General features: G+C 68.8%; 116 protein-coding genes and 1 pseudogene (1 of these 117 only partly in view). 65 read left to right on the forward strand and 52 right to left on the reverse strand.

What is annotated here, in order from left to right; translation table 11 throughout:
- The first annotated feature begins 32 nt into the window (after positions 1-32).
- The 4 genes from ACZYYX_RS15895 to ACZYYX_RS15910 all read left to right on the forward strand — a co-directional run bounded on the left by ACZYYX_RS15895 (position 33) and on the right by ACZYYX_RS15910 (position 4,501).
- A complete protein-coding gene (locus tag ACZYYX_RS15895) occupies positions 33-1,337 on the forward strand; it encodes an acetyl-CoA hydrolase/transferase family protein (protein ID WP_463815489.1) in 1,305 nt (434 codons plus the stop codon).
- Positions 1,338-1,404: 67 nt separating this feature from the next.
- Positions 1,405-2,550: a thiolase family protein gene (locus ACZYYX_RS15900; RefSeq protein WP_463815490.1), complete on the forward strand. Its 1,146-nt coding sequence runs from the start codon at positions 1,405-1,407 to the stop codon at positions 2,548-2,550.
- Positions 2,547-3,347, forward strand: coding sequence for a crotonase/enoyl-CoA hydratase family protein (locus ACZYYX_RS15905; protein WP_463815491.1), 801 nt, complete (start codon positions 2,547-2,549; stop codon positions 3,345-3,347). The genes ACZYYX_RS15900 and ACZYYX_RS15905 overlap by 4 nt, the downstream gene beginning before the upstream one ends.
- A gap of 11 nt (positions 3,348-3,358) precedes the next feature.
- A complete protein-coding gene (locus tag ACZYYX_RS15910; protein WP_463815493.1) occupies positions 3,359-4,501 on the forward strand; it encodes an acyl-CoA dehydrogenase family protein in 1,143 nt (380 codons plus the stop codon).
- A 54-nt stretch (positions 4,502-4,555) separates the two neighbouring features.
- Here ACZYYX_RS15910 and ACZYYX_RS15915 read toward each other — a convergent pair whose 3' ends face one another.
- A complete protein-coding gene (locus ACZYYX_RS15915) occupies positions 4,556-5,293 on the reverse strand; it encodes a fasciclin domain-containing protein (protein ID WP_463815494.1) in 738 nt (245 codons plus the stop codon).
- A 124-nt stretch (positions 5,294-5,417) separates the two neighbouring features.
- Positions 5,418-6,329 (reverse strand): SDR family NAD(P)-dependent oxidoreductase, encoded by a 912-nt coding sequence (locus tag ACZYYX_RS15920; RefSeq protein WP_463815495.1) that lies wholly within the window; start codon positions 6,327-6,329, stop codon positions 5,418-5,420.
- Between the two features lie 57 nt (positions 6,330-6,386).
- Here ACZYYX_RS15920 and ACZYYX_RS15925 point away from each other — a divergent pair, with 57 nt between their 5' ends.
- From ACZYYX_RS15925 to ACZYYX_RS15935, 3 genes are read left to right on the forward strand one after another with little or no spacing between them, the layout of a single operon-like run.
- A complete protein-coding gene (locus ACZYYX_RS15925; protein WP_463815496.1) occupies positions 6,387-6,914 on the forward strand; it encodes a gamma carbonic anhydrase family protein in 528 nt (175 codons plus the stop codon).
- 29 nt (positions 6,915-6,943) lie between these two features.
- Complete coding sequence (locus ACZYYX_RS15930) at positions 6,944-8,095, forward strand: NAD(P)H-binding protein (RefSeq protein ID WP_463815497.1); 1,152 nt, start codon at positions 6,944-6,946, stop codon at positions 8,093-8,095.
- Positions 8,092-8,808, forward strand: a complete 717-nt coding sequence (locus ACZYYX_RS15935; protein ID WP_463815498.1) for a lysostaphin resistance A-like protein — start codon at positions 8,092-8,094, stop codon at positions 8,806-8,808. The genes ACZYYX_RS15930 and ACZYYX_RS15935 overlap by 4 nt, the downstream gene beginning before the upstream one ends.
- On the opposite strand, the gene tet(V) is transcribed toward ACZYYX_RS15935, so the two are convergent.
- Entirely contained in the window at positions 8,805-10,061 is a 1,257-nt protein-coding gene (tet(V), locus tag ACZYYX_RS15940) for a tetracycline efflux MFS transporter Tet(V) (RefSeq protein ID WP_463815821.1), read from the reverse strand. The genes ACZYYX_RS15935 and tet(V) overlap by 4 nt on opposite strands.
- Before the next feature lie 184 nt (positions 10,062-10,245).
- The gene (locus tag ACZYYX_RS15945; protein WP_463815499.1) at positions 10,246-11,055 is read right to left on the reverse strand and encodes an enoyl-CoA hydratase; all 810 of its coding nucleotides are present in this window, start codon (positions 11,053-11,055) and stop codon (positions 10,246-10,248) included.
- Between the two features lie 87 nt (positions 11,056-11,142).
- Between ACZYYX_RS15945 and ACZYYX_RS15950 the strand changes: the two genes are divergently transcribed.
- From ACZYYX_RS15950 to ACZYYX_RS15960, 3 genes are read left to right on the forward strand one after another with little or no spacing between them, the layout of a single operon-like run.
- Positions 11,143-12,228 carry a CaiB/BaiF CoA transferase family protein gene (locus ACZYYX_RS15950; protein WP_463815500.1) on the forward strand — a complete coding sequence of 362 codons (1,086 nt, stop codon included), beginning with the start codon at positions 11,143-11,145 and terminating at the stop codon, positions 12,226-12,228.
- 21 nt (positions 12,229-12,249) lie between these two features.
- Positions 12,250-13,002 (forward strand): 3-hydroxyacyl-CoA dehydrogenase, encoded by a 753-nt coding sequence (locus ACZYYX_RS15955; protein WP_463815501.1) that lies wholly within the window; start codon positions 12,250-12,252, stop codon positions 13,000-13,002.
- Positions 13,003-13,030: 28 nt separating this feature from the next.
- Entirely contained in the window at positions 13,031-14,020 is a 990-nt protein-coding gene (locus ACZYYX_RS15960; protein WP_463815502.1) for an NAD(P)H-dependent flavin oxidoreductase, read from the forward strand.
- 46 nt (positions 14,021-14,066) lie between these two features.
- On the opposite strand, the gene ACZYYX_RS15965 is transcribed toward ACZYYX_RS15960, so the two are convergent.
- Positions 14,067-14,198 (reverse strand): hypothetical protein, encoded by a 132-nt coding sequence (locus ACZYYX_RS15965; RefSeq protein WP_463815503.1) that lies wholly within the window; start codon positions 14,196-14,198, stop codon positions 14,067-14,069.
- A gap of 129 nt (positions 14,199-14,327) precedes the next feature.
- Here ACZYYX_RS15965 and ACZYYX_RS15970 point away from each other — a divergent pair, with 129 nt between their 5' ends.
- Entirely contained in the window at positions 14,328-14,975 is a 648-nt protein-coding gene (locus tag ACZYYX_RS15970) for a class I SAM-dependent methyltransferase (RefSeq protein WP_463815504.1), read from the forward strand.
- On the opposite strand, the gene ACZYYX_RS15975 is transcribed toward ACZYYX_RS15970, so the two are convergent.
- Positions 14,972-15,688, reverse strand: coding sequence for an NAD-dependent deacylase (locus tag ACZYYX_RS15975; protein WP_463815505.1), 717 nt, complete (start codon positions 15,686-15,688; stop codon positions 14,972-14,974). The two genes, ACZYYX_RS15970 and ACZYYX_RS15975, sit on opposite strands and share 4 nt — an antisense overlap.
- Positions 15,689-15,724: 36 nt before the next feature.
- On the opposite strand from ACZYYX_RS15975, the gene ACZYYX_RS15980 reads away from it, so the two are divergent.
- Positions 15,725-16,090: a GntR family transcriptional regulator gene (locus tag ACZYYX_RS15980; protein ID WP_463815506.1), complete on the forward strand. Its 366-nt coding sequence runs from the start codon at positions 15,725-15,727 to the stop codon at positions 16,088-16,090.
- On the opposite strand, the gene ACZYYX_RS15985 is transcribed toward ACZYYX_RS15980, so the two are convergent.
- Together ACZYYX_RS15985 and ACZYYX_RS15990 are read right to left on the reverse strand one after the other, a co-directional pair.
- Complete coding sequence (locus ACZYYX_RS15985; protein ID WP_463815507.1) at positions 16,091-16,936, reverse strand: class I SAM-dependent methyltransferase; 846 nt, start codon at positions 16,934-16,936, stop codon at positions 16,091-16,093.
- A 24-nt stretch (positions 16,937-16,960) separates the two neighbouring features.
- The gene (locus ACZYYX_RS15990; protein WP_463815509.1) at positions 16,961-17,479 is read right to left on the reverse strand and encodes a DUF1697 domain-containing protein; all 519 of its coding nucleotides are present in this window, start codon (positions 17,477-17,479) and stop codon (positions 16,961-16,963) included.
- Between the two features lie 75 nt (positions 17,480-17,554).
- On the opposite strand from ACZYYX_RS15990, the gene ACZYYX_RS15995 reads away from it, so the two are divergent.
- Together ACZYYX_RS15995 and ACZYYX_RS16000 are read left to right on the forward strand one after the other, a co-directional pair.
- Complete coding sequence (locus ACZYYX_RS15995) at positions 17,555-17,998, forward strand: PPOX class F420-dependent oxidoreductase (protein ID WP_463815510.1); 444 nt, start codon at positions 17,555-17,557, stop codon at positions 17,996-17,998.
- A gap of 17 nt (positions 17,999-18,015) precedes the next feature.
- Positions 18,016-18,207 (forward strand): DUF5302 domain-containing protein, encoded by a 192-nt coding sequence (locus tag ACZYYX_RS16000; protein WP_463815511.1) that lies wholly within the window; start codon positions 18,016-18,018, stop codon positions 18,205-18,207.
- Position 18,208: 1 nt separating this feature from the next.
- Here ACZYYX_RS16000 and ACZYYX_RS16005 read toward each other — a convergent pair whose 3' ends face one another.
- The 9 genes from ACZYYX_RS16005 to ACZYYX_RS16045 form a co-directional block, all read right to left on the reverse strand.
- The gene (locus ACZYYX_RS16005) at positions 18,209-19,546 is read right to left on the reverse strand and encodes an acyltransferase family protein (RefSeq protein WP_463815512.1); all 1,338 of its coding nucleotides are present in this window, start codon (positions 19,544-19,546) and stop codon (positions 18,209-18,211) included.
- Positions 19,512-20,753 (reverse strand): MFS transporter, encoded by a 1,242-nt coding sequence (locus tag ACZYYX_RS16010; RefSeq protein ID WP_463815514.1) that lies wholly within the window; start codon positions 20,751-20,753, stop codon positions 19,512-19,514. Before ACZYYX_RS16010 ends, ACZYYX_RS16005 begins: the two co-directional genes overlap by 35 nt.
- Positions 20,754-20,781: 28 nt before the next feature.
- Positions 20,782-22,413 carry a solute symporter family protein gene (locus tag ACZYYX_RS16015; RefSeq protein WP_463815515.1) on the reverse strand — a complete coding sequence of 544 codons (1,632 nt, stop codon included), beginning with the start codon at positions 22,411-22,413 and terminating at the stop codon, positions 20,782-20,784.
- Positions 22,410-22,760, reverse strand: coding sequence for a DUF485 domain-containing protein (locus ACZYYX_RS16020; protein ID WP_463815516.1), 351 nt, complete (start codon positions 22,758-22,760; stop codon positions 22,410-22,412). The genes ACZYYX_RS16015 and ACZYYX_RS16020 overlap by 4 nt, the downstream gene beginning before the upstream one ends.
- 154 nt (positions 22,761-22,914) lie before the next feature.
- Positions 22,915-24,657: a sodium/solute symporter gene (locus tag ACZYYX_RS16025; RefSeq protein WP_463815517.1), complete on the reverse strand. Its 1,743-nt coding sequence runs from the start codon at positions 24,655-24,657 to the stop codon at positions 22,915-22,917.
- The gene (locus ACZYYX_RS16030) at positions 24,654-25,022 is read right to left on the reverse strand and encodes a hypothetical protein (protein ID WP_463815518.1); all 369 of its coding nucleotides are present in this window, start codon (positions 25,020-25,022) and stop codon (positions 24,654-24,656) included. The genes ACZYYX_RS16025 and ACZYYX_RS16030 overlap by 4 nt, the downstream gene beginning before the upstream one ends.
- Entirely contained in the window at positions 25,015-25,797 is a 783-nt protein-coding gene (locus tag ACZYYX_RS16035; protein ID WP_463815519.1) for a LytR/AlgR family response regulator transcription factor, read from the reverse strand. Before ACZYYX_RS16035 ends, ACZYYX_RS16030 begins: the two co-directional genes overlap by 8 nt.
- 13 nt (positions 25,798-25,810) lie before the next feature.
- Positions 25,811-27,046, reverse strand: coding sequence for a sensor histidine kinase (locus ACZYYX_RS16040; protein WP_463815521.1), 1,236 nt, complete (start codon positions 27,044-27,046; stop codon positions 25,811-25,813).
- 79 nt (positions 27,047-27,125) lie between these two features.
- Positions 27,126-27,422, reverse strand: a complete 297-nt coding sequence (locus ACZYYX_RS16045) for a DUF732 domain-containing protein (protein WP_463815822.1) — start codon at positions 27,420-27,422, stop codon at positions 27,126-27,128.
- A gap of 127 nt (positions 27,423-27,549) precedes the next feature.
- Here ACZYYX_RS16045 and ACZYYX_RS16050 point away from each other — a divergent pair, with 127 nt between their 5' ends.
- Positions 27,550-28,134 (forward strand): HhH-GPD-type base excision DNA repair protein, encoded by a 585-nt coding sequence (locus ACZYYX_RS16050; RefSeq protein WP_463815522.1) that lies wholly within the window; start codon positions 27,550-27,552, stop codon positions 28,132-28,134.
- Here ACZYYX_RS16050 and ACZYYX_RS16055 read toward each other — a convergent pair.
- Both ACZYYX_RS16055 and ACZYYX_RS16060 read right to left on the reverse strand, forming a co-directional pair.
- Positions 28,124-28,513, reverse strand: a complete 390-nt coding sequence (locus tag ACZYYX_RS16055) for a recombinase family protein (protein ID WP_463815523.1) — start codon at positions 28,511-28,513, stop codon at positions 28,124-28,126. The genes ACZYYX_RS16050 and ACZYYX_RS16055 overlap by 11 nt on opposite strands.
- Positions 28,514-28,517: 4 nt before the next feature.
- Positions 28,518-29,204 carry a nitroreductase family protein gene (locus ACZYYX_RS16060; protein ID WP_463815524.1) on the reverse strand — a complete coding sequence of 229 codons (687 nt, stop codon included), beginning with the start codon at positions 29,202-29,204 and terminating at the stop codon, positions 28,518-28,520.
- A gap of 18 nt (positions 29,205-29,222) precedes the next feature.
- On the opposite strand from ACZYYX_RS16060, the gene ACZYYX_RS16065 reads away from it, so the two are divergent.
- A complete protein-coding gene (locus tag ACZYYX_RS16065) occupies positions 29,223-29,369 on the forward strand; it encodes a DUF1059 domain-containing protein (RefSeq protein WP_241207105.1) in 147 nt (48 codons plus the stop codon).
- Positions 29,370-29,454: 85 nt separating this feature from the next.
- On the opposite strand, the gene ACZYYX_RS16070 is transcribed toward ACZYYX_RS16065, so the two are convergent.
- On the reverse strand, positions 29,455-30,480 hold the full coding sequence (locus ACZYYX_RS16070) for an Rv1157c family protein (protein ID WP_463815525.1): 1,026 nt from the start codon (positions 30,478-30,480) through the stop codon (positions 29,455-29,457).
- A gap of 42 nt (positions 30,481-30,522) precedes the next feature.
- On the reverse strand, positions 30,523-31,170 hold the full coding sequence (locus ACZYYX_RS16075; RefSeq protein ID WP_463815526.1) for a hypothetical protein: 648 nt from the start codon (positions 31,168-31,170) through the stop codon (positions 30,523-30,525).
- Between the two features lie 121 nt (positions 31,171-31,291).
- Here ACZYYX_RS16075 and ACZYYX_RS16080 point away from each other — a divergent pair, with 121 nt between their 5' ends.
- Positions 31,292-32,542 (forward strand): mannosyltransferase, encoded by a 1,251-nt coding sequence (locus ACZYYX_RS16080; protein WP_463815823.1) that lies wholly within the window; start codon positions 31,292-31,294, stop codon positions 32,540-32,542.
- Here ACZYYX_RS16080 and ACZYYX_RS16085 read toward each other — a convergent pair.
- Positions 32,490-32,771, reverse strand: coding sequence for a 4a-hydroxytetrahydrobiopterin dehydratase (locus ACZYYX_RS16085; protein WP_463815527.1), 282 nt, complete (start codon positions 32,769-32,771; stop codon positions 32,490-32,492). The two genes, ACZYYX_RS16080 and ACZYYX_RS16085, sit on opposite strands and share 53 nt — an antisense overlap.
- A gap of 27 nt (positions 32,772-32,798) precedes the next feature.
- Here ACZYYX_RS16085 and ACZYYX_RS16090 point away from each other — a divergent pair, with 27 nt between their 5' ends.
- Positions 32,799-33,188 carry a (deoxy)nucleoside triphosphate pyrophosphohydrolase gene (locus tag ACZYYX_RS16090; protein WP_463815528.1) on the forward strand — a complete coding sequence of 130 codons (390 nt, stop codon included), beginning with the start codon at positions 32,799-32,801 and terminating at the stop codon, positions 33,186-33,188.
- 4 nt (positions 33,189-33,192) lie between these two features.
- On the opposite strand, the gene ACZYYX_RS16095 is transcribed toward ACZYYX_RS16090, so the two are convergent.
- Positions 33,193-33,804, reverse strand: coding sequence for a TetR/AcrR family transcriptional regulator (locus tag ACZYYX_RS16095; RefSeq protein WP_463815530.1), 612 nt, complete (start codon positions 33,802-33,804; stop codon positions 33,193-33,195).
- Between the two features lie 88 nt (positions 33,805-33,892).
- On the opposite strand from ACZYYX_RS16095, the gene ACZYYX_RS16100 reads away from it, so the two are divergent.
- A complete protein-coding gene (locus ACZYYX_RS16100) occupies positions 33,893-34,939 on the forward strand; it encodes an aldo/keto reductase (protein ID WP_463815531.1) in 1,047 nt (348 codons plus the stop codon).
- Here the strand turns inward: ACZYYX_RS16100 and ACZYYX_RS16105 are convergent.
- Positions 34,933-36,345, reverse strand: a complete 1,413-nt coding sequence (locus tag ACZYYX_RS16105) for a PucR family transcriptional regulator (RefSeq protein WP_463815532.1) — start codon at positions 36,343-36,345, stop codon at positions 34,933-34,935. The two genes, ACZYYX_RS16100 and ACZYYX_RS16105, sit on opposite strands and share 7 nt — an antisense overlap.
- Before the next feature lie 165 nt (positions 36,346-36,510).
- Between ACZYYX_RS16105 and ACZYYX_RS16110 the strand changes: the two genes are divergently transcribed.
- The 5 genes from ACZYYX_RS16110 to ACZYYX_RS16130 are packed head-to-tail and all read left to right on the forward strand — an operon-like array spanning position 36,511 to position 41,311.
- A complete protein-coding gene (locus ACZYYX_RS16110; protein WP_463815533.1) occupies positions 36,511-37,992 on the forward strand; it encodes an APC family permease in 1,482 nt (493 codons plus the stop codon).
- Positions 37,989-38,684, forward strand: a complete 696-nt coding sequence (locus ACZYYX_RS16115) for an SDR family NAD(P)-dependent oxidoreductase (protein ID WP_463815534.1) — start codon at positions 37,989-37,991, stop codon at positions 38,682-38,684. Before ACZYYX_RS16110 ends, ACZYYX_RS16115 begins: the two co-directional genes overlap by 4 nt.
- Positions 38,681-39,445, forward strand: coding sequence for an SDR family NAD(P)-dependent oxidoreductase (locus tag ACZYYX_RS16120; protein ID WP_463815535.1), 765 nt, complete (start codon positions 38,681-38,683; stop codon positions 39,443-39,445). Before ACZYYX_RS16115 ends, ACZYYX_RS16120 begins: the two co-directional genes overlap by 4 nt.
- Before the next feature lie 26 nt (positions 39,446-39,471).
- On the forward strand, positions 39,472-40,440 hold the full coding sequence (gene speB / locus ACZYYX_RS16125; protein ID WP_463815536.1) for an agmatinase: 969 nt from the start codon (positions 39,472-39,474) through the stop codon (positions 40,438-40,440).
- A 1-nt stretch (position 40,441) separates the two neighbouring features.
- Complete coding sequence (locus ACZYYX_RS16130; RefSeq protein WP_463815537.1) at positions 40,442-41,311, forward strand: polysaccharide deacetylase family protein; 870 nt, start codon at positions 40,442-40,444, stop codon at positions 41,309-41,311.
- On the opposite strand, the gene ACZYYX_RS16135 is transcribed toward ACZYYX_RS16130, so the two are convergent.
- Together ACZYYX_RS16135 and ACZYYX_RS16140 are read right to left on the reverse strand one after the other, a co-directional pair.
- Positions 41,308-41,574: a hypothetical protein gene (locus tag ACZYYX_RS16135; RefSeq protein ID WP_463815824.1), complete on the reverse strand. Its 267-nt coding sequence runs from the start codon at positions 41,572-41,574 to the stop codon at positions 41,308-41,310. The genes ACZYYX_RS16130 and ACZYYX_RS16135 overlap by 4 nt on opposite strands.
- Before the next feature lie 58 nt (positions 41,575-41,632).
- Positions 41,633-41,797, reverse strand: coding sequence for a hypothetical protein (locus ACZYYX_RS16140; protein WP_463815539.1), 165 nt, complete (start codon positions 41,795-41,797; stop codon positions 41,633-41,635).
- A 56-nt stretch (positions 41,798-41,853) separates the two neighbouring features.
- On the opposite strand from ACZYYX_RS16140, the gene typA reads away from it, so the two are divergent.
- Together typA and ACZYYX_RS16150 are read left to right on the forward strand one after the other, a co-directional pair.
- Positions 41,854-43,770 carry a translational GTPase TypA gene (typA, locus tag ACZYYX_RS16145; RefSeq protein WP_463815540.1) on the forward strand — a complete coding sequence of 639 codons (1,917 nt, stop codon included), beginning with the start codon at positions 41,854-41,856 and terminating at the stop codon, positions 43,768-43,770.
- Between the two features lie 69 nt (positions 43,771-43,839).
- On the forward strand, positions 43,840-45,651 hold the full coding sequence (locus ACZYYX_RS16150) for an ABC transporter family substrate-binding protein (RefSeq protein ID WP_463815825.1): 1,812 nt from the start codon (positions 43,840-43,842) through the stop codon (positions 45,649-45,651).
- On the opposite strand, the gene ACZYYX_RS16155 is transcribed toward ACZYYX_RS16150, so the two are convergent.
- Positions 45,652-46,866 carry a chloride channel protein gene (locus ACZYYX_RS16155; protein ID WP_463815541.1) on the reverse strand — a complete coding sequence of 405 codons (1,215 nt, stop codon included), beginning with the start codon at positions 46,864-46,866 and terminating at the stop codon, positions 45,652-45,654.
- Between the two features lie 61 nt (positions 46,867-46,927).
- On the opposite strand from ACZYYX_RS16155, the gene mshB reads away from it, so the two are divergent.
- The 7 genes from mshB (at position 46,928) to ACZYYX_RS16190 (ending at position 53,788) form a co-directional block, all read left to right on the forward strand.
- On the forward strand, positions 46,928-47,782 hold the full coding sequence (gene mshB, locus ACZYYX_RS16160; protein ID WP_463815542.1) for an N-acetyl-1-D-myo-inositol-2-amino-2-deoxy-alpha-D-glucopyranoside deacetylase: 855 nt from the start codon (positions 46,928-46,930) through the stop codon (positions 47,780-47,782).
- A 116-nt stretch (positions 47,783-47,898) separates the two neighbouring features.
- Positions 47,899-48,369: a hypothetical protein gene (locus ACZYYX_RS16165; RefSeq protein WP_463815543.1), complete on the forward strand. Its 471-nt coding sequence runs from the start codon at positions 47,899-47,901 to the stop codon at positions 48,367-48,369.
- Positions 48,370-48,453: 84 nt separating this feature from the next.
- Positions 48,454-51,033, forward strand: coding sequence for a bifunctional FO biosynthesis protein CofGH (locus tag ACZYYX_RS16170; protein WP_463815544.1), 2,580 nt, complete (start codon positions 48,454-48,456; stop codon positions 51,031-51,033).
- A gap of 130 nt (positions 51,034-51,163) precedes the next feature.
- Entirely contained in the window at positions 51,164-52,075 is a 912-nt protein-coding gene (locus tag ACZYYX_RS16175; protein WP_463815545.1) for a fumarylacetoacetate hydrolase family protein, read from the forward strand.
- A 9-nt stretch (positions 52,076-52,084) separates the two neighbouring features.
- Positions 52,085-52,549 (forward strand): DUF2231 domain-containing protein, encoded by a 465-nt coding sequence (locus tag ACZYYX_RS16180; protein WP_463815547.1) that lies wholly within the window; start codon positions 52,085-52,087, stop codon positions 52,547-52,549.
- Between the two features lie 17 nt (positions 52,550-52,566).
- The gene (locus ACZYYX_RS16185) at positions 52,567-53,301 is read left to right on the forward strand and encodes a glycoside hydrolase family 16 protein (RefSeq protein WP_463815548.1); all 735 of its coding nucleotides are present in this window, start codon (positions 52,567-52,569) and stop codon (positions 53,299-53,301) included.
- A 91-nt stretch (positions 53,302-53,392) separates the two neighbouring features.
- Positions 53,393-53,788, forward strand: a complete 396-nt coding sequence (locus ACZYYX_RS16190) for a CsbD family protein (RefSeq protein ID WP_463815550.1) — start codon at positions 53,393-53,395, stop codon at positions 53,786-53,788.
- Positions 53,789-53,830: 42 nt separating this feature from the next.
- On the opposite strand, the gene ACZYYX_RS16195 is transcribed toward ACZYYX_RS16190, so the two are convergent.
- Positions 53,831-54,379 (reverse strand): YceI family protein, encoded by a 549-nt coding sequence (locus ACZYYX_RS16195; protein WP_463815551.1) that lies wholly within the window; start codon positions 54,377-54,379, stop codon positions 53,831-53,833.
- A gap of 302 nt (positions 54,380-54,681) precedes the next feature.
- Between ACZYYX_RS16195 and fdxA the strand changes: the two genes are divergently transcribed.
- Positions 54,682-55,005: a ferredoxin gene (gene fdxA, locus ACZYYX_RS16200; protein ID WP_463815552.1), complete on the forward strand. Its 324-nt coding sequence runs from the start codon at positions 54,682-54,684 to the stop codon at positions 55,003-55,005.
- A 23-nt stretch (positions 55,006-55,028) separates the two neighbouring features.
- A complete protein-coding gene (dapC, locus tag ACZYYX_RS16205; RefSeq protein WP_463815553.1) occupies positions 55,029-56,138 on the forward strand; it encodes a succinyldiaminopimelate transaminase in 1,110 nt (369 codons plus the stop codon).
- A gap of 112 nt (positions 56,139-56,250) precedes the next feature.
- Here the strand turns inward: dapC and ACZYYX_RS16210 are convergent, their stop codons facing one another.
- Positions 56,251-57,177 (reverse strand): LysR substrate-binding domain-containing protein, encoded by a 927-nt coding sequence (locus ACZYYX_RS16210; protein ID WP_463815554.1) that lies wholly within the window; start codon positions 57,175-57,177, stop codon positions 56,251-56,253.
- Between the two features lie 69 nt (positions 57,178-57,246).
- On the opposite strand from ACZYYX_RS16210, the gene ACZYYX_RS16215 reads away from it, so the two are divergent.
- Positions 57,247-60,672: a bifunctional proline dehydrogenase/L-glutamate gamma-semialdehyde dehydrogenase gene (locus ACZYYX_RS16215; RefSeq protein ID WP_463815555.1), complete on the forward strand. Its 3,426-nt coding sequence runs from the start codon at positions 57,247-57,249 to the stop codon at positions 60,670-60,672.
- A 9-nt stretch (positions 60,673-60,681) separates the two neighbouring features.
- On the opposite strand, the gene ACZYYX_RS16220 is transcribed toward ACZYYX_RS16215, so the two are convergent.
- Together ACZYYX_RS16220 and ACZYYX_RS16225 are read right to left on the reverse strand one after the other, a co-directional pair.
- On the reverse strand, positions 60,682-61,176 hold the full coding sequence (locus ACZYYX_RS16220; protein WP_463815556.1) for an Rv2253 family sensor-like surface protein: 495 nt from the start codon (positions 61,174-61,176) through the stop codon (positions 60,682-60,684).
- Between the two features lie 113 nt (positions 61,177-61,289).
- Positions 61,290-61,825: pseudogene (locus tag ACZYYX_RS16225) on the reverse strand (NUDIX domain-containing protein).
- 49 nt (positions 61,826-61,874) lie between these two features.
- Between ACZYYX_RS16225 and ACZYYX_RS16230 the strand changes: the two are divergent.
- Positions 61,875-63,290 (forward strand): acyl-CoA synthetase, encoded by a 1,416-nt coding sequence (locus ACZYYX_RS16230; protein ID WP_463815557.1) that lies wholly within the window; start codon positions 61,875-61,877, stop codon positions 63,288-63,290.
- A gap of 20 nt (positions 63,291-63,310) precedes the next feature.
- Positions 63,311-63,970: a M15 family metallopeptidase gene (locus tag ACZYYX_RS16235; RefSeq protein ID WP_463815558.1), complete on the forward strand. Its 660-nt coding sequence runs from the start codon at positions 63,311-63,313 to the stop codon at positions 63,968-63,970.
- Position 63,971: 1 nt separating this feature from the next.
- Here ACZYYX_RS16235 and ACZYYX_RS16240 read toward each other — a convergent pair whose 3' ends face one another.
- Entirely contained in the window at positions 63,972-65,150 is a 1,179-nt protein-coding gene (locus tag ACZYYX_RS16240) for an MFS transporter (RefSeq protein ID WP_463815559.1), read from the reverse strand.
- Positions 65,151-65,200: 50 nt separating this feature from the next.
- Here ACZYYX_RS16240 and ACZYYX_RS16245 point away from each other — a divergent pair, with 50 nt between their 5' ends.
- Complete coding sequence (locus tag ACZYYX_RS16245) at positions 65,201-66,376, forward strand: ROK family transcriptional regulator (RefSeq protein WP_463815561.1); 1,176 nt, start codon at positions 65,201-65,203, stop codon at positions 66,374-66,376.
- Between the two features lie 16 nt (positions 66,377-66,392).
- On the opposite strand, the gene ACZYYX_RS16250 is transcribed toward ACZYYX_RS16245, so the two are convergent.
- The gene (locus ACZYYX_RS16250) at positions 66,393-66,668 is read right to left on the reverse strand and encodes a DUF6480 family protein (RefSeq protein ID WP_463815562.1); all 276 of its coding nucleotides are present in this window, start codon (positions 66,666-66,668) and stop codon (positions 66,393-66,395) included.
- Positions 66,669-66,866: 198 nt separating this feature from the next.
- Positions 66,867-67,814, reverse strand: coding sequence for a 2,3,4,5-tetrahydropyridine-2,6-dicarboxylate N-succinyltransferase (gene dapD, locus ACZYYX_RS16255; protein ID WP_463815564.1), 948 nt, complete (start codon positions 67,812-67,814; stop codon positions 66,867-66,869).
- Between the two features lie 79 nt (positions 67,815-67,893).
- Between dapD and ACZYYX_RS16260 the strand changes: the two genes are divergently transcribed.
- The 3 genes from ACZYYX_RS16260 (at position 67,894) to ACZYYX_RS16270 (ending at position 71,453) form a co-directional block, all read left to right on the forward strand.
- The gene (locus ACZYYX_RS16260) at positions 67,894-68,793 is read left to right on the forward strand and encodes a LysR family transcriptional regulator (RefSeq protein ID WP_463815566.1); all 900 of its coding nucleotides are present in this window, start codon (positions 67,894-67,896) and stop codon (positions 68,791-68,793) included.
- A 105-nt stretch (positions 68,794-68,898) separates the two neighbouring features.
- Complete coding sequence (locus ACZYYX_RS16265) at positions 68,899-70,401, forward strand: APC family permease (RefSeq protein ID WP_463815567.1); 1,503 nt, start codon at positions 68,899-68,901, stop codon at positions 70,399-70,401.
- A gap of 56 nt (positions 70,402-70,457) precedes the next feature.
- Positions 70,458-71,453, forward strand: coding sequence for an aminotransferase class IV (locus ACZYYX_RS16270; protein ID WP_463815568.1), 996 nt, complete (start codon positions 70,458-70,460; stop codon positions 71,451-71,453).
- Between the two features lie 4 nt (positions 71,454-71,457).
- On the opposite strand, the gene ACZYYX_RS16275 is transcribed toward ACZYYX_RS16270, so the two are convergent.
- On the reverse strand, positions 71,458-71,778 hold the full coding sequence (locus tag ACZYYX_RS16275; protein ID WP_463815569.1) for a DUF202 domain-containing protein: 321 nt from the start codon (positions 71,776-71,778) through the stop codon (positions 71,458-71,460).
- On the reverse strand, positions 71,778-72,134 hold the full coding sequence (locus ACZYYX_RS16280) for a YidH family protein (RefSeq protein WP_463815570.1): 357 nt from the start codon (positions 72,132-72,134) through the stop codon (positions 71,778-71,780). Before ACZYYX_RS16280 ends, ACZYYX_RS16275 begins: the two co-directional genes overlap by 1 nt.
- Positions 72,135-72,190: 56 nt before the next feature.
- On the opposite strand from ACZYYX_RS16280, the gene dapE reads away from it, so the two are divergent.
- A complete protein-coding gene (gene dapE / locus ACZYYX_RS16285) occupies positions 72,191-73,255 on the forward strand; it encodes a succinyl-diaminopimelate desuccinylase (RefSeq protein ID WP_463815571.1) in 1,065 nt (354 codons plus the stop codon).
- 79 nt (positions 73,256-73,334) lie between these two features.
- A complete protein-coding gene (locus ACZYYX_RS16290; protein WP_463815572.1) occupies positions 73,335-74,936 on the forward strand; it encodes an ABC-F family ATP-binding cassette domain-containing protein in 1,602 nt (533 codons plus the stop codon).
- Between the two features lie 7 nt (positions 74,937-74,943).
- Here the strand turns inward: ACZYYX_RS16290 and ACZYYX_RS16295 are convergent, their stop codons facing one another.
- Complete coding sequence (locus ACZYYX_RS16295; RefSeq protein WP_463815573.1) at positions 74,944-76,938, reverse strand: AAA family ATPase; 1,995 nt, start codon at positions 76,936-76,938, stop codon at positions 74,944-74,946.
- A gap of 29 nt (positions 76,939-76,967) precedes the next feature.
- Between ACZYYX_RS16295 and ACZYYX_RS16300 the strand changes: the two genes are divergently transcribed.
- The 7 genes from ACZYYX_RS16300 (at position 76,968) to ACZYYX_RS16330 (ending at position 82,593) form a co-directional block, all read left to right on the forward strand.
- Complete coding sequence (locus ACZYYX_RS16300; RefSeq protein WP_463815574.1) at positions 76,968-77,525, forward strand: LOG family protein; 558 nt, start codon at positions 76,968-76,970, stop codon at positions 77,523-77,525.
- A 71-nt stretch (positions 77,526-77,596) separates the two neighbouring features.
- Positions 77,597-79,405, forward strand: coding sequence for a long-chain-acyl-CoA synthetase FadD6 (fadD6, locus tag ACZYYX_RS16305; protein ID WP_463815575.1), 1,809 nt, complete (start codon positions 77,597-77,599; stop codon positions 79,403-79,405).
- A 128-nt stretch (positions 79,406-79,533) separates the two neighbouring features.
- Complete coding sequence (folP, locus tag ACZYYX_RS16310; protein ID WP_463815826.1) at positions 79,534-80,358, forward strand: dihydropteroate synthase; 825 nt, start codon at positions 79,534-79,536, stop codon at positions 80,356-80,358.
- Complete coding sequence (locus ACZYYX_RS16315; protein ID WP_463815577.1) at positions 80,355-81,314, forward strand: glucosyl-3-phosphoglycerate synthase; 960 nt, start codon at positions 80,355-80,357, stop codon at positions 81,312-81,314. The genes folP and ACZYYX_RS16315 overlap by 4 nt, the downstream gene beginning before the upstream one ends.
- Positions 81,315-81,363: 49 nt before the next feature.
- Positions 81,364-81,675: a DivIVA domain-containing protein gene (locus ACZYYX_RS16320; protein ID WP_463815579.1), complete on the forward strand. Its 312-nt coding sequence runs from the start codon at positions 81,364-81,366 to the stop codon at positions 81,673-81,675.
- A complete protein-coding gene (locus ACZYYX_RS16325) occupies positions 81,672-82,268 on the forward strand; it encodes a DNA-3-methyladenine glycosylase I (protein ID WP_463815580.1) in 597 nt (198 codons plus the stop codon). The genes ACZYYX_RS16320 and ACZYYX_RS16325 overlap by 4 nt, the downstream gene beginning before the upstream one ends.
- Positions 82,269-82,425: 157 nt before the next feature.
- Positions 82,426-82,593 carry a DUF3117 domain-containing protein gene (locus tag ACZYYX_RS16330; RefSeq protein WP_003406247.1) on the forward strand — a complete coding sequence of 56 codons (168 nt, stop codon included), beginning with the start codon at positions 82,426-82,428 and terminating at the stop codon, positions 82,591-82,593.
- Between the two features lie 12 nt (positions 82,594-82,605).
- Here the strand turns inward: ACZYYX_RS16330 and glgA are convergent, their stop codons facing one another.
- Entirely contained in the window at positions 82,606-83,778 is a 1,173-nt protein-coding gene (gene glgA, locus ACZYYX_RS16335; RefSeq protein WP_463815827.1) for a glycogen synthase, read from the reverse strand.
- Positions 83,779-83,958: 180 nt separating this feature from the next.
- Here glgA and glgC point away from each other — a divergent pair, with 180 nt between their 5' ends.
- On the forward strand, positions 83,959-85,173 hold the full coding sequence (gene glgC, locus ACZYYX_RS16340; RefSeq protein WP_463815581.1) for a glucose-1-phosphate adenylyltransferase: 1,215 nt from the start codon (positions 83,959-83,961) through the stop codon (positions 85,171-85,173).
- A gap of 10 nt (positions 85,174-85,183) precedes the next feature.
- On the opposite strand, the gene ACZYYX_RS16345 is transcribed toward glgC, so the two are convergent.
- The 6 genes from ACZYYX_RS16345 to ACZYYX_RS16370 form a co-directional block, all read right to left on the reverse strand.
- Entirely contained in the window at positions 85,184-85,774 is a 591-nt protein-coding gene (locus ACZYYX_RS16345) for a DUF4126 domain-containing protein (protein WP_463815582.1), read from the reverse strand.
- 15 nt (positions 85,775-85,789) lie between these two features.
- Complete coding sequence (locus ACZYYX_RS16350; RefSeq protein WP_463815583.1) at positions 85,790-86,464, reverse strand: methyltransferase family protein; 675 nt, start codon at positions 86,462-86,464, stop codon at positions 85,790-85,792.
- A 2-nt stretch (positions 86,465-86,466) separates the two neighbouring features.
- Positions 86,467-88,110, reverse strand: a complete 1,644-nt coding sequence (locus ACZYYX_RS16355) for an ABC transporter permease (RefSeq protein ID WP_463815584.1) — start codon at positions 88,108-88,110, stop codon at positions 86,467-86,469.
- A complete protein-coding gene (locus tag ACZYYX_RS16360) occupies positions 88,107-89,036 on the reverse strand; it encodes an ABC transporter ATP-binding protein (protein WP_463815585.1) in 930 nt (309 codons plus the stop codon). The genes ACZYYX_RS16355 and ACZYYX_RS16360 overlap by 4 nt, the downstream gene beginning before the upstream one ends.
- Complete coding sequence (locus ACZYYX_RS16365; RefSeq protein ID WP_463815586.1) at positions 89,029-89,685, reverse strand: TetR/AcrR family transcriptional regulator; 657 nt, start codon at positions 89,683-89,685, stop codon at positions 89,029-89,031. Before ACZYYX_RS16365 ends, ACZYYX_RS16360 begins: the two co-directional genes overlap by 8 nt.
- Before the next feature lie 116 nt (positions 89,686-89,801).
- Positions 89,802-90,482 (reverse strand): O-methyltransferase, encoded by a 681-nt coding sequence (locus ACZYYX_RS16370; RefSeq protein WP_463815587.1) that lies wholly within the window; start codon positions 90,480-90,482, stop codon positions 89,802-89,804.
- Positions 90,483-90,660: 178 nt separating this feature from the next.
- On the opposite strand from ACZYYX_RS16370, the gene sigE reads away from it, so the two are divergent.
- The 4 genes from sigE (at position 90,661) to tatB (ending at position 93,977) form a co-directional block, all read left to right on the forward strand.
- A complete protein-coding gene (gene sigE / locus ACZYYX_RS16375; protein ID WP_463815588.1) occupies positions 90,661-91,476 on the forward strand; it encodes an RNA polymerase sigma factor SigE in 816 nt (271 codons plus the stop codon).
- Between the two features lie 89 nt (positions 91,477-91,565).
- Positions 91,566-91,973: an anti-sigma E factor RseA gene (gene rseA, locus ACZYYX_RS16380; RefSeq protein ID WP_463815589.1), complete on the forward strand. Its 408-nt coding sequence runs from the start codon at positions 91,566-91,568 to the stop codon at positions 91,971-91,973.
- Between the two features lie 95 nt (positions 91,974-92,068).
- On the forward strand, positions 92,069-93,556 hold the full coding sequence (htrA, locus tag ACZYYX_RS16385) for a serine protease HtrA (protein ID WP_463815591.1): 1,488 nt from the start codon (positions 92,069-92,071) through the stop codon (positions 93,554-93,556).
- A 4-nt stretch (positions 93,557-93,560) separates the two neighbouring features.
- Positions 93,561-93,977: a Sec-independent protein translocase protein TatB gene (gene tatB / locus ACZYYX_RS16390; RefSeq protein WP_463815592.1), complete on the forward strand. Its 417-nt coding sequence runs from the start codon at positions 93,561-93,563 to the stop codon at positions 93,975-93,977.
- 6 nt (positions 93,978-93,983) lie between these two features.
- Here tatB and ACZYYX_RS16395 read toward each other — a convergent pair whose 3' ends face one another.
- The 4 genes from ACZYYX_RS16395 to ACZYYX_RS16410 form a co-directional block, all read right to left on the reverse strand.
- Positions 93,984-95,141: an Mrp/NBP35 family ATP-binding protein gene (locus ACZYYX_RS16395; protein ID WP_463815593.1), complete on the reverse strand. Its 1,158-nt coding sequence runs from the start codon at positions 95,139-95,141 to the stop codon at positions 93,984-93,986.
- A 36-nt stretch (positions 95,142-95,177) separates the two neighbouring features.
- Positions 95,178-96,440 carry a lytic transglycosylase domain-containing protein gene (locus tag ACZYYX_RS16400; protein WP_463815594.1) on the reverse strand — a complete coding sequence of 421 codons (1,263 nt, stop codon included), beginning with the start codon at positions 96,438-96,440 and terminating at the stop codon, positions 95,178-95,180.
- Positions 96,441-96,593: 153 nt separating this feature from the next.
- Positions 96,594-97,136: a DUF1003 domain-containing protein gene (locus ACZYYX_RS16405; RefSeq protein ID WP_463815595.1), complete on the reverse strand. Its 543-nt coding sequence runs from the start codon at positions 97,134-97,136 to the stop codon at positions 96,594-96,596.
- The gene (locus ACZYYX_RS16410; RefSeq protein ID WP_463815596.1) at positions 97,133-98,428 is read right to left on the reverse strand and encodes a magnesium transporter MgtE N-terminal domain-containing protein; all 1,296 of its coding nucleotides are present in this window, start codon (positions 98,426-98,428) and stop codon (positions 97,133-97,135) included. Before ACZYYX_RS16410 ends, ACZYYX_RS16405 begins: the two co-directional genes overlap by 4 nt.
- Before the next feature lie 25 nt (positions 98,429-98,453).
- Between ACZYYX_RS16410 and ACZYYX_RS16415 the strand changes: the two genes are divergently transcribed.
- Positions 98,454-99,422 carry an HpcH/HpaI aldolase/citrate lyase family protein gene (locus tag ACZYYX_RS16415; RefSeq protein ID WP_463815828.1) on the forward strand — a complete coding sequence of 323 codons (969 nt, stop codon included), beginning with the start codon at positions 98,454-98,456 and terminating at the stop codon, positions 99,420-99,422.
- On the opposite strand, the gene ACZYYX_RS16420 is transcribed toward ACZYYX_RS16415, so the two are convergent.
- Positions 99,419-100,042 (reverse strand): DUF4190 domain-containing protein, encoded by a 624-nt coding sequence (locus ACZYYX_RS16420; protein ID WP_463815597.1) that lies wholly within the window; start codon positions 100,040-100,042, stop codon positions 99,419-99,421. The two genes, ACZYYX_RS16415 and ACZYYX_RS16420, sit on opposite strands and share 4 nt — an antisense overlap.
- Before the next feature lie 132 nt (positions 100,043-100,174).
- Here ACZYYX_RS16420 and ACZYYX_RS16425 point away from each other — a divergent pair, with 132 nt between their 5' ends.
- The gene (locus tag ACZYYX_RS16425; RefSeq protein WP_463815599.1) at positions 100,175-100,690 is read left to right on the forward strand and encodes a YflT domain-containing protein; all 516 of its coding nucleotides are present in this window, start codon (positions 100,175-100,177) and stop codon (positions 100,688-100,690) included.
- A gap of 2 nt (positions 100,691-100,692) precedes the next feature.
- Entirely contained in the window at positions 100,693-101,298 is a 606-nt protein-coding gene (locus tag ACZYYX_RS16430) for a suppressor of fused domain protein (RefSeq protein ID WP_463815600.1), read from the forward strand.
- Between the two features lie 4 nt (positions 101,299-101,302).
- On the opposite strand, the gene corA is transcribed toward ACZYYX_RS16430, so the two are convergent.
- On the reverse strand, positions 101,303-102,409 hold the full coding sequence (gene corA / locus ACZYYX_RS16435; protein WP_463815601.1) for a magnesium/cobalt transporter CorA: 1,107 nt from the start codon (positions 102,407-102,409) through the stop codon (positions 101,303-101,305).
- 131 nt (positions 102,410-102,540) lie between these two features.
- On the opposite strand from corA, the gene ACZYYX_RS16440 reads away from it, so the two are divergent.
- The 5 genes from ACZYYX_RS16440 (at position 102,541) to ACZYYX_RS16460 (ending at position 108,049) form a co-directional block, all read left to right on the forward strand.
- On the forward strand, positions 102,541-103,746 hold the full coding sequence (locus ACZYYX_RS16440) for an NAD(P)-dependent malic enzyme (protein WP_463815829.1): 1,206 nt from the start codon (positions 102,541-102,543) through the stop codon (positions 103,744-103,746).
- Positions 103,747-103,751: 5 nt separating this feature from the next.
- On the forward strand, positions 103,752-104,600 hold the full coding sequence (locus ACZYYX_RS16445; RefSeq protein WP_463815830.1) for a glycine betaine ABC transporter substrate-binding protein: 849 nt from the start codon (positions 103,752-103,754) through the stop codon (positions 104,598-104,600).
- Between the two features lie 163 nt (positions 104,601-104,763).
- Positions 104,764-105,405, forward strand: a complete 642-nt coding sequence (locus ACZYYX_RS16450; RefSeq protein WP_463815602.1) for a TetR/AcrR family transcriptional regulator — start codon at positions 104,764-104,766, stop codon at positions 105,403-105,405.
- Between the two features lie 104 nt (positions 105,406-105,509).
- Complete coding sequence (locus ACZYYX_RS16455; RefSeq protein WP_463815603.1) at positions 105,510-107,384, forward strand: S9 family peptidase; 1,875 nt, start codon at positions 105,510-105,512, stop codon at positions 107,382-107,384.
- Positions 107,381-108,049: a DUF3159 domain-containing protein gene (locus ACZYYX_RS16460; protein ID WP_463815604.1), complete on the forward strand. Its 669-nt coding sequence runs from the start codon at positions 107,381-107,383 to the stop codon at positions 108,047-108,049. The genes ACZYYX_RS16455 and ACZYYX_RS16460 overlap by 4 nt, the downstream gene beginning before the upstream one ends.
- Here ACZYYX_RS16460 and ACZYYX_RS16465 read toward each other — a convergent pair.
- Positions 107,982-108,803: an SDR family NAD(P)-dependent oxidoreductase gene (locus tag ACZYYX_RS16465; protein WP_463815605.1), complete on the reverse strand. Its 822-nt coding sequence runs from the start codon at positions 108,801-108,803 to the stop codon at positions 107,982-107,984. The genes ACZYYX_RS16460 and ACZYYX_RS16465 overlap by 68 nt on opposite strands.
- Positions 108,804-109,005: 202 nt before the next feature.
- Here ACZYYX_RS16465 and ACZYYX_RS16470 point away from each other — a divergent pair, with 202 nt between their 5' ends.
- Entirely contained in the window at positions 109,006-109,371 is a 366-nt protein-coding gene (locus ACZYYX_RS16470) for a DUF732 domain-containing protein (protein WP_463815606.1), read from the forward strand.
- Between the two features lie 98 nt (positions 109,372-109,469).
- Here ACZYYX_RS16470 and ACZYYX_RS16475 read toward each other — a convergent pair whose 3' ends face one another.
- Positions 109,470-112,509 carry the 3' portion of a multifunctional oxoglutarate decarboxylase/oxoglutarate dehydrogenase thiamine pyrophosphate-binding subunit/dihydrolipoyllysine-residue succinyltransferase subunit gene (locus ACZYYX_RS16475; RefSeq protein WP_463815831.1) on the reverse strand. 740 nt of this gene lie beyond the right edge of the window, so only the last 3,040 of its 3,780 coding nucleotides appear in the window; the start codon falls outside the window, past its right edge — the gene reads right to left on this strand; its stop codon occupies positions 109,470-109,472.

The raw sequence follows: 112,509 nt of genomic DNA on the forward strand, positions 1-112,509 counted from the left end.
GGGCGCGGTGACCTGCATGGCAGGGTATCGGCATGCCGGAAGAACTGACGGCCGAGCGAGCCGCGGAGCGGCTGCGCCCCGTCGACACGCTGGGTGTTCCGCTGGGCCCGGGACAGCCGCCGACGTTCCTGCGGGCCCTCGGTGCGCGCACCGACTGGACGGACCTGCAGGTGTACGGCGCGCTGCTGGCGGTGGGCACCGAGCTGTTCTCCCGCCCGGGGGTCCGGTACCTGTCGGGGTTCTACGGCCCGCTCGAGCGCGCGCTGCGCGAATCCGGCGCCGACGTCGACTTCATGCCCGCCGACTTCCGCCGCTTCGGACCGCTGCTGGAACGGCAGCGACCCCGCGTGATGGCCACGGTCGCGACACCGCCCGACGCCGACGGCTGGTGCTCGCTGTCGCTGCACGCGGGTGCCACCGTCGCCGAACTGCATCGGGCCGGAGCCGATCCGGACCGGCTGCTGATCGTCGAAGCCTCCGAGGCGTTCCCACGCACGGGTGGATGGGGCGAGCGGTACCGGCACGCGCTGCACGTCGACGAGATCGACGTGCTGATCCCCTCGACCGAGCCGCCGCTCGCGCTGCCGACCGCTGCGCCCACCGACACCGATGTGGCGATCGCTCGGCATGCGGTGGAGTTCATCGGGTCCGGGGCCACGCTGCAGACCGGGATCGGCGCGATCCCGAGCCAGATCGCGACGCTGCTCGCCGATGGCGACGTCGGCGAATTCGGCCTGCACAGCGAGATGTTCACCGACGGCTGCATGCGTCTGCATCAGGCAGGCAAGGTCACCAACGCGCACAAAGGCCAGTACGACGGCGTCAGCGTCACGACGTTCGCCCTCGGGTCGGCGGACCTCTACGCCTGGCTGGACGGCAACGCCGAGGTTGCGTTCCTGCCTGTCGAGGTGGTCAATGCGCCCGAGGTGATCGCGGCCAACACCGACATGATCTCGATCAACGGCGCGTTGGCTGTCGACGTGCACGGTCAGGTGGTGGCCGACACCATCGGCGACGAGCAGTTCAGCGGCATCGGAGGGGCCGAGGACTTCGTGGCCGGCGTCGGTCTCGAGCTGTCCGACCGGTCGCTGATCTGCCTGCCCTCGACGTTCGAACGCGACGGCGTCCCGCACTCGCGGATCGTCGGGCAGTTCGCGTGCGGCGCGGTCATCACCACCCCCCGCCACCACGTCGACGTCATCGTCACCGAATACGGCGCCGCGGAGCTCGAAGGGCTCTCCGTGCGGGAGCGCGGGCACGCGCTGGCCGCGATCGCGCACCCACTGTTCCGGGACGAGTTGATCGACGCGGCGGACCGCGCCGCACGCCGCCAATGAGCAAGTTGACCTAGTAAACCTTGTTCGTTTAACTTCGAGGCACCCATCCAATGAAGGAGTGTCTTCCATGCCTGAAGCCGTCATCGTCGAGGCAGTGCGTTCACCAGTCGGTAAGCGCAACGGAGGCCTCTCCGGAGTGCATCCGGCCGAGCTGTCCGCGCAGGTGCTCAACGGTCTCGTCGAGCGGGCCGGGGTCGACCCGGCGCTGGTCGACGACGTCATCTGGGGTTGCGTCATGCAGGCTGGTGAGCAGGCGCTCGACATCGCACGCACCGCGCTGCTGACGGCCGGCTGGCCGGAGTCGGTGCCCGGCGTGACCGTGGACCGGCAGTGCGGATCGAGCCAGCAGTCGGTGCACTTCGCCGCGGCCGGTGTGGTCGCCGGCCATTACGACGTCGTCGTCGCCGGTGGCGTCGAGTCGATGTCGCGGACCCCGATGGGCTCGTCGCTCGCCGGCGGCGGCAACCCCTACCCCGCCGGATTCAAGGACCGCTACAGCAAGACCCCGAACCAGGGCATCGGCGCCGAGATGATCGCCGAGCAGTGGGGCTTCAGCCGCACCGATCTCGACCAATACTCTCTTGACTCGCACGAAAAAGCCGCTGCGGCACAGGATTCCGGCGCGTTCGACGACCAGATCGTGGCGATCAAAGACCAGGACGGTAACCCAGTTCTCAAGGATGAGGGCATCCGGCGCGGCACGACCCTGGAGAAAATGGGGCAGCTCAAGCCCGCGTTCAGTGAAGACGGAGTGATCCACGCCGGCAACAGCTCTCAGATCTCCGACGGCTCGGCCGCACTGCTGTTCATGTCGGCTGAGAAGGCCAAGGAGCTCGGTCTAAAGCCACTGGCGAAGGTGCACACCGCTGTGCTCGCGGGAGCCGACCCGGTGATCATGTTGACCGCGCCGATCCCGGCCACGCAGAAGGCGCTCAAGCGGTCTGGCCTGACGATCGATCAGATCGGTGCCTTCGAGGTCAACGAGGCGTTCGCTCCGGTGCCGATGGCGTGGCTCAAGGACATCGGTGCCGACGAGAAGCGGCTCAACCCCAACGGCGGGGCGATCGCCCTCGGTCACCCGCTCGGCGGCTCGGGCGCCCGCATCATGACCACGCTGCTGTACCACATGCGCGACAACGGAATTCAGTACGGACTGCAGACCATGTGCGAGGGTGGTGGCCAGGCCAACGCCACCATCCTGGAACTGCTGTGAGCGATGATCAGCCCCAGCCCGGCGCGCTCGTCGAGCGCCGTGGCAACGTCATGGTCATCACGATCAACCGGCCCGAGGCCCGCAACGCCATCAACGCGGCCGTGTCGATCGCCCTCGGTGACGCGCTGGAGGAGGCACAGAACGACCCGGACGTGTGGGTGGTGGTGCTCACCGGGTCGGGCGACAAATCCTTCTGTGCCGGAGCCGATCTCAAAGCGCTCTCGCGCGGCGAGAACATCGGGCACCCCGATAAGCCCAAGTGGGGTTTCGCCGGCTACGTCCGCCATGCCATCGACAAGCCGACCATCGCCGCGGTCAACGGCACCGCCCTGGGCGGCGGCACCGAACTGGCGTTGGCCAGTGATCTGGTGGTCGCCCAGGAAAGCGCCACATTCGGTCTGCCCGAGGTGAAGCGGGGCCTGATCGCCGGCGCGGGCGGCGTGTTCCGGATCGTCGAGCAGATTCCGCGCAAGGTCGCGATGCACATGATGCTCACCGGCGAGCCCATCAGCGCGGCGGACGCGCAACGCTGGGGGCTGGTCAACGAGGTCGTGCCCGACGGGACCGTGCTGGACGCCGCGCTCGCGCTGGCCGAACGCATCACCGTCAACGCCCCGTTGGCCGTTCAGGCCAGCAAGCGGGTCGCTCGCGGTATCGACGACGGGGTCGTCGTCGACGAGGAAGCCGGATGGACCCGCACGATGCGCGAAGCCGTCATCGTCTTCAGCTCGGAGGATGCCGCGGAAGGCCCACTCGCGTTCGCTCAGAAACGTCAACCTGTCTGGAAAGCCAAGTAAGGGAATCGATCATGAAGCGCACCATCTACGAAGCCGAGCACGAGGCGTTCCGCGACACCGTGCGCGGATACATCGACAGTGAACTGGTACCCAACGCCGAGAAGTGGGAGGCCGATCGCATCGTCGACCGGTCGGCCTACGTCGCGGCGGGCAAGCACGGCCTGATTGGGTTCAACATGCCCGAGGAGTACGGCGGTGGCGGCACCGACGACTTCAGGTTCAACGCGATCATCGACGAGGAGATCGCCAAGGCCGGTGTGCCCGGACCCGGGCTGAGCCTGCACAACGACGTCGTCGCGCCCTACTTCAAGGACCTGACCACCGACGAGCAGAAGGAGCGGTGGCTGCCGGGGATCGCCAGCGGCGAGACCATCATCGCGGTCGCGATGACCGAGCCGGGCGCGGGCAGCGACCTCGCGGGCATCCGCACATCGGCCGTGCGTGACGGGGACGACTGGATTCTCAACGGGTCCAAGACCTTCATCTCGTCGGGCATCAACAGCGACCTCGTCGTCGTCGTCGCCCGCACCGATCCCGAAGCCGGCCACAAAGGTTTCTCGCTGCTGGTCGTCGAGCGTGGCATGGAGGGCTTCAGCCGCGGCCGCAAGCTCGACAAGATGGGCATGCATGCTCAGGACACGGCCGAACTGCACTTCGAGAACGTCCGAGTGCCGAACGCCAACGTGCTGGGCAAGGAGGGACGCGGCTTCTACCACCTGATGCAGAACCTGCCGTCAGAGCGGCTGTCGATCGCGATCTCCGCGATCGCCGGCGCGCGCGAAACCTGGCGTCAGACACTGCAATACGTCAAGGACCGCAAGGCTTTCGGACAGCCGATCGGCAGCTTCCAGCACAACCGGTTCCTGCTCGCGGAGATGGACACCGAGCTCGACGTGACCGAACAGTACGTGGACCGGTGTCTGCAGGCCATCGTCGACGGCGAACTGACCGCGGTCGAAGCGGCCAAGGCCAAGTGGTGGGCGACCGAGGTCGCCAAGAAGGTGGTCGACCAGTGCGTGCAGCTGCACGGTGGCTACGGCTGGATGATGGAGTACCGCGTCTGCCGTGACTACGTCGACGGCCGCATCATGACGATCTTCGGTGGTACGACCGAGATCATGAAGGAGATCATCGGCCGCGACCTCGGCCTCTAGACGGAACTTCGGCGTGGTTGTCGTCGCTAGGCGTCGACAACCACGCCGAAATCACTAACCGATCGGGGCTTCGGCGGCCGGAGTGGTGGTCTCGGCCGGCAGCGGCGCCGCGGCCGTCGTCGTCGGCGTGGCCGACGGGGTCGCCGCCTCCGACGTCGACGATGTGCTCGTCGGCGTGGTCGGGGCCGGTGCGTCCGCCGGGTTCAGCACGTGATCGACCAGGTAGATGCGCGCGTTCTGGGCCTGGATGCCACCGCACACCACCTTGGTGGTCTCGTTGACCTTGAGGTCGTCACCGGAGCCGGTGACCTCGATCTCGGTGCCCTCCTGGGTGGGCCGCTGACCCTTCACGTCATCGGGGCCCAGCAGTCCGAGGAACACGTGGTAGTACAGCAGGCTGGTCAGCGCGGCAGGATCGGTACGCAGCATCTCCTGCTGCTCAGGCGGCAGCTCGGCGAACGCCTCGTTGGTGGGCGCGAACACCACGAACGGGCCGTTGTCGAGCACCGGGTCGATGTTGACGGCCGGGTTGAGCTGGCCGGACACCGCCGCGTTGAACGAGCTGACGTCCGGGATGCTGGCCAGCACCTTGCTGACGGGCAGATTGGCCAGGCTCTTCCAGTTCGGCACCGCTTGCTTGAACGGATCGCACTTGCCCTGCGGGTCGGGGATCTCGGCCGTCACCGTCGTCGTGGTCGGCTGCGCGGATGCGTTCACGGCCAGCGGAACCGACAGGGCGATCGCGGCGGCACTCGCAGCGATGCCGATGGCCTTGCTGGGGCGGGTCTTCACGTTCTGCTCCTCATGCTCGTCAGGTCGCTTGGCATGCTAAGCGCACGCTCGGGTCACGACCAAGTCGAGAATGTGTCGCGGTTGCGCTACGAAGCGTTACAGAAGAGTTGCTGACCTGCGGTTATCAAGCGCCGACGGCGGCCGTGCAGAGGTCTTCGGAGAGATGCCACAGCGTCAGGGCGCGGGCCTCGTCGGTGGCGTAGGGCGCAGCCTCGGCGACCGCGCAGTCGGACAGGTAGACACCACCCAGCTCGGTGACGTCGTCGCTGACCGCAGCCCACACCTGCGCGGCGGCGCCGTACTCGGGCGTCGTGAACTGGCGATTGGTGCGCCCCCGCAGGTTCAGCGCGGCGAAATCCTGCTCGTCCATGTGCCGGGCCAGCGACGTCGCGACGATGCCGGGATGCACCGCGTAGGCCCGCACGCCGCTGTCGCGCAGCCGCCGATCCAGTTCGACCGCGTGCAGCACGTTGGCGGTTTTCGACGCGCCGTATGCGGCGAACTTGTCGTAATCACGGCGCTCCCAGTTGGAGTCGTCGAGGTCGACGTCGCCGATCCGGTGACCCTCCGACGACAGGTTCACCACGCGAGCGCCGTCGGCGGCGACCAGGGCGGGCAGCAGCGAGCGGGTCAGCTCGAAGTGACCGAGGTGGTTGGTGCCGAACTGCATCTCGAAACCGTCGACGGTCCGCTCGAACGGGGTGAACATGACCCCGGCGTTGTTCATCAGGACATGCACGGCGGGGGTGAGGTCGCTGATCTGCGCCGCGGCCGCACTCACCGATGCGAGCGACGCCAGGTCCAGATGCACCGTCGCCGTCAGCGCCTGCGGCACCTGCTCGTGAATCCATGCGTCCGTGTCGGCGAGCTCTGACGTGTCCCGGCCCGTCAAGACCACCCGGGCGCCAGTGAGCGCCACGCATCGGGCCGACTCCCGCCCCAGTCCCGACGTCGCGCCCGTGATCACGACGGTCTTGCCGGTCAGATCGACGCCTTCGACGATCTGCTGAGCGGTGGGGGTCGACGTCACTGTCACGACGAGAGGATCGCACGCGCCCGCTGGGGAAGTGGTAGCCGACCCTACGATGGCGCCATGCCGGAGCCACTGATCCTTCCCGTTCTTGGGCACGCACCGCAGCTGCACCCGCAGAGTTGGGCCGCCCCGAACTCCACCCTCGTCGGCCGGATCATCCTGGCCGAGGGAGCCAGCGTCTGGTACGGCGCCACGTTGCGCGCCGAGACGGAGGACATCGAGATCGGGCCGGGCAGCAACATCCAGGACAACGTGACGGTCCACGTCGACCCGGGGTTCCCCGCGCGCATCGGTGCGGGCGTGACCGTCGGGCACAACGCGGTGCTGCACGGCTGCACCGTCGGCGACGACACGCTGATCGGGATGGGAGCAGTGGTCCTCAACGGGGCCACCATCGGCGCCGGATGTCTGATCGCGGCTGGGGCCGTGGTGTCCCAGGGTGCCGACATCCCGCCCGGAACCATGGTCGCCGGGGTGCCCGCGAAGGTGCGCCGCGAGCTCGGCGACGCCGAGAAAGAGGGCATTCGGACCAACGCGCTGCTGTACCAGGAGCTGGTCAAATTGCACCGTGACACAGGCAACGTCTGACATACCGATGGTTGGGGTACAGGCCAGTCGTGGGTAATCGAACTCTGGTCACCGGCGCGAGCGGCTACATCGGCTCTCGCCTCGTCGCGGCACTGCTGGCCGACGGCAACGACGTCGTCGCCGTCAGCCGCAACCCGGAGAGGCTGCGCGAATTCGGTTGGCACGACCGGGTTTCGGCGGTCGAGCTGGACGCAGGTGACGCCGACTCCGCGCGTCGGGCGTTCGACGACGCCGGGCCGATCGACGTCGTCTACTACCTGGTGCACGGCATCGGCCAGCCCGGATTCCGGGAGGCCGACAACCAGGCAGCCGCCAATGTCGCCGAGGCGGCCAAGGCGGCAGGGGTGCGCCGCATCGTCTACCTCGGCGGGTTCGTGCCGCAGGCCGCCGACGGCGGACCGCTCTCGGAACACCTGGCGAGCCGCGCCGAAGTCGCCCACGCCCTCCACGTCGACGGGGGCCCCGACGTCGTCTGGCTCGGCGCGGCGATCGTGCTGGGCGCCGGGTCGACGTCGTTCGAGATGATGCGCTACGTCGCCGACCGATTCCTGCTCCTGCCCATGCCGGCATGGTCGGCCAACCCGATCGACCCGATCTCGATTCGCGACGTGCTGCACTACCTCGTCGCCGCCGCGGACGAGAAGGTGCCGGCAGGCTCCTACGACATCCGCGGCCCTGAGACCACCACCTACGGGGATCTGCTGCGCACCTATGCGCGCATCGCCGGAATCTGGCGGACCCCGGTTCCGGTCTACGGCATCGACACCGGACTGGTGTCCGCGGTCAGCGGCGTCATCCTCCCGGTGCCCGGCGGCTTGGCGGGCGACCTCATCGAATCGCTGGACTTCCCGATGATGGCTACCCAGGACGGACTCGCCGGGTTGGTGCCTGATCCGCCGGGAGGCCTCACCGGCATCGAGGACGCGATGCGCGCAGCCATCACCAGCCCGCGACGCCGGCCGGTCGACAAGCTCGCCGACCCGCACCACCTCGCCGACACCGATCCCGACTGGGCGGGTGGCGATGCGCTGCGGCTGCGTCAACTCGCCTGCGCCGTCACGCCCACCGCCGTCCAGCCGGTCCTCGGGCTGCTCGGTCTGGTGCCCAAGCCCGTCGCCGCTGCCGTCCGTACCGGTCTGGACCACGTGATCGGACTGGTGCCCAAGGGGAGTATTGCGTGAACGCTGATGACCACACGCCGCTGTCCGGCGAGATCAAACAGATCGCTCGCGCCAAGGCGCCGGCATTCAACGAACCGCCGTCGATGGTCACCCGCCGCAAGTTCGTCGTCGGGGTGTTCCTGCTGATCGGTGCGGCGCTGCTCGGCTACTCGCTCAGCCGTCCACCCGGCGACAGCTCGTTCGTCTGGCTCACGCTGGCGCTGGCCGCGGTCTGGGCGATCGGGGCGTTCCTGTCCGGCCCGCTGCACTGGGGGCACGTCAGCTTCCGCGGGCGCAACCAACGCCCGGTCATCACCGGTACCGCTGTCGGGCTCGGCTTGGGCGCGATCTTCGTCGTGGGTGCGTTGGTGGCGCGCCAGATCCCCCCGGTGCGCGACTACATCACCAGCGTGCTCGAGTACGTCAACACGGCGCCGCTGTGGGTGATCGCGTTCATCACGGTGATCAACGGCTTGGCCGAGGAGATGTTCTTCCGCGGCGCGCTCTACACCGCACTGTGGAAGTACAAGCCGGTGCTGGTATCGACCGTGCTGTACGTCATCGCGACCGCGGCCACGACCGGCAACCCGATGCTGGGCTTCGCGGCGATCGTCCTCGGCACCGTGTGCGCGCTCGAACGCCGCGCCACCGGGGGAGTGCTCGCCTCGATGCTGACGCACTTCTTCTGGGGTCTGGTCATGGTCCTCGCGCTGCCCCCGCTGTTCGGGGTCTAACGCAGCGGGTGCGCGAGCTCGTCGCGCCGCATTCGGGCCGCGGCCATCGCTGTGGCCGCCAGCAGGACCGGCATCAAACCCGCGACGAGGAAGATGGTCTGCATCGAGACCACTTTCGACAGCGGGCCGATGATCGCGAACGACACCGGCATGAAGGCGAGTGAGACAAAGAAGTCCAGGCTCGACACCCGGCCCAGCATCGCTGGCGGCACCCGCCGCTGCAGGAGCGTGCCCCAGATGACCATGCCTGCGCCGTCGGTGACGCCGATGACGAACGTCGCCGCCGCCATCGCCGGGAACGACGACGTGACGCCGACGATCACGAGCGGGATCGAGCCCAACCCCCACATCGTCATCATCACGGTCAGGTACCGGCGGGGAAGCTGTCGTGACGACACCGCCAGTGCGCCCAGCGCGCTACCCAGACCGAAGAACGCCAGGACCAGCCCGTAGGTCTGCTCACCATCGGCGAACCTGTCGGCCACGATGAACGGCAGCAGGACCTCGATGGGGCCGAGCACCACCAGCACGAACATGCTGGCGAACAGCAGTGTCCACAGCAGCCACGGTGTGCGCCAGACGAATCCGACGCCGTCGCGCAGATCGCGCAGCAACCGTGACTGTGGTTGTGCGAGAGCGGGTGTGGTGGCCGGCCGGGTGGCGATGAGCAGCGCGAGGCCGACGCCGAACAGTACTGCCACCACGAGTGCGCCCACAGCGGGGAACGTCGCGCCGATCAGCATGCCGGCCACCGCGGGTCCTGCCGCGCGCTGGAACACCGGCCGGACGATCCCCTCGACACCGTTGGCGGCCAGCAGCTGTTCGGCCGGCAGGATGCGCGGTAGCAGAGCGGAGTAGGCGGGGAAGAAGAACGCGGCCGCCACCCCCAGCGCGCCGGCCGCGACCGCGAGATGCCAGATCCGTAGCGTGCCGGCGAAGCCGAGCACCGCGACGGTGGAAACCACTGCGGTGTTGACGATTTCGACGACGATGATGATCGCCCGCTGGGGGAGTCGGTCCGCGGCCAGGCCGCCGACGAGTACGAACGCGACGAGACCCAGGCCCAGGCACGTCGCGACCAGCGACAGCGAGGTGGGGTCGTTGTCGATGGCGATCACCTGCAACGTCATCACCACCGCCCACATGCCTTCGGCGAAGATCGACAGCGATACCGCGGCGATGAGGAGGCGGTACTCGCGAAACTGGAAAGGCGCGAGCACGCGCCAGCGGGCATCTGCCGCCGGCGTCTCGATCTCGAAACCTGTGCTCACCGATCGATGGTGGCTGACGAGTAGTGGTCGCGTCGAACGATTTTCGAGTGCTGCCGGGGTGCCGAGCGGGCGTCAACGCTCCTACCCGGGCGCCGAGATCGACGAAAAGGCGCGCGGTACTCGCACTTTTCCGCCCAAACGTCGGTTTGGGCGGAAGGGGTGGGGGTCAGGAGTCGGTGAAGGTGGGCTCTCGGCGCTGCTGGAAGGCGCGTGCGCCCTCGCGGAAATCGCCGGCCTCGAGCAGGATCAGCTGACCCTCCTTCTCGCGCTCCAGCGCACCTTCGAGCTCGGCCAGCGTCGCCGCGTTGACCGCGTCCTTGGTCTTGCGCTGAGCGACGGCGGGGCCGCGGGCCAGCCGCGCGATCACCGCGTCGACCTCCGCGGCGAAATCATCGGCCGGGTACACCGCGCTCACCAGCCCCCAGTCGAAAGCCTCGGCCGCGGGAATGCGCTCGGCGAGCAGCGCCATTCGCATCGCACGGATCCGCCCGATCGCCGCGGCGATCAACGCCGACGCCCCGCCGTCGGGCATCAGCCCGATCTTGGTGAAGGCGAGCATGAAAAATGCTTTCTCCGAAGCCAATACGACGTCACAGGCCAACGCCAGGGACGCCCCGACACCCGCCGCGGCGCCCTGCACCGCGGCGACCGCCGGCTGCGGCAGCGCCACGATCGCGCGGATGCACCGGTTGGCGGCATCCAGCACCTCGGCCGGTGTACCCGCCGCGCCGGGGTTGGCATGGTCGGACTCGCTGATGCCCGCGCCTGACGAGAAGCCACGCCCGGCGCCTTCGATGCGCACCACCCGCACCTCGGGGTCGCCGGCGGCGCGTTCGAGGGTGTCGGCCAGCGTGGTCAGCATCGGGGCGGTCAGCGAGTTCAGGCTGTCCGGCCGGTGCAGTGTCACGGTCAGCACGCCCGCATCACGGCTCACCCGGAGGTCGTCGATACCTACGTAGTCCTGCGTCGTCGCCATAGTCAGGCACCCTAGGTCGGCCGAGAAGGTTATACAAGTAAGCTATGTCGGGCTCGACCGAGCGACCGAGACGAAGGGCGGTTGGAGATGGCTGGACCTCTGCAGGGACTACGCGTGGTGGAGTTGGCAGGCATCGGCCCTGGCCCCCATGCGGCGATGATCCTCGGCGACCTGGGCGCCGACGTCGTGCGCGTGGAACGTCCCGGTAAGGGCGGCGGCGCACCCAGCGGCGACTACCTGCTGCGCAACCGGCGATCGATCGGTGCCAATCTCAAAGACCCGGCCGACGTCGAGAAGGTACTGAGCCTGATCGCCAAGGCCGACGTGCTGATCGAGGGGTTCCGCCCCGGGGTCACCGAACGGCTCGGCCTGGGCCCTGATGACTGCGCCAAGGTCAACGAACGCCTCATCTACGCGCGGATGACCGGCTGGGGCCAGGACGGACCCCGGGCGCAGCAAGCCGGCCACGACATCAACTACATCTCTCTCAACGGCACGCTGCACGCGATCGGCCGCGCCGGTGAGCGCCCGGTGCCGCCGCTGAACCTCGCCGGCGACTTCGGCGGCGGATCGATGTTCTTGCTGGTCGGGGTCCTCGCAGCGCTGTGGGAGCGGCAGACCTCGGGCAAGGGTCAGGTCGTCGACGCCGCCATGGTCGACGGCTCCAGCGTGCTGATGGCGATGATGTGGGCGTTCCGCGGCACCGGCATGTGGAGCGACGAGCGCGGCACCAACATGCTCGACACCGGTGCGCCCTACTACGACACCTACACCTGCGCCGACGGCCGCTACGTCGCCGTCGGAGCGATCGAGCCGCAGTTCTACGCCGAGATGCTCAAGGGCCTGGGGCTCGACGCCGCCGATCTGCCCGACCAGAACGACGTGAGCCGGTGGCCCGAACTGCGGGCGCGGCTGACCGAGGCGTTCGGCGCGCACGATCGCGACCACTGGGCGAAGACGTTCGCCGGCACCGATGCCTGCGTCACGCCGGTGCTGTCGTTCGCCGAGGTCGAATCCGAACCGCACAACACCGAGCGCGGCACCTTCTACCAGGAGAACGGGAACCTCTACCCCGCGCCGGCCCCGCGGTTCTCCCGCAGCGTGCCGGATTCCCCGGAGGCGCCGGGCGTGCCGGGTGCCGACACCGAAGCTGTTCTGCAGGACTGGGTTTAGCCAACAGAAAGGAATCGATCAATGGAGATCAAGGACGCTGTCGCGGTCGTCACCGGAGGTGCATCCGGTCTCGGTCTGGCGACCACGAAGCGCCTGCTGGACCGTGGTGCATCCGTCGTGGTGATCGACCTCAAGGGTGCCGAGGCGGTCGCCGAGCTGGGGCCGCGCGCCAAGTTCGTCGAGGCCAACGTCACCGATCCCGAGCAGGTCAGCGCAGCGCTGGACGCGGCCGAAGAGATGGGCCCGGTCCGCATCGACGTCAACTGCGCGGGCATCGGCAACGCGATCAAGACCCTCGGCAAGGAGGGGCCTTTCCCGCTCGACGGCTTCCGCAAGGTGGTGGAGGTCAACCTGATCGGCACCTTCAACGTGATTCGCCTTGCGGCTGAACGCATTGCGAAGACCGAGCCGATCGACGGGGAGCGCGGCGTCATCATCAACACCGCGTCGGTGGCAGCGTTCGACGGCCAGATCGGGCAGGCCGCCTACTCCGCGTCCAAGGGCGGCGTTGTCGGCATGACGCTGCCGATCGCGCGTGACCTCTCCCGCGATCTGATCCGCGTCGTCACCATCGCGCCGGGCCTGTTCAAGACTCCGCTGCTGGGCTCGCTGCCCGAGGAGGCGCAGGCCTCGCTGGGCAAGCAGGTGCCCCACCCGGCGCGCCTCGGTGACCCCGACGAGTACGGCGCCCTGGCCACGCACATCGTCGAGAACCCGATGCTCAACGGAGAGACGATCCGTCTCGACGGCGCGATCCGGATGGCCCCGCGATGAGCGCTTGCGCGAAGAGCCGAGGGCAGAGGTGAGCATCCGCACGAAGTTCACCGAGACCTTCGGTGTCGAGCATCCGATCGCCCAGGGCGGTATGCAGTGGGTGGGTCGCGCGGAACTCGTTGCGGCCGTTGCCAATGCGGGCGGGCTGGGGTTCCTGACGGCGCTGACGCAGCCGACGCCTGCTGACCTGGCCAACGAGATCGCCAGGACGCGGGACCTGACCGACAAACCGTTCGGCGTGAACCTGACGATCCTGCCGACGATCAACCCGCCGCCGTATGACGAGTACCGCCAGGTCATCGTCGACGCTGGCATCAAGGTCGTCGAGACGGCGGGCTCCAACCCGGCGCCGCACCTGCCGATGTTCCACGACAACGGCATCAAGGTGCTGCACAAGTGCACCTCGGTGCGGCATGCCGTCAAGGCGCAGAGCCTGGGCGTCGACGGCATCAGCATCGACGGGTTCGAATGTGCGGGTCATCCCGGGGAGGACGACATCCCGGGCTTGGTGCTGATTCCGGCTGCCGCGGACAAGATCGAGATACCGATGATCGCCTCCGGCGGGTTCGCGGACGCCCGCGGACTGGTGGCCGCGCTGGCACTGGGCGCAGACGGCATCAACATGGGATCGCGGTTCATGTGCACCCAGGAGTCGTGCATCCACGACAACGTCAAGGACGCGATCGTTGCCGGGGACGAGCGGGGCACGGAGCTGATCTTCCGGACACTGCACAACACGGCGCGGGTGGCATCGAATGCGGTGTCGCGGGAGGTCGTGGAGATCCTCAAGGGCGGCGGTCAATTCGACGACGTGAAGGATCTGGTGGCCGGGTCGCGGGGCCGGAAGGTGTTCGACGACGGAGATGTCGACGCCGGAATCTGGACTGTCGGTACGGCCATGGGCCTGATCAACGACATCCCGACGGTGGGCGACCTGGTGTCGCGCATCGTGGCCGAGGCAGAAGACTTGATCCGCGGCCGGTTGGCCGGGATGGTCGCGCAGACCTCAGCGGTCTAGAACAGCGGGAAAGAGCGCGCGTCCGTCATGGGCGCGCGCTCTCTTGTCACACTGCGAAGGGCAGGAACTGCTCGTCGTCGAGCTGCTCCGATGTCAATCCCTCGACGAGAACATCGCCGTGGTAGAGGGCGTCGAAATCAACCTTGATGACATCAGCATTGGTGTCGTCGATCCACATGTACTGAACAGTAACCTCGGGGTCTAAGGAAACTTTGAGTCCAGACTCGGAAAACTGTGGCAATTCTTACCCGCGGGTAGGTTCAGCTGTAGACCGGACCTCTGACGGTCGTTTGTGAGGAGCTCTCGGATGGCCACCACTGTCGACAACCCGTTCTTCGCGCGCATGTGGACCGCGATGTCGGCCCGCGAACCGGAATCGGTGCGGCGGTTGCGCCGGGAGAACCTGGCCGGCCTCGCGGGCCGCGTGCTCGAGGTGGGCGCAGGCACCGGAACCAACTTCGCGTTCTATCCGGCCACGGTCACCGAGGTCGTCGCTGTCGAACCCGAGCGCAGGCTCGCCGTCATCGCAGAGCACGCGGCGGCACTGGCGCCGGTGCCCGTCACGCTGACCGCCGACACCGTCGAGGGATTCCAGGCCGGCGGGCAGTTCGACGCGGTGGTGTGCTCGCTGGTGCTGTGCTCGGTCGAGCATCCCGGTGAGGTCGTCACCCATCTGTTCTCCCTCCTGAAGCCGGGAGGCGAGATGCGCTACCTGGAGCATGTCGCCGGTTCCGGAGCCAGGGCCGGTTTGCAGAAGGTCGCGGACGCGACGATCTGGCCGCGGCTGGCGGGCAACTGCCACACCCATCGCCACACCGAAGAGACCATCGCCGGGGCGGGCTTCCGTCTGGAAGGGGCACGCCGGGAGTGGACGATGCCCCGCTGGGTGCCGCTGCCGGTCGCCGAGTTCGCGATCGGCCGGGCCGTCAAACCCGCGTCGTCAGCGAGTCTCTAGCCGATCAGCGCGGGCAGCCGCTGCAGCAGCCCGGGCAGTGCGGTGCCCGCCTTCTCGCGCAGTGACACCGTCGCGCTGCGCGACAGCGGCGTCGGCTCCGGGTTGACCTCGATCACCGGGGTGCCGCTGGCCACCGCCATCTCGGGGAGCCCGGCCGCGGGATAGACCACCGACGATGTTCCGACCACCACGACGACGTCGGCGCCGACCACCGCGTCGACCGACTGCTGCCAAGCCCGGTCGGGCAGCGCCTCGCCGAACCACACGACGTTCGGCCGGATCAGCCCGCCGCAGACCGCGCACCGCGGCGGGTCGACGGACTCGACCGGCTCGGGCATGTCGGGCACCGCGTCGTTGTATGCGGTTCCGCAACTGTCGCAATGGAATTCGAAGAGGCTGCCGTGGACGTGGTACACCTTCGTGCTGCCGGCCCGCTCGTGCAGATCGTCGACGTTCTGGGTGACGACACGCACGTCGGCGTAGTCCTGCCAGGCGGCGACGGCGCGGTGCGCGTCGTTGGGTGCGACGGTCGCCATCATGTGGTGGCGCCACAGATACCAGGCCCACACCCGATCGGGATGCGCCCGCCAGCCGTCCGAGCTCGAGATCTCGTAGGGATCGACGTGGGCCCACAGGCCGGTCTCGACGTCCCGGAACGTCGGCACACCGCTTTCGGCCGAGATCCCGGCGCCGCTGAAGACCGTCACCTGCACTCCACCAAACTAGTCGCTGTGGGCGATACTGAGCACGTGGCCGAGTTGGGGGATTGGGTGCACGTCGACACGCAAGCGGCCCGACCGCTGTTCGACCAGCTCAGAACGCAGATCATCGAGGGTATTCGGGACGGCCGGCTCACGCCGGGCACGCGTCTGCCGACCGTGCGGGAACTGGCCGGCCAGCTGGGTCTGGCGGTCAACACCGTCGCCCGCGCCTATCGTGAGCTGGAAGCCGCCGGCATTCTGGAAACCCGTGGCCGGTTCGGCACTTTCGTTGCGAGCTCGGACCCGGCCGACTCTGCGCTGGCTGACGCCGCACACACCTATGTGTCGGCGGCCAAAGCGCTGGGGGTCGGGAAAGGGCAGGCGTTGCGCTATGTCGAGGCGGCGTTCGGCTGATCAGCCGAATTCGAGCAGCGTGGTCAGCGGCCGCAGCGGGTCGAGCAGCGGCAGCCGCTGCCAGGTCCACAGCACTGCGTTGAGCAGACGGCCCCGGGCAGGTTCGGCCGGCAGATCGTGTACGGCCCGCACCCCGGGCACCGTGTTGGCCAGATCGGCGAGCTCGGCGACCGTCAGCGAGAACGGCATCGGCGGAACGCGGTAGCGCAGCGAGGTGCGCATTCCGCGGCGGGCCAGCGCGGCGAATCCTGACGGCGGGAGATCGAAGATCATCTGGCCGCCGGGGAAACGGGCGGCGCACTCGGTGATGATCGACATCGCTTCCTCGGGCTGCAGATACATCAACAGTCCCTCGGCCGTGATGAACACCCCGTTCTCGGAGTTGCTGCCGGTGTCGACCCCGTCCATCCAGCTGAAGTCGAGCGCGGACTGCGCGCACTCGGTGATGCGATCCGACGGCGGCAGGATGGCCCGTCGCAGGTCGATCATCGGCGGCAGGTCGACACTGAGCCACGAGAAGTCGTGGCCGACCCCGCCGGTGGTGTCGAGTCGATAGAAGCTCGTCTGCAGACCCTCGGCCAACGCCACCACCGTCGCCTTCGGATGGTCGCGCAGATAGCGGCGGGCGTACTTGTCGAACAGGTTGGCCCGCAACGCCATGTCCTGGCGGCGCGTGAAGCCGAACTTCGCGAAGTCGAAGTCGATCGAGTCCATCAGATGGATGGCCATCGGGTCGTCGATGATCCCGTCGGGGCGGCGCGCCTCAGCCGCTCGCACCGCGAGCGTCATCAACGCGGTCTCCGAGACTCCCGTCAGATCCGCAGCGTGCTTGGGTGATCGTGTCATCCGTGGTGATCTCCGTCTTCGCTCTCAGGCTGCCAGCAGCTTGTCGATGGTGCGCAGATTGCGGGTCGTGGTCGAGGGCTTGTACCGCTTGTCGCCCATGGTCTTGCCGACGGTGCTGTCCAGTGTCGACCCCTTGGGCACCTGCCAGTAGACGACGCCGTCACCCGCCTCGATCTTCTCCTTCGGCCCGGGCGACAGCGCGGCCAGCTCGCCGAGAACCTCGGGGTCACTGACGAACGTGACGTAGGACTGGTGACCGTCGCGTTCGCGCTCGAACGGATAGGCGGCGGAGATCTCGGCCAACGTGTCCATGTCGTACACCAGAACCCAAGCGTCGTAACCGAATTCGTCACGCAGTGCCTTTTCGGCTTTCTTGCGGACACCGGCGGCCCCGGCCCGGCTGCTCACGAGCACGTTGCCCGTCGCCAGCACCGTCGTCACATCGGTGAAGCCGGCGTCGGACAGGGCGCGCGCAACTTCGGGCATCTTCAGCTTGACCCCACCCACGTTCACCCCGCGCAACAGCGCGACATAGTGCGTCATCGCGGGGTCACCGTGTTGTGCATGAGGTCCACCTGTTCGATCATTCCACTTCCTGCGCCGACGTACCCTCAGGTGATGACACGCGACGTGTTCGACGACAAGCTGTTGGCGCTGATCGCCGGGAACTCGCTGGGGGTGTTGGCCACCCTCAAACGCGACGGCAGACCGCAGCTGTCGAACGTGTCCTATCACTTCGATCCGCGGACGCTGACGATCTCGGTGTCGATCACCGAGCCGCGGGCCAAGACGCGCAACCTGCGCCGCGATCCCCGCGCAGCCATCCATGTCAGCTCCGACGACGGCTGGGCCTACGCGGTGGCCGAGGGCGATGCCGTGCTCACCCCGCCTGCCGCCGAACCGAACGACGACACCGTCGCGGGGTTGGTCGAGCTCTACCGCGAGATCGCCGGGGAACACCCCGACTGGGACGACTACCGCCGCGCCATGGTCGACGACCGGCGGGTGTTGATGCGCCTACCCATCGGACACCTCTACGGCATGCCGCCCGGCAAGCGCTGAGCGGCTACGCTTGCGCCATGGCATCCCAAGGGTCGGCCGAGTCGTCCGATACTCCCGAGGACGAGAACAAGCGCAAGTTCCGTGAGGCGCTGGAGCGCAAGAAAGCTCAGGCGGGCGGCGGCTCCAACCACCGCGACGGCGGTACGAAGCAACCCCGTGCGCACGGCCCGCTCGAGAACCGTCGCGAGTTCCGCCGCAAGAGCGGCTAACTCACCTTCCCGCAGCGGCCGCCTCACGCGGCGGCTGGGTGACCGGGCGCTCGTCGCGGGCCAGTGCCCTCGCCGCGATCAGCGCGCACAGCGTCACGGCCACCAGCGGTAGGCCCAGATCCTTGAGGCCCCACCCGACCGATGCCAGCGTCGCCGCTCCGGCGATGCAGAGCAGCGATCCGACTGCGGCACTGCGTGCCCCCGGCACGGCCACGAAGCCGCCGTCCCACAACGGAAGTGGGCCGTTCTCCAGTGGGCGCAGCGCGACGAACGCGGCAGCGACCGCTGCCGCCATGATCGCCACCTGCAGGACGGACACGACGACGAAGTCCGGCGCGGCGGGGGCGAAGCGCGGGAAGCCCAGGTAGTCGAACGCGAGATGGATGGCGAGCAGCGGTGGGATGTGCCACAGGTACAGCGTCATCGCTCCGGAGTTGCCGATCGCCGTCGCCCACCACACCCGTGGCCGCCGCGCCCACCGGCCGATCGCGGGCGCAGCGGCAATTGCCAACGCGCACATCATGATCGCGTGCCCAGCCAGTAGCAGCGACGGCGGCGTCATGTTCTTCAGATGCTGGCTCTCCAACCCCACCAGGCTGAGCTCGTACGGGCCGGAGGCCACCAGCGCCACGTTGACGCCGAACGCGACGAGCGCCGTCGTCAGCGCCGTGCGGCCGCGCAGCAGGCCGCGGCGATAGGCGACGCCGAAAGCGCCGGGGATCAACCACATCGCGAAGTTCAGGTAGCCGAGCGCCGACCAACCGTCGACGCTGATGCGTAGCAGGTCGACCCCGGCGACCACGCCGTACAGGACGGCCACCGTCGTGACGAAGCGACGGGTCGTGGTGATCCGCGCGAGCAGCGGCACCGTGGCGAGCACCAGGACGTAGGCGCCGAGGAACCACAGCAGCTGGATGGAGATCCCGGCGATGGGTTCGTAGACGTGCACGGGCAGCACGTCCCGCGCGACGACCAGCGTCACAGCCCAGATCGCCAGATAGGAGAACACCGGCCGGTACAGGCGGGTGCAGCGGCGCATCAGCCAGTCGCCCCAGCTCGCGCCCGGCGTCCACGTCTGCACCGACGCGGCCACGCCGGCGAAGAAGAACAGCGGCATGATCTGGAAGACCCACGTCAGCGCCTGGAACACCGGCGACACCGTCAGCAGGTTGGTCCAGACGAAGACGCCGTCACGGATGGTGCTGGTCGCCATCACGGTATGACCCACGACGACTCCGACGAGCGCGGTGATGCGGATGACGTCGATCGCGCGATCGCGCTCGGGCGGGGTGGCTGCCTCTACCTCATCGGGGCGGGGAAACCGCATCCGTTGGCTCATGCCCCGAAACTAGCTGCGGCTCGGCTTCCTCCGAATGAGTAGAAGCACTCAGGATCGCGATCAGGCAGCCGGCAGCGAGAACGGCGACCGCGATCGCGAACGCCACCCCCGAGGTGCGCAATCCCCACGCCTGGGCGGCCAGGCCCTCACCGACCACGGGAACCGCGATCGCGACATAGGCCACGACGAAGTAGGTGGAGCTGACCTCGGCGCGCCGGTCGAGCGGGGTGCGTTCAGACACCGCGGCCAGCCCCCGGCTGAAGCTGATGCCCTGGCCGATGCCGGAGATGACGGCCGCTGCGATCAGGCCCGGCAGCGAGCCGACGTGCAGGGCCACCGCCAGCGTCGCCATGCCGGCGATCAGGATCGCGCAGCCGATCGCCACGGCCCGTTCGGGATTAATGGTCCGCGCCGCGACCTGGGCCAGCGCCGAGGTGAGGAAGATCGTGCCGGCGATGAGCCCGGCCAGCGCGTGGTTGCCGATGCCGATGACCTCGGCCAGGAAGGACGGCGCCACCGCGGCGAACAGGCCGGTGACGGCGAACCCCGCGAAACCCGCGAGCGCGGCCACGATGAAGACCGGCCGCGCCTCCGGCGGCACCGCCAGACGCTGGAACCCGAGCCGGCCCTGCCGCGGGGAGGTCTCCCGTGAGCACAGCACCGCGACCGCGGCGGCGACCGTCAACGCGAGGTGCACGACGAAGCTCAGGTCCAGCGGCCGTGGCGCGTACTGCACGAGCACGCCGGCCAGCACCGGACCCAGGCCCAACCCGCCGATGTTCACCACCGAGGCGACCGCGGCCGCCCGGCCCCGCCACGCCGGCGGCGCCGCCTCGATCACCGCCGCCGTCGCCGTCCCGGTGAACAACCCGGCCGACAACCCGGACAGCACCCGGCCGACGAGGAGTTCGGGCACCGAGTCGGCCAGGACGAACACCACGGCGCTGGCCGCCGCCATCGCGATCCCGGCCAGCAGCACCGGCCGCCGGCCCACCACATCGGACCAGCGGCCGAACAGCAGCAGCGCCGACAGCACGCCGCCGGCGTATGCGGCGAAGATGATCGTCGTCGTCAGCACGTGGAAGTGCAGTTCCTCGGCGAACAACGCGTACATCGGCGTGGGCAGCGTGGTGCCGACCATGATCGCGGCGAACGCGTAGCCCAGCAGAGCCATCGAGTAACGGTGCACGGACATTCTCAGCGGCATACCCGCCGAGGCTATTCCGCAGACCGGGTCAGTGCGCGACCGCCTTCTCCGCGCCGATACCGGTGAGCGACCGCACCTCCATCTCGGCGTTGACCTCCGGGTTGCCGCGATCCGACGAGGTCAAGGTGCCGACGATGCCGAGCACGAACGCCAGCGGGATCGACACGATGCCGGGGTTGGCCAGCGGGAACCAGGCGAAATCAGCGCCCGGGATCATCGAGGTCTTGGCGCCCGACACCGCGGGGGAGAACACGATCAGCACGAGGGTCGAGATGAGCCCGCCGTACATGCTCCACAGCGCGCCGCGGGTGTTGAACCGCTTCCAGTACAGCGAGAACACGATCGTCGGGAGGTTGGCCGCTGCCGCGACCGCGAATGCGAGCGCGACCAGGAACGCCACGTTCTGGCCGTTGGCGAGGATGCCCAGGCCGATCGCGAACACGCCCAGCACCACCGCGGTGATCCGGGAGACCCGGACCTGCTCGGCCTCGGTCACCTGATGGTTCTTCAGGACACTCGCGTAGATGTCGTGAGCGAAAGACGCCGACGCGGTGATCGTCAGGCCGGCGACGACGGCGAGGATGGTCGCGAACGCCACCGCCGAGATCACGCCGAGCAGGACCACGCCACCCAGTTCGAACGCCAGCAGCGGCGCCGCGGAGTTCACCCCGCCCGCGGCGGACAGGATGCGGTCGGGCCCGACCAGGGCGGCCGCGCCGTATCCGAGCACCAGCGTGAACAGATAGAACGCGCCGATCAGCGCGATGGCCCATACGACGCTGCGCCGCGCCTCCTTGGCCGTGGGCACCGTGTAGAAGCGCATGAGCACGTGCGGCAGGCCCGCGGTGCCCAGGACCAGCGCCAGTGCCAGCGAGATGAAGTTGATCTGCGAGGTCAGCGAGCCGCCGTACTGCGCGCCGGGGGCGAGCACGTCACGCTTGGCGACGCCTTCGGTGGTGGCGCCGCTGATCGCCGACTGCGCGGAGCCGAGGATCTCGGAGAAGTTCAGCCCGAACTTGGCGAGCACCATCACGGTCATGAAGCCGGCACCCACGATCAGCAGCACGGCCTTGATGATCTGCACCCATGTGGTGCCCTTCATGCCGCCGACCAGCACGTAGACGATCATCAGCACGCCGACGACGGCGATGACGACGGACTGGCCGGTGCGGCTCTTGATGTCGAGCAGCAGCGCCACGAGCCCGCCGGCGCCGGCCATCTGGGCCAGCAGGTAGAACAACGACACCGTCAGGGTGTTGGTGGCCGCGGCGAGCCTCACCGGGCGCTGCTTGAGCCGGAAGCTCAGCACGTCGGCCATCGTGAATTTGCCTGTGTTGCGTAGCAATTCGGCGACGAGCAGCAGCGCCACGAGCCAGGCCACGAGGAAGCCGATCGAATAGAGGAAGCCGTCGTAGCCGTAGACCGCGATCGCGCCCGCGATGCCGAGGAAGCTGGCTGCCGACAGATAGTCGCCGGCGATCGCGATGCCGTTCTGCGGGCCGGAGAATCCGCGCCCGCCGGTGAAGAACTCGTCAGCGGTGGCGTTGCGCTTGCTGGCGCGGATCACCACGATCATCGTGACGACGACGAACAGGCTGAAGATCCCGATGTTGGCGATGGGGTTGCCGACGGTCGAAGACTGCGCCAGGACGGTGGTCATCGGAGGTCGCCTTCCAGTTCGGTGCGGATCGCCTCGGCGCGCGGGTCGAGCTCACGGTTGGCGAAGCGGACGTAGAGGCCGGTGATGAGGAACGTCGACAGGAACTGACCCAGGCCGATGATGAGCCCGACGTTGATGTCGCCCCACACCCTGGTGGCCATGAAGTCGTGGGCGAAGGCGCCCAGCAGTACGTAGACGGCGTACCAGACGATGAAGATCCCGGTCATCGGGAACACGAAGCGGCGCAGTCTGTTTCGTAGCTCCTGGAACTCCGGGCTGGCCTGGACTTCGAGATAGCGTTCCCCGCTGATCGCGTCCGGGCGGATGGGTAGGTCGGTGTCGGACACGGTGATGTCGCTCCTGACTGCTGTGAACCGGCTGTGCTCAGGACCGTAGTTGAGATGTGGGTCACAAAAACAGGCACAATCGGGTGAACACGATGAGGTCGGGCAGCGCTGCGGTGAGCGGTCGGTCGGCATCGACGAACGGCTGACGAGGGGCTTACGTGTCGGGCACGCGCTCGACGACCATCCCCAAGTTCTCCGGCAGGTGCATCCGCGCGAACGTCTGCGCCACGTCAGCGGGCACCGACTCGCGGGTCACGCGGCTGACCACGATCATCGTCGCGAATGCCAGCGGAACGCTGATCGCGGCGGGATACCCGATCAGCACAGCAGGCCACCCTCCGGCGACGTCGTCGTCGACGCCCCCGGCGACCGCAACCGTCACCGCGACGCCGGAGAGCAACCCGCCGACGGCCAGTCCCCACCCGGCCCCTGCGGCGGTCAGGCCGCGCCACCAGATGCCCAGCACCAGCAGTGGGCACAGCGTCGAGGCCGCCACCGCGAACGCCAGTCCGACGCTGCGGGACAGCTCGAGCCCGCCGGATGCGGCCAGCGCCAACGGAATCGGGATCAGACCGCCGATCACCGCAGCCACGCGGAAGTCCCGCACGCGGCCACCCAGCACGTCGGTGGCCAACGCGCCGGCGAAGCTGACCAGCAGGCCCGACGACGTCGCCAGGAAGGCCGCGATCGCACCCGCAGCCACCAGCGCCGCCAGCAGCTGCCCGGCCGCGCCGCCCACCGCGGACCCGGGTGCCAGCAGCACCGCCGCGTCCGCGGTTCCGGTGATCAGCAGCTGCGGCACGTAGAGCCGGGAGAACACGCCCAGCAGCGTCGGGAACAGATAGAACAGCGCCAGCAGCGCGATGACCGCCAGGGCTGTGCGCCGCGCCGCCCGTCCGTCGGGGTTGGTGTAGAAGCGCACGAGCACGTGCGGCAACCCCATGGTGCCCAGGAAGGTCGCCACCATGATCGACACGACCTGATACATCGGATGGGCACCGCCCAGCCCGCCGCCCGAGGCGATCCAGTCGGCCCCGGCGGCGGGGGTGCCCGCCACCACCGGTGTCGCCGCGCCGGCCGCCAGCCGCAGGGTGCTGCCGGCGCCCAGGGTGTGCTCGCCCGCGCCGCCGACGGGCGCGTCGGCCACCGGACGCCCGTCGAGCGTGCCGGTGACCGTGATGCCTCCCGGGGCGACCACCTGCACCACCACATCGGTGTCGATGGCCACCGTGATGTCCTGCGTGACGGTCGGGGGGAGCGGGCCACCGAGCTCACCGCCACGATCGCCGAGGAACAGACCCGCCAGCGCGAGCGCGGGAATCGCCACCGCGGTCAGTTTCAACCAGTACTGGAACGCCTGCACGAACGTGATCGAGCGCATGCCGCCGGCCACCACGTTGGTCAGCACGATCGCGCCGACAGCCAAGGGCCCCAACCACACCGGCGTCCCGAGCAGGGTGCTCAGCGTCAGGCCCGCACCCTGGTACTGCGGTACCAGATAGAAGACGCAGATCACCACCACGACGAGCATCGCGATCTTGCGCAGCCGCTGGGAGCCGAGCCGGAACTCGGCGAAGTCGGGCACGGTGTAGGCCCCCGAGCGGCGCAGCGGCGCCGCGACGAACAGCAGTAGGCCGAGATAGCCCGCGGTGAAACCCACCGGGTACCACAGCGCATCGGCACCGTACTTGGCGATCAGCCCCGCCACGCCGAGAAACGATGCTGCCGAAAGGTATTCACCCGAGATCGCGGCGGCGTTCCACTGCGAGCCGACAGTGCGGGAGGCGACGAGGAAGTCGGAGGTGGTGCGGGAGAAGCGGACTCCGTAGGCGCCGATCGCGATCGTGGCACCGGCCGCGGCCAGCAGCGCGGCGGCGGTCAGCGGTGAACCGGTCACGGTTCGGCGTCCACCACGCCGACGAAGTCCCTCTCGCCCTGTTCGGCGAGTCGCACGTAGGCCCAGCCGATGCCGTACAGCAGCGGATACACCAGGCCGGCCAACACCAGCCAGTTGAGCCGCAACCCGAGCACCGTCACCGAGCTCAGGGCGGGGAACAGCGCGGTGATCACCGGGATCGCGCCTACCAGGCAGACCACCACCGCGCCGAGCCGCAGCGCCAAGCCGAGCTGCGCACGCACGAGCCCGCGCACCAGCGCGTCGCCCACCTGGGTCTGCTCTTGCACCTCGACGCGAGTGCGCACCATGCGGGCGCCGCGACGGTGCGCGAGCACGACCCGCTGTCTCTGTGGGCGGTCACTCATCGCTGCCTCCCGGGCGCAGGCTGCGCATCGGGCTGCGCACCACCCGGTCCCGCAGCTCGCGGGCTTGGCGCCGGCTGACGGGCAGTTCCACCGCAGGTGACGCGCCGTTGTCGCGCAGGCGAACCAGGACCGCGCCGTCCGCGGTGCGCAGCCCCGTCACGAACGGCAGCGCGACCAGGTAGGAGCGGTGCACCCGCTGGAAACCGTGCTCGCCCCAACGGTTTTCCAGGGTGCTGAGCGGAATCCGCACCAGGTGCGCCCCGGACGCCGAATGGAGGCGGGCATAGTCGCCTTCAGCTTCGACCCAGCTGATGCTCATGCGGGGGATGAGGTGGGTGACGCCGGCGAGTTCGGCGGGAATGACGTCGGAGTCGGCGTCGTCGCGCTCGGTCGGAGTGTCGGCAGGGCGGGACGTCACGACGCGGCGGACCGCTTCGTCGAGACGGTCGTCGCGGATCGGCTTGAGCAGGTAGTCGACCGCGCCGAGATCGAAGGCGGCGACGGCCTTGTCGTCGTGAGCGGTGACGAACACGATGGCCGGCCGCTGCGCGTAGTGCGCGAGCACCCCGGCCAATTCGATGCCCGACAGGCCGGGCATGTTGATGTCGAGGAAGACCGCGTCGATGCGACGGTGATTGAGCTCCCGCAGGGCCGAGGTCGCGTCCCCGGCGCGGATCACCTCGCCGATGTCGGGGTGACGGCTCAGCAGGTACGCCACCTCGTCCAGGGCGGGGACCTCGTCGTCGACCGCGAGAACGGTGAGGGATCTGCTCACTGCCTACACACGCCTAGCCATTTCGACCCACCCCGAACGTCCCTCCATCGGCCCGTACGCCGGATCGGAACTTGGGCACCCGCATGGTCACCTTGGTGCCGGCGCCGATCGCTGTCTCGACCACCAGACCGTAATCGTTGCCGAACGCCGCGCGCAGTCGATGGTCGACATTGGTCAGTCCGACGTGCGCCGAGGCGCCCTCGGTGCCGCTCGTGTCGCCGGTCGGCAGTGCGTCGCCCGTTCCCGAACGCAACACCTCGGGGTCCATGCCGACACCGTCGTCCTCGACCGAGATGACGCAGTCGGAGCCCTCGTCGCGCGCGATCAACTCGATGGACCCACTTCCGCGTCCCGCGAAGCCGTGCCGAACGGCGTTCTCCACCAACGGTTGCAGAGCGAGGAACGGGACCGTGACGGTGAGCACCTCGGGGGCCACCTGCAGCCGCACCCGCAGCGCGTCGCCGAAACGGGCGCGCTCGAGGGTGAGGTAGCGGTCGATGTTCTTCAGTTCCTCGGCCAGCGTGGTGAATTGGCCGGCGGCGCGGAAGGAGTAGCGGGTGAAGTCGGCGAATTCCAGGACGAGGTCGCGGGCGCGATCGGGGTCGGTGCGCACGAACGAGGCGATCGTGTTCAGCGAGTTGTAGAGGAAGTGCGGGCTGATTTGGGCGCGCAGCGCGAGGACCTCGGCGCGGTCGAGCCTGGCCCGCGAGGCGTCGAGTTCGGCGAGTTCGATCTGACTCGCGGCATAGCGGGCCACCTCGCCGACGGCGCCCAGCAGACCCGGACCCGGGGAGCGCGTCGTCACCACGACCAGGACACCCAGTACGTCGCCGCCGTCGGCGAGCAGCGGTTGTGCGACGACCGCTGAGGTCGGGGCGTGCCCCATCACACGGCGCTGACCGGAGAGCGAATCGCCGGCCGCTGTCGCACAGGCGTCACGCACGTCGGCGTCCCATTCGTCGCTGGGGTCGTCGGGATCGCAGACCAGCAGCTTGCCGGTGCTGTCGAACAGAGCGAGCCGGTCGGTGCCGGTGAGTTCCCGCAGGAACGGGGCCGCCTCGCGGGCGGAGTCCGGGGTCAGGCCCTGGCGCAGCGCACGGGCCGCGAGCGACGCGGTGTGCAGCGCGGCGTGCACGGCCCGCTCGGTCGGTGTCGCGACCACCCGCCGGGTGCGTAGCGCCAAGACGACCGCCGCCACCGCGATGACGATCAGCGCGACGGTCAGGGCGATGGCGAGCTGGCCGGACATGGTTCACGCTCCTCGCCACATATTCAGTTGTCGATGGTATGCCTCGGCTGTGCCTTGGCCGACTACTGCGCAGCGCGCGTCACTGCACCGGGCACGCGTACTTGCGGGCGACGTCGAACACGCGCTCCTGCGCGCCGGGGCCGATGACGCCCTGGGCCGCCAGCTCGAGGCCGATGTAGCCGGGGATGCCGCCGATGCACGCCTGATGCGCGACCCGCCACGCGGTGTCGGGGTTGAGGTTGTAGCCGTTGCGCTGCAGGCCTTGCAGGTAGGCGTCGAAAGCCGGCGTGCCCTGATCCGGGATGGCTTGGGCGGTTCCGGCGAGTGCCAGCGCGGCGGCTGTCGCCGCGAAAAACGTGGCCGCAACGCGTTTCATCATGTCGTCATTCCCCCTAGGTGCAGACATGAAGAATAGTTTCGCCTCTGGCTATCTCGCAGCCGATTGAGTGAGGCATGTCGTGCTGGGGCTCATCGCCGAGGTCGGGGCCGCCTAAGCTGCTGGCATGACTGTGAATCTCTGCTTGGCGCAGGACGCAGACGCCGACGCTCTGCTCGACGAGAGCCCCTTCGCGCTGCTGGTCGGCATGCTGCTCGATCAGCAGATCGCCATGGAGGTGGCGTTCGCCGGGCCGAAGAAGATCGCCGACCGCATCGGCGGCTTCGACGCCGCGACCATCGCCGACTTCGACCCCGAGGAGTTCGCCGCGCTGTGCGCGCAAACCCCTGCGGTTCATCGCTTTCCGGGTTCGATGGCCAAGCGCGTGCAGGCGCTGGCGCAGACGGTCGTCGACGAGTACGGCGGTGACGTGACGGCCCTGTGGTCCGACGGCGCCGACGGCGCGACCGTGCTGCGTCGTCTCAAGGCGCTGCCCGGCTTCGGCGAGCAAAAGGCCAAGATCTTTCTCGCGCTGCTCGGCAAGCAGTACGGCGTCACGCCGTCGGGCTGGCGCGCCGCGGCCGGTGACTACGGTAAGGCCGGTGCCCACATGTCGGTGGCCGATGTGAAAGACGCGGGCTCGCTGCAGAAGGTGCGCTCGTACAAGAAGGAGATGAAAGCGAGGGCCAAGGCGGCCAAAGCTACGACCTGAGCTCACTTTCGAACGCGGTGTCCAGCGCCGCGAGCTCAATCAGGACCTCGGCCACTGCTCGACCCGCCGCGCTCGCGGTGTCGAGGCCGCTCGCCAAGCAGCGCAGCGTGATTGCGCGGCCTGTCAGGTCCGCCACGATGTGCGCCACCTCGGCCGACGAGCGCCCCAGACGGTCCAGGCTCACGACCACGACCGCATCTCCCGGGCGGGCATAACTGAGTAGCGCGATCAATCCTGGCCGCATCTTCTCCGCCGAACCGGCTGCCCGATCCGTGAAGATGCGCCGTGAGTCGACGCCCGCGGCGGCGAGTTCGGCGAGCTGGTCCGCGAGGTCCGCCGCCGGCCCTCCGGCCGTCGCGTACCCCAGCGTCACTGCCATCTCTTCACGGTCTCACGGGTGCGCCATCGTTCGAGAAGGGCACGCCGTCGAAGCGCTCCGACGTCACGAATTGCGCGACCGGCTTGCGGGTGAGCGTGCGGACCTGCCGTTGCGGTCGACCGAGCGGAACGACAGCGGCCAGCGCATAGTCGTCGGGAATGCCGAGCAATTGCTTGACCCGCGGCTCCTCGGCAACCGCCATTGTCGTCAGTACACCGCCGAAGCCCTCGTTACGGGCGGCCAGCAGCACGTTCCACACGAACGGGTACACCGACGCGCCGGCGATCACGCCGATGCGGTCGAGGTCTTGATCCGTCGCGGCCACCACGCCGAGATCGACACAGACCACCAGTACCACCGCCGCGGTGTGCAGCGGCGCTGTCATCGCGGCAGGCACCTCGGTGGCTGCCACCTGCTCAAGGGTCGCGCGCATGGGCTGCAACGGATTCCACGGACCTTCGCCGTTCGCGGACTGGGCTCTGTAGCGGCGCGCGCCGGTCTCGCTCAGGGTCGCCAACGCCGCGCGCGTATCGAACTCGCGCACCACGATCACCCTCACCCCTTGGCGGTTGCCGCCCGTCGGCGCGAACCGTGCGTGGTCGAGGATGCGGTACAGCGTCTCGTCGGGCAGCGGGTCACCGGTGAACTGCCGGACCGCCCCCGTCGAACGCATCACCTCGTAGGTGTCCATGTGTGCCATTGTGATGTCATGAAGACTCACTTGAGCTGCCCGTGCGGCGAGGCCATTCAGGGCAAGGACGAGGACGATCTGGTCGAGAAGGCCAAGGCGCATCTGTCCGAGGTGCACCCCGGCCGCGACTACGACCGCGACGCCATTCTGTTCATGGCCTACTGACCCGAAACCGCGGAATAGCATTCCTGGCTGTTGATCGTCGCCATTGACGACCAGGAATGCTATTCCGCGGCGAGGGGGAGCCAGTTCAGGGGACGACCGTGGAGCCGATCGTCGGCATGAACTGGCACTGCTTCTCGGTCGTGGTGACCTGACCGAAGATCGTCGACATGATGCTGCCGGAGCCGGTGTCGGCGATGGCCGTCAGCGTCGTCGGCCCCTGGGGGTTCATGTCCGGCCGGGGCTTCAGCGTCACGCTGCCCGACTTGCCCGTGGTGAGGTTGACCCACGTGGCGTTCAGCGGAAGCTTCTGCTCGGCCGCAGGACCGGGCGTGCCGATCGCGGTGAACACGTACGCCGTCTGGCCGGGGCCAGGTCCGGGTAGCGGGATCGCGGCCGGGCCTGCCACCGAGATGGCCGTCGCGAGCACGTTGCCGCCGTCAGCCAGGCAGCCGTTGCTGATCGAGGGATACAGGAAGTCCTGCGTCACCGGGGTATTCGGCCCCAACGCGCCCCCGCCGGGCGTCGTCGCGGCGACCGGCGTGGCGGCCGGGGCCGCCGGATCGGGGGCCGGTGCCGGCGGGGCCGCCGGATCGGGAGCCGGTGCCGGCACGGCGGCCGCCGGATCGGGAGCCGGTGCGGGCACGGCGGCCGCCGGGTCAGGCCCCGGCAGCGCCGCCTGCGGCGTCACCATGTGCGCCACCTCCGGCGCAGCATCCGGAGCCGGACCCACCGCGAACTCCGGGTTCACGCCCGCCGGGAGGTGAGCCTCCGCGCCGGGCACCGCCCCCGCCGCAGGAACGTGCGCGACGGGTTGCACGAACTGGTTGACCGCCGACGCCACGTCCCGCGACGGCGCCGGGGCCGCGGCGTCGCCGGCGAACACCGCCGCGGCGGCCATCAGCATCGACGCCGCATTCGACGGATCCGCCGCGGCCTGCTGGATGACCGGCCCGAGGCTCTGCACCGCGGGCAGGCCCGGTGCGGTGAGTCCGTCGATCGGCAGCGGCGCCACCGGATCGGCGTGAGCGACGCCGGTCACGCCGACCGCCAGCAACGCGGTCGATGAACTCACCGCCAAGGCGGTGGTGAGCATCGTCCTGATCGTTGACATGGTTCCCCTCGTGTCGGATGGGCGGTTATCGGGCGAGCTGAATCAGGGCAGGGCCGAGAGAAGCGGAGCCGCGACGGGAGCTGCCGGCGCCGCAGGCACGGCCGGTGTCGTCGCAGCGGCGGGCGTCGCCGCAGTGGCGCCGGTCGGCAGCAGGCTCGACAGCGGGGACCCGCCGGGCAGCAGTGAGGCCAGGCTGCCGGGCGCGCCGAGGACATCGGTCAGACCCGACAGCGGCGAAGCGGCGGCCGGCGTGTTGACCGGCGGGACGGTGGTGGTGTTGCCGGCCGGCACGGTGCCGGGGGTGGCCGTCACCGTCGGCATGGCCGCGGGCAGCGTCTCCGGCAGCGCGGCGACGGCGCCGGGCAGGGCGTTGACGCTCGGCGGCAGAGTCAGCGACGCAGTGGCTCCCGGGGCGGGGGCCAGCGGTGCGGTGGCGGCGCTCGTCGTCGCGGACGCGGCGGCGGGGGCGCCGCCCATCAGGTTGGCGAAACCCTGCATGAGCTGCGTCGCAGCCGCCGGGTTGGCGGCGAGTTGCTGCAGGAACGGCAGGCCGGGCACGGCCGGGGCCGGCGCCGGAGCGGGGGCCGGGGCCGGTTGAGCGGCTGCTCCTGCGCTGAGGGCAACAGCAGCCGTCACCGCTCCTGCCGCAGCAATCATTGTGGTGGCGAACAGTTTCCGGGTGCGGTGCATGAGAACTCCCAATCGATGTAGTGGCACGCCTGAACCCGAAGCTAGCCTGTTACTAGAGTTACTCAAGTGACATGAGTGGCATTTATTCAACCGTTACGGACGTGAAGGCAGATGGTGACCGATCGATAGAGTCGGAGCCATCGACACCATCGAGGCGGCAGCGGGCTCACGGTGGGCAGCCCGGCTGTCTGCCGCGGCCCCCGTGCTGCTGATCCTGAGCATCGGCGCCCGGCTGGCATGGACCTATTTGCTACCCAACGGCGCGAATTTCGTCGACCTGCACGTCTACGTCGGCGGCGCGGCCGCGCTGGACCGGCCCGGCACCCTCTACGACTACGTCTACGCCGACCAGACCCCGGACTTCCCGCTGCCGTTCACCTACCCGCCGTTCGCCGCGGTGGTGTTCTATCCGCTGCACCTGCTGCCGTTTCCGGTGGTGGCCTTCCTGTGGTCGCTCGGGATCATGGCCGCGCTCTACGGTGTCGTGCGGGTCAGCCAGGACCTGCTGACCGACACCGCAGCGGGCGGTGACCGGCGTGTCGCCATGCTGTGGACCGCGGTCGGCATCTGGACCGAACCGCTGCGCAGCACCTTCGATTACGGCCAGGTCAACGTCGTTCTGGTGCTGGCCATCCTGCTCGCGGTGCGCAGCAGACGCTGGTGGATGTCGGGGCTGCTGGTGGGACTCGCCGCGGGCATCAAGCTGACCCCGGCCGTCTCGGGTCTGTACTTCGCCGGCGCACGCCGCTGGGCGGCGGTGGCGTTCTCCGCCGTCGTGTTCTTCGCGACGATCGGTGTGTCGATGCTCGTGATCGGCCAGCAGGCCCGGTTCTACTTCACCGACCTGCTCGGCGACGCCGGGCGTGTCGGCCCGGTCGGCACATCGTTCAACCAGTCCTGGCGCGGCGGCGTCTCGCGCATTCTCGGCCACGACGCCGGTTACGGCCCCGCCGTCGCGGCCGGGATCGCCGTGACGGCCGTCCTGGCCGTGCTGGCGTGGCGCGCGATCGGCGGCGCGGCCGACCGGCTCGGCGCGATCGTCATCGTGTCGCTGTTCGGACTGTTGCTGTCGCCGATCTCGTGGACGCACCACTGGGTGTGGCTGATCCCGCTGATGATCTGGCTGCTGCACGGCCCGCTGCGCGCAGAACTCGGCGCGCGGATCCTGGGGTGGGGGTGGCTGGCGCTGACGCTGATCGGGGTGCCGTGGCTGCTCAGCTTCGCTCAGCCGACCATCTGGCAGATCTCCCGGCCCTGGTACCTGGCGTGGGCCGGGCTGATCTACATCGTCGCGACGTTGACGACGCTGGGGTGGATCGCTAGCCGAGGAGGCCGTCGATCTCGCGGGCCATCGCCACGTCCTTGTCCGTGATACCGCCCTCGGAATGGGTGACCAGCGCGAAAGTTACTGTGCGCCAACGGATATCGATGTCAGGATGATGGTCGGCCGCCTCTGCGCGCTGAGCCACCCGCCGTACCGCCTCGATGCCGTCGAGGAAAGCGGGGAAATCCACGCTGCGGCGCAGGGCGCCGTCGGAGCGCTCCCAGCCGTCGAGTTGGGGCAGGACAGCATCGACATCGTCGTCTGATAACACGGCCATGGGTTCGACGGTATACCGTCTGCGGCAATGTCCACCCTGGTTGTCGTCGCCGGCGCGCTGATCGAGCAGGGCAGGCTGCTCGTGGCGCAGCGGGCCCGTCCGCCCGAGCTGGCGGGGTGCTGGGAGCTGCCCGGCGGAAAAGTGGGTACGGGGGAGAGAGACGCTGAGGCGTTGCAGCGAGAGTTGTTGGAGGAGTTGGGGATCGAGGTCACTGTCGGTGCACGCCTCGGGGCGGATGTCGCGTTGAGTGAGACGGCGACGCTGCGGGCGTATCTGGTGACCCGCACCGGTGGGATGCTGCATCCGCACGACCATCGGGCGCTGCGCTGGGTCGTCGCCGCGGACATCGACGGCCTGCGCTGGGTGCCGGCCGATCGGGCGTGGCTGCCTGATCTGGCGGCTCTACTGCACGGCTGACGCGTCACGCGGTGGTTCCTTCGGTGTCGCGGATGAACACCCCCGCGGTGAGCGCGGCCAGTGTTGCCCGTGTCGTGCGCTCGGCGTCCTCGGCGTCGGGTGCCCCGCTGCCCGTCAGCATCCGGTAGTAGAGCGGCGCGGACAGATGGCGGATGACGTCTGCGGGGTCCGTTCCAGAGGGCCCTTCCCCCTTGGCAATTCCCTCGGAGATCGCAGGGGCGAACTCGTCGGTACGGGTCCGGTAAAACCGTGCGAGAGCGTCTGCGGTATCGCGGTTGCACGTCGCGGCGGCGATGATCGCGGCGAAGAGGCGCCCCTGTCGAGGGTCCGCGAGGGTGCGCTGGATCAGCAGGGCGATGGCGAGCAGGTCTCCGGGCAGGCTCCCGGTCGTCGGCCGCGGCGACGACGTGTCGGCCATGTCGACGAGCAGGTCGGCCACGAGCGCTGACACCGTGCCCCACCGCCGGTAGAGCGTCGACTTGCTGACCCCTGAGCGACGGGCGATCTCGCTGAGGTCGACACCCTCCAGGCCGCCGTCCACGAGGAGGTCGGCCGTCGCCTCGAGAACGGCCTCGCGCACCTGCGCGGTTCTGCCTCCGGGTCGGTGTGTCGCCATTCGATCATGTTAACGGGACAAGCGTCGCTTTAAGAATGAACATCTGATAGCTTCCTTAAAAGGAAATTCGTGCCATTAAGGAGGCGGTATGGAGTACCGACGTGTGGGCAACTCCGGCCTGGTGGTGTCCGAACTCGCTTTCGGCGCAGCCACTTTCGGAGGCGGTGAGTTCTTCAGCGCCTGGGGCAGCACCGACGTGGGCGAGGCGCGACGGCTGGTCGACCGGTGCCTGGACGCCGGAATCACGGTGTTCGACACCGCGGACGTCTACTCGGCCGGTAGATCCGAGGAGATCCTCGGGCAGGCAGTGAAGGGTCGGCGCGACGATGTGCTGATCTCGACCAAGGCGGCACTGCCGATGGGAGACGGCCCGGCAGATGCCGGAACATCACGAACGCGATTGATCACGGCCGTGGAGCAGGCGTTGCATCGCCTCGACACCGACCGCATCGACCTGTTCCAGTTGCACGGTTTCGACGCCCACGCCCCCGTCGAGGAAGTCGTGGACACCCTGGATGTCCTGACCCGACAGGGCAAGATCCGGTACAGCGGAGTCTCCAACTTCGCGGGCTGGCAACTGATGAAGGCGCTGTCGGCGGCGGACGCGGCGCACACGCCACGCCACATCGCCCACCAGGTCTACTACTCGCTGATCGGGCGTGACTACGAATGGGACTTGATGCCGCTGGGCGTCGATCAGGGCGTTGGCGCCCTGGTCTGGAGCCCGCTCGGGTGGGGGCGGCTGACCGGGCGGATTCGCCGAGACTCGCCGGTGCCGACCCAGAGTCGCCTCCACGAGACCGCAGCTGCCGGCCCGCCGGTCGATGAAGAGTTGCTGTACGACGTCGTCGACGTCCTCGACGAGATCGCTTGCGAGACAGGCAAAACCATTCCACAGATTGCGCTGAACTGGCTGCTGCGCCGTCCGACGGTGGCATCGGTGATCGTCGGCGCCCGCGATGCCCGCCAGCTCGAGGAGAATCTCGGAGCTGTCGGTTGGGCGCTCACCCCCGACCAGATCGCGCGCCTCGATGCCGTCAGCGGACGGGAACCGCCCTACCCCCACTTTCCCTACTACCGCCAGGAGGGTTTCGCCCGCCTCAACCCGCCGCTGTTCCCCATCACGCATCACTGACCGTGATCGCGCCGGGCGCCGCCGGGGGAGCGGTCGAAAGCGCGCAGTCCGATCGCGAACGCGGTCTGGTCGTCGAAGCTGAGTGGATCGCGGCCGGTGATCTCGCGGATCCGCGCCAGCCGGTGGCGCACGGTGTTGGTGTGCAGGAACAGTGTGCGAGCCGTCTCGGACAGCGAACCGTTGGCTGCCAGGAACGTGCGCAGGGTGCGCACGTGCTGGGTGGCACGCTCGCGGTCGAGCCGATGCAGCGGCTCGATCAGCTGGGCCACGAACGGAGTCAGCTGCGCCTTCGGCAGCTGCTCGATCAGGCTCGTGAGCGTGCTGAGCTGATCGGGCCCGATGCTGCCGCCGTGCTGATGGGCCAGGCCCAGCGCAATACGAGACTGGGCGATCGCCGGGCCCAGCTCGGTGATCGGTACCTCCGCCGAATGGCCCGAGGGCAGCGACAGTGTCTCGGCGATAGTGTCGTCCACCCCGGCCTCACTGAGCACCAGACACACATCGGAGGCGTCGCCGACCAGGGCGTCGGGGAAGGCCAGGGACAGCAGGGCGCCGGCTCCACCGGGCCATGCGGACACCCGCACCGTCGCCGACGGTGTGGTGGGCCAGCGCAGGAGTTGATGCAGCGCGTCGGGCAGCAGCATCCGCCGTTCGACGAGGGAGAGCAGCTGGCCGACGCGCTCCCGGGCGAGGGCGGCCTCGATGTCGTGCTCGCTCTGTGCCGCTTGCACGAAACGGCCGATGGTCTCCAGCAGTGAGGGGTCGGGCGGCGCGCCGCGACCTATCCACACCAGTGCACCCAGGTCACCGATGGTGACCGTGACCTCGGTGTGGTCGTCGTCGGACGGCGGGCGGCTCTGCTGCTCGTCGAGAATCAAGTAACAGCCCAGCAGTTCCCCAGCCCGGTCGAGCAGCAGGCGGACCGGATCGCGCCGCCGCAGCGCCGCCATCATCTCGGGCACCAGAGCGGTGGTCGCGCGGGCGACGGCGAGTTCGGCGCCGAGCCGGTAGTCGGCCACGAAGCGGCTGACGGTCTCGAAGGGGACGTCCCGCGGCGCGATCACCACCGGCAGGCCGTGCGCTCGGCACCTGTCCAGGAGCTCGGCCGGGACGACGTCGTGCCCGTCACCGGTGCCGAAGCACACCCCTGCAGCGCCGCAGCGGGCCAGCGCGTCGGCGAAGACGTGGCAGTCCTGCGGCGTGTGCAGCGACAGACCCACGGTGCACACCAATTCCCCGCCCTGGAGATAGCGGGCCGGGTCCCGGATCTCGGTCGTGTGCACCCAGCTGATCGGCCGGTCCATGTCCTGTGGTTCGCCCGGCGGCTCGATCAGACCCAACGGCGATCCGGCCAGCAGGTCGCGCACCGTCGGTGCCACCGCGCCCGGGGCCGGCGGGTCGGTCATGGGCCGAGCGTAACGCCGTGGTCACATCGTCGCTGCGCGCCGTTGTGCGATCGTCCAATGCCGCACCCCGTGTGGGGTGCGATCGCAGCGTTTTCCGCGCTTCGGGCGGTGATCACGACAACGCGGACCGATAGTTCTCCCAACCCGGACCGAATGGGAGCACTCATGTCGTCATCGCTCGACAGCGTCGACTCGCCCTACGCCCTGCGGCGCGAGTTCTCGCTCTGGTCGGCGTTCGCCTTCGCGTTCGCCTTCATCTCCCCGATCGTGGCCCTCTACGGCATCTTCGGGCTGGCCCTGACCGCCGCGGGTCCCAGCTTCTGGTGGGGCTTCCTGCTGGTGTTCGGCGGCCAGTTGCTGGTGGCGTTCGTGTTCGCCACCCTGGTGTCCCGCTGGCCGCTGGAGGGCTCGATCTACCAGTGGTCGCGCCGGCTGTTGGGCACCGGGTACGGCTGGTTCGCCGGGTGGTTCTACATGTGGACCCTGGTGATCGCGATGGCGACCGTGGCGTTGGGGGCGGCGGGGTTCATCGCCGACATCGCCGGGGTCAGCGCTCCTTCGGGCGGTCTGCGAGCGGTCATCGCGCTGGTGATCCTGCTGTGCGGAACGCTGATCAACCTGATCGGTCGCGGCGCACTGAAACTGTTCATGACCGCGAGCATCGTCGCCGAGGTGCTCGGCTCGATCGGGTTGGGTACCTGGCTGCTGCTGTTCCATCGCAACAACTCAGTCTCGGTGCTCTTCGACGGCGGCGGCAGCGGCGTCGACACCTGGTCCTACCTGTCGGGGCCGTTTCTGATCGCCGTCGCGTTCATCGGATTCTCGTTCGTCGGTTTCGAGAGTGCGGGCGCCATCGCCGAGGAGGTGCACGAGCCCCGCCGGGATCTGCCCAAGGCGGTCCTGTTCTCGCTGACGTTCATCGCGCTCGTCGTCGCTTACTCGAGCCTGGCGATAATCCTCGCCATCCCTGACATCGACGCGGTGACGAGCGGTTCGGTCGCCGACCCGGTGTACGACACCCTGACCGCGGCGCTGGGTGCCGGAATCGCGAAACCGGTGGAGGTGCTGTTCGTCATCGGGTTCCTCGCCAGCTTCCTGGCCTTGCAGACCGCAGCGTCGCGCGTCATCTGGGCCTACGCCCGCGACGGCGCGCTGCCCGCATCCGGAGTACTGGCCCGCCTCGGTGGGGCCAACCGGATGCCCGTGGCGGCCATCGCCGTGACCACCGTCGTCGGCGGTGCCCTGTTCGGGCTGTCGATCGTCGCCGGCGACATCTACTCGCTGATGGTCAACTTCACCACCGGCGGCTTCTATCTGGCGTTCCTGTTCCCGCTGATCGGATTCCTGATCGTGCTCATCCGCCGCACCTGGACCGCACCGTCCTTCTCGCTCGGCCGGTTCGCGCTGCCCGTGGCGGCGGTCGCCGTGGTGTGGGCGGTGTTGCAGATGCTCAACATCTCCTGGCCCCGCGCGGTCTACGAACAGCGATACCTCGACTGGTCGGTGTGGATCGGAGTGCTGGCACTCGCGCTGCTCGGTGCCGCGATCTTCGCCGCGGTCCGGTCCCGCATCGTCGCCGTCAGCGTCGTCGAGGAGGCCGAATCCCTCGACGAGCGCGCCGACGAGGCGCGGCGGTTCCGGCAGTGAGTGACCGTCGCACTGCGGTCGTCACAGGGGCGGCCAGCGGCATCGGTGCCGCGGTCGTCTCTGCGCTGCGGGCCCGCGGGTTCGCCGTCGCCGGAGTCGATCTCGTCGACGCAGACGGCGTCGACCTCGCGGTGCGCGCCGATGTGTCCGACAGCGCAGCGCTCGCGTCGACCATCGACGAGGTGCGCACACGGCTGGGGCCGGTGACCGCGGCCGTCAGCGTCGCCGGACATTACGCGATGGCACCGGTCGACCAGATCGATGCGACGGCATGGCGGCGGATGCTGCGGGTGCACCTGGGCGGCTTCGGGAACCTCGCGCGGGCGTGTCTGCCGGACCTGGAGGCGACTCAGGGCTCGTTGGTGGCCATAGCGAGCGAACTCGCGGTCGGGGGCGGCGATCACGATGCGCACTACGCCGCCGCCAAGGGAGCTCTGCTGGGTGCGGTGCGCAGCCTCGCCGCCGAGGTGGCCCCGGTGGGCGTGCGTGTGAACGCCGTCGCTCCGGGACCCACCGACACACCTCTGCTCGCGGCTGATTCCCCCTGGCGTGCCAGCGAATACCTCAGCACACTGCCGCTGCGCAGGCTGGCGTTGCCGCGTGAGGTCGCCCGATGCGTGGAGTACCTGGTGTGCGATGCGGGGTTCAGCGTCGGTGACGTGGTCAACGTGAACTCGGGAGCGGTGATATGACGACCTCTCTGACGGGCCGCGTCGCGCTGGTCACCGGCGCCGGGCAGGGCATGGGTGTCGCGCATGCCCGCCGACTGGCAGCCGCCGGCGCCACCGTGGCGGTCAACGATCTGCGCGAGACTCCCGAGCTCATCGAATTGGCCGACAGCATCAGCGGATTCGCGGTAACCGGCGACGTCTCCGATCCGGCCGAATGTGTGCGTATCGCTGATGCCGTCGCCCACACCGCCGGTCGACTGGACGTGCTGGTCGCCAATCACGCCTACATGACGATGGCGCCGCTGCTCGACCACGATGACGCGGACTGGTGGAAAGTCGTCGACACCAATCTCGGCGGCACCTTCTTCCTGATCCAGGCGGTGTTACCGCACATGCGCCGCCGAGGCGAGGGCCGCATCGTCGTGATCACCAGCGAATGGGGTGTCACCGGCTGGCCCAAGGCGACGGCGTACGCGGCGTCCAAGGCGGGGCTGATCTCGCTGGTGAAGACCCTCGGCCGTGAACTGGCCCCGGAGGGCATCATCGTCAACGGCGTCGCACCCGGTGTCACCGACACTCCGCAACTGGAGGTCGACGCCGCCGCAGCGGGGGTGGACCTGGCCACCGTGCACGCCCGATATGCCACTGCAATCCCCTTGGGGCGCATAGGAACTCCCGACGAGATCGCGGTGGCCGTGGAGATGCTCGCCGACTTCGAGGTATCGGCCGTCGTCGGACAGGTGCTGTCCTGCAACGGCGGGTCGACACGGTCACGGGTGTGAGACGGACGCGGAAGGGAGAACACGTCATGGCACAGGGCTCTCATGTGCACACTGCCAACGGCACCGTGGGCCAGGTCGACGCCCAGCAGGTGCCCCGTTACGCGGGCCTGGGCACGTTCGCGCGGCTGCCGCAGCGCCACGAGGTGCCGCGCTACGACATCGCGGTGGCGGGCGTGCCGTTCGACAGCGGGGTGACCTACCGGCCTGGGGCGCGATTCGGCCCTGCCGCGATCCGGCAGGCGTCGCGGTTGCTCAAGCCCTACCACCCGGCACTCGACGTGGCGCCGTTCACCGCGGCCCAGGTGATCGACGCCGGCGACATCGCCGCCAACCCGTTCGACATCGCCACCGCAGTCGACCAGATCCGTGACGGAGTGACCGATCTGCTCGTCGAGGACGGTCAGCGGGTGGTGCTGCTCGGCGGCGATCACACGATCGCACTACCGGCACTGCAGGCGCTGCACGCGATGCACGGACCGCTTGCGCTCGTGCACTTCGACGCCCACCTCGACACGTGGGACACCTACTTCGGGGCACCCTGCACCCACGGCACGCCATTCCGTCGGGCCGCCGAGCAGGGTCTGCTGGTCAAGGACCGGTCGGCGCATGTCGGGATCCGCGGATCACTCTACGACCGAGCCGATCTGCTCGACGACGCCGAACTCGGCTTCACCGTGGTGCACTGCCGCGACATCGATCGCATCGGCGTCGACGGCACGATCGATCGGATCCTCGAGCGGGTGGGCGATCACCCGGTGTACGTGTCCATCGACATCGACGTCCTCGATCCCGCGTTCGCCCCCGGCACAGGCACTCCCGAGATCGGCGGGATGACCAGCAGGGAGTTGGTCGCGATCTTGCGAGCGATGCGGGACCTGCCGATCGTGGGCGGCGACGTCGTCGAGGTGTCGCCGGCCTACGATCACGCCGAGGTGACCGCCGTCGCGGCGGCCAACCTCGCCTACGAACTGATCACCCTGATGGCAGGCCGATGACATGACCGAATTCGACTGGCCGCGCGGCAAAGTCGCGGCGGCGGCGTTCACGTTCGACCTGGATGCCGAATCCGCGGTGCTGTGGAATTCGTCGGGCGACTGGCAGTCGGTCGGCGCGCGGATGAGCGTGATGAGTCACCAGGCCTACGGTCCGCTCGTCGGTGTGCCGCGCATCCTGGCGCTGCTGGAGCGTCATCAGATCGCGTCGACGTTCTTCGTGCCCGGCCACACCGCCGACCGCTACCCGCAGGCAGTCCGCGCGATCGTCGCGGCCGGTCACGAGGTCGCCCATCATGGCTACCTGCACGAGCAACCCACGCAGCTGTCCCTCGAGGGCGAGATCGACGCTCTGGACCGCGGATTGGCCGCGCTGGCCGACGTGGCCGGGATCAGGCCGGTGGGATACCGGGCGCCGATGTGGGACCTGTCGTGGCGCACCCCGGCCCTGCTGCTCGAACGTGGGTTCCTCTACGACTCCAGCCTCATGGACGCCGATCACCCCTACGAACTCGCGGTCGGGGCCGACGGGCAGCTCGTGGAGATCCCGATCCAGTGGGCGCTCGACGACTGGGAACAGTACTGCTACCTGCCCGACGTGTCCGGCAGCGGACTCATCGAATCACCCCGCAAGGCACGGGAATTGTGGCAACTCGAGTTCGACGCGCTGCGCCGTGTCGGTGGCTGCTGGGTGCTGACCAACCATCCCTTCCTCAGCGGAAGGCCCTCGCGGGCAGAAGAACTCGACGACCTGATCGGCTACGTCGCCGGGCACGCGGATGTGTGGACGACCAGCCTGGGCGAAATCGCGACGCACGTGCGCTCGCGGGGGCTGACGCCGCGCAGCATCAGCCCGCCCGACGTGCCGCGCTAGAACCGCAGCCGGTCGTCGAGAACGCGCACCGGGGCATCGCGGTGGCGTACCGCGTAGATCGGGTGCAGCAGCGACGGGTGCTCACAGTGCGGACACGACAGCCGCGGATCGCGGCGCGAACTGAACGCCAGATGGTGACAGGCCGTGCACCGCACCATGTAGAGCGCGCCGATCCAGTTCATCAGGCCCAGATAGATCGCCAGCGCGGCCAATGTCGCGAGCGCGATGATCAGGGCAACGGTGAGGACTTCGTACGTCATGATGGCCAACCTCCACGAAGCTGACGGATCACCCCACGGTACGCCGATTCGCGGCTCCTGATCAGGCCTTGCGGGCCCGCTTGAACACCTTCTGCAATTCCTTGCCACGCAGCCCGTTGCGCTGGGCTTTGTCGACCTTGTGCAGCACCACCGGACACCGCTTGCAGCGCGGCTTGCTGCGGCAACACTTCTTCTTCGGGGTGAGGTCGGTGAGCTTGCTGGCCACGTGACGGGTATCTCTCGTTTTCGCGATCGGTGCACGACACTGCGACAATCACGGGCGTGACTGCACGCCCCGACTTCCGCAACGTCGCCATTGTGGCCCACGTCGACCACGGCAAGACCACCCTGGTCGACGCGATGCTCCGTCAATCCGGGGCGCTGACCCACCGCGGTGACGACGCGATCGAACGCCTGATGGACTCCGGTGACCTGGAGAAGGAAAAGGGCATCACGATCCTGGCGAAGAACACCGCGGTGCACCGCCACCACCCCGACGGGTCGATGACCGTCATCAATGTGATCGACACACCAGGCCACGCCGACTTCGGCGGCGAGGTGGAACGCGGCTTGTCCATGGTCGACGGTGTCCTGCTGCTGGTCGACGCATCCGAGGGCCCGCTGCCGCAGACGCGTTTCGTGTTGCGCAAGGCGTTGGCCGCGCACCTGCCGGTGATCGTCGTCGTCAACAAGACCGACCGGCCCGACGCCCGGATCGCCGAGGTCGTCTCGGAAAGCCACGACCTGCTGCTCGACGTCGCCTCGGACCTCGACGCCGAAGCGCAGACGGCAGCCGAGTTCGCGCTCGGGTTGCCTGTCCTCTACGCCTCGGGGCGTGCCGGTATCGCCAGCACCACGGAACCCGCAAACGGGCAGAACCCCGACGGGGACAACCTCGACCCACTGTTCGACGTGCTGCTGGAGCACATTCCGCCGCCACAGGGCGATCCGGAAGCACCGCTGCAGGCGCTCGTCACGAACCTCGACGCATCAGCGTTCCTGGGCCGTCTCGCACTGATCCGCATCTACAAGGGCCGCATCCGCAAGGGCCAGCAGGTGGCCTGGATGCGTGAGGTCGACGGCCACCCTGTCATCACGAATGCCAAGATCACCGAGCTGCTGGTCACCGAAGGTGTGGAACGTACCGCCACCGACGAAGCCGTCGCCGGCGACATCGTCGCGGTCGCGGGCATGCCCGAGATCATGATCGGCGACACCCTCGCCGACCCCGACCACGCGCACGCACTGCCGCGCATCACCGTCGACGAACCCGCCATCTCGGTGACCGTCGGCACCAACACCTCGCCCCTGGCGGGCAAGGTCTCCGGACACAAGCTGACCGCCCGCATGGTCAAGAACCGGCTCGACTCCGAACTGGTCGGCAACGTGTCGATCAAGGTCGTCGACATCGGCCGCCCCGATGCCTGGGAGGTGCAGGGCCGTGGCGAGCTCGCGCTCGCGGTGCTCGTCGAGCAGATGCGCCGGGAGGGCTTCGAGCTGACGGTCGGCAAGCCGCAGGTGGTCACCCAGACGATCGACGGCAAGCTGCACGAGCCGTTCGAAGCGATGACGATCGACTGCCCCGAGGAGTTCGTCGGCGCTGTCACCCAGCTCATGGCCGCCCGCAAGGGCCGCATGGAAGACATGGCCAACCATGCGGCGGGCTGGGTGCGCATGGACTTCATCGTTCCCAGCCGCGGACTGATCGGGTTCCGCACCGACTTCCTGACCCTGACCCGCGGCACCGGCATCGCCAACGCCGTGTTCGACGGTTACCGACCCTGGGCCGGGGAGATCCGCGCGCGCCACACCGGTTCGCTGGTGTCCGACCGGTCCGGCCAGATCACGCCGTTCGCGATGATCCAGCTCGCCGACCGCGGGCAATTCTTCGTGGAGCCCGGGCAGGAGACCTACGAGGGCCAGGTCGTCGGCATCAACCCGCGCGCCGAGGACCTCGACATCAACATCACCCGGGAGAAGAAGCTCACCAACATGCGGTCCTCGACGGCCGACGTGATGGAGACGCTGGCCCGCCCGCTGGAACTCGACCTCGAGAAGGCGATGGAGTTCTGCGCCGAGGACGAGTGCGTCGAGGTGACGCCGGAGATCGTGCGGGTGCGCAAAGTGGAGTTGACCGCCTCGCTGCGGGCGCGGGCGAAAGCACGGGCCAAGCAGTCCAACCAACAGGCCGGGGTGTAGGGCAAGCCCGTCGCTACCCTGTACAGCGTGCCGATCGCCCGCCGAGTTCTCTGCTGCGCGGCGGCCGTGATGGTGGCGGTGTCGGGCTGCACGGTGAGCCCGCCGCCCGCGCCGCAGAGCACCGACACCACGAAGTCCACGGCGCCGCCGCCGACGAAGGCGACGCAGATCATCATGGCGATCGACTCGATCGGTCCCGGCTTCAACGCCCACATGGTGTCCGACCAGTCGCCCGTCAACGCGGCGATCAGTTCGCTGGTGCTGCCGAGCACCTTCCGGCCGATCCCCGATTCCCGCACCCCGACCGGCTCGCGCTGGGAGATGGACCCCACGCTGCTGGAGTCGGCCGAGGTGACCAATCAGGACCCCTTCACCGTCACCTACAAGGTCCGTCCCGAGGCGCAGTGGACGGACAATGCGCCGATCGGCGCCGACGACTTCTGGTACCTCTGGCGGCAGATGGTCAGCGAGCCGGGAACGGTGGACCCGGCCGGCTACGACCTCATCACCGGGGTGCAGTCCGTCGAAGGCGGCAAGACCGCGGTGGTCACGTTCTCGCAGCCCTACCCGGCGTGGCGCGAGCTGTTCCACAACATCCTGCCCGCGCACATCGTCAAGGACGTGCCCGGCGGGTTCTCCGCGGGGCTCGCGCAGGCGCTTCCGGTGACGGGCGGGCAGTTCCGCGTCGAGAGCATCGACCCGCAGCGCGACGAGATCCTGCTGGCGCGCAACGACCGCTACTGGGGCAAACCCGCCGTCCCCGACCTCATCCTGTTCCGCCGCGGTGGCGCGCCTGCCGCGCTGGCCGACTCGATCCGCAACGGAGACACCCAGGTGGCGCAGGTGCACGGCGGATCCGCGGTGTTCGCGCAGCTCTCGGCGATCCCCGACGTGCGGACCGCCCGGATCGTCACCCCGCGCGTCATGCAGTTGACACTGCGGGCGCAACGGCCCGCGCTCGCGGACACGCAGGTGCGCAAGGCCGTCCTCGGCCTCCTCGACGTCGATCTGCTGGCAGCGGTCGGAGCCGGTGACGACAACACCGTGACGCTGGCGCAGGCGCAGGTCCGCTCGCCGTCGGACCCGGGTTATGTGCCGACGGCTCCTCCCGCCATGACGCGCGATGAGGCGATGGCGCTGCTCGGGACTGCCGGCTACCAGATCGAGACCCCGACTCCGACTCCGACACCGACGTCGAGCCCGGCGCCGCCGGAGAACGGTCGCGGCCAGCTGGTCAAGGACGGCGAGCCGCTGACGTTCGTCCTCGGCGTGGCCGCCAACGACCCGACATCGGTGGCGGTCGCCAACACCGCGGCCGACCAGCTGCGCAGTGTCGGGATCGCGGCGTCGGTGTCGGCACTCGACCCGGTGACGCTCTACGGCGAGGCGCTGACCGACAACACGGTCGACGCCGTCGTCGGCTGGCATCAGGCCGGGGGCGATCTCGCAACCGCGCTGGCATCGCGATTCGGATGTCCCGCGCTGGAGGCGACGGCCGTCCCGACCACACCTGCTTCGACTGCACCGAGCTCGTCCTCTCCGACGCCGTCACCGACGACCACTGCCCAGCCGACCACAGCCACCACGCCCGTGCCCGCGCCGGAGACCGGCCAGCTCGTTCAGGCTCCGAGCAACATCACCGGCGTCTGCGATCGGACGATCCAGCCCCGGATCGACGCCGCCCTGCAGGGCACCGCCGACATCGGCGAGGTGATCGACGACGTCGAACCGCGGCTGTGGGACATGGCCACCGTGCTGCCGATCCTGCAGGACACCACGATCGTTGCCGCTGGGCCCAGCGTGCAGGGGGTCAGCCTCACCGGCGCCGTGCCGGTCGGCATCGTCGGCGACGCCGGGCAGTGGCTCAAGCTGCCCCAGTAGTCATGAGCAACTGACCCGACGCAGCCGAGTCAGGCCGTACGCGGTGAACGCCGCTAGCGCGAACACCGCCAGCAGCCACACCGGCGGGCGTGCCAGCTCCCACACGAACAGGGCGGCGAACAACGGCGAGCGTTGCGTGATCGCCAGCACACCGGCCGCGCACATCAGCGACACCGCGGGCACGTGCAGCGAGGTCCCGGCCACGGAGTTGAGGCCCAGCGCCACCACCGAACCGGCCGCCGCTCCCGTCGCCAGCGCCGGGGTCAGCAGTCCGCCGACGGCCCCGGCGCGCAGAAACGCCGCCGACAGCAGCGGTTTGAGCACCAGGATGGCCGCGGCGGCGCCGATCGTGAGGCCGCTGTCGACGCTGACCTCGAGCACGCTGCGACCGTTGCCGGGTAGCACCGGGAGCCAGATCGAGCACACCCCGGTGAGGAGTCCGGCCGCGGCGATCGCAGGGACCAAGGCCGGCGACACCGCCGCGGGCCGGGAAGCGGTCACCCGCGTGAATGCCCACCCGACGGCCACTGCGAGCGGGGCCAGCGCCACGGCGAGCAGAGCCAGCAGCGGAGAGAGACTCGCGGCCGGCCAGGTCAGCGGATGCTCCAGGTGCGTGACCGGCGCCGCGACGGCGACCGCCAGGCTGGACGTGATGAGCGCGGTGCCGACCGCGCGAGGATGCCAGGTGCCCAACAGGATTCGCGTCGCGAACAACGCGCCGCCCAGCGGCACGCTGTACACCGCGCCCAACCCTGCGCCCGCCGCGCACGCGAGCAGGATGCGGCGGTCCTCGGCGGTCAGTGTCCACCGCGAGGTACCGAGATCCCCCCACGCCACGGCGAGCTGACGGGGCGCACCTTCCCGCCCCAGAGATGCCCCCGATCCGACGAGCAGCACCTGCAGTGCGGCGTCGCCCGTCAGCGCCAACCGCCGCACGGGTTGCTCCCCGGCGAGCACTGCGGACAGGCCGGGCACGGAGCCGCGGCGCCGCAACAGCCACCAGCCCGTGCCCGCCAGCGCGCCGCCGATCATCGGACCCAGCGCGCGGCGCCAGTCGCCGCTGTTCTCGACGCCGGCGAGCAGCGTCCCGAAGCTGTAGCGGTAGGTGAGGTGCTCGACAGCGTGCAGTATCAACGTCGTCGCAGCTCCCGCGACGCCGGCGAGCAGGCCGATCACGACGATCGCGCAGCCGAACTCGATCATGCGGCGAGACACGAGGCGAATCTAAGCCACACCTGGAGTCGATGACCGGCAGACGAGCGGGCAAGCTGAGCGCATGGAGACGCCGCGGCTGCTGTTCGTCCACGCCCACCCCGACGACGAAACCCTCACCACCGGCGGCACGATCGCCCACTACTGCGCCCGCGGCGCGCAGGTCCACGTCCTGACCTGCACGTTGGGTGAGGAGGGCGAGGTGATCGGGCAGGAGTGGGCGCAGCTGGCCGTCGACGCGGCCGACCAGCTCGGCGGCTACCGCATCGGTGAGCTGACCGCCGCGCTCAGCGCGCTCGGGGTCGACCGTCCCCGCTACCTCGGCGGCGCCGGCCGGTGGCGGGACTCCGGCATGGCGGGCACGCCCGCCCGGCATCGGCAACGCTTCGTCGACGGCGACATCGACGAGCAGACCGCCGCGGTCGCAGCGGTGATCGACGACCTGCGCCCGCACGTCGTGGTCACCTACGACCCGCAGGGCGGTTACGGCCACCCCGACCACATCCACGCTCACCGGATCGCCATCGCCGGGGTCGCCGCGGCGCAGTGGCGGGTGCCCAAGGTTTACTGGAACGTCATGTCGCAGAACGCGATTCGTGACGGGCTCGCCGGGCTGTCCGGACTTCCGGAGCACTGGGTCACCCTCGACGCCGGCGCGCTGCCGCTCATCGGGTTCGACGACGACACCATCGATGCCGCGCTCGACGTCAGCGCGCACCTGCCCGCCAAGGTGGCCGCGCTGCGCGCGCACGCGACCCAGGTCCAGGTCGCACCCGACGGCACTGCAATGGCGCTGTCGAACAACATCGCCCTCCCGGTGCCCGCGGTCGAGCATTACGTGCTGGTCTCCGGCGAGGCGGGGGAGCGCGACGAGCGTGGGTGGGAGACCGACCTGCTCGCTGGGCTGAGTCTGGAGTGAGCCGTCGCAGGACGGGGTACGCTGCGCTGGTCTGCCCGACGCGCGGAAGGGAAGCTCATGGATCCGGATCTCGATCCCAACCTGCAGCACTGGCAGGACCGCCTCGACAACTTCCAGTGGGTCATCGGCTCGCTGGTGTCCGTGATCGACAGCATCCCGACCTGACGTCGACCGCGATGCCGGCGTCGGACCGGCTGCGCTGGGTCGTGCTCGCCGTCCTGGCCGTCGATGGCGTGCTCTCGGCGTCGATGGCCGTCTTCTTCCTGCCGCTGCGGGTGGGTGGCGTCCCCGTCCCGATCAGTGCCGTGCTCAGCGGAGCGATCAACGTCGCCCTGGTCTGGGTGGCCTTGCAGTGGACGTCGTCGACGCGGCTGGCGGCCGCGCCGCTGTGGGCGTGGCTCGCAACCGTGCTGCTGTGCACGTTCGGTGGTCCCGGCGACGACATCGTGTTCGGCGGAGTGGGGTTGATGGAGTACGCGTCGATCCTGCTCATCGCCGTCGGGGCGCTCCCCGCCGGCTGGCTCCTCACAAGGCGGCGGGCAGCGTCGGAACGGGCCGGGGCGAGCCCCGGGACCAACCGCCGTTGACTACTGTGGCCCCTATGCCAGGCGCTGTGGTTTCAGAATGTGAGACGCGCGGATGATCCGCGTCGACGCCGGGGTTATGGGGAAGTGGCTCTGAACTCCCAGCGCGGCACCGATCTGCCCGACCCCAGCTTGCCGTCGCCCGCGACACCGCCCTCTGCGGCGGCGGTCCGGCGGGTACTGCGGCGTGCCCGTGACGGTGTGACGCTGAACGTCGAGGAAGCCGCGGTCGCTATGACGGCTCGCGGTGCGGATCTGGCCGACTTGATGGCGTCTGCGGCGAGGGTGCGGGACGCGGGTCTGGAGGCGGCGGGCCGGCGGGGTGTTGCGGGCCGGCTGCCGGTGTCGTATTCGCGCAAGGTGTTCATCCCGGTCACCCACCTGTGCCGCGACACGTGCCACTACTGCACGTTCGTCACCGTGCCCGGACGGCTTCGAGCCGAGGGCAAGGGCATGTACATGGAGCCCGACGAGATCCTGGCGGTCGCGCGGGCCGGTGCCGAAATGGGTTGCAAGGAAGCACTGTTCACCCTCGGTGACCGGCCGGAGGCGCGGTGGGACGAGGCGCGGCAGTGGCTGGACGAACGCGGTTACGACTCGACGCTTGATTACGTGCGGGCGATGGCGATCCGGGTGCTGGAGGAGACGGGGCTGCTGCCGCATCTGAATCCCGGGGTGATGTCGTGGTCGGAACTCTCGCGGCTCAAGCCGGTGGCGCCGTCGATGGGCATGATGCTGGAGACGACGTCGCGACGGCTGTTCGAGACCAAGGGGCTGGCGCACTACGGCAGTCCCGACAAAGACCCCGCGGTGCGGCTGCGCACCCTCGACGACGCCGGCCGTCTGTCGATCCCGTTCACCACCGGGCTGCTGGTCGGTATCGGGGAGACGCTGACCGAGCGGGCCGAGACGATCCACGCGATCCGACGCTCGCACAAGGAGTTCGGGCACGTCCAGGAAGTCATCGTGCAGAACTTCCGCGCGAAGGACCACACCGCGATGGCGGCCGTTCCCGACGCCGGCCTGGAGGACTTCCTGGCAACGATCGCGGTGACGCGGCTGGTGATGGGGCCCAAGGTACGAATCCAGGCCCCGCCCAACCTCGTCTCGCGGTCGGAGTGTCTGTCGCTGATCGCCGCCGGCGTCGACGACTGGGGTGGCGTCTCGCCGGTGACTCCCGATCACGTGAACCCCGAGCGGCCGTGGCCCGCGCTCGACGAGCTTGCTGAGGTGACCGCCGAAGCCGGCTATGACCTGGTGCAGCGGTTGACTGCCCAGCCGCAGTACGTGCAGGCCGGGGCGGCCTGGATCGACCCTCGCGTGATGAGTCATGTCAACGCGCTGGCGGATCCCGACACCGGCTACGCCCTGGACGTCGACCCGGTCGGGCGGCCGTGGCAGGAACCCGACGAGGCCACCGAATCCCTCGGCCGAATCGATCTGCACAGCGCGATCGATTCCGAAGGGCGCCTGACCGAAACCCGCAGCGACCTCGGGTCGGCGTTCGGCGACTGGGAGTCGATCCGGGAGAAGGTGCACGAGCTCGCCGCCCGGGCCCCCGAGCGGATCGACACCGATGTGCTGGCCGCGCTGCGCTCCGCGGAGCGAGACCCGGCCGGATGCTCCGACGACGAGTACCTGGCCCTGGCCACCGCAGACGGGCCGGCCCTGGATGCCGTTGCCGCACTGGCAGATTCGCTGCGCCGTGACGTCGTCGGTGACGACGTGACCTATGTGGTCAACCGGAACATCAACTTCACGAACATCTGCTACACCGGCTGCCGGTTCTGCGCGTTCGCGCAACGCAAAGGCGATGCGGACGCGTTCTCGCTGTCGACGGCCGAGGTGGCCGACCGGGCGTGGGAGGCGCACGTGGCGGGGGCGACCGAGGTGTGCATGCAGGGCGGCATCGATCCCGAACTGCCCGTCACCGGCTACGCCGATCTGGTGCGCGCGGTCAAGGCGCGGGTGCCCTCGATGCATGTGCACGCGTTCAGCCCGATGGAGATCGCCAACGGTGTCACCCGCAGCGGTACGTCGATCCGGGAGTGGCTGACCGCGCTGCGCGAAGCCGGCCTCGGGTCCATCCCCGGCACCGCGGCCGAGATCCTCGACGACGAGGTGCGGTGGGTGCTGACGAAGGGCAAACTACCGACCTCGATGTGGATCGAGGTCGTCACGACCGCCCACGAGGTCGGGCTGCGGTCGTCGTCGACGATGATGTACGGCCACGTCGACACGCCGCGACACTGGGTCGGCCATCTCAACGTGCTGCGCGACATCCAGGACCGCACCGGTGGCTTCACTGAGTTCGTCCCGCTGCCGTTCGTGCACCAGTCCTCGCCCTTGTATTTGGCGGGTGGGGCGCGACCGGGGCCCACGCACCGAGACAACCGGGCCGTCCACGCGTTGGCGCGGATCATGCTCCACGGTCGCATCCCGAGCATCCAGACCAGCTGGGTCAAGCTCGGCGTCGAGCGCACCCAGGTCATGCTCAACGGCGGCGCCAACGATCTGGGCGGCACGCTGATGGAGGAGACGATCTCCCGGATGGCGGGCTCGGAGAACGGCAGCGCCAAGACCGTTGCCGAACTGGTCGCCATCGCCGACGGCATCGGCCGCCCGGCCCGCCAACGCTCGACCGACTACACCCCGCTGGCGGCCTAGCCCCTGTCCGGCGAGCGAGCGTGTTTGTCTCTCGACACGCCGCGAAAGGTGGGCGCTGCGCGCGCACTCGATCGTGACGAGTGCGCACGTCCCACCGCAATTCACAGCTGCAGCTGGTATCACCTTCACTGTGAAGCTGCAGCGCATGCTGGTCGACGGACGCATCGAGGTGCAAGCGCTCGGCGACGACGGCACATGGCAGGCCGCACCTGACACCGATGCCCTGGGCGGTCAGGTGTTCGACCGCGAGTGGGAACTCTCGATGGCGCGCGACCACCACCAGCTCTCGGGCCACGTCCTGCCTGTCCAGCCCGCGTCGTTTCGCGACTTCATGCTCTACGAACGGCACGCCATCGATGCGGCGCGCGGTCTGGTGCGCCGCTTCCATCCTGGCCAATCCCGCGCCGCAGGAACGGTGGAGAAGCTGACCCGCCGCCCGTTCCCCGCGTTCAAGCCCAAGCCGCTGTTCTACCGTCAGCCGATCTACTACATGTCCAACCATCTGACCTTCGTGCCCAGCGGCACGCCGATCAGCGTTCCGTCCTATTCGCGCGCACTGGATTTCGAGCTGGAAGTCGGCTTCGTCTTGCGCGCACCGCTCCACAACGCCCAGCCCGCGGAAGCCGTCGAGGCCATCGGAGCTTTCGTCGTGGTGAACGATTTCAGCGCCCGTGACGTACAACGTAGTGAGATGGCGACCGGACTGGGGCCGCAGAAGGCCAAACACTTCACCTCCTCGATGTCGGTGCTCGCGGTGAGTGCGGAGGAGATCCTGCCTCACATCCACGAACTGACCGGATCGGTGACCGTGAACGGCGCGACCGTGTCGACGGTGTTCAGCAGCGGAATGCAATGGACGCTGGGCGACATGCTCGCTCACGCATCTCGGGACGAAAGACTCTTTCCCGGAGAGCTGTTCGCCATGGGAACCTTGCCGGGTGGATCCGGCATGGAGACGGGCCACTGGTTGCGACCCGGTGATCAGTTGACGTTGACGATCGACCAGATCGGTGACATCAGTCATTCGATCCTGACCCCTTAGGGAGAACTCGTGTCCACCATTGCCGGGCTGCCCGCGCATGCTCTTCTCGTCCATGCCATCGTCGTCCTCGCCCCGCTCACTGCCGGTCTCGGCATACTCTGCGCGCTATTACCTTGGGCGCGAACACGTTTCGTGTGGTTAGTAGTGGTGCTGGCCGCGGTGAACCTGGTGCTCACCCCACTGACCACGTCGGCCGGAGAATGGCTGTACAACCGGGAGGACTCGCACAGCCCGATCCTGGAACTGCACGAGGAGCGCGGCGAGACGATGATCTACTTCTCGATCGCGCTGCTGGTGATGGCGATCGCGATCGCGGTGCTGCACGTGCGTGCCGGGCGTTCGGACACGCCGCACAAGGGAATCGCGATCGGTGTGGCGGTGCTCGCGGTGGTGATCGGGGTGGCGACGACCGTGCAGGTGGTCCGCATCGGGCACGTCGGCACCGAGGCGAAGTGGGGCCTCGTCAACGAATAGTCGCTAGAGTCCGCGCCATGGGCTTCGACGAACGGTTCGCTGTCCTCGATCCCGATGTGTGGACGGCGTCCTACCTTCCCGCGTGGAGTTCGCGAGCCGCGGCGGCGGCCGCCTACACGGTGGGCGATGACGGCCTGACACTGTCGGTTCCCTTCGATCACCCGCTGTGGTGTCCTGATCTGCACGAGACGCCACTGCGGGTGTCGGCGATCCAGAGTGCGAATCGATCAGGGCCGGTGGGGTCGACCGATGCGCCGCAACCGTTCCGGGACGACCTGGTGGTGCGCGAGCAGCAGCCGACGGTGCTCGGCTTCACCCCGCATTTCGGGTCGATCGCGGTCACGTGCACCGCGGATCTCGGTGCGCGATCGATGTTCTCGGCCTGGATGGTGGGGCTGGAGGACCGCGCGGACAGGTGCGGGGAGATCTGCCTGATGGAGGTCTTCGGCGACACGATCGAGGGCGGTACCGCGCAGGTGGGGCAGGGTATTCATCGATTTCGCGATCCCGCACTGCGGGAAGACTTCTCGGCAGAGCGCCGCGACATCGACATCACCCGGTCCCACACCTACGCCGCCCACTGGCGCCCCGGATCGGTGGAGTTCACCATCGACGGTGAGGTGACGAGAACCTGCACCCAGGCGCCGGACTATCCGATGATGCTCATCCTCGGTGTCTTCGACTTCCCGGACCAACCGGGAGACGCGGGCCATGTGCCGTCGATGCGCGTCACCCGCGTGACCCATCGCTGACCGTTGTGTCGGACGTCACGGATCCCCAGCCGTTCGGTTTCGCTGTTCGCCGCCGTCTCACAGGTGACAACGTGAAATCGAAGGAGTGATCATGGGAGAGCTGACCGACAAGGCTCAGGAGATGGCAGGCCGCGCGCAGGAAGCGGTGGGCGAGGCGACCGGGAATGACGATCTGCGCGCCGATGGCGCGGCCGATCGGGTCGAGGCTGGAGCGAAGCAGAAGGTCGACGACGTGACGCAGGCGGCCGGCGAAAAGGCCTCGGAGGTCGCCGATTCCGTGCAGGACAAGGCCGGCGAGGTGAAGCACGCCGTGACCGAGAACGCACCGGAGACGTCCGTGGTCGCGCTCGCGGCAGCCGTCGGCGCCGTCGTCGTCGCGGTGTTGCTGCTGCGCCGTCGGCGCGCCTCGTCGGGCAAGCGCCACAAGGGTCGCAAGGTCGCGAAGAAGGCAGTCTCGGCCGGGCTGAAAGAAGCCATCACCCGGTGACTGAGCGGGCCGCATCGCCTCAGGCGATGCGGCCCGCGAACGTCAGGCCTGCTTGAGCGCCTCGATCTCCAGCGTGATCGTGACCTTGTCACCGACCACGGCGCCGCCCGTCTCCAGCGGCATGTCGATGTCGATGCCGAAGTCCTTGCGGTTCAGCACGACTGACGCCTCGAAACCGGCGACCTCGCCGTGTCCCATGCCGGGGTTCACCCCGTTGAACTCGAGGTCCAGTGAGATCGGCTTGGTGATGCCCTTGAGGGTGAAGTTTCCCTCGAGTACGTAGTGGTCGCCGGCCTCACGCACCGAGGTCGAGGCGAAGGTGGCGACGGGGTGGTTCTCCACGTCGAAGAAGTCGGCGGCCTTCAGGTGCGCGTCACGCTGCTCGTTGCGGGTGTTCACGGAGTCGACTGCGATCTCGGCCTGCACGGACGGGGTGCCGTCCTCGGCGACGGTGATCGTCCCGCTGAAGGTGTCGAATCCGCCGCGGACCTTGCTCACGACGAGGTGGCGTACCGAGAAGTTGACCGAGGAGTGGACGGGATCGATCGCCCAGGTACCGGTCGGCAGGGCGGTGGCAACAGAGCTGGTCATGGGAGTTCCTTCCGGACATGCGTCGGACGGTCCGACGGCGACATCCGCTGAAACGGACCGCGGTCCGAATACATTCCCGACACGTCGCGTCGACAATCGCGGAGGTCCCACGCGCGTGGTATCTGCGACGTTTAGTATCAGTAACCACGCGGAACCCCTACGGGTGTTCGGCGAAGTTAGGGCACACTGACACGCGCGGCCAACCATCGGCAGGGATACTTGCTGAGCCGGTCGCGCCGACCAGCGCGCCTACCGGGAACAGCCCACCGGACAGGTAGTTCGAGAGGACTTAGGAGAAGTTCGTGACGTACACGATTGCCGAGCCCTGCGTCGACGTCAAAGACAAGGCATGCATCGAGGAATGCCCTGTCGATTGCATCTACGAGGGCGCCCGGATGCTGTACATCCACCCCGACGAGTGCGTCGACTGCGGCGCCTGCGAGCCGGTGTGCCCGGTCGAGGCCATCTACTACGAAGACGATGTGCCGGACCAGTGGAGCAGCTACACGCAGGTCAACGCCGACTTCTTCAGCGAGCTGGGCTCGCCCGGCGGCGCATCCAAGGTCGGCCAGACCGACAACGATCCGCAGGCGGTCAAGGACCTGCCGCCGCAGGGTGAGGACTGACCTCAACGGCGGGACCCGGTCCCGTGCCTGACCTCGCCGCCCGTCGCCGTTCGGCGTCGTTACCGGTGTTCCCGTGGGACACCCTCGCCGACGTCACCGCGGCCGCGCGCGCCCATCCCGACGGCATCGTCGACCTCTCGGTGGGCACGCCCGTCGACCCGGTTGCTCCGATCATCCGCGAGGCACTCGCGGCCGCCAGCGCGGCGCCCGGCTACCCGACCACCGCGGGCACGGCCGCGCTGCGCGAATCGGCGGTCGCGGCGCTCGCCCGGCGGTACGGCGTCACCGGGCTCGACCCCGCCGCGGTGCTCCCGGTGATCGGCACCAAAGAACTGATCGCGTGGCTGCCGACCCTGCTCGGTATCGGTCCCTCCGACACCGTCGTCGTGCCCGAATTGGCCTACCCCACCTACGAGGTCGGCTCCCTTCTGGCCGGCGCGGCTGTGGTCCGGGCCGACTCGCTGACGCAGCTGGGGCCGCAGGTTCCCGCGCTGGTGTTCCTGAACTCGCCCAGTAACCCGACCGGGAAGGTGCTCGGCGTCGAGCATCTGCGCAAGGTCGTCGGCTGGGCGCGCGAACGCGGCGTTCTGATCGCCTCCGACGAGTGCTACCTCGGGTTGAGTTGGGACGCGGCGCCGCTGTCGGTGCTGCATCCCGACGTCTGCGACGGTGACCACACCGGGTTGCTGGCCATCCATTCGCTGTCGAAGACGTCGTCGCTGGCCGGCTATCGCGCCGGTTTCGTCGCCGGCGATCCGGCGGTGGTCGCCGAGCTGCTCGCGGTGCGCAAGCATGCCGGGATGATGGTGCCGACGCCGGTGCAGGCCGCGATGGTGGCCGCGCTGGACGACGACGCGCACGAGGCTGAGCAGCGTGCCCGCTACGAGCACCGGCGCGGGTTGCTGCTGCCGGCGCTGCGCTCGGCCGGATTCACGGTCGACCACTCCGAGGCGGGGCTCTACCTGTGGGCCACCCGCGACGAGCCGGGCCGCGACACGGTCGCGTGGCTGGCCGAGCGCGGCATCCTCGTCGCACCCGGCGAGTTCTACGGCCCCCGCGGCACCCGGCACGTGCGGGTGGCGTTGACGGCGACCGACGAGCGGATCACCGCCGCGGCCGCCCGGCTCGCCTGACGTCCTGCCGCGAGCTCCCGGGGCTCAGGTCCCTGTGGCGAACAGACGCGAACTCGCGCGCGCCACGCCGAAAGTGCGCGAGTTCGCGTCTGCTCGCGGAAGAAAATCGCGGTCAAGAAAGCGTGAGCTCTGCCGGCGCGACCGAGGCGAGTGCCTCGCGGCAGGCGCGGATCGCCGGGGTGCGGCTGAGCGTGGTCCTGGTCGCGGTGAACACGGTGCGCCGGCGGGCGTCGACGTCGATGACGCGGACGTCCGGGCGGCGTCGCACCCGCATCAGATCCGGCAGGATCGCCACCGCGTTCCCGCTCTCGATCAGCGCGATCTGCGCTTCCAGGTCGTCGGTCTCGAAGCGGACGTCGGGCTCGAATCCGGCTCGGCGGCACAGCTGTTCGGCCCAGTGCCGGGATGCGGTGCCGGCAGGTTCCATGGTCCAGGGCAGCTCGGCCGCGTCGGCCACGGTGCGCACCCGCTCCCACCGCTCACCGGTCGTGGGCACGGCGAGCCGAAGTAGATCAGACGTCAGCGGCTCGCGATCCAGGTCGGGATAGACCCGCGCCGCGTGCCCGGGGTACTCCTCGGCGATCACCAGATCGAACTCCCGCAGCCACGTCTCGTAGAGCGCCTGTTCCGGTTCGCGCTGCGACATCGTCACACGCAGACGCGGATGACGGGACGCCAGCTCCGTGAGCATCTGCGGCATGAACGCCGAGGCGGCGGACTGGAACACGGCGAGACGCACCGTCCCGGAGGCCTCGCCACTGCGCGCCGCGACCTCGCTCGCAGCCAGCTCGAGCCGGTCCAGGATCGCCGCGGTGTGCTCGACGAGCACTTCGGCGGCCGGGGTGAGCCGCACCCGCCGGCCGACCTTCTCCAGCAGGGGCACCCCGACGTCGTGCTCCAGCCGGGCGAGGGCTTGGGACACCGACGACGGACTCTGGTGCAGCGCCTCGGCGACGCCGGCGATGGTGCCGCGCACACTCAGCTCCCGCAGCAGGCGCAAGCGGCGGGTGTCGAGCAGATCCGGGCGCCGAATAGTCACTTCTGCTTACGCTTTACCTTCACAAATCATCGCTTTATTTTAGGCTTCGTCGGCCGGGATCATGGAGACATGACACTCATCGACCGTGACGCCGACGTGCTGACCGACGTCGAGACCCTCGTCCGCGGCTGGCTCGACGATGCCGCAGGGCGGCGGGACACCGCGGCGGCCCGCCGGCTCGCCGACGTGCTCCGCGACCCCGCCGGGCTCGACTTCACCGTCGGCTTCGTCGACCGGGTGATCCGCCCCGACGACCACCGCGTCGCAGCCGCCAACCTCCGCGATCTCGCGCGCAGCGCCCCGGGCTTCCTGCCGTGGCACCTGCGCCGCCTGATCTCGCTGGGCGCGGCACTGTCGCTCGTCGTCCCCGGACTGGTCATCCCGATCGCTCGCAGGGCGTTGCGGGAGATGGTCGGCCACCTGCTCGTCGACGCCACCGACCGGCGCCTCGGCCCGTCCATCGCCCGCATCCGCGACCGCGGGGTGAGGCTCAACATCAACCTGCTGGGTGAAGCGGTTCTCGGCCAGGGAGAAGCGCAGCGCCGCCTCGACGGCACCGAACGACTTCTCGCGCGTCCAGACGTCGACTACGTCTCGATCAAGGTCTCGGCAACCGTGCCGCCTCATTCCCCGTGGGCGTTCGACGAGGCGGTCGACCACGTCGAACGCAGCCTGCTTCCGCTGTTCACGCTCGCGGCCACCTCGCCGACGTCGAAGTTCATCAACCTCGACATGGAGGAGTACCGCGACCTCGAGATGACGATCGCGGTGTTCACCCGGTTGCTGGACCGTCCCGAACTCCTGCATCTCGAGGCGGGGATCGTGCTGCAGGCCTATCTGCCCGACGCCCTCTCGGCGATGATGCGGCTGCAGGACTGGGCCAGTGCCCGCCGACAGCGCGGCGGGGCAGGCATCAAGGTTCGTCTGGTGAAGGGCGCCAACCTGCCGATGGAACACGTGGAGGCCGACCTGCACGGGTGGGCCGTGGCGACGTGGCCCACCAAGCAAGACACCGACACCAACTACAAGCGGGTCCTCGACTACGCCCTGCACCCCGAGCATGCGGCGAACGTGCGCATCGGGGTGGCCGGCCACAACCTGTTCGACATCGCCTACGCGTGGGTGCTGGCAGGGCGGCGCGGGGTCCGGGACCGCATCGACTTCGAGATGCTGCTGGGCATGGCCGAAGCTCAGGCCGAAGCGGTCCGCCGCACCGTCGGGGGCCTGCTGCTGTACGTGCCGGTGGTGCACCCGAAGGACTTCGACGCCGCGATCGCCTACCTGGTGCGACGGCTCGAAGAAGGCGCGAGCCAGGAGAATTTCATGTCGGCGGTGTTCGACCTGCACGACGAGCGGTCCCTGTACGAGCGGGAGAGGGACCGGTTCGTGGCCTCGTTGGCCGCCCTCGACACTCAGGTGCCACTGCCCAATCGCCGTCAGGACCGCCGCACCGACGACCCGGAGGGGGCGGTGCACCCGGTGTTCGCCAACGTCGCCGACACCGATCCCTCGCTGCCGGGCAACCGGGCCTGGGGCCGGGCGATCACCGAGCGGATCGCGCAGTCCGCGGCTGGGCTGGCGCTGGTCGACGAGCACACGGTGACCGGTGCCGATCACCTCGAGACGGTGATCGCCGACGGTGTCGCCGCCGGCAGTGCATGGTCGGCGCAGTCGGGTGCACACCGGGCGGCGATCCTGCGGCGTGCCGCCGGCACCCTGGAAGCCGCCCGCGCGCGGCTGCTCGAGGTGATGGCCGCCGAGACCGGCAAGACCCTCGACCAGGGCGATCCGGAGGTCTCAGAGGCCATCGACTTCGCGAATTACTATGCCCACCTTGCCGAAACCCTCGACGACGTCGACGGCGCCACCGCTGTCCCGGTCGGACTGACCGTCGTGACGCCGCCGTGGAACTTCCCGGTCGCGATCCCGGCAGGCTCGACGTTGGCGGCGCTGGCGGCCGGTAGCGCGGTGATCATCAAGCCGGCCACGCAGGCGCGCCGGTGCGGATCGGTGATGGTGCAGGCGCTGTGGGACGCCGGCGTCCCGCGCGACGTGCTGCAGCTCGTCCACGTCGACGAGAGCGAACTCGGTTCGCAGTTGGTCTCCGATCCGCGGGTCGGTCGGTTGATCCTCACGGGTGCGTTCGACACGGCGGCCCTGTTCCGTCGGCTGCGGCCGGAGCTGCCGCTGCTCGCCGAGACCAGCGGCAAGAACGCGATGGTGATCACCCCGCATGCCGACATCGACTTGGCCGTCAAGGATCTGGTGGCCTCGGCGTTCGGCCATGCCGGCCAGAAGTGCTCGGCCGCATCGTTGGCGATCCTGGTCGGCTCCACCGCGAACTCCGCGCGGTTGCGTAATCAGCTCGTCGACGCGGTCACCTCGCTGACGGTCGGGTACCCCTCTGACCCCACCGCGCAGATGGGTCCGGTGATCGAGCCTGCTGATGGAAAACTGTTGCACGCCTTGACCACTCTGGGTCCGGGGGAGCAGTGGCTCGTCGAGCCGCGCCGGCTCGACGACACCGGCCGGCTCTGGTCGCCCGGGGTGAAGACCGGGGTGCGTCGTGGCTCGGAATATCACCTGACCGAATACTTCGGTCCCGTACTGGGTCTCATGGAAGCCGCCGACCTGGACGAGGCGATTGCCATCCAGAACGAGGTGGACTACGGTCTGACCGCCGGACTGCATTCCCTCGACCGTGCCGAGATCGAACGCTGGATCGACACGGTCGAGGCCGGCAATGCCTACGTCAACCGGTCGACGGTCGGTGCGATCGTGCGACGGCAACCGTTCGGCGGGTGGAAGAAGTCCGCGGTCGGCGCCGGCACCAAGGCCGGCGGGCCGAACTACCTGATCGGGCTGACCGACTGGCAGACCGCACCCGCGACACGCGGCACGGCTCTGACGCCTGTGTTGGACGACTTCCTGAGTGCTGCAGCAGATCTCGGTGTGAACCGCGATGTCCTGCAACGGTCCCTGGCTTCCGATGCGCTGGCCTGGGAGCAGGAGTTCGGTGTGGCCCGCGACGTGACAGGTCTTGCGGCAGAGAAGAACGTCCTGCGCTATCGGCCCGTGCCGGTGACGGTGCGCGCGGAAGACGACTCGACCGTGGCGCTGCTGCGCGTCGTCGCTGCAGGTGTGCTGGCGCGCAGCCATGTCACCGTCTCGACCCCTTCGCCGCTGGAGCCGGCGGTGGCCGGGCTGCTGCACGCCCACGGCGTGACCTGTCGCGCCGAGGACGCCGACGCCTGGCGAACGAGGTTGCGCAGTAAGAGTATTGACCAAGCTCCTGCCCGCGTCCGGCTCCTGGGGGGCACGCGTGAAGCGTTCGCCGCAGCCAGCGACGGCAGGGCCGACATCGCGCTGTACGCACAACCGGTGGTCGAAGCGGGGCGGGTCGAGATGCTGACGTTCCTGCGCGAACAGGCGGTCTCGGTCACCGCGCACCGGTTCGGTTCGCCCACGGCGCTCGTGGACGGCCTGTTGGCCTAGGCCGGGCACTCAGGCCGGGTACGCCGCGACCGGCATGATCACGGTGCCCTTGCAGACGCCCTCGAGGATCTCGGTGCGCCAGCTGCCGTACATCGAACCGTCCAACGTCGGTGCGTAGAACACCAGTGAGCGGGCGGGCACGTACTCGCGGGGCACATCGTCGCCGCGGTAGCACTCCCACTGCCAGTTGTAGTTGAACACCCACTGCTTGCCGTCCCACGTGTAGCGGCTCGGCTGCGGCACCGTCGGATTGCTCGGGGCCGGACCGTCATTCGCCGTCGCCACGCATGTGCCCGCGCAGGACGTGTTGAACGTGTACTGGGCGCGGAAGTCAGGCTCCGGCTGGCGGGCGGCGATGCTGGTGCCCAGCTTGTTCGACGCGAACGTGATCACCGTGTAGGGCCCGGACCAGTCGGGGAGGGAGGCCGTTGCCGTGGCGGCGGGATGGACGCACGCGGCGGCGACGAGCAACGCTGACGCGCAGGCGGTCCGTCGGGCAGACATGGTCCCTCACAGTAATTTTCCAGTTACTTGTGAACGGTATCTCCGCGCACCGACACTCATCCCCGCCGACACGGGCACGGTTGCGTCACGGCTTGATCTCGTCCGCGGGCTCGTCACCCGCCGGCGAGCAGCATCAACGTCCACGCCGCCATCGACTGCGCATCGGTGATGACGCCGTCGCGCATCATCTGCTCGACATCGGCGCGCGCAAACCACGCGCTGCGCATGTCCTGTCCTCGTGTTCACGCTCGTGCGGACCCTCGGTGATGCCCGTGGCCAGGAACACCCGGCCGCGCTGGCTGCTCATCCCCGGCGCGACGTCGAGCAGGCCGAGTTCGGTCAGCGTCTGCGCTGTCAGACCCGTCTCCTCACGGAGCTCGCGGGCGGCCAGTTCGGCCGGCTCGAGGTGGGCGCGGTCCGGGGCGGTTCCCTGCGGGAACTCCCAGCGCCGCAATCCCAGTGGGTAGCGGAACTGCTCGACGAGGTGGAACCGGTCACCATCGCGCGGGATCACCAGCGCGTAGGTGGGCTTGTCGACGACGGCATAGATCCCGCGGCTGCCGTCGGGGCGCGCGATGTCGTCCTCGCGGATCGTCAACCAGTTGTTCTGATAGATCTCGCGTGACGCGAGCGCCCGGATCGGCTCCATGGCCCCAGTATCGCCGAGTAGGTCAGGCCCGGCCGGGTAGCCTCAGTGGGTGCTGCTGGCCTCTCTGAACCCTGCCGCGGTGGCTGCCGGAGCCGATATCGACGACGCGGTGCGGATCGACGGCGTGACGCTGAGCCGAAGCGACCTCGTCGGCGCAGCCACTTCGGTCGCCGAACGCGTCGCAGGTGCTACGACGGTTGCCGTGCTCGCCCGGCCGACCGCCGCCACCGTGCTGGCCGTCGTCGGCGCGCTGATCGCCGGCGTGCCCGTGGTCCCGGTGCCCGCCGACGTGGGCGCTGCCGAGCGCCGCCACATCCTCAGCGATTCCGGTGCCCAGGCCTGGCTGGGGGAGCTGCCCGAGGACACCGGGGGCCTGCCGCACATTCCCGTGCGGATGCACGCCCGGTCCTGGCACCGCTACGCCGAACCCCCCGCGGACGCGACGGCGCTGATCATCTACACCTCGGGCACCACCGGAGCGCCCAAAGGCGTGCTGGTCAGTCGCCGGGCGATCGCGGCCGACATCGACATGCTCGCCGCGGCCTGGGAGTGGACGGCCGAGGACACGCTGGTGCACGGGCTGCCGCTGTACCACGTGCACGGGCTCGTGCTCGGCCTGCTCGGCTCGCTGCGCATCGGCAATCGCTTCGTCCACACCGGCAAGCCGTCGCCGCAGAACTACGCGCAGGCGGTGTCCGCCGGCGGCACCCTGGTGTTCGGGGTGCCCACGGTGTGGTCCCGCATCGTCGACGACGGCGACGCCGCCCGGGCGATGACGCCGGCGCGACTGCTGGTGTCGGGGAGTGCGGCGCTGCCGGTGCCGGTGTTCGACGGGCTGGCCGAGCTCAGCGGCCACCAGGCGGTGGAACGGTACGGAAGTACCGAATCGCTGATCACGTTGAGCACGTTGGCATCCGGCGAACGCAGGCCGGGGTGGGTGGGTCTTCCGCTGGACGGCGTGAACACGAAGATCGTCGCCGAGGACGGGACGATCGCCCCCCACGACGGTGAGACGATCGGCGCGCTGTATCTGCAGAGCCCCACACTGTTCGACGGGTACCTGAACCGGCCCGACGCCACGGCGGAGGTGCTCGGCGACGACGGTTGGTACCACACCGGCGACGTCGCGGTGATCGACGCGGCAGGTATGCACCGCATCGTGGGCCGCGAATCGGTCGACCTCATCAAGAGTGGGGGCTTCCGTATCGGTGCCGGCGAGATCGAGACCGTGCTGCTCGCGCATGCCGGGGTGAGTGAAGTCGCGGTCGTCGGGGCGCCGGATGCCGATCTCGGGCAACGGATCGTCGCATTCGTGGTCGGCGACGCTTCACCTGATGAGCTGATCGAGCATGTCGCGCAGGAGCTTTCGGTGCACAAGCGGCCGCGGGAGGTGCGCATCGTCGATGCATTGCCCCGCAACGGCATGGGCAAGGTGCTGAAAAAGCAACTGCTGCAGGAGTTCTGATGTCGGTCCGGCGAGGGAGCGTGTCTGCACGCAACACGCCGCGCTCATCTGGCAGAACACGCGCGCTCGCGGCGATCGGGTGCGCGCTGACCGTCGCGGCCTGTGCTTACGCGCCCCAGCAGTCACCGCCGTCGCAGCCGCAGGTCATGCTCGTCCAGACCAGCATCGTCGCGCCCCCGCCACCCGAACCCGCCGCGCCACCCCCGCCCGTCGAACCGCTGTCCATCGGGTCGGCGGCCGTCGACACCACGGGCGGCTGGTTGCCCGACGGCACCACGCTGTCACCGTTCGACACCGCCAACCCGATTCTCTCGCAGATGAATCCGGCTCTCGTGCGGGCCGTTCAGGACGCCACGCGGGCTGCGCAGCCGGCGGGTATCGACATCCGCATCACCTCGGGCTGGCGCTCGAAAGGCTTCCAACAGCGGCTGTTCGACGACGCGGTACGCAGCTACGGCAGTGTGGCAGCCGCGGCGCAGTTCGTGGCCACGCCGGAGGTGTCCCGTCACGTCCAGGGCGAAGCGGTCGACATCGGGCCGCCCGCGGCCGATGAATGGCTCATCGCCAACGGCAAGCAGTTCGGACTATGCCAGATCTATGCCAACGAGATCTGGCACTTCGAGTTGGCCGTCGACGCGCAGGGTAACTGCCCGCCGCTGCGGCCCAACGCCGCCGGCTGAACTAGGGCTGAGCCGGAAAGGCTTTGCGCGACACCGCGGCAATGACCGTTCCGCAGATGATCAAGGCCACCGCGACCCACGGCAGCGCCCCCAGCCCGGCCCGGTCCAGCAGCATCGCACCCAGCGCGGATCCACCGGCGATCCCCACGTTGGCCGTCGCGTTGACCCATGCCCCGGCACGTTCCGGCGACACCGCGTGGGTGCGCACCGCGCAGGCCTGATAGATCGATGGAACCCCGCCGAACGCGGCGCACCACAGCGCCGTCGCGCCGAGGACAGCCACCAGCGCCGGCCAGCCGAGTCCGAGCAGCACCACGGCCGCCACGGTGGCCAGCAGCAGGATCAGGGTGGTGCGGCGGGGATTGCGATCGAGTCCCTTGCCGGCGTACCAGAGTCCGATCAGCCCGCACGCGCCGCAGCCGAGCAGTATCGGTCCGATGAACGCCGGCCCGACGCCGCTGGACAGCAGCAGCAGGCTGATGAAGGTGTAGGCACTGAAGTGGCCGACGAAGACCACCAGGTTGGACGCGGACACGGCGGCGAGCATGCCGCGGCGCCCGGGCTCGGGCTTGCTGGTCGGCAGGGTGTTGGCCACCGCCGGGAGCACGACACCGACGAGCACGAACGTCGCGACCGACGCCACCGCCAGTGCGATGAACGAGGCGCGCCAACCGGCCGCCGCCCCGAGCGAGGTCAGCAGCGGCACGCCCAGCACCAGGCCGGCGGAGACACCGCTGCCGGCGATCGCCAGCGCCCGGCCCACCTGCGCACGTGACACCAGCCGCGGGGTGTAGCCGATCAACAACGCGAAGAACAGTGCGTGGGTGAGGCCGCCGACGGCGCGGCCGACGGCGACGACGGCGAAGGTGGGGGCGAGTGCGACCACTGTGTTGCTCACCACATAGCCGGCGATCGTGGTCATCAGGAGCGGTTTACGGGGGAACTGGGAGGTGGCCATCGTCAGCGGTACGGCGAACACCGCCACCATCACCGCGTAGAGCCCTACGAGAAGGCCGGTGGTCGACGCGGAGACGCCGAACGCCGAGCCCAGGTCGGGGAGCAGCCCCACCGGCAGCATCTCGGTGGTGACCGCGAGTGCCGAGGCCAATGCCAGCGAGAGCAGGGCGGGCAGGGCGTCGCGCAGACCGCGCGTCGTGTCCTGGTCGGCTGTCAGAGTCACGTGTGCTTAATATACTCGGAAGCCGAGTTTATTCAAAAGGAGTATCGCGCATGGTCTCTGCGCACGCCGAACGGTTGCGTTGGCTCACCGCCGCGCAGCTCCTCGCGGTGATGCGGGACGAACGCGGGATCACGCGCGCCGCCGCAGCGGCGCGTCTCGGCATCGGCAGCGGCAGCGCCAGCGAGTTGGCCGCGCGGTTGCGGAAGGCCCGCCTGCTCGACGAGGCCCCCGCGGCGGCGCAGGGGCGTGGCCGCCCGACCGCGGTGCTGGCCGCCCACCCCGAGGGCCCGCTGATCCTGGCGGCTGACCTGGGGGCTGCCGATTGGCGGCTGGCGGTCGCCGGTGTGGACGGCCGCCCTGAGATCGTCGCGCACGAGGCCTATGCCGGTGACGATCTCGGCGGTGCGTTGACAGCGATGTCGCGCGCGATCGGCGTGGCGTATCGCCGGCACGCCGATCGTGTTGCGGCGCTCTCGGTGTCGGTGGCAGGCACGGTCAGCGAGGCCAGGCTCGTCCAGTTCACCGCCCGGGGTTCGCGAGATGTCGACCTCGCGGTCCTGACCGCGAGGATCCCACGACGGGTGGCCGTGCTGCTCGGCAACGACGCAACCCTGGCGGGGTTGGCCGAGGCCCGCACCGGTGCTGCGCGCGGCGTGACGACGGCACTGCATCTGATGGTCGCGAAGGGCATCGGCGGGGCGCTGGTGGTCAACGGTGATCCGGTCGCAGGCGCGCACGGAGCGGCGGGGGAGTACGGCCACATTCCGTTCGGAGACCTCGACCGCGAGTGCCCGTGCGGGGCGCGGGGCTGCTGGGATCTGACCGTGGACGGCCGGGCGCTGGCGCGTCACCTCGGCGAGCCGGAGCCCGCCGATCCGGTGGGTTATGTCCGTGTCCTCACCGCACATCGGGACGCGTTGTCTCACAAAGCGTTCGAGCGGGTGGCGACGTCTCTGGGCCGTGGCATCGGAGCACTGGTCAATCTGCACGACCCGCAGGTCGTGACGCTCGGCGGGGTAGCCGCCTTGGTGCGCGCACAGGCCGGCGATGCGTTCGACGCTGCCTTCCGTGACGGGCTGATGGCGTTCCGGAAGGCGTCGCCGCCTGCGGTCCGCGATGCCCAGCACGGCGAGGACGGGCCGCTGCAGGGCGCTGTGATCGCGGGACTCGACCATGTGACGACGCCGGACGCGCTGGCGGCGTGGGTGGACCGGCGGGGCGCCTGACCTTACGCGCGCCGGTTCACCACCGGTCCATCAGTCCGAACACCTGCAATCCGTAGACGACCGCGACGATGAGAAAGAGAACGGCGATGAGTGCGGCGGCGGCCATGCCCGCGATCGCCACCGGTGTGAACCGGCGTTTGGGCGGCGGGTCCTGGTTCGCCGACGCCGACAGAGAACCCGAATCTGGCGGCGTATCGCCCGGCTGGACACTGCCGCCCTCAGCGAGGCCGGTCGTGTCGCTGGGGTCCGGGTCGGGAGGAAGCGCTGTCTCGTGCTCGCCGCTCGCCGCCATGGGTGACTCCTGTCGACGTGGTTTCGAAGACAATCCCCACGCGCCGGGGGTGGTAAACGGATTCCCGTGGCTGCGGCGTGTTCGTCAGAGTTCGGTCACGGGCGCCCGATGCGCGCTCGCGCGCGCCGAGCGCGCGGAGACTGCCAGCGCGCGCGGCGTGTCGACGTACAAACACGAGCGCTCGCCGAACTGGCGGGACTAGTTGGCGTGCAGGGCGTCGTTCAGCGTGATGCCGGTGCCATCGCGCTTGACGACTTCGACCGCGCCTGTCACCGAATTACGCCGGAACAGAAGGTTGTTCGCGCCCGAGAGTTCACGAGCCTTGACCGTCTTCCCGTCCGCGGTGGTGACCTTGGTGCCTGCGGTGACGTAGAGCCCGGCCTCGATCACGCAGTCGTCGCCCAGCGAGATGCCCAGGCCCGCATTGGCGCCCAGCAGGCAACGCTTCCCGACCGAGATCACCTGCGTGCCACCACCGGAGAGAGTGCCCATGATCGACGCGCCGCCACCGACATCGGAGCCGTCGCCGACCACCACGCCTGCCGAGATGCGGCCCTCGACCATCGAGCTGCCCAGCGTGCCGGCGTTGTAGTTCACGAAGCCCTCGTGCATGACCGTCGTCCCGGACGCCAGGTGCGCACCGAGGCGCACCCGATCCGCGTCGGCGATCCGCACCCCGGCCGGCATCACGTAATCCACCATCCGGGGGAACTTGTCCACGCCGTAAACGGTGACGGGGCCACGGCGACGCAACCGGGCTCGTACTATCTCGAATCCCTCAATGGCGCATGGCCCGTAGTTGGTCCACACGACGTTGGTGAGCACGCCGAAGAATCCGTCGGCGTTGAGCCCATGCGGCGCCACCAGTCGGTGCGAGAGCAGGTGCAGACGCAGGTAGGCGTCATAGGCGTCGACGGCCTTGTCCTCCAGCGACCCGATCGTGGTGCGCACCAGCACCGTCTCGACGTCGCGGTCGTCATCGCGGCCGGCGAGTTCGGCCAGTTCGGCGGGCACCTCGGCCACCGACAGCCGCACGGTCCCCGAGTCTGCCTCGGTCGAAAGCTCGGGCGCGGGGAACCACACGTCGAGAACGGATCCGTCGGCCGCGATCGTCGCCACACCGATACCTGATGCTCCTGAAGTCACGGTGCTTCAGGCTACCGGTGCGCCTAGCATCGCCTCACAGGTCCCGACCCTGACGAGGAGGCGCACCACGAGCACCGACGTGACGTTGCGCCAGCTGCGGTACTTCGCCGTCCTCGGCCAGGAACTGAACTATCGGCGCGCAGCCGAGAAGCTGTTCATCACCCAGCCCGCGCTGTCCACCGCGATCAAGCAACTCGAACAGAACTTCGGCGTCGTGCTGTTCCGGCGCAACACCCGCGAGGTCGCGCTCACCGATCTCGGCGCGGCCTGGCTGCCCCAGGTGCAGCAGGCGCTGTCCGGTGTGGACGCTGTCGTCGACAACCTCGTCATGCTCTCGGGCACCCGCCGCGGCGTGCTGCGGGTCGGCTACCTCATCGGCACCGGCGCCGATCTGCTATTCCGCCTGGTGCGCCGCTTCGAGGCCGCCTACCCCGACGTCACGGTCGAACCCATCGAGTTCGACTTCGCGGACCCGACGGCGGGCCTCGCCGAGGGCACCACCGAAGTGGCGATCATTCGTCCGCCGGTCGACCTGCCTGAGCACCGCATGCTGATGCTGGATTCCGAGTCGTGGGTGGCCTGCCTGCCTCGCGACCATCGACTCTCGGGGCGCGCCGAGGTCTCGGTCATGGAGCTGCTCGACGATCCGATCGTGTGCGCGCCGCTGACAGCGGGCACGTGGCGCGACTATTGGCTGGCGATGGACGTGCGGGGCAACCGCCCGCCGACCATCGCCGCGGTGGCCGCCACCTACGAGGCCGAGACGACGGCGATCGCGCGCGGGCTCGGGATCAGCTTCACGACGTCGTCGGTGGCCAGGTTCTACGACCGGCCTGGCATCGCCTACGTCCCGATCAGTGACCGGCCGCCCAGCCACACCGCACTCGCCTGGAACCCCGGCAACCTGACGCCCCAGGCCGACGCCCTCGTCCGGTTGGTGGCCGAACAGTGGAGCACCGGGGAACCCGAACCGGAGTGATAAGCGCAGTTTATGACGAGATCAAAACATCGAACTTCCGGTGACGCCGAGATGGCGGAAGTCTGTCCTGGAGTGTCCATCCCCCCAGCGTGACCTGGAGTGACCATGACCGACGCAGTCATCCGCCCTACTCATTCATCCCCACCCGAGACGAACACCGAAGACGCGGTGCTCGCCGAACTCGGCTACACCCAGAAGCTGGACCGCTCGGTCGGCACGCTGGCATCGTTCGCGATCGGGTTCGCGACGATCAGCGCCACCACCGCGGTGTTCACCGGCTTCGGCGCCGGCTACTTCACCGCCGGCGCACCGTTCGTGTGGACGCTGCTGCTGGCCGGCGCGGTGTTCACGCTGTGGACGTTCATCGCCGCCGATCTGACGGCCAAGCTGCCGCTGGCCGGCTACTCCTATCAGTGGATCAGCCGGATCAACGGGCCCAATCTCGCGTGGTTCACCGGCGTCATCGCGCTGTTGGGCTGGGTCTGCGGCATGACCGGCGTCGGCTTCATCCTGTCGGGGTACCTCGGCGGGTTGTTCGGCTGGAGCATGAGCCAGAGCGCGCAGATCCTGCTGGCCATCGCGGTGGTCTTCGTGTGCGTGCTCATCAACATCTACGGCGTTCGGTTCGCGACGATGGTCAACAACATCGGCGTCAGCCTCGAACTCGTCATCACCGTCGGCGCCACGGCACTGATCGCGATCATCGCGTTCTCCTCGCCGGAGAACCACCAGCCGATCTCGACACTGTTCACCGGCGGGCAGTCCGGCGACAAGGACTCCTACATGCTGGCCTGGCTCGCCGCCGCGCTGGGACCGTTCTTCGGCCTGATCGGAGTCGAATCGGGGGCCGATGTCGCCGAGGAGACCAAGAACGCCCGCCGGGTGGTGCCCAAGACCATGTTCTACGCCCTCATCACCTCGATCGTCATCGAATTCCTGATGTACGTGGTGTACGTGCTGGCCATCAAGGACACCGCTGCGGTCGAGGCGAATTCGGCCGCGCCGATCGAAGAGATCATCACCCAGCAGGCCGGTCCCGTCGTCACCAAGATCGTGGTGGCCGTGGCACTGACCAACATCCTGGCCTGTCTGCTGGCCAACATGCTGGTGGCCACTCGGCTCACGTACTCGATGGCCCGCGACAACATGCTCCCGTTCTCCCACGTGTGGCGCCACGTGTCGCCCAAGAGCAAGACCCCGACCTACGCCGTGCTCGGGTTGGGTTGCCTGTCAACGGCTCTCCTGCTCTCGGCGCTGGTCAACGAAAAGGCGTTCAACTACATCATCGGCATCGCATCGCTGCTGTTCTTCTTCGTCTACATCCTGCAGACCATCGGGCTGATCGTCGGCTACCGGCGCGGCACGATCCCCGCGGGTGAGCCCGGCACCTTCGACCTCGGCCGCTTCCGGCTCCCGCTCTACGTGACGGCGCTCGTGGTGTTCCTCGCCGTCGCGGTAGCCCTGCTCTTCCTCCCGCAGTTCACCAGCAACAAGTGGGTGTTCCTCGGCATCGTCGCCGTCGCGGCGCTGTGGTGGGCCACCGGCCTGAAATCGCGCCTGGCGCGCGGTGACGCGGGTGCGACGTTCGCCAAGACCCACAATCTCTGAGCGCCACCCCTGATAACCGAAAGGCATTGCTTCCCATGACTGTTACCGACACAGGAATGTCCAATCTCGTCGCTGTCGAACCCGGCGCCATCCGCGAGGACACCCCGCCCGGCTCGGTGATCCAGTACAGCGACTACGAACTGGACACCTCGAGCCCGTACGCCGGCGGCGTCGCCTGGATCGAAGGCGAGTTCATTCCCGCCGAGGACGCGCGCATCTCGATCTTCGACACCGGGTTCGGGCACTCCGACCTGACCTACACCGTCGCACATGTCTGGCACGGCAACATCTTCCGGCTCGGTGACCACCTCGACCGCCTGCTCGACGGCGCCCGCAAGCTGCGCCTGGACGCCGGGATGAGCAAGGACGAACTCGCCGAGATCACCAAGAAGTGCGTGAGCATGTCGCAGCTGCGGGAGTCCTTCGTCAACCTGACGGTCACCCGCGGTTACGGAAAGCGCAAGGGGGAGAAGGACCTGACCAAGCTCACCCATCAGGTGTACATCTACGCGATTCCCTACCTGTGGGCGTTCCCTCCCCAGGAGCAGATCTTCGGCACCACTGCCGTCGTCCCGCGCCACGTGCGTCGCGCCGGCCGCAACACCGTCGACCCGACGATCAAGAACTACCAGTGGGGCGATCTCACCGCGGCCAGCTTCGAAGCCAAGGACCGCGGTGCCCGCACTGCGATCCTGTTGGACTCCGACAGCTGCGTGGCCGAGGGGCCCGGGTTCAACGTGTGCATCGTCAAGGACGGCGTACTGGCGTCCCCGTCACGCAACGCGCTGCCGGGCATCACCCGCAAGACCGTGTTCGAGATCGCCGACGCGATGGGCATCGAGGCGACGTTGCGTGACGTCACCAGCCACGAGCTCTACGACGCCGACGAGATCATGGCGGTCACCACCGCCGGCGGTGTCACCCCGATCAACACCCTCGACGGTGAGCCGATCGGGTCGGGAGAGCCCGGTCCGATGACCGTGGCCATCCGGGACCGGTTCTGGGCGCTGATGGACGAGCCGTCGCCGCTCATCGAGGCCATCCAGTACTGACGGCTCACAGCGAGAGGGCCAGCGCCACCGCGGCGGCCGCCGCGAATGCCGCTGTCCCGTAACCGAGTACCCGGACCTCCAACGTCGGCACCTCGACGGCGTCGGGGCCGCGGATGCGGCGCGACCGCCGGTATCCGAGTACCAGCACCGCGACGGCGAGCACGCCCGCTGACGCCGCCAACCACGGCCCGCCCGGGATGGGTGGGCCGTGGTGGCGGATCAGCATCAGCGCTCCGCCGACCAGCAGGCCCAGGGCGCTGCGCTCCCATGAGAGCAGGGTCCTTTCGGTCTGCAAGCCCGGCTTCTCCGGCACGTCCGTGCCCATCAGTGCCCGGTCGGGGGCCAGACCACCAACACCATCAGCACGCCGACCGCGACGACGGCGATGCCGGCGGCCAACGCCGCGGGGATGCGGGTGGGCGGTAGATCGACACCGCGGCGCATCGCGTCCTGCACCACCCGCCACCGGTGCACGGCCGACACGGCGAGCACGCCGCCGCCGGCGGTCAGCACCACGCTCAGCAGATGCCGCGCCCCGGCGATCCCGAACGCCGGCGCGAACTGCACGACGGCCACCCCGCCGGCGATCAGCGCCAACGCGGTACGAATCCACGCCAGGAAGGTGCGTTCGTTGGCGAGGGTGAAGCGGTAATCCGGTTCCTGCTCAGACGGCGGTGTCATCGAGCTCCTCAGTCCGGCGACGCTCTCACGCTAGCGAACCGACTACCGTGTGTCTCGTGCTCGACCTTCACGGTGACCCGATCGCATTGACCGCGGCGCTGGTGGACATCCCCAGCGAGTCCCGGCACGAGACGCGCATCGCCGACGAGATCGAAGCCGCGCTGCGCGCGCAGACCACCGGCTTCGAGATCGTCCGCCACGGCGACGCGGTGCTGGCGCGTACGGACTACGGCAAGCCGTCGCGCGTGCTGCTGGCCGGGCACACCGACACCGTGCCCGCCGCCGACAACGTTCCGAGCCGCCGCGACGACGACCTCCTCTACGGTTGCGGCACCTCGGACATGAAGTCCGGTGATGCGGTGTTCCTGCATCTGGCCGCCACGGTCTCCGAACCCGCACACGACCTCACGCTGGTGTTCTACGACTGCGAGGAGATCGAGGCGTCGGCCAACGGACTCGGCCGCATCGAACGCGAACTGCCCGACTGGCTGCGAGCCGACGTGGCGATCCTCGGCGAGCCTTCGGGAGGACTCATCGAAGCCGGCTGCCAGGGCACGCTGCGGGCCGTCCTCACGGCGACGGGAACGCGCGCGCACTCGGCGCGATCGTGGCTGGGCGACAACGCGATTCACAAACTGGCCCCGGTCCTGACCCGGCTGCAGCACTATCAGGCCCGCAGCGTCGACATCGACGGATGCGTCTACCGCGAAGGGCTCTCGGCGGTGCGCATCGACGGGGGCGTCGCCGGCAACGTGATTCCCGACGTCGCCTCGGTCACGGTGAACTTCCGCTTCGCGCCCGACCGCACCGTGGACGCCGCCTACGCACACGTGCTGGAGGTGTTCGACGGGCTGGACGTGACCCTCGAGATGACCGATTCTGCTGCCGGTGCGCTGCCCGGCTTGACACGCCCCGCCGCGGCCGCGCTGGTGCAGGCGGCCGGGGGCGCCGTGCGCGCGAAGTACGGCTGGACCGACGTGTCCCGATTCGCGGCGCTGGGAGTGCCGGCGGTGAACTACGGCCCCGGAGACCCGAATACCGCGCACCGCGTCGACGAACACGTCGAGGTCGCACAGATCACCGCGGTCACCGAGACGTTGCGGCGGTACTTAATCGGTTGACGGGTCTGGTTACCCTGGACCCATGCTCTCTCGCTGACGACTGAAGTGCCATCTGCCCGCACGTCTCGAGAGTTCCGTCATGTCTTCGATCGTCTTCTCCCATGTCTCGTTCGCCTGGCCCGACGAGACTCCGCTGTTCACCGACCTGTCCTTCACCGCCGGCCCCGGCCGCACCGGGCTCGTCGCACCCAACGGCACCGGCAAGAGCACGGTGCTGCGCCTCGCTGCAGGTGAGCTCGTCCCTACCGCCGGATCGGTGAGCACAGACGGCACAATCGGCTACCTGTCTCAGACCCTGCCACTGCTCGACGACCGCACCGTCGCTGAGCTCCTGGGCATCGCCGACGTGCTGGCCGCGCTGGAGGCGTTGACAGGCGGGGATTCTCGTGAGGAGGTGTTCACCACCATTGGCGACGACTGGGACGTCGAGGAGCGCGCCCGCGCCCAGCTCGACCGTCTCGGGCTGGGACAGATCGGCTTGCGCAGGTCGTTGCGCACCCTGTCCGGGGGAGAGGCCATCACACTCGGACTTGCCCGAGAGTTGCTGCAGCGCAGAGAGATCCTGCTCCTCGACGAGCCCACCAACAACCTCGACGCCGACGCGCGCGCCCGGTTGTACGAGGCGCTCGGCGATTTCACGGGGTGCCTGCTGCTGGTGAGCCACGACCGGGTGCTGCTGGACCGCATGGACCGCATCGACGAGTTGCGCGGCGGCGAGATCACCTCGTACGGCGGAAACTTCACCGCGTACCAGGAGGCCGTGGAGGCGGCCGAGCACACGGCACGCAGCGCGGTCCGCCAGGCAGAGCAGCACCTCAAACGCCAGAAGCGTGATCGCCAGCAGGCCCGTGAGCGCGCCGACCGGCGCAGCGGCGCCGCCAAGCGGGCACTGCCCGACGCGGGTATACCGAAAATCATTGCCGGAGCGATGAAGCGCCGTGCCCAGGTGAGCGCGGGACGCACCGACGACGTGCATGCGCGGCGCATCGATGACGCGCGGACCCGGCTGGACGAGGCCGAAGCGCTGCTGCGCGACGACGACACGCTCACCCTCGAACTGCCGGACACCGCCGTTCCCGCAGGTCGTATGGTTCTGCGCTGCAACGACATCGCGGTCACACACGATGACCGCGATGGGTTCGCCGGGGTCGAGTTCTCGATCCGCGGCCCCGAGCGGATCGCGCTCACCGGCGCCAATGGCAGCGGAAAGACCACGCTGCTGCGGGTGCTGCTCGGCGATCTCGCGCCCGAACGCGGCACGGTGGAACGCTCAGGTGGCCGGGTGGCGTATCTGTCGCAGCGGCTCGGTCTGCTCGACGACACCGCCACGCTCGCCGACAATCTCGCCACCCACGCACCCGGGCTGTCGGTGACACGCCGCCGACATCTGCTGGCGCAGTTCCTGTTCGGAGACGACGCGGTCGATCGGGCGGTGTCCACGCTCTCTGGCGGCGAGCGGTTGCGCGCCACGCTGGCGTGCGTGCTGTTCGCCGAGCCCGCACCTGAGTTGCTGCTGCTCGACGAACCCACCAACAACCTCGATCTCGTCAGCGTGGCCCAACTCGAACAGGCCCTCCAGGCCTATCGGGGTGCGTTCGTCGTGGTGAGCCATGACGAGACGTTCCTGACGGCGATCGGTGTCGATAGGACGCTGCGCCTGAATGCCGGACGCCTGAGCTGACCTGGATTCAGGCGGATGCGGCCACCGCGGCACGCCCGAAAGCGCACGGCACCTCGCCCGCGAGCCGGCTCACCGTGTCGGCGCCCCGCGGATCGCCCAGCGCCACAGCGTCGGCCGCGGCCCGCAATGCCACGGCCTGTTGCCCGCCCCGTTCCGCGGCCTTGACCGCATCCCGGGCCGCCGCCACCGCGCCGTGGGCGTCCCGGCGCGCCAACATCGTCCACGCCCGCGCCAGCGCAAGCTCCGGTGCGAACAGCATCGACTTGAGGCCGTGCCGAGACTCCGCCCGCGACAACGCTTTTCCAGCCTCGACGGTCTCGCCGAGCCGGCCCAGGGCCTGCGCCAGCAGCATCCAGGCCAGCGGCCCCCACGAATACCCCGTCGGTGCCAGGGCCGCGGCCGAGGCACGCAACAGCGCCACCGCCCGCGCCGTCTCGCCGGTGGCGATCAGCACGTCGGCGACGAGCACCTCACCGATTGCGCGACCGGGCTGGCGGCGCTGGGCGAAATCGGTGAGCCGCTGCGCCAACGCCAGCGCGCGATGGGGCTCCCCGGCCATCAGCAGCGCGGTCGTCTGGCCGAAGCCGCTGGTGAACCGCAGCAGGCCGGGCTGGCCGGCTGACATCGCCCGCTCGGCGAGCGCGTCGACGTCGGCGAACCGTCCCATGCGGGCCGCGCACAGCGCCGCGGCCGAACCCGCCCAGCCGAGTGCGGTCTCGTCGGCGACCGACGATCCGAGCACCTCGTCGGCGAGTTCGACGGCCCTGCCGAGGTTGCCTGCGTTCATCGCGAACGTCGCCGACAGCGCGTCCAGCGTGGTCCGCGCCGCGGGCGAGCTCACCTTGCCGCGGGTGGTCTGCAGGAACGCTGTCGCGCGCTCGGGCTCCGAGAGCATCCAGAACTGGTTGGCCGCCGTCGGCAACGCCCACGCGAGCAATTCGCCCTCGGTCAGTCCGGCGGGCTCCACCTCGGCCAGCACCGCATCCGCGTCGCGGCCGCGGCCCTGCCACGCCAACGCGTACCCGACCGTCAGGCGGGCACCCAGATCGGGCGCCTGCGCCAGCGCGGCCTGCCCCAGCCGCTCGGACAGCTCCAGATCGCCGAGCCGTAAGGCATCGCTGGCCGCCGCGCACACCTGCGCCACCGGCGGTGGCGTGTCGCTGCCCACGGCCAGCGCCGCCAGATGCAGCCGGGCGACCACGCCCCGCGGACCCGCCTGCGACAGGCGCCCCACCACGGCTGTGCGCAGCCGCCGGATCTCGGGCCCGCCCAACGCCGCACGCACGGCGTCACCGAACAGAGGATGTGCCGGACGCACCCCGTCCTCGTCGACCGTGATCACCCCGGCCACGGTGGCGTCGTCGACCGCACCGGCGCTCGTCAACACCGCCAGATCCTCGAGACTCAGCGGATCGCACACCGCCAGGTACTCCAGCACCCGGCGCGCCTGGGGCGTCACCGCGTCGACGAAGTCGCCGACATGGGCCATCAACCGGTCGTCGTCGTGCCCGGGCGGCTGCAGGTCGATGCGGGCCACCAGCCCGTCGTGCCACAGTGCGCTGACCTCGGCGGGCACCGAGTTCGCCGAGACGCTCGCCGACAACAGAATGCTCACTGTCCCGCTGACCGCCACCTGGTAGATCAGGGCGGCCGACAGCGGATCGAGCAGATGCGCATCGTCGATCACCAGCAGCCGACCGTCGCCGAGCCGGTCGCGGGCCGCCCGCAGGACGGCCGCCGTCGTCCCGGTGTCGGGAACGTCGACGAGATGGTCGACGGCGGCGAATGGGATCGCGGTCCGGGTCGCCGTCGCGCGCACCCAGTCCACCCGCGGGACGTCGGCTCCGAGCCGCTCGGCCGCCCGGCGCAACAGCCACGTCTTGCCCACGCCGGCAGGCCCGATCAGGGCCGCGCCCGCACGATCGCGCACCCCCGCTTCCAGCTGTGCCAGGGCCGGCTCGTCGGGTGCGGTCACCCAGGTGACAGGCGTGGGCACGGGCACCGGCCCAGCCTATGGCTAAGTTTTAGGTCGTGTCCCCGGAACCCGATCGCAGATGGGCCGTCTGCGTGTACTGCGCCTCTGGCCCCACCGAATCCCGGTTGCTCGACCTCGCCCGGCGCCTGGGCGCCGCCATCGCCGACCGCGGCTGGACGCTGGTCTCCGGCGGCGGAAACGTCTCGGCGATGGGGGAGGTGGCCGCGGCAGCCCGCTCCCACGGCGGGCGGACGGTGGGGGTGATCCCGAAGGCGCTGGTGCATCGCGAGGTGGCCGACACCGAGGCCGACGAGCTCGTCGTCACCGACACGATGCGCGAACGCAAACAGATCATGGAGGACCGCGCCGACGCCTTCATCGCGCTGCCCGGCGGCATCGGCACCCTCGAAGAATTCTTCGAGGCCTGGACAGCGGGCTATTTGGGTATGCACACCAAGCCAATCGTGATGCTCGACACGTGGGGGCACTACGAGGGGCTGCTGGACTGGCTACGCGGGTTGGTCCAGAGCGGCTATGTCGGCGAGGGCGCGCTGGCGCGTCTGACGGTCGTCGACGACATCGAGGCCGCTCTGGCTGCCTGCGCGCCGGGCTAGTGTGACCGGCACAACAACCACCGGCGACAGCCACGCACGACAACGACCACAGACGATCAAGGGGAGCGCGAATGAGCGGTAAATCCGGTAAGCGGAGCAGTGTCGGGGTTCTCGACATCGCGAGCCAAGTACCGGGATTGCTGATGGACACACCGACGATCGTGCAGGGCGTCGTCACCGGGTTTCTGGCCCGTCCGACGGCGAAGACCTCTATCGGCAAAGTCTTCCAGGATCGCGCGGGCCGCTACGCGGACAAGGTGTTCATCAAGTTCGACGACATCGAACTGACCTACGGCGAGGCCAACGAGACCGTCAACCGGTACGCCGCGGTGCTGGCGGCGCGCGGTGTGGGCCACGGTGACGTCGTCGGTGTCATGCTGCGCAACTCCCCGGATTCGGTGCTGCTGATGCTCGCCGCGGTCAAATGCGGCGCCATCGCCGGGATGCTGAACTACCACCAGCGCGGTGACGTGCTCAAACACAGCCTCGGCCTGCTCGAGGCCAAGGTCGTGATCGCCGAGGTCGACCTGGTCGATCCGATCACCGAGAGCGGCGCGGACACCTCCGGGGTGGTCACCGTCGACGAGATGAAGGAGAAGGCGCAGGGCGCGCCCACCAGTAATCCCGCCACCACGTCGGCCGTGCTGGCCAAGGACAAGGCGTTCTACATCTTCACCTCGGGCACGACGGGTATGCCCAAGGCCAGCGTGATGACGCACTACCGCTGGCTGCGGGCGCTGGCCGGGTTCGGCGGCCTGGGCATGCGGCTCAACAGCAACGACACGCTGTACTGCTGCCTGCCGCTGTACCACAACAACGCTCTGACGGTCGCGCTGTCGTCGGTGCTGAATTCCGGTGCGACGCTGGCGCTGGGCAAGTCGTTCTCGGCGTCGAAGTTCTGGGACGACGTCATCCGCTACGAGGCCACCGCGTTCGTCTACATCGGCGAGATCTGCACCTACCTGCTCGGTAAGGAGGAGAAGCCGACCGACCGCCAGCACAAGGTCCGGGTGATCGCAGGCAACGGGCTGCGGCCGGCGATCTGGGACGAGTTCACCGAACGGTTCGGCATCAAGCGGGTCTGCGAGTTCTACGCGGCCAGCGAGGGCAACACGGCGTTCGTCAACGTGCTCAACATCGACAAGACGACTGGCATCTGCCCCACCCCGGTGGCGTTCGTCGAGTACGACGAGGAGACCGGGGACCCCAAGCGCGACGACAAGGGTCGGCTACGGAAGGTGAAGACCGGCCAGCCTGGCCTGCTGCTGTCCAAGGTGAGCAACTTCCAGCCCTTCGACGGCTACACCGACAAAGAAGCCACAGAGAAGAAGCTGGTACGCGACGCCTTCAAGGAGGGCGACGTCTGGTTCAACACCGGCGACCTGATGCGCGCCCAGGGCTTCGGGCATGCCGCGTTCACCGACCGCCTCGGCGACACGTTCCGGTGGAAGGGCGAGAATGTCGCCACCACCGAGGTCGAGGCCGCGATCTCGACCGACCCGCAGGTCGAGGAGGCCACGGTGTTCGGCGTCGAGGTGCCCGGCGCCGGTGGTCGGGCGGGCATGGCTGCCGTGCAGCTCAAGGAGGGCAAGGAGTTCGACGGCAAGTCGCTGGCCAAGGCTGCCTTCGACAAGCTGCCCGGCTACGCCGTGCCGCTGTTCGTGCGCGTGGTCGAGGAGCTGGCCCACACGTCGACGTTCAAGTCGCAGAAGGGTGACCTCCGCAAAGAGGGCTACGGCAAGGCCTCCGGTGACGACGACGACTCCGAGGACGTGGAGATCGAGGATCCGATCTACGTGCTCTCCGGCAAGGACGAGGGTTACGTGCCGTTCTACGACGAGTACCCCGAAGAGGTCGCCGCGGGCAAGAAGCCCAAGTAGTCGGGTGATTTCGGCGTGGTCGTCGTCGCTCAGCGACGACAACCACGCCGAAATCGCACGGTCCGTAGCCTGGGGACGTGCAGTCGACGTTTCTCGGGCGGCCGGTGGCCGGCGATCGCGCGCTGATCATGGCGATCGTGAACCGGACACCGGATTCCTTCTACGACCGTGGCGCCACGTTCAGTGACGAGGCCGCCAAAGACGCTGCCCACCGCGTCGTCGCCGACGGCGCCGACATCGTCGACGTGGGCGGGGTCAAGGCCGGCCCGGGGCAAACCGTCGACGTCGACGAGGAGATCGCCCGCGTCGTGCCGTTCATCGAATGGCTGCGTGACACCTTCCCGGACCAGCTCATCAGCGTCGACACCTGGCGCGCCGAGGTGGCCAAACAGGCCTGCGCGGCAGGTGCCGACCTGATCAATGACACCTGGGGCGGCGCAGACCCCGACCTGCCGTCCGTCGCCGCCGAATTCGGCGCGGGCCTGGTGTGTTCGCACACCGGCGGCGCGGTCCCGCGCACCCGTCCGTTCCGGGTGAACTACGGGATCTCCGAGCGTGGTGTGGTCGACGACGTCGTCGCCGAGGTGACCGCGGCCGCCGATCGGGCCCTGGCCGCCGGCGTGCGACGGGACGGCATCGTCATCGATCCCACACACGATTTCGGCAAGAACACTTACCACGGTCTTAGTTTGTTGCGGCATGTAAAAGAGCTTGTTAACACTGGATGGCCCGTCCTGATGGCCCTGAGCAACAAGGATTTCGTCGGGGAGACTCTGGGTGTGGGACTCACCGAACGCCTGGAGGGCACCCTGGCGGCGACCGCACTCGCGGCCGCCGAGGGAGCAGCCATGTTCCGCGTGCACGAGGTGGGCCCCACACGTCGGGTACTGGAGATGGTGGCGTCGATTCGCGGCGTCCGTCCGCCACAACGCACGGTGAGGGGACTGGCATGACGGTGTTGTCCGAGCGCGTCACGGGAATGGGCCCCCAGGGAATGGCCGAACACCGCTGGCTGACCGACCACAGCTGGAGCCGTCCGGCATGGACGGTCGCCGAGTTGGAGGCCGCGAAGAAAGGCCGCACCGTCTCGGTGGTGCTCCCGGCGCTGAACGAGGAAGAGACCGTGGCCGGCGTCGTCGAGACGATCACGCCGCTACTGGGCGGACTGGTCGACGAGCTCGTCGTGCTCGACTCCGGGTCCACTGACGACACCGAGATCCGCGCGCTGGCCGCTGGGGCGCGCGTCATCAGCCGCGAAGCTGCGCTGCCCGAAGTGGCACCAGCGCCCGGCAAGGGCGAGGTGCTGTGGCGGTCATTGGCCGCTACCACCGGCGACCTGATCGCGTTCGTCGACTCCGATCTGCTCGATCCGGACCCGATGTTCGTGCCCAAGCTGCTCGGCCCGTTGCTCACCGCCGACGGCGTGCACCTGGTCAAGGGTTTCTACCGGCGCCCGCTCAAGGTCAGCGGCCGCGAGGACGCCAACGGTGGCGGTCGCGTCACCGAGCTGGTGGCCCGGCCCCTGCTGGCCGCGCTGCGCCCTGAGCTGACGTGCCTGTACCAACCGCTCGGCGGCGAGTACGCCGGCACCAGGGAGCTGCTGACCGCGGTACCTTTCGCCCCGGGCTACGGCGTGGAGATCGGCCTGCTGGTCGACGCCTATGACCGGCTGGGACTCGACGGGATCGCACAGGTGAACCTGGGCGTCCGCACCCACCGCAACCGTCCGCTGACAGAACTGGCCTCGATGAGCCGACAGGTCATCGCGACGCTCCTGCAACGCTGCGGCATCCCGGACTCGGGCGTCGGGCTGACACAGTTCTTCGCCGACGGCGAGGATTACACGCCCCGCACGTCGTCGGTGTCGTTGGACGACCGGCCGCCGATGGTCACGCTCCGCCCTCGTTGAAGGCCCCGCTGACGCTGACCTTGTCGGTGCGCTGAGGCACTATCGACGTGTGACACTCGTTCTGCTCTACCTCGTCGTGCTGGTGCTCGTCGGCATCGTGCTCTTCGCGATCGGCAGTGTGCTGTTCGGCCGGGGTGAGGTGCTGCCGCCGCTGCCGCAGGCGACCACGGCCACCGCACTGCCCGCCACCGAGATCACCGGGGCCGACGTCGAGGCGCTGAAGTTCACCCAGACGCTGCGGGGCTACAAGGCCAGTGAGGTCGACTGGGCGCTCGAGCGCCTGGGCCGCGAGATCGACGAGCTGCGTGAGGAGCTCGCCGCCGTGCGGGCGTCGCGTGACCTTCCTCAGCACGGCGCATGACGGTCTCCTCGGATGGTCGGGTCCGCTGCGGCTGGATAGACCAGGCGCGCCTGTCCGACGACGACTTCGTGCTCTACCGCGACTATCACGACACAGAGTGGGGGCGGCCGCTACGCGATTCGGGTGCGCTGTTCGAGCGAATCACCCTCGAAGCGTTCCAGAGCGGGCTGTCGTGGCTGATCATTCTGCGTAAGCGGGATAACTTCCGCGTGGCATTCGACGGCTTCGACGTCGAGCGCGTGGCCCGCTACACCGCGCACGACGTCGAGCGTTTGATGTCTGACGTCGGCATCGTGCGTAACCGGTCGAAGATCGAGGCCACGATCGCCAATGCCCAAGCCGTCGTCGACCTGACCGATGCGGGCGGCGATCTGGCGGACCTGCTGTGGTCTTTCGCGCCGGCCACCCGGCCGAGGCCCGCCGAGCTGTCGGCGGTGCCGGCCACGTCGCCGGAATCCACCGCGATGGCCAAGGAACTCAAGCGTCGGGGATTCCGGTTCGTCGGTCCCACGACGGCGTACGCACTGATGCAGGCGACCGGCATGGTGGACGACCACGTCGCGGACTGTTGGGTGCCGCGAACGGACCTGTAGGCCCAGCTATAGCGGGTCTTTGCACACGAGACGGCGTCGATAGGGAACAATGGACGTCTGAAGCAGTTCAGAGCCGATGCTGTCAGCGTTCGACGTCATCGGTGCGTGCATGACCAATCGGGCCCTGACGGGCACGCCCATGTGGAGGAGGCACTCGATGGCGGCGATGAAGCCCCGGACCGGCGACGGTCCACTGGAAGCAACCAAGGAGGGGCGCGGCATCGTGATGCGGGTACCACTGGAAGGCGGCGGACGATTGGTCGTCGAGCTGACTCCGGATGAGGCGGCCGCCCTCGGCGACGAACTCAAGGGCGTCACCAGCTAGCGCCTCGGGCGTTCAACAGACCTTGCGGTAGATCTCCAGGGTCTGTTCGGCGATCTGTGCCCACGAGAACTCCTCGATACAGCGGGCTCGGCCCGCAGCGCCGAACGTCGCGGCGCGCTGCGGGTCCGCCACCAACGCGTTGACGCCCTCGGCGAGGTCACGCTCGAACGCGGCCGCATCGCTGGGGTCGTAGTGCACGAGCAGGCCGGTGCGGCCGTCGTCGACCACCTCGGGAATACCGCCCACGTCGGACGCGACCACGGCCGTTCCGCATGCCATCGCCTCGAGGTTGACGATGCCCAGTGGTTCGTACACCGACGGGCAGACGAAAGCTGTTGCAGCGGTGAGGATCTCGCGGATCTTGGCGGTCGGCAGCATCTCTCGCACCCAGAACACGCCCGTGCGGACGCTGGACAGCTGCTGGACTGCCGAAGCCACCTCCTCGGCGATCTCCGGGGTGTCGGGCGCACCGGCGCACAGGACGAGCTGCACCTCCGGTGCGAAGTGGTGAGCCGCGGCCACCAGGTGCGCGACGCCCTTCTGTCGGGTGATCCTGCCGACGAACGCGACGATCGGACGGCTCGTGTCAACCCCCAGGTCGGCGAGCACGGACTGCTCGGGGTCGGGTTCGGTACCGGATTGGGCGGGGTACCAGACGTCGGTGTCGATGCCGTTGCGCACCACGTGCACCCGGTCGGGGTCCAGCGCCGGGTAGGTGCGGAGCACGTCGCCGCGCATTCCCGAGCTGACCGCGATCACCGCGTCCGCGGCTTCCACGGCCGTCTTCTCCACCCACGACGAGATGCGGTATCCGCCGCCGAGCTGCTCGGCCTTCCACGGCCGCATCGGTTCCAGCGAATGCGCCGTCAGCACGTGCGGCACGCCGTAGAGCAGCGCCGCCAGATGCCCGGCCATGCCGGTGTACCAGGTGTGGGAGTGCACCACAGTGGCCGCGGAACTGCCGTTGACCATGGTGAGGTCCGCGGACAACGTGGACAGCGCGGCGTTGGCGCCCGCCAGCGCCGGATCCGGCGCCGCGACCGTCACCCCCGGTCGTGGCGCACCCATGCAGTGCACGTCGACCTCGCACAGATTGCGCAGCTGCGCGACCAGCTCGGTGACGTGAACTCCGGCGCCGCCGTAGACCTCCGGTGGGTATTCCCGCGTCATCATCGCCACTCGCATGGACCTATCCACTGCCGACCGCATGGAGTGACCGTACCCAGATGGGCCCGCGGTCGGCGCCGCATCCTCAATTGTCTTGATGCACTTGTCCTGATGCTCGTGCCGTGGCGTGGAGCCGAGAACGCGCCAATGCCCGCCAATAGCTGGCCCCCGTCACAACCTGCCGATAGGTTGGTTTACATGAGGGAAGCGCCACACGTGCTGGGCATCGTCCTGGCCGGCGGAGAAGGTAAACGGCTGTACCCGTTGACAGCCGATCGCGCCAAGCCCGCGGTTCCGTTCGGCGGCGCCTACCGGCTGATCGACTTCGTGCTCTCGAATCTGGTCAACGCCCGATTCCTGCGGATCTGCGTTCTCACTCAATACAAGTCGCATTCGCTGGATCGGCACATCTCGCAGAACTGGCGGCTGTCGGGGCTTGCCGGCGAGTACATCACCCCGGTGCCGGCGCAGCAGCGTCTCGGCCCGCGGTGGTACACCGGCTCGGCCGATGCGATCTACCAGTCGATGAACCTCATCTACGACGAGGACCCCGACTACATCGTGATCTTCGGCGCCGACCACGTCTACCGGATGGATCCGGAGCAGATGGTGCAGCAGCACATCGACAGCGGCGCCGGCGCGACCGTCGCCGGAATCCGCGTGCCGCGCGCCGAAGCCAGCGCGTTCGGCTGCATCGACGCTGACGAGTCGGGGCGCATTCGCGGGTTCATCGAAAAGCCCGCCGACCCGCCGGGGACGCCCGACGATCCCGAGCAGACGTTCGTGTCGATGGGCAACTACATCTTCACCACCAAGGTGCTGATCGACGCGATCCGTGCCGACGCCGAAGACGACGACTCCGACCACGACATGGGTGGCGACATCATCCCGCGGCTGGTGTCCGACGGCATGGCGTCGGTGTACGACTTCAACAACAACGAGGTGCCGGGCGCGACGGAGCGCGACCACGGCTACTGGCGCGACGTCGGGACCCTGGACGCGTTCTACGACGCCCACATGGATCTGGTTTCCGTGCACCCGATCTTCAACCTCTACAACAAGCGGTGGCCCATCCGTGGCAGCTCCGAGAACCTGGCGCCGGCCAAGTTCGTCAACGGCGGCTCGGCTCAGGAGTCCGTCGTCGGCGCCGGCAGCATCATCTCGGCGGCATCGGTGCGCAATTCGGTGCTGTCGTCGAACGTCGCCGTCGACGACGGTGCGATCGTCGAGGGCAGCGTGATCATGCCGGGTGCGCGGATCGGCCGCGGCGCGGTCGTGCGGCACGCCATTCTCGACAAGAACGTCGTGGTCGGCCCGGGGGAGATGGTCGGCGTCGACCTGGACAAGGACCGGGAACGATTCTCGGTCAGCGCCGGCGGCGTCGTGGCAGTCGGCAAGGGCGTCTGGGTCTAGCCCCGGGTCCTCAGCGGATGGCGGCTTTCGAGGAACGTCGACGGCGCCGGATCAGCCGGATTGCGGCCCAAGCCATAACGACGAGCGCGACCAGAACCAGGGCCGGGACCAGGATCGCCAGCACCACGAGCAGCACGCTGACGACGTCTTCGATCGTGCTGAGCACCGGCGCGGCCATGCCTGCCGTCGCGACGTTGGCCGCAGGTCTGACCGTCGACTTCGTCAGCGACACCACCAGGGCGACGACGACACCGGCGGCGACGGGAATCCACTGACCGGACTGTGCGAAGGCGCCCGGATCGGTGACGGCGGACGTCTGTGCCGCGGTGCCGGAGCCGAACACGATTCCACCTGCGGTGGGCCGGACGAGCGTCTGGACGGTGTCGTTGACGCTGTCGAGGGCGGGCACCTTGTCGGCGACGACCTCGACGGCCAGCAACACCGCCACGATGGCCATCACCCACCCGTTCTCGAGCCACGCCCAGCCCGACGGCAGAGTGACCAGGTCGGTGCACCGGGCCAGCAGTCCCAGCGCCAGTAGAGGGATGTAGGCGTTGAGCCCCGCCGCGCTCGCCAGCCCGAACCCGGTCAGCACTTCCATGGGCTCAGTATGGGCTCACCACAGGTGAGGGATCAGCCGAAATCTCACCTGCTGCATGTATTCCGGATAACCGGTCAGGTCGGCGGTGAGCGCGCGCTCTTCATCATGGATTCGCGCGACGAGCAGCGGGACTGCTGCCAGCACGACGACAAACGCCCACAGCGAGCCCAGCGCCAGCGGCATCCCGGCCATCATCACCAGCGTCGCGCTGTACATCGGGTGGCGGACGAGAGCGTAGAGTCCGGTCGACACCACCGGCTGGTTGTCCTCGACGGTGATACTCGCGCCGGCCCACTCGTTCTGCACCACAACCCATTGGGCGCCGAGTAGCCCCATGGCGACCATGACATCGCCGAGGACGACGAGCCAGACCGGAACTGTGGACCAGCCGAACCTCCAGTCCAGCGCACCGACGACGAGCGTCGCGAACACCGCCACCACGGTCGCGGTGATGATGACCCGCTGCACCGGACGTTTCTCCGCCGTCGGCCCCACCTTCATCCGGCGTGCCAGAGCATCGGGCCGGCGCATCGCGAGGTACGCGCCGGAGGCCACCGAACACGCGGTGAAGACCGCGATGAAACCCCATCCCGGCCAGTAGCTCACGGTGCCGGCCGGTACGAACAACGCCAGACCGAGGCACAGGATCCCGAGAACCGCCGACGCGAGGGCCTGCAGGATGATCTTCACGGTCAGCGCAGATCACGCCGTCGAAAACCGATGGCGCCCAGGGCGATCGCCGCCGCGTCGAGACAGAGCAGCCATACCAGCGGCACGACGGTGAAGTCACCGGTACCGACGTGGGGGACGTGGCTGAACGGCTCCAGGTCGAGCAGCCACTGCGGCGCGTTCGCCAGTGACCCCATCATGAACACCGCGATGAACGCGACGAGAACGGCCCACGCGGCCGGCGCCCAGCGCGGCACGACGCCGAACAGTGCCACGGCCACCGCGGCGGGCAGCCACACCGCGGGCAGTTGGACGGCTGCGGTGCCGAGCACGGTCGGGAGCGTGCTGCCGACGTCGCCGACTGCGGCGCCGTAGGTCAGCCCGGTGGCCAGGCCGGCGACCACCAGCGCCGCGGTCGGGCCGCCGATCGCGAACACCAGATGGCTTGTCAGCCAACGGGTTCGACTGACGGCTCCGGCCAGCACGACTTCCGCGCGTTGACCGCTCTCCTCCTGGTGCAACCGCAGCGCCAGCGAGACGGCGAAGGCCGCCGCGATCATGCCGAGCATGCTGAACGCCACCGAGATGAACGCCTGCTCGATCGCACTGGAACCGCCGAGGCGTGCCACGATGTCGCGGGCGACCTGGCTGCCGCCCATCTCTTCGCCGATACCGTGCACGATGCTGCCGATCAGCAGGCCGTAGAGACTCACACCCACCGTCCACACGAGCAGCGCCCCGCGGTCCAGACGCCACGCCAGTCCGACCGCTCCACTCAACGCTGTTGGGGCGTGGGACGGGCCGGGGCGCTCGGCGAGCAGTCCCGCGCCGACGTCGCGCCGGGACAGCAGCAGATAGCCGATTGCCAGCAGGGCGACGGTCAACGCGACATGCAGTGCCAGAACGGCAAACCTCTCACCGGCGTAGGGCCGGACCTGCAGCGACCACCCGAGCGGCGAGAGCCAGCTCAGGAACGCGGCGCGAGTGCCGGCGTCGCCGACCGCCCGCAGTGTGAACGCGGTACCGAGCACCGCGAACGCGGCGCCCCGCGTGACACGGGCGCTCGGCGACACCTGGGCCGTGACGGCGGCCACCGCGGTGAACACCAGGCCCGAGCAGGTGAGGGCGGCTCCGAACGCCACCGAGCCGGTGGCGGGCACGTTCTGGGTGAGCAGGCCGACGGTACCGATGGCTCCCGTCGCGACGGACGCACCGGCGGCGAGCAGCACCGCCGCGGTCAGTCCGGCGTAGCGACCGATGGCCGTGGAATCGAGCAGCTCGGTGCGGCCCGCTTCCTCGTCGCCGCGGGTGTGGCGAATAACCGTGAGGATCACCGCGACCGCGATCAGCGTGTGGAACATGCCGGCCTTCCAGATGCCGACCGAACCCAAACTGTCTGTGTAGATCTGCCCGTAGAGAGCGCGCTGCGCCGGACTGGCCATGATCGACGCGGCCAGCGACGCGCGGTCCGCCTCGGTGGGGTACACGGCCGCGGTGGCGCCGACGTAGACCGTCGAGAGCGGAACCGACAGCAGAAACACCCACAGCGGCAACACGATTCGGTCCCGACGGGCGAAGAGCCGCAACAGGTCCAGGGTGCCGGACAGGCCCGTCCCGCGGCTGGGTGCCTCGTGCGCCGGGTGGGGGCGCTCGAGCAGCGCGGTCATGCGTGCACCTGCTCGGTGTCTGTGGTGTCAGCGGTGTCTGTGGTGTCGTAGTGGCGCAGGAACAGCTCTTCGAGGGTGGGCGGTTGGCTGACCAGGCTGCGCACCCCGGCGTCGCCGAGCACCTTCATCACCTGTGTCAAGCTCTCCGCGTCGACGTGCGCGCGCACGGTCGTGCCGTCGACGGTGACGTCGTCGACACCGGGAATGGTGGTGAGATCACCAGGTGTGCGGAGCAATTCGGCCGTGATGGAGGTGCGCGACAGATGGCGCATCGAGTCCAGTGAGCCGCTCTCGACGGTTCGGCCGTCTCGGATGATGGTCACCCGGTCGCACAGCGCCTCAGTCTCGGCGAGGATGTGGCTGGAGAGCAGGACGGTGACCCCGCGATCGCGAGCCTCGCCGACGCACTGCTGAAAGATGTTCTCCATCAACGGATCGAGGCCGGTGCTGGGTTCATCGAGCAGGAGAAGGCGTGCGCGGGAGGAGAACGCCGATACCAGCGACACCTTTTGCCGGTTGCCCTTGGAGTAGGTGCGCGCTTTCTTCGTGGGGTCGAGGCTGAACCGCTCGACGAGCTCGTCGCGACGCTTCGTGTCGATGCCGCCCCGCATGCGGGCCAGCAGGTCGATGGTCTCGCCGCCGGTGAGTGTCGGCCAGAGCGTGACATCGCCGGGCACATAAGCCAACTGGCGATGCAGAGTGACGGCATCGGTCCACGGGTCGGCGCCGAGTACGCGCACCGTTCCGGAGTCGGCGCGGGCGAGGCCGAGCAGGACGCGGATGGTGGTGGACTTGCCCGCGCCATTGGGTCCGAGGAAGCCGTGCACCTCACCGTCGGCGACCTGGAGGTCGAGGCCGTCGAGTGCTCGGACCACACCGAACGTCTTGGTCAGCGACCGTACGTCTATCGCAGCATGCTCACTCATCTGGTTCTCCTTGTGTGAACGGAATGCCTTGTCGGCGCCTGTCGAGGAAGGCGTCGTACATCGTCGAATCGGTCATCAGGCCGTGGGTGTAGAGCTCCAGCGCCGGTAACACCATCTCCTCGCTGTAGTCGCGCAGGACCGCGCGCAGATCGGAGGGGTCGGGGTGGAGCTGCAGGTAGAGAAGGAAGGCGCCACCGCCGGTCATGCCCAGAAACCGGGCACGCGCCGTCGGGTCCACGCTGGGCTTGATGGTGCCCGCACGGACTCCTTCGTCGATGTATTGCCCGGTGTTGTCGATCATCGTGTGCCACAGGGCCTTTGCCAGCTCCCCACCCGACTGAAGGCTGCGCACCAGGTAAGCCATCATCGGCGCGTACTGCTCGATCTCGGCCATCTGAGCGAGCCACGTCGCAGGGTCAGATGCTTGGATCGACTCGGACTTCGCGGCGCGGATCGTCTCGGCGACGTAGTCGTCGCAGGTGCGGTGCAGGTTGTCCTTGCTGCCGAAGTGGTGGATCACCAGGCCGGGGCTCACACCGGCGGCCGCCGCGATCGCTCGCACGCTGACCCTGAACCCGTCTCGGCCGAACAGGTCGATGGCGGCGTCTCGAATCCGGGCCACCGCGGTCAGATCATCGGCTGAACGCATGTTTAGTAGGCTAAACGCGTGTTTAGTCGCGGGTCAAGAGATCATCGCGAGCAGACGCAAACTCCGGCGCGTCACCGTCGACGCGCCGGAGTTTGTGTCTGCTCGGCAGAGAAAATTCAGTCGCGGGCAGCGGCCAGCAGGCCGTCGCCGAGGGGGATCAGCACCGGAGTCAGCCGCTCGTCCTCGGCGATCAGGCGGGCTGCCTCACGCACCGCACTGACTTCGGCGTCTTTGGCGGTGGCGTCGCCGGCCCGTCCGCCCAGCGCCGCGCGGTGCACGACGATCGCACCGCCCGGCCGCAGCAACCGCACCCCTTCGACCACGAACTGAGGCTGGTCGCTGGGCGCGGCGTCGATGAACACCAGGTCGTAGGTCTCGTCGGCCAGTCGCGTCAGCACTTCCTGGGCGCGCCCGCTGATCAACCGGGTGCGGCCCGGGCCGACGCCGGCCTCGGTGAACGCCTGCTTGGCGATCCGCTGGTGTTCGGGCTCGACGTCGATCGTGGTCAGCACGCCGTCCTCGCGCATGCCGGACAGCAGCCACAACCCGCTGACGCCGGCACCGGTGCCGACCTCGACCACCGCCTTGGCGCTGGTCAGCTTGGCCAGGACGCACAGCAGAGCACCGACCGCGGGCGTCACCGCTCCTGCGCCGATGTCGACGGCCCGCTCCCGCGCGGCAGCGACGATGGCATCCTCGGAGATGGAGTGTTCCGCGTGGCTGACGATCGCCTCGGCGGCACTCGGGGCGACCGGGGACTCGCCGTCGCCGGCGGTGGGCTCGTCGGTGCTCGACATGCCCGCAGCGTAGAGCGTCGGCCGCGGCGCCGGTACGTCGACACGCCCGCTCGCCGCGAGAGCCGCCGCTCCGGGCGGGTGCGGCGTTTCCGCTGGTCGAAAATGGGTAGCGAGCATTCTCAGGAAATGTTCAGTTTGCTCATATGCCTGGCTCACCACGACGGGAGAACGTGTTCGCATGACAGACGCCGCGCACCGCGACGAGATCGCTGACCGCGGGAAGAATGTCTCACTGCGCCGCGTTGTCTCGGCCGAGCGGTACACGCCGAGTTCCGTGCCGCAGAACAGTCCGCACGACCTGGAGGATCTGACGACCACCCAAGCCCCCGGCAGCAGCGCTGCCCCCGTCTCTGCGCCCGTCTCGATGGCTCATCTCGAGCAGTTCACCGAGGCCGAATGGGTGGAGACCACCGACGAGTTGACCGGCACGGCCGTCTTCGACGCCACCGGCGATCACGCCGCCATGCCGAGCTGGGACGAACTCGTCCGCCAGCACGCCGACCGCGTCTACCGGCTGGCCTACCGTCTGTCGGGCAACCAGCACGACGCCGAGGACCTGACCCAGGAGACCTTCATCAGGGTGTTCCGGTCGGTCCAGAACTATCAGCCGGGCACCTTCGAGGGCTGGCTGCACCGCATCACCACGAACCTGTTCCTCGACATGGTGCGCCGCCGCGGACGTATCCGCATGGAGGCGCTGCCCGAGGATTACGAGCGGGTGCCGGCGGACGAGCCGAACCCCGAGCAGATCTACCACGACTCGCGGCTGGGTCCGGATCTGCAAGCCGCGCTGGACTCGCTCGCCCCGGAGTTCCGCGCCGCGGTGGTGCTGTGCGATATCGAAGGTTTGTCCTACGAGGAGATCGGCGCGACGCTGGGCGTCAAGCTCGGCACCGTGCGCAGCCGCATCCATCGTGGTCGGCAGGCGCTGCGCGAGTACCTCGCTCGGCACAGTGACATCACGACCATCCATGGTTCGGCTGCATCGGCCTGATATCGGTCGCGATGTTGAACGGCGAATGCACAGAAAGCCGCGCTACATTCGAGACAGGCCTGCATCCATGACCGGAGAGGAGTCGGGTGGTGTTCGATCCCGGACATGCGTTCCGTCGCGCCTTCTCCTGGCTTCCCACGCAGTTCGCGGCGCAGAGTGACGCACCCGTCGGACCTCGACAGTTCGGAAGTACCGAGCACTTGTCCACCGAGGCCGTCGCCGCGTACGTCGACGGTGAACTGCGAATGAGCGCGCACCTGCGTGCCGCTCACCACATGTCGATGTGCCCGGAGTGCGCGATGGAGGTCGACAGCCAACGCCAAGCCAGGGAAGTGCTGCGCGACGCGTGCCCCGTTGCGATGCCGAGCTCTTTGCTGGGCTTGCTCTCCCAGATCCCGCAGCATGCGCCTCTGCAACATTCTGAACACGAATCGGGGCCGGCCGACACCCCGCAGCTGGCCGACGGTGCATCTCGCACCCGTCGGAAGCGTCGGTAGGGTGAGGGTGACGTCGGCCCGGCCCGGATGCCGTTGATTGCTGGCGTCTCACACTTGCAGGTGCTGAACACGGTGACGAGAAGGGCGATCTACGCGTGACCAATCTGGACCAGACCGGTCGGGAGCGTCTCGAACCGCGCCCGGTGTCGCGGCCTCCGGTCGATCCGGCCGCCAAGCGCGCCTTCGGCAGGCCCGACGGGGTGAGCGGATCGTTCATCGGTCGCGGGCAGAGCCGCGACCAGGGCGAGTACGCGCCGAAGGATCAGCCGCCGGACCCCGTCCTCGCCGAGGCCTTCGGACGCCCGTACCCCGGCGGCGATTCGCTGCAGCGCCACCCGACCGACGCCGGCGCCCTGAACGCGGAGCGCGACGGTGACGGGGACGACGTCGACGATCCGTGGCGCAACCCCGGAGCCCCGGTGGCGCTGGGCACCCCGGCCGTCACACACGTCGCGCCTGCGGCGCCGACCGCCCCGGCCGGAAAGCTGGGCGTGCGTGATGTGCTTTTCGGCGGCAGGGTGTCCTGGTTCGCCCTCGTGGTGCTCGGGATCGTCGCCTTGGTCATCGGCGTCGCCGGCGGCGTGGTCGGTCGCAAGACCGCCGAAGTCGTCGAGGCGTTCACCACGTCCAGGGTGACGTTGGAGACCAGCGACAACGGCGAGCCGCCGCAGGGCCAGTTCGCGAAGGTGGCCGCCGCGGTCGCCGACTCTGTCGTGACGATCGAGGCGAAGAGCGACACGGAGGGCGCACAGGGCTCCGGTGTCATCGTCGACGGCCGCGGCTACATCGTGACCAACAATCACGTGATCTCCGAGGCGGCGACCAATCCGAGCAAGTTCAAGATGTCGGTCGTCTTCAACGACGGCAAGGAAGTGCCTGCCAATCTCGTCGGTCGCGACCCCAAGACCGACCTGGCGGTCCTCAAGGTCGACAACGTCGACAACCTCGCGGTGGCTCGCCTCGGCGACTCGGAGAAGCTGCGCGTGGGCGAAGAAGTGATCGCCGCGGGTGCTCCTCTTGGCCTGCGCAGCACGGTCACCCACGGCATCATCAGCGCGCTGCACCGGCCCGTCCCGCTCTCGGGCGAGGGGTCGGACACCGACACCGTGATCGACGGCGTGCAGACCGACGCATCGATCAACCACGGCAACTCCGGTGGTCCGCTGATCAACATGAACTCCGAGGTCATCGGCATCAACACCGCCGGCAAGTCGCTGTCCGACAGTGCCAGCGGGCTCGGCTTCGCGATCCCGGTCAACGAGGTCAAGCAGGTCGTCGAGGCCCTGATCCAGGACGGAAAGATCGCGCACCCGACGCTGGGCCTGACCGCCCGCTCGGTCAGCAACGACGTCTCCAAGGGTGCCCAGATCGCCAACGTGACCGCGGGCGGCCCTGCGGAACGCGCGGGCATCCTCGAGAACGACGTCGTCGTCAAGGTCGGTAACCGCGACGTCGCCGACGCCGACGAGTTCGTCGTCGCGGTCCGGCAGCTCAAGATCGGTGAGCCCGCCCCCATCGAGGTCATGCGCGACGGCCGTCGGGTCACCCTGACCGTCATTCCCGGCCCCGACAACAGCACCTAGGCCCATGTTCGCCAACGTGGGTTGGGGCGAGATGCTGGTCCTGGTGATCGCCGGTCTGGTGATCCTGGGGCCGGAGCGGCTGCCTGGTGCGATCCGCTGGACATCGGGTGCGGTGCGACAGGCCCGGGACTACATCTCCGGGGCCACCAGCCAACTCCGGGAGGACCTCGGGCCCGAGTTCGATGACTTGCGGGAACCACTCTCGGAACTGCAGAAGCTGCGCGGGATGACGCCGCGCGCTGCGCTCACCAAACACCTGCTCGACGGCGACGACTCGATCTTCACCGGACGATTCGACTCGCCACAGACACCCCAGACGCCGGAGACACCGACAGAGAAGCCGCAGTCCGGCCCGGGACCAGCGCAGTTCCCGGTGAAGAAAGAGCCCGGCGCCACCAAGTTCGACCCCGACGCGACGTAGCGGGGCTCAGCGACCGGCCGGGTCGAGGCCCAGTGACATCCCCGCCAGCCCGCGCTTGCGGGTCGACAGGGCGTCGGCGATCGAGCGCAATGCGGTGCCGGCCGCCGACTCCGGCGCGCTCAGCACCAGCGGAACCCCGGAGTCCCCGGCGCTGACCAGAGCCGGATCCAGTGGCACCTGGCCCAGAAGCGGGACATCAGCGCCGACGGAGCGCGACAGGCTCTCGGCGACCTGTCGACCGCCGCCCTCCCCGAACAGGTGCATCGTCGAGCCGTCCGGCAGCACCAGTCCGGACATGTTCTCGACGACGCCCGCGATGCGCTGACGGGTCTGCAGCGCGATGGCGCCGGCGCGCTCGGCGACCTCCGCGGCGGCCAGCTGCGGCGTGGTGACGACGAGGATCTCGGCGCCGGGGATCAGCTGGGACACCGAGATCGCGATGTCACCGGTGCCGGGCGGCAGGTCCAGCAGCAGCACGTCCAGATCGCCCCAGTACACGTCGGCGAGGAACTGCTGCAGTGCGCGGTGGAGCATCGGCCCACGCCAGACGACGGGTGTGTTGCCCTGGGTGAACATCGCGATCGAGATGACCCGCACGTCGTGGGCCACCGGCGGCAGGATCATCGAGTCGACCTGGGTGGGGCGGTCCGTGGTGCCCATCATGCGAGGCACGGAGTGGCCGTAGATGTCGGCGTCGAGCACCCCGACCGACAGCCCCTTCGACGCCATCGCGGCCGCCAGATTGACTGTGACGCTGGACTTCCCGACGCCGCCCTTGCCCGATGCCACCGCGTAGACGCGGGTCAGTGAGCCGGGTTGGGCGAACGGGATCACCGGTTCGCGGGAGTCGCCGCGCAACTGCTTGCGCAGTTCGGCGCGCTGCTCGTCGTTCATGACGTCGAGCGTCACGCGGACCGATCCGGTGCCGGGCACGTCGCTGACGGCTCGGGTGACCTGCTCGGAGATCTCCGTCTTCTTCGGGCATGCCGAGGTGGTCAGGTAGATCTCGACGTGCACGGACGCGTCGGCGTCGACGGTGACGTCCTTGACCATGCCGATGTCGGTGATCGGGCGTCGGAGTTCGGGGTCGATGACCTTGGCCAGCGCGGCGCGGACAGCTTTCGTCAGGTCGGGGCCAGTCAGGTCAGGGGTGTGGTCAGACATCACCCGAGAGTGTAGGCCTGACGCTGGTCGGAGCCGTCAGCCCACCGGGCCGGGCGCGGGTCCCGGTGCCGGCCCCAGTCCCGGCGGCAGGGCGGGGGCGGCCGGAGGCGGAGCAGGCTGGGCGGGCATCAGCGGCGCTGCGGGCGGCAATGGCTGAGCGGCCGGCATCGCCGGCGGGGCGGCCGGAGGGACTGCAGAGTTGATGCAGAACACCGCGCACTGCGGCTGCTGCTGGGCCGGCGGCGGCGTGACCCACGGCGGCACCCAGGCGGGCGGGGGTGCGGGCGCCGGTTGCGGCGCTGCCTCGGGTGCGGGGCCGGGCAACGGTCCGAGTGATTGTCCCGGCGCGAACCCGGGGACGTTCGTGTTCATCAGGGCGGCGACGTCGGTGCGCTGCCCCAGCTGCAGCAGTGCCAAGGGATCGTTGGCAGGCAGCCCTGCGGCGTTGAGTGGCATGCCGGGCCCGAGTCCCTCGGGGCGGTCCAGGTGGCTGTCGCCGAGCGCGGGCACCTCGCCGCTGATCGGCGGGAGATCCACCGGCACCACGCCCGTCGCGTACGCCGCTGCCCAGCCCAGCACGTTGCGCGCGTAGGCCATCGAGTTGTTGTAGCGCAGGATCGCAGCCAGCACGTCGGGCTGGTTGCGCAGGTTGAGCCCGCCGCTGCACAGGTAACGGGCGGCGGCCAGCGACGCGTCGAAGACGTTCTGCACATCGGCCTTGCCGTCGCCGTCGCCGTCGGCGGCGTAGCGCGACCAGGTACCGGGCAGGAACTGCATCGGGCCCAGCGCGCGGGCGTAGACCACACGATCGGAGCCCCGGCTCTGGACGATCACCTCGTTGCCCGGCAGCGTGCCGTCCAGGCTGGGGCCGTAGATCGGTCGCACGGCGGTGCCGCGGGCATCGGTGGCGCCGCCGTTGGCGTGCATCGACTCGATGCGGCCGATTCCGGCGAGCAGATTCCAGCTCACCCCACAGCCGGGCGTGGTCGCGGCCATCTTGGCTTCGGCGTTGCGGTAGGCCGCCAGAGCCATCGACGGGATGCGCAGCGTGCCGGGCGCATTGACCACGATGGCCGGTGGGGGTGCGGACACGGTGGCTGCCGCGATCCGCAGCGGGGTCGGGGTCTTGGCGACCGCGACCACCGAGGCTCCGGCGGAACTCGGTGACGAGGGGGCGATCGCGGCCATCGGCATCACCGCGGTGTCGCGGGACGGTGAGTGGGGTGACGGCGCGGAAGCGCCGACCGCGCCGGCCAGCACCAGGGGAGTCAGCACAGCCGCAACGCCGAAGGCCGGCATGCGGATCAGGCGTCCCGCCCGACATCTCACTGCTCCGAGAGCCGCTCGTCCACCTATGTGCACGCAACCGTCCTCGCTGTGTGGGGGCCTGTGAACTCAGTCACCATATCGGTTGGGACACGGCCGTGTTACAGCATTGGCCACAGCTGTCCCTCAGGATCTGCGCGAGCGCCTGTCACTGCTGTCGGATTTGCTCGCATCGGGCTCGGCAACGCTGTCCGCGGGGCGTAACTCGGCGATCAGGTCGCGGATCTCCTCGAGTTCGCGGCGCAGGTAGTCACGGGTGGCCACTTCGCCGACGGCCAGGCGCAGCGCGGCCAGTTCGCGGGCGAGGTACTCGGTGTCCGCTTTCGTCTGTTCGGCGCGTCGCCGGTCCTCCTCGAGCGAGACCCGGTCCCGGTTCTCCTGCCGGTTCTGCGCGAGCAGGATCAGCGGCGCCGCGTACGCGGCCTGGGTGGAGAACGCCAGGTTCAGCAGGATGAACGGGTAGGGATCCCACTGCCAGGCGAACGCTCCTGCGTTGAGCAGGATCCACACGATGACGATGATGGTCTGGATCGCCAGGTAGCGCCCCGTGCCGAGGAACCGGGCGATGCGCTCGCTGACGCGGCCGACGGCCTCGACGTCGAACCGTGGGGTCAGGGCGCGGGAGACCCGCGGCGTGTCGAGCCGCTGACGGGCCGAGGACTCGCTCATGTGGCCTTCTCCGCGGTCACGATCAGCTGCTCTGCCTCGCGTTCGCGCCAGTCGTCGGGCAGGAGGTGATCGAGGACGTCGTCGACGGACACCGCGCCGAGCAGGTGGTTCTCGTCGTCGACGACGGGCCCGCACACCAGGTTGTAGGCGGCGAAGTAGCGGGTCAGCGCACCGAGGGAATCCTCCGGATTCAGGCTGGGCAGGTCGGTGTCGACGATGCCGCTGACCAACGCCGCGGGGGGTTCGCGCAGCAGCCGCTGCAGATGGACGCAGCCCAGATAGCGGCCTGTCGGCGTCGCGGTCGGCGGCCGGGCCACGAACACGAGCGACGCCAACGCCGGCGTCAGATCCGGATCGCGCACGCGCGCAAGGGCTTCGGCCACCGTGGTGTCGGGCGCGAGAACCACCGGTTCCGAGGTCATCAGACCACCCGCGGTGTTCGGTGAGTGGCTGAGCAGGCGGCGCACGTCCTCGGACTCCTCCGGATCCATCCGGCGCAGGAACTGCTCGGCGTCGGCTGGGCTCATGGTGCCGAGCAGGTCGGCCGCATCGTCGGGGTCCATCGCCTCGAGAACGTCGGCGGCGCGGTCGGTCTTCAGCTGCCGCAGCACGTCGAACTGCTCGTCTTCGGGCAGCTCCTGCAGCACGTCGGCGAGTCGCTCGTCGTCGAGTGCGTTGACCACTTCGAAGCGGCGTTTGGCGGGCAGCTCGCGGATCGCGTCGGCCACCTCGATGGGTCGTTGGCCGACGAACTGCTCGAGCAGTTGCGCGACGCCCTGATCCGGCATCGCCAGCCCGGACGGCGTCAGGCCCTGCACGTGGGTCCAGTCCACGGTGTGCACGTTGCTGCGCCGGCCGAGCCTGCGCTGCGGACGCACCGCGACCCGGGTGACCATCCAGTCCCGCGTCCTGGTCTGTTCGATGCCGAGATCGACGACGACGACGTCGATCCCGGCGAGTTCGGTCAGGTCGGGATCGTCGACGCGGACCCGGGTCTCCAGGACCTGGCCGAGCACCAGCACCTCGCCGGGCCGCTGCGAGAAGCGGCGAAGCGACACGCTGCCCGTCGCCAGGGTCACCGCGCCGGGTTCGATCGCGGTGACCCGCAGGATCGGAACGAAAATTCTTCGGCGCGAGAGCAATTCGATGACAAGCCCGAGCACTCGGGGCTGTTGCCGGACCAGGCTGATGCTGATCACCACATCACGCACACGGCCTATCGATTCGCCGTCGGGACCCAGCACCACCATTCCCGCGAGCCGGGCCGCATAGACCCTGTTGACCGACGCCATGACTGTCAGAGTAGAGACTGTGGTTGTGCAAAACCGCTATCGACCCCGCCGAACATGCCTATCCGTGCCGGGCAGCAGCGCGAAGATGATCGCGAAGGCCAAGACGCTGCCCGCGGACGAGGTGTTCCTCGACCTCGAGGACGCGGTGGCCGCCGACGCGAAAGCCCAAGCGCGCGAGCAGGTCGCGGCCGCGCTGGCCGAGCCGGGGTGGGGCGATCAGCTGCGCGGAGTGCGGGTCAACGACTGGACCACGCCGTGGACACACACGGATGTGATCGAGGTCATCGGCCACGCGGGCGCGTCGGTGGACATCGTCGTGTTGCCGAAAGTGACCGATGTCTCCCATGTGCACGCGCTGGATCTGCTGCTGTCCCAAGTGGAAGCCTCGCACGGGTTGCCTGTCGGGCGCATCGGCATCGAGGCGCAGATCGAGGATGCGCGCGGGCTGACGAACATCGACGCCATCGCCGCCGGCCCGCGCATGCACGCGTTGGTTCTCGGCCCCGCCGACCTGATGGCGAGCCTGAACATGCGCACGTTGGAGGTGGGGGAGCAGCCGGAAGGGTACGACGTCGGCGACGCCTACCACCACATCCTCATGCGCATCCTGATTGCCGCGCGCGCCAACGGAATCAACGCGATCGACGGGCCCTATCTGAAGGTGCGCGACGTCGAGGCGTTCCGGCGGGTCGCAGGGCGTGCTGCCGCGCTGGGATTCGACGGCAAGTGGGTGTTGCATCCCGATCAGATCGCGGCGGGTAACGAGATCTTCAGCCCCCGCCAGGAGGCCTACGATCACGCCGAGCTGATCCTCGAAGCCTACGAGTGGCACACCTCGCAGGCCGGTGGCGCCCGGGGAGCCGTGATGCTGGGCGACGAGATGATCGACGAGGCGAGCCGCAAGATGGCGTTGGTGATCGCCGGCAAGGGACGCGCGGCGGGCATGCAGCGCACCGGCGAGCGGTTCACCCCGCCTGCCGGTGGCGCGAGCTAGACGCTGATCGCGGCGATACCCCAGACGAGGCTGATCACCAGGGTGACCGCGCCGACGGCGATACCGGCGACAGCCAGCCCATGACCGCCCTGGCGGGTCTCCTTGATCTGGTTGATCGCCAGGATGCCGAGCACGATGCCGACGATCGACCCGATACCGCAGCAGACGCCGAGGATCGAGGCGACCAGCGAGGCGATCGCCATCGTGTTGGTGCCCTGCGGGGCGGGCGGGCCGTAGCCGTAGTCCGGGCCGGGGTAGCCCATCGGAGGCGGGGGATAGCCACCGGGTGTGGTGCCGTACTGCGGCGGAGGCGGATACGACGCAGCGTTGTAGCCCTGGTCGCCGTAACCCCGGTCGCCGTAACCCTGGGTGCCGTAACCCTGGTTGGGGTACGGGGCTCCGGCGCTCGGATCCGGGTAGGGCGCGCCGTAACCGGGCGGGGGCGGCGGATAGTCCGACGGGGCGGAATAGGGCGGCGGCGGTGGGTTGTAGGCCGGCGGGTAGTCCGTCGGAGTCGAGGACTGCTCGATCGGCGGCGCCTCGTAACCCTCCGACGAGGGCTCGGACCCGGGTGAGTCGGAACGGTCGATACGACGTGCGTCGTCGTCCTGACTTGTCATGGGAATCAACCTAGCCTAAGTACATACCGGCGGTCGGGACCGTCGGAGCCGGGCACCTTTGCCCGCTCCGGTGCGTTGATGCAACGACGAGGTATGCCAGATCGACCTGTCACACCGGAGGAGTGCAAGGACATGACCAGCCCGTTTCAGTCAGGCCAGACGCCGGGCGCACCGCCCTCGGGCCGCGGCCGCCCGGTCGGCCTGCCCACCCCGCCCAAGGGATGGCCGATCGGTTCCTACCCCACCTACGCCGAAGCCCAGCGCGCCGTGGACTATCTGTCCGATCAGCAGTTTCCGGTCGAGCAGGTCACGATCGTCGGGGTGGACCTCATGCAGGTGGAGCGGGTCACCGGCCGGCTCTCCTGGCCCAAGGTGCTCGGCGGCGGCGTGATCAGTGGCGCCTGGCTGGGCCTGTTCATCGGCCTGATCCTCGGGTTCTTCAGCCCGAGCCCGTGGGGATCGCTGATCACCGGCCTGGTCGCCGGCGTGTTCTTCGGCCTGATCACCTCCGCCGTGCCCTACGCGATGGCGCGCGGCACCCGGGACTTCAGCTCCACCATGCAGTTGGTGGCGGGTCGCTACGACGTGCTGTGCGACCCGCAGAGTGCCGAGCAGGGCCGAGATCTGCTGGCCCGGCTGAAGATCTGACCGTGGTCGACGTCACCGCTGCGGTCCGGGCGCGGGTACTCGAGCATTTCCGGAGTTCGGGCGAACCCGCCGAGGCCTCGGTGACTTTTCTCGGGGCCGACCGGATCCGTGTGCTGCGCTTCGACTCGGGCTGTGAATCAGGCGGGGACGGCCCGAACGCGCCTGCCCACTACGTGTCGCTGGGGTGCTCGTCGCAGCCGATGGTGGGTCCGGCCGAAGCAATGATGGATCCGGTGCGCGGACCGCGCGCCGAGGTGGCAGTGGCGCTGCGCGGCCCGGCGCCCACCGGCCTGGCTCGCTCGGTCGCCGTGGTGGCCGCGGCCCCCGCCGTCGAGGGCCTGGTGTTGGAGCCCGACGCGCTGATCGACCTGGAGACGCCGCTGTGGGACGGTGCGCCGTTCACCGCATTCCTGTTGGGGCGCAGCGATATCGACGACATCGAACTGCCGGACCCGGCGTCGCCGGTGGCGATTCTGGCCGCGGTGCCGATCACCCCGACCGAGGCCGCCTGGGTGCGGCTCAAGGGTGCCGAGGCGATGCGGGAGGCCTGGGAGCAGGACCGGGTGGACGTGACCGATCCACGTCGGAGAGCGGCCAGCCCGGCCTGAGGTCCTAGAGCCAGTTGTTGTGTCGGAACGTGCGATGCAGCAGCAGGCACACCGTCGCCATCAACAGCAGGACCGCGGGATAGCCCCATGCCCAATGTAATTCGGGCATGTGGTCGAAGTTCATGCCGTAGATCCCGGCCAGCGCCGTGGGGACGGCGGCGATGGCCACCCAGGCCGAGATCTTGCGCATGTCGACGTTCTGCTGCATCGCCACCTTGCCCAGCGCGGCCTGCACCAGCGAGCTGAGCAGCTCGTCGAAGCTGGCGATCCGGTCGGCCGCCTTGATGGTGTGGTCGAGCACGTCGCGCATGTAGCGGCGGATCTCGACGTTGATCAGGTCGTCATGGTGGGTACCGATGCGTTCCAGGTCGGTAGCCAGGGGGTTGACGGCTCGGCGCAACTCGACGACTTCCCGCTTGAGCAGGTAGATCGACTCGATATCGGTCAGTGGCCGCGGCGAGAAGATGTCCTCTTCCATCGCGTCGATGTCGGTTTCGATGAGATCGGTGACGTCGAGATAATGGTCGACGACGCTGTCGGCGATCGCGTGCATCACCGAGTAGGGGCCGAGTTTCAGCGATGCCGGTGAGGCCTCCAGGCGCTTGCGCACCCCGGCGAGGCCGCCGTGCTCGCCGTGGCGCACCGTCACCACGAAGTCCGGTCCGACGAAGATCATCACCTCGCCGGTTTCGACGATCTCTCGCATGTTGGCGATCGACTCGTGGTCGACGTACTTCACCGTCTTGAGCACGAGGAACAAGGTGTCGTCGTAGCGCTCCAGCTTCGGACGTTGGTGAGCGTGCACGGCGTCCTCGACCGCGAGCTCATGTAGGCAGAACACGTCGGCCACGGCCTGCATCTGATGCTCGTCGGGTTCGTGCAGTCCGATCCACACGAACGCGGGCCGCCCCTCGGCTTCGATCTCGCGCACCTTGTTCAGCGCCGCGGCGTGAGTGTATTTGCCGGGCAAGCGATTTCCCTCGCAGTAGACCCCGCAGTCGACCATCGCCCGAGCCACGGGAACGTGGATGCTGCGCGCGTCGGGATGATCGGGACGTGGTCGGCCGCCCTGGCGCATCAGCGACGGTGGCAGCGCACGAAATGATGGCACCGGCCGACCTCCCTTCGGACACCCGCCTGGTTCGGCTAGACGGATGGTACGCGCCGAAGCTGATACGGTCTGCTCACCTTCTGCTCACGACAGCACAACTCGCTCTTGTGATGACCCCGCGGTCGGTTACCCTGACGCCCGTGGCGGACAGTGCGGTTTCCCCAGAACACGACGTCGTGACGCGCACCCCGCAGGTGGTGGTCGACGACGCGGAGATCTTCGAGGCGCACGAGGGCGGCAAGCTCTCGGTGGCGCTGAGTTCGCCGCTGGACACCCAGCGCGCCCTGTCGATCGCCTACACCCCGGGTGTGGCGCAGGTGAGCAGGGCCATCGCCACCGACGCGACGCTGGCGGCCCGCTACACCTGGGCGAACCGTCTGGTCGCCGTGGTCAGTGACGGCACCGCGGTTCTGGGGCTCGGTGACATCGGGCCGGCGGCGTCACTGCCGGTGATGGAGGGCAAGAGCGCGCTGTTCAAGGCCTTCGGCGGGCTGAATTCGATCCCGATCGTGCTGGACACCAAGGACCCCGACGAGATCGTCGAGACGCTGATCCGGTTGCGGCCCACCTTCGGTGCGGTGAACCTCGAGGACATCTCCGCGCCGCGCTGTTTCGAGATCGAGCAGCGGGTGATCGAGGCGCTGGACTGCCCGGTGATGCATGACGACCAGCACGGCACGGCGATCGTCGTGCTCGCCGCGCTGTTCGGCGCGACGAAGGTGCTCGACCGGGACATGCACACCTTGAAGGTGGTGATCTCCGGTGCCGGCGCGGCCGGTATCGCCTGCGCGAACATTCTGCTGGCCCGCGGTATTCGCGATGTCACGGTGCTCGACAGCAAGGGCATCGTGGCCACCGGCCGCGACGACCTCAACCGGTTCAAGGCCGAGCTCGCCACGCGGACGAATCCTCGGGGGCTGCGCGGCGGCATGGCCGAGGCGCTGGCCGGTGCCGACGTGTTCATGGGGGTCTCGGCAGGGCTGGTGCCCGAGGAGCTGATCGCGACGATGGCGCCCGGCGGCATCGTCTTCGCGATGTCCAACCCGGATCCGGAGATCCATCCCGATGTGGCGCGCAAGTACGCCGCGGTGGTGGCCACCGGACGCAGTGACTTCCCGAACCAGATCAACAACGTGCTGGCGTTCCCCGGGGTGTTCCGCGGCGCGCTGGACGCGGGTGCCCGACGGATCACCGAGAGGATGAAGATGGCCGCGGCCGAGGCGATCTTCTCCGTCGTCGGCGACGACCTGGCCGTCGACCACATCGTGCCGAGCGCGCTGGATCCGCGGGTGGGTCCGGCGGTCGCGGCGGCCGTCGCCGCCGCATCCGAGGACTGAGTCTGCTGCGCCGGACGACGCGGTTGATCGCCGCACTGACACTGGTGTGGTGTGTGGCCGCCTGCGCAGGGCGGCCGGCTCCGCCGCCGATCCCGGTCGCGACCACCGCCGGAGGGGAGGCCGAGGTCGTCGCGCACCTGTACGCGTCAGCGCTGGGCTTCTACGGCAGCGCCGCTCAGGTCCGAGTCGTCGACGATCCGCTGGCAGGTCTGGATTCCGGTGACGCCACCGTGGTGCCGGGCTGGACAGGCCGGCTCCTCGCACGGTTCGACCCGGACGCGCCGGCGCGCTCGGATGTTCAGGTCTACCGTTCCCTGCTGGCCGCGCTGCCGGAGGGCGTGGCCGCCGGTGACTACACGACGGCGGCCGAGGACAAGCCGGCGGTGGCGATGACCTCCTCGGGTGCGCGGGACGCCGGTGCCGATGTCTCGGCGCTGGCGCGGCGGTGTCCCTCCGATCTCGCGGTCGGTGCGGTCAGCGGCACGTCGTGGCCGACGTCGATCGGCACGTGCACGCTGCCGCGGGCGCGTCAATTCACCGATGCTGCAACGATGTTCGCAGCGCTGCAGGCTGGGGAAGTGGGCCTGGCGTGGACGTCGACAGCGGCCGCGGGTGTGCCGTCGGACGTGGTCGTGCTGTCGGACAAGACGTCACTGATCCGGGCCGAGAACCTGGTGCCGCTCTACCGGCGCAATGTGTTGAGCGAGTCGCAAGTGTTGGCGCTCAACGAGATCGCGGGCGTCCTGGACACCGGATCGTTGGCCGACATGCGGCGCGAGATCGCCGAGGGCGCCGAGCCGGGTCAGGTGGCCGCGGGGTGGCTGGAGGCGCACCCCCTCGGTACCAGCAACTAGCAGTTGTTCGGCGAGCGCGCGTGTTTGCACAACAACACGCCGCAATCCCTGGCGGGCTGCGCGCGCTCGCGCCGATCGAGCGCGCGCCCGGGGTACGCGCCTTGACCGCACTGTCACTTAGTGACACACTCGGTAATGACACTAAGTGACAGGAGCGTTTATGGTGAGCACCTCACTGCCGGTGGGGGCGGCCAATGACAGGCAGGCTCGAGCCCGACTCGAGGTGTCCCGGCATGCATGCGCTCTGTTCTGGGAGCGCGGGGTGTCGGTCACCAGTGGTGACGACATCGCCGCCGCCGCAGGACTGTCGACGCGGACGATCTGGCGGTACTTCCGGTCCAAGGAGAGTTGCGTGGAGCCCGTGCTGGCGTTGTCGGCGCAACGCTTCATCGAGCTCGCCCGCCGGTGGCCGCCGGAACTGTCGCTGGCCGACCACATGGCGGTCACCTACACGGAGAACCCGCTGAGCCCGCAGGACATCGCCGACGAGATCAGTGCTCTCCGCATCACGACCCTGTCGCTCACCGAACCGGCGTTGCGGACGGCCTATCTGATGGTGCACGACGAGATGGAGCACGCCTTCGTCCCGATCATCGCTGATCGGCTCGGCCTCGCCGACAACGACGTGACCGCCCGGCTTTTCGCGGCAGCAGTCACCGCTGCGTTTCGGGTCATCGACGAGGACGTCGGCTACCGGGCCATCGTCGAGAAGGAGAAGATCACCCAGCAGCAGGCCTTGGCGATGATCGACCGTGCCATCAGAGACGCGACCAACGGCCAGTTGGGCGGACCCGTGCCGCACTGACCTCGAGCCACTCTAGAACCGTTCTGCCGCAACACCATTGATCCGTCGAGTGAGCACCATCTCGACGGTGCGACCCCGTGCGCCCACAACCAGGAAGAGAAGCCATGACCGCACCCGATCTGATTCCCGTCGCCGACCTGTTCAGCCCGCCCACCCGGGCCGCCGCCACCATCTCACCCGACGGCACCCGAATCGCGTTTCTCGCGCCATGGCGAAACCGCTTGAACGTCTGGGTCGAAGACCTGGATGCCGACTCCGCGATCCCGCGCTGCGTGACCGCCGACGACAACCGCAGCGTCCTGCACTTCGAGTGGACCGACGACCCCCGCTGGCTGATCTATCTGCAGGACAAGGACGGTGACGAGAACTGGCACATCCACCGGGTCGATCTCGACGACCCTGATTCGCCCGCCGTCGACCTGACGCCGTTTCCCGGCGTGATGGCCCTTCCGATCTGCGAGGTCAAGAACGGCACCGCGACGGTGATGATCAACAACCGGGACGTCACGCTGCTCGACGCGTACGAACTCGACATCGCCACCGGCCGGCTCACCCTTCTCGCGGAAAATCCGGGCCACGTGAACGGCTGGCTCGCCAATGACCGCGGGGATCTGCTCGCCACCTCCCTGACCCCGGACGGCGACCTCGAGCTCTCCCGTTGGGACGGATGCACTCTCGACCGCATCGCGACCTTCGACGGCAGCGACTACCCGGTCGGCATCCACCCGATGGCCATCACGCCCGACGGCACGGGTGTGTGGATGGGATCGAATCGCGGTAGCGACTGCACACGCCTCGTCCGGGTCGATCTCGCGACCGGCGACGAGACCGAGGTCGACAGCCACCCCGAGTACGACCTCGATCCGCGGGCCGCGGTCAGTCCGATCCTGCCGGGGCCGCTCATCTGCGATCGCCGCACCGGCGAGCTGCTCGCCGTGCGATACTACGCGCAGCGCCAGGTGATTCACGCGCTCGATCCGTATTTCGCCGACGTCCTCGCCAATCTGGAGAAGCTCTCCGACGGCGACCTCGGACGCCTGTCATCGGACGAGGACGGGCAGCGTTGGGTGGTCAGCTTCAATCACGACCGCGACCCGGGCGCCACCTATCTGTACGACCACCGCACCGGCCAGAGCAGACTGCTGTTCCGGCCCCTACCGCATTTGGACCCGGCCGTACTGGCCCCGATGCGGCCGGTCACCCTCACCGCCCGCGATGGTCTGACACTCCACGGATACCTGACAGTGCCCGTCGGTGTCGAGCCGCGAGAGCTACCGCTGGTGCTGACCGTCCACGGCGGGCCCTGGTATCGGGATTCCTGGGGCTTCGACGCCGGCGTCCAGCTGCTGGCCAATCGCGGATATGCGGTGCTGCAGGTCAACTTTCGCGGGTCGACGGGATACGGCAAGGCGTTCCTCAAGGCCGCGGTCGGTGAGTTCGCACAGAAGATGCACGACGATCTGATCGACGGGGTCACCTGGGCTGTCGAGCAGGGTTACGCGGACCCGCAGCGTGTCGCAATCTTCGGTGGCTCCTACGGCGGATATGCCGCGCTTGTCGGAATCACCTTCACCCCATATGTTTTCGCCGCAGCCATCGACTACGTCGGCATCTCGGATCTCGCGAACTTCATGCGGACCCTGCCACCCATCGCTCGTCCGCACCTGGTCAACAACTGGCACGCCTACGTCGGGGACCCTGACGATCCCGAACAGCTCGCCGACATGATGTCGCGCTCACCGATCACCAAGGTCGATCAGGTCCGCACACCGCTGCTGGTCATCCAGGGCGCCAACGACGTTCGCGTCGTGCAGGCCGAGTCCGACAACCTGGTCGACGCGCTGCGCGCCCGCGGTGTGGACGTTGACTACCTGGTCCAGTCCACCGAAGGTCACGGCGCCGTCAATCCGGAGAGCACGATCGAGATGTACGGGAGGATCGTGGGCTTTCTGGCCAAGCACCTGGGAGGTCGGGCGTGAGTGCCGGGGAATCCGATGTGACGCCGACCCTGCTCGCCCGCATGGGCGGTTGGTCGGGGATGCTCTATGCGAGTCTGCCCACCGTGGTGTTCGCCGCGGTCGACGCCGCGGCTCCGCTTCACCTCGCGGTCATGCTCGGGGTGGGCGCGGCCGCGGGGGTCGCTGCACTGCGGCTGGCCCGGCGTGAGCCACTCGCCCCCGCCTTCTCCGGTTTGTTCGGGGTGGCGGTCGGTGCGGTCATCGCCTTCTGGACCGGCGACGCGCGCGATTACTACGTGGTCGGTATCTGGGCGAGTTTGCTTCTCGCCGTGATGTTCTCGGCATCGATCATCATTCGGCAACCTCTAGTGGGTGTGGTTTGGAGTGCCCTCACCGGCAGCGGACAGGCATGGCGCACCCATCGGAGCACACGCCTGCGGTACGACATCGCCACGGCCGCTCTGACCGTCGTGTTCACTGCCCGCTTCATCGTGCAGTTCTGGCTGTACGGCGAGCATTCGGTGGCCTGGCTGGCTGTCGCCCGCATCGCGATGGGCTACCCGTTGACCGCGCTCGCCCTACTCGTCGTCGTGTGGGCCATCCGCGGTTCCCGACGGACTACTTCGTCAGCCGCGACACCACACGCGGGAACAGGCCCTGGTAGCCCGCTCCGACGAACCGGATGACGTACTCGAACATCCGCGCGTCGTTACCCACCAGGATGCGAGCCTTGTTCCTGCGGACCCCGTCGAGGATGATCTGCGCGGCCCGCTCAGGGCTGGTGTTGGCGAGCTTCTTGTCGAACGTCTTGGCCAGTTGCTCGGCATCCAGACCCTCGGCGGCGGTGGCGTTGCGGGCGATTGCGGTCTTGATGCCGCCGGGATGCACGCAGCTGACCTTCACCGGGTGGCCGGCCAGCGCCATCTCCTGGCGCAGCGCCTCGGTGAACCCGCGGACGGCGAACTTCGCCGCGTTGTAGGCGGCCTGTCCGGGCACCGAGAACAGCCCGAACACGCTCGAGACGTTGACGACGTGGCCGTCGCCGGAGGCGATCAGGTGCGGCAAGAAGGCCTTGGTGCCGTTGACCACTCCCCAGTAGTCGACATCCATCACCCGTTCCATGTCCTTGAACTGGCTGATCTCGATGTCGCCGGTGAATGCGATGCCCGCGTTGTTGTAGATCTGGTTGACCTTGCCGAAGTGCTGGGCGACGCTGTCGGCGTAGAGCAGAAAGGTCTCCCGCTCGGTGACGTTGAGGCGGTCGGCCTTCACCGGTGCGCCGATGGCCTTGAGGCGTTCCTCGGTGGCCGCCAGGCCTTCGGTGTCGACATCGCTGATCGCCACGCTGGCGCCGGAGCGGCCGAGTTCGATGGCCAGCGCCTGACCGATGCCTGAGCCGGCGCCGGTCACGACGGCCACCTTTCCGGCGAAGCCCTGCATGTGCACTCCCTCGAGTTGTTGGACGCGTGCTGAGTGATCCCGAGCCTAACCGGTACCCGCGGTCCCCTGTATGTCAGGACGGTCGCGGACGCGGAAAAGGCGGGACCCGACGGCTTCGCGCTCTGGATGTAGGCGGCGAGAAGAGGCGCCGCTGCGTAGCACCGGCAGTAATACCTGGGGCGTCCATTGCGACAATCACAGCGTGACGTCTCGCATCTCCGTCCTCGCCGCACTGGGCGCCGCCCTCGCCATCGCAGCACCGGTCGCCGCTACCACCGCCGCAGCACCCGCCCAGGCCGATCCCGGCGTCGACGTGTTCCTCTCCGCGCTGGACCACTACCGACTGGGCGATATCGATCCGGCCACCGCGGTCCGCGTGGGCGAGCAGGTGTGTCCGATGCTCTCCGAGCCGGGGCAGAACATGGCGAACGTCGCGGCCAAGGTCGCCGACGAGCTGGGCCGACCGCTCGGACCGGCGACCATGTTCACCGGTCTGGCCATTCAGATCATGTGCCCGCGCGCCGTCAGCGCGCTCACCGATGGGGTGCCGTTCTCGTTCATGCGGTGAGCGCTCGACGGCCGCGACCGCGCGCAAAGTGCACGCGGTTCGCGGCGCGTCGGCGTACAAACCCGCGCGCTCGCCAACCGACGCTCGCCGAACCGAAGCTAGCCGAACGCGGTGTCGATGATTTCCTGCTGCTCGACGGCGTGCACCTTCGACGAACCCGATGACGGCGCCGACATCGCCCGCCGCGAGATCCGCTTGATCCCGGCGAGGTGGTCGGGCAGCAGCTCGGGCAGCGTCAGCCCCATCGTCGGCCAGGCACCCTGGTTCGCCGGCTCTTCCTGGACCCAGAACTTCTCGGTGGCGTTCGGGTAGCGGTCCAGCGTCTCAGCCAGCCGCCGCCGGGGCAGCGGCGCCAGCTGCTCGACGCGCACGATCGCGACGTCCTCCCGCTTGTCCTTGGCCTTGCGCGCCGCCAGCTCGTAGTAGAGCTTGCCGCTGGTCAGCAGGATGCGCGTGACCTTCGACCGGTCACCGTCGCCCTCGTCGTAGGTGGGCTCCTCGAGCACCGACCGGAACTTCTGCTCGGTGAACTCCTTGAGATCACTCACCGCCGCCTTGTTGCGCAGCATGGACTTCGGCGTGGCGACGATCAGCGGCCGCTGGATGCCGTCGAGGCCGTGGCGACGCAGCAGGTGGAAGTAGTTCGCCGGTGTGGACGGCATCGCGATCGTCATCGAGCCCTCAGCCCACAGCAGCAGGAACCGCTCGATGCGGGCCGACGTGTGGTCAGGCCCCTGGCCCTCGTGGCCGTGCGGCAGCAGCAGCACGACGTCGGAGAGCTGACCCCACTTGGCCTCACCGGAGCTGATGAACTCGTCGATGATCGATTGCGCACCGTTGACGAAGTCGCCGAACTGGGCCTCCCACAGCACCAGCGCATCGGGGTTGCCCACCGAGTAGCCGTATTCGAAGCCGACGGCGGCGTATTCCGAGAGCGCCGAGTCGTAGACCATGAACCGGCCGCCGGTCGGGTTGCCGTCGGAGTCGACGGTCAGCAGGTCCAGCGGGGTGAACTCCTTGCCGCTCTTGCGGTCGATGATCACCGAGTGCCGCTGGGTGAACGTGCCGCGGCGGGTGTCCTGGCCGGTCATGCGGATCGTCTTGCCTTCGGCCAGGAAGGTGCCCAGTGCCAGCAGCTCGGCGAACGCCCAGTCGACCTTGCCCTCGTAGGCCATCTCGCGGCGCTTCTCGAGCACCGGCTTGACGCGCGGGTGCACGTTGAAGTCCTCGCCGTACGCCAGGTGCGCGTCGCCGATGCGTTGCAGCAGCGACTTGTCGACCGCGGTGTTCATCCCGGCGGGGACCATCTGGTCGGATTCCACCGAATGGCTGGGTTCGACGGCGTGCTTCTCGAGTTCGCGGACCTCGTTGAAGACCCGTTCGAGTTGGCCCTGGTAGTCGCGCAGCGCGTCCTCGGCCTCCTTCATCGAGATGTCGCCGCGGCCGATCAGCGCCTCGGTGTAGGTCTTGCGGACTCCGCGCTTGGTGTCGATGACGTCGTACATGTTGGGCTGCGTCATCGACGGGTCGTCACCCTCGTTGTGCCCGCGGCGCCGGTAGCACAGCATGTCGATGACGACGTCCTTCTTGAACTTCTGGCGGAAGTCCACGGCCAGCTTGGCCACCCACACCGCGGCCTCGGGGTCGTCGCCGTTGACGTGGAAGATCGGCGCGCCGATCATCTTGGCCACGTCGGTGCAGTACTCCGACGAGCGCGAGTCGTACGGCGATGTGGTGAAGCCGATCTGGTTGTTGACGATGATGTGGATCGTGCCGCCCGTGCGGTACCCGCGGAGCAGCGCCAGATTCAGCGTCTCGGCGACCACGCCCTGCCCGGCGAATGCAGCGTCACCGTGCAGCATCATCGGCACGACGGTGAAGTCGTTGCTGCCGTTGGTCTCCTCGCCGGTGTCGAGCAAGTCCTGCTTGGCGCGCACGATGCCTTCGAGGACCGGGTCGACGGCCTCGAGGTGGCTGGGGTTGGCCACCAGTGACACCGCGATGTCGTTGTCGCCGAACATCTGGATGTAGGTGCCTGTGGCGCCGAGGTGGTACTTGACGTCGCCGGAGCCGTGCGCCTGCGAGGGATTCAGGTTGCCCTCGAACTCGGTGAAGATCTGGCTGTAGGGCTTGCCGACGATGTTGGCGAGCACGTTGAGCCGGCCGCGGTGGGGCATGCCGATGACGACCTCGTGCAGCCCGTGTTCGGCGGCCTGGTCGATCGCGGCGTCCATCATCGGGATGACGGTCTCCGCGCCCTCCAATGAAAAGCGTTTCTGCCCAACGTATTTGGTCTGCAGGAACGTCTCGAAGGCTTCCGCGGCGTTCAGCTTGGAGAGGATGTACTTCTGCTCGGCGACCGTCGGCTTCTCGTGCTTGATCTCGATGCGGTCCTGGAGCCACTGCTGCTGCTCGGGCTCGAGGATGTGCGTGTACTCGACGCCGACGTGGCGGCAGTAGGCGTCGCGCAGCAGGCCCAGGATGTCGCGCAGCTTCTTGTGCGTCTGCCCGGCGAATCCGTTGACCTTGAACTCGCGGTCGAGGTCCCACAGCGTCAGCCCGTGGGTGTTGACGTCGAGGTCGGGGTGGCTGCGGAAGCGGGTGTTGTCCAGGCGCAGCGGGTCGATGTCGGCCATCAGGTGGCCGCGGTTGCGGTACGCCGCGATCAGTTCGATGACGCGCGCGTTCTTGTCTTCGATGGAGTCGGGGTTGTCGATGCGCCAGCGCACCGGCTCGTAGGGGATGCCGAGCTCGCGGAAGATCTCGTCGTAGAACTCGTCGTCGAGCAGCAGTTGATGGATCGTGCGCAGGAAGTCACCCGACTCGGCACCCTGGATGATGCGGTGGTCGTAGGTCGACGTGAGCGTCATCAGCTTGCCGACGCCGACCTCGTTGATGCGTTCCGAGCTGGCGCCCTGGAACTCCGCGGGGTACTCCATTGCGCCGGCGCCGATGATCGCGCCCTGGCCCTGCATCAGCCGCGGCACCGAGTGGACGGTGCCGATGGTGCCCGGGTTGGTGAGCGAAATCGTCACGCCGGCAAAGTCTTCGGCGGTCAGCTTGCCGTCGCGCGCGCGGCGCACGATGTCCTCGTAGGCGGCGATGAACTGACTGAAACTCATGGTCTCGCAGTTCTTG

The sequence above is a fragment of the Mycobacterium sp. IDUB_1 genome, from assembly GCF_055419625.1.

Coding starts and splice junctions, on each gene's coding strand:
- ACZYYX_RS15965 (WP_463815503.1), bottom strand. CDS start 14,198: ATGTGGATCGACGACACCAATGCTGATGTCATCAAGGTTGATTTCGAC.
- ACZYYX_RS16190 (WP_463815550.1), top strand. CDS start 53,393: ATGGGAGAGCTGACCGACAAGGCTCAGGAGATGGCAGGCCGCGCGCAG.
- ACZYYX_RS16400 (WP_463815594.1), bottom strand. CDS start 96,440: ATGCCGGCCTTCGGCGTTGCGGCTGTGCTGACTCCCCTGGTGCTGGCC.
- ACZYYX_RS16425 (WP_463815599.1), top strand. CDS start 100,175: ATGACCAGCCCGTTTCAGTCAGGCCAGACGCCGGGCGCACCGCCCTCG.
- ACZYYX_RS16345 (WP_463815582.1), bottom strand. CDS start 85,774: ATGGAAGTGCTGACCGGGTTCGGGCTGGCGAGCGCGGCGGGGCTCAAC.
- ACZYYX_RS15925 (WP_463815496.1), top strand. CDS start 6,387: ATGCCGGAGCCACTGATCCTTCCCGTTCTTGGGCACGCACCGCAGCTG.
- ACZYYX_RS16130 (WP_463815537.1), top strand. CDS start 40,442: ATGACCGAATTCGACTGGCCGCGCGGCAAAGTCGCGGCGGCGGCGTTC.
- ACZYYX_RS16015 (WP_463815515.1), bottom strand. CDS start 22,413: ATGACCACCGTCCTGGCGCAGTCTTCGACCGTCGGCAACCCCATCGCC.
- ACZYYX_RS16090 (WP_463815528.1), top strand. CDS start 32,799: ATGTCCACCCTGGTTGTCGTCGCCGGCGCGCTGATCGAGCAGGGCAGG.
- ACZYYX_RS16290 (WP_463815572.1), top strand. CDS start 73,335: ATGTCTTCGATCGTCTTCTCCCATGTCTCGTTCGCCTGGCCCGACGAG.
- ACZYYX_RS16195 (WP_463815551.1), bottom strand. CDS start 54,379: ATGACCAGCTCTGTTGCCACCGCCCTGCCGACCGGTACCTGGGCGATC.
- folP (WP_463815826.1), top strand. CDS start 79,534: ATGGCGATCGTGAACCGGACACCGGATTCCTTCTACGACCGTGGCGCC.
- ACZYYX_RS16070 (WP_463815525.1), bottom strand. CDS start 30,480: ATGTCAACGATCAGGACGATGCTCACCACCGCCTTGGCGGTGAGTTCA.
- ACZYYX_RS15990 (WP_463815509.1), bottom strand. CDS start 17,479: ATGACGCACTATGTCGCGCTGTTGCGCGGGGTGAACGTGGGTGGGGTC.
- fadD6 (WP_463815575.1), top strand. CDS start 77,597: ATGAGCGGTAAATCCGGTAAGCGGAGCAGTGTCGGGGTTCTCGACATC.
- ACZYYX_RS16215 (WP_463815555.1), top strand. CDS start 57,247: ATGACACTCATCGACCGTGACGCCGACGTGCTGACCGACGTCGAGACC.
- ACZYYX_RS16455 (WP_463815603.1), top strand. CDS start 105,510: ATGACCGCACCCGATCTGATTCCCGTCGCCGACCTGTTCAGCCCGCCC.
- ACZYYX_RS15950 (WP_463815500.1), top strand. CDS start 11,143: ATGGCTGGACCTCTGCAGGGACTACGCGTGGTGGAGTTGGCAGGCATC.
- ACZYYX_RS16365 (WP_463815586.1), bottom strand. CDS start 89,685: ATGCGTTCAGCCGATGATCTGACCGCGGTGGCCCGGATTCGAGACGCC.
- ACZYYX_RS15995 (WP_463815510.1), top strand. CDS start 17,555: ATGACACGCGACGTGTTCGACGACAAGCTGTTGGCGCTGATCGCCGGG.
- ACZYYX_RS15895 (WP_463815489.1), top strand. CDS start 33: ATGCCGGAAGAACTGACGGCCGAGCGAGCCGCGGAGCGGCTGCGCCCC.
- sigE (WP_463815588.1), top strand. CDS start 90,661: ATGACAGACGCCGCGCACCGCGACGAGATCGCTGACCGCGGGAAGAAT.
- ACZYYX_RS16085 (WP_463815527.1), bottom strand. CDS start 32,771: ATGGCCGTGTTATCAGACGACGATGTCGATGCTGTCCTGCCCCAACTC.
- ACZYYX_RS16060 (WP_463815524.1), bottom strand. CDS start 29,204: ATGGACACCTACGAGGTGATGCGTTCGACGGGGGCGGTCCGGCAGTTC.
- ACZYYX_RS15955 (WP_463815501.1), top strand. CDS start 12,250: ATGGAGATCAAGGACGCTGTCGCGGTCGTCACCGGAGGTGCATCCGGT.
- ACZYYX_RS15900 (WP_463815490.1), top strand. CDS start 1,405: ATGCCTGAAGCCGTCATCGTCGAGGCAGTGCGTTCACCAGTCGGTAAG.
- ACZYYX_RS16065 (WP_241207105.1), top strand. CDS start 29,223: ATGAAGACTCACTTGAGCTGCCCGTGCGGCGAGGCCATTCAGGGCAAG.
- ACZYYX_RS16250 (WP_463815562.1), bottom strand. CDS start 66,668: ATGGCGGCGAGCGGCGAGCACGAGACAGCGCTTCCTCCCGACCCGGAC.
- ACZYYX_RS16395 (WP_463815593.1), bottom strand. CDS start 95,141: ATGTCTGACCACACCCCTGACCTGACTGGCCCCGACCTGACGAAAGCT.
- ACZYYX_RS16095 (WP_463815530.1), bottom strand. CDS start 33,804: ATGGCGACACACCGACCCGGAGGCAGAACCGCGCAGGTGCGCGAGGCC.
- ACZYYX_RS16010 (WP_463815514.1), bottom strand. CDS start 20,753: ATGCCGCTGAGAATGTCCGTGCACCGTTACTCGATGGCTCTGCTGGGC.
- ACZYYX_RS16325 (WP_463815580.1), top strand. CDS start 81,672: ATGACGGTCTCCTCGGATGGTCGGGTCCGCTGCGGCTGGATAGACCAG.
- glgA (WP_463815827.1), bottom strand. CDS start 83,778: ATGCGAGTGGCGATGATGACGCGGGAATACCCACCGGAGGTCTACGGC.
- ACZYYX_RS16245 (WP_463815561.1), top strand. CDS start 65,201: ATGGTCTCTGCGCACGCCGAACGGTTGCGTTGGCTCACCGCCGCGCAG.
- ACZYYX_RS16055 (WP_463815523.1), bottom strand. CDS start 28,513: ATGGCAGTGACGCTGGGGTACGCGACGGCCGGAGGGCCGGCGGCGGAC.
- ACZYYX_RS16420 (WP_463815597.1), bottom strand. CDS start 100,042: ATGACAAGTCAGGACGACGACGCACGTCGTATCGACCGTTCCGACTCA.
- ACZYYX_RS16100 (WP_463815531.1), top strand. CDS start 33,893: ATGGAGTACCGACGTGTGGGCAACTCCGGCCTGGTGGTGTCCGAACTC.
- ACZYYX_RS16275 (WP_463815569.1), bottom strand. CDS start 71,778: ATGGGCACGGACGTGCCGGAGAAGCCGGGCTTGCAGACCGAAAGGACC.
- ACZYYX_RS15985 (WP_463815507.1), bottom strand. CDS start 16,936: ATGACACGATCACCCAAGCACGCTGCGGATCTGACGGGAGTCTCGGAG.
- glgC (WP_463815581.1), top strand. CDS start 83,959: ATGAGGGAAGCGCCACACGTGCTGGGCATCGTCCTGGCCGGCGGAGAA.
- ACZYYX_RS16355 (WP_463815584.1), bottom strand. CDS start 88,110: ATGACCGCGCTGCTCGAGCGCCCCCACCCGGCGCACGAGGCACCCAGC.
- ACZYYX_RS15945 (WP_463815499.1), bottom strand. CDS start 11,055: ATGGCGACGACGCAGGACTACGTAGGTATCGACGACCTCCGGGTGAGC.
- ACZYYX_RS16105 (WP_463815532.1), bottom strand. CDS start 36,345: ATGACCGACCCGCCGGCCCCGGGCGCGGTGGCACCGACGGTGCGCGAC.
- ACZYYX_RS16220 (WP_463815556.1), bottom strand. CDS start 61,176: ATGTCTGCCCGACGGACCGCCTGCGCGTCAGCGTTGCTCGTCGCCGCC.
- ACZYYX_RS16040 (WP_463815521.1), bottom strand. CDS start 27,046: ATGTCCGGCCAGCTCGCCATCGCCCTGACCGTCGCGCTGATCGTCATC.
- ACZYYX_RS16315 (WP_463815577.1), top strand. CDS start 80,355: ATGACGGTGTTGTCCGAGCGCGTCACGGGAATGGGCCCCCAGGGAATG.
- ACZYYX_RS16465 (WP_463815605.1), bottom strand. CDS start 108,803: ATGCAGGGCTTCGCCGGAAAGGTGGCCGTCGTGACCGGCGCCGGCTCA.
- ACZYYX_RS16005 (WP_463815512.1), bottom strand. CDS start 19,546: ATGAGCCAACGGATGCGGTTTCCCCGCCCCGATGAGGTAGAGGCAGCC.
- tatB (WP_463815592.1), top strand. CDS start 93,561: ATGTTCGCCAACGTGGGTTGGGGCGAGATGCTGGTCCTGGTGATCGCC.
- ACZYYX_RS16410 (WP_463815596.1), bottom strand. CDS start 98,428: ATGGCGTCGGTCAACAGGGTCTATGCGGCCCGGCTCGCGGGAATGGTG.
- ACZYYX_RS16370 (WP_463815587.1), bottom strand. CDS start 90,482: ATGTCGAGCACCGACGAGCCCACCGCCGGCGACGGCGAGTCCCCGGTC.
- ACZYYX_RS16045 (WP_463815822.1), bottom strand. CDS start 27,422: ATGAAACGCGTTGCGGCCACGTTTTTCGCGGCGACAGCCGCCGCGCTG.
- ACZYYX_RS16050 (WP_463815522.1), top strand. CDS start 27,550: ATGACTGTGAATCTCTGCTTGGCGCAGGACGCAGACGCCGACGCTCTG.
- ACZYYX_RS16360 (WP_463815585.1), bottom strand. CDS start 89,036: ATGAGTGAGCATGCTGCGATAGACGTACGGTCGCTGACCAAGACGTTC.
- ACZYYX_RS16405 (WP_463815595.1), bottom strand. CDS start 97,136: ATGAGCGAGTCCTCGGCCCGTCAGCGGCTCGACACGCCGCGGGTCTCC.
- ACZYYX_RS16185 (WP_463815548.1), top strand. CDS start 52,567: ATGGGCTTCGACGAACGGTTCGCTGTCCTCGATCCCGATGTGTGGACG.
- ACZYYX_RS16120 (WP_463815535.1), top strand. CDS start 38,681: ATGACGACCTCTCTGACGGGCCGCGTCGCGCTGGTCACCGGCGCCGGG.
- ACZYYX_RS16000 (WP_463815511.1), top strand. CDS start 18,016: ATGGCATCCCAAGGGTCGGCCGAGTCGTCCGATACTCCCGAGGACGAG.
- speB (WP_463815536.1), top strand. CDS start 39,472: ATGGCACAGGGCTCTCATGTGCACACTGCCAACGGCACCGTGGGCCAG.
- mshB (WP_463815542.1), top strand. CDS start 46,928: ATGGAGACGCCGCGGCTGCTGTTCGTCCACGCCCACCCCGACGACGAA.
- ACZYYX_RS16075 (WP_463815526.1), bottom strand. CDS start 31,170: ATGCACCGCACCCGGAAACTGTTCGCCACCACAATGATTGCTGCGGCA.
- ACZYYX_RS15910 (WP_463815493.1), top strand. CDS start 3,359: ATGAAGCGCACCATCTACGAAGCCGAGCACGAGGCGTTCCGCGACACC.
- ACZYYX_RS16265 (WP_463815567.1), top strand. CDS start 68,899: ATGACCGACGCAGTCATCCGCCCTACTCATTCATCCCCACCCGAGACG.
- ACZYYX_RS16330 (WP_003406247.1), top strand. CDS start 82,426: ATGGCGGCGATGAAGCCCCGGACCGGCGACGGTCCACTGGAAGCAACC.
- ACZYYX_RS16110 (WP_463815533.1), top strand. CDS start 36,511: ATGTCGTCATCGCTCGACAGCGTCGACTCGCCCTACGCCCTGCGGCGC.
- ACZYYX_RS15970 (WP_463815504.1), top strand. CDS start 14,328: ATGGCCACCACTGTCGACAACCCGTTCTTCGCGCGCATGTGGACCGCG.
- ACZYYX_RS16150 (WP_463815825.1), top strand. CDS start 43,840: ATGGTGGCGGTGTCGGGCTGCACGGTGAGCCCGCCGCCCGCGCCGCAG.
- ACZYYX_RS16270 (WP_463815568.1), top strand. CDS start 70,458: ATGTCCAATCTCGTCGCTGTCGAACCCGGCGCCATCCGCGAGGACACC.
- ACZYYX_RS16280 (WP_463815570.1), bottom strand. CDS start 72,134: ATGACACCGCCGTCTGAGCAGGAACCGGATTACCGCTTCACCCTCGCC.
- ACZYYX_RS16030 (WP_463815518.1), bottom strand. CDS start 25,022: ATGAGTGACCGCCCACAGAGACAGCGGGTCGTGCTCGCGCACCGTCGC.